We start from the raw sequence: 115343 nt of genomic DNA, 5'->3' as shown, positions 1-115343 counted from the left end.
CGCGCTATGATGGCGAAGGCCAGCGAAAAGCTTTCAAGATCGCCCTCGCCGGCAAGCTGGCTCATCAACTCCAGAACCGCGCCTGATGGTGTCGTGTATGCCTTGGACCCCTGCTCGGCGATAGCCCTGGCAATTCGTTCGGTAGTCTCGATACTCACTTTGGGCACCTCTTCGCTGAGTCCCGCTAGCGCCTCGGCCTTGGACCGGCGCTCAGCGGCGAGTTTCCGTACGTCTTCGGCATCCGCTGAAGTCGGTACCCACACGGTCACCTTTTGCCAACCTTCGGCGGAACGCAATTCGCGCTGCCGCTTTATTCGCGCAGTGACCGTTTTGTCCGCCACGCAAATCTCCGTAGTGCGTTTACGGCAGATATATGCCGTAAGCATACTACGGTCAATCTGCTTTTCTCCGGGGCGCGTTTGCAGGCGTCTGGTCGGTGTATCGCGCGCGTAGATGGACAATGCAATAACCTCGCGTGACGGAATCTTCCGCCTTCCCAAGGTTCAGGGACACAGGCGCCCCAAACCACCAGGTAGCTAGAAAAGCGTTCCAAGGACTTTCCAGGTCTGTTCGACGACCGGGATACCGGCGGTCGGCGATAGGCCTTTGACCGGAAACTGTACGAATTCCCCCTCGCCAGTCTGACCAACATTCTCAAGATAATAGACGGACTGCGAACCGGGCATCGCCTTGCCGAGTCGCTTGAGATAGGCAAAGTGCTCGTTCGAGAACTCGTCCGCTCTGGTGACGACTGCCAAGATGCGCCCTTCGAGTAGCGCCAGGTCTGGAGCGACCCCCAGCAGGACATAGCCCGAGTCCAGCGCAACGGGGAAAGCGCTGTCGCCCACAACGCCCGCGGCAGCGACTACCTGTTCGAGGATGGGCGAGCGTTCGGTTTCGATCGCCTCGTCCTGCGACTTCGCAACCGTGGTCTCATCGAACAGCACCCCGATCACCTTGCCAAGATGCGCGCCGCTGCGCTGAATGAAGTGGGTCGGCGGAGTGCGCGGGTTTGTCGATGGCATCGTCTCCAGTGCAATCCGGGCGCGATCCGATTTGTCGAGCCCGATTCTCCGCGCGTATGTCTTGCCGGCGGTGCGAACGATCGCGAGGTCACCATTCTTCACCTCGGCCGTTGCAGATACGATGAGGGTCTGACCTGGGAAGGCGATCATGCCCAGCGTCGGAGCCCTCAGGGTGAACAGCGAGACGTCACCGAGTGACGCGAGATCCAGTCGCTCCATCGCCTGGTCGATTGTCGTGAGCGGGGCCCCGGCCGCGCGGGCGGCCAACCGGCCGACAACGGAGATTGGCGTGCTGCGAAGCGCGACCAGCTTCATGTCCGTAGTGGCCTTCTGGGCTTCCGCCAGAGCCTCCTCTGGCGGTAGCCTGCCCATGAATCTTGCGTAGGCAAGCCAGCATGCGTCAATTGCCGAGAAAACGTCTTCGTAGGCCTGCCTGACGATTTCGGCCTCGACGGGCGTGATCTGATCGGCGCGACCGTGGTGAGCCTTATTGATGACCTCTTTGAAAGAGGCGCCTGGCTTTAGTGCTGGCAGCTCAAGCAGTCGTCGGAATGGTTCTTCGTTGAATGGACGTTCGCCGCGGTTGCGGGCGTTGGCGATCTTATGGAGCAGATCGCTCATTGTTGGGTCATGCAGAACCGCTGGATCCGAGGCGAGCAGATCCCACAGCTTAATCTCGATGCGCACGCGAACAAGATAGACGAATTCGCGGGCGAGGCCGGTGTCGTTTGGATCAGTTTTTTGCCAGTGCTCGCACCGAACACGGACCTCGTCGACAACCGGGGCAAGGCTCACCGTGCATTTCGAGGTTGAGATAGCCGAGAATTCCCAAGTTTCAGTTCGTTGCTGTCCCACCACGCGCTTGTCGGCGGCGACGAATGCTTCGATTGTGGGGATGAAGCCGAAATCATTGCTGACAATGATCGGATTCATTCCCTCCGCGATCAACGCTGGCACTGTGGCGGCAAGGTTGGCGACGTTCCCAGGGTCGAGCAAGTCCTGCGGATCGTCCATGAGCATGGTGGAAATGCCGCCCGATCGGGACCAGACCTGCTGCCAAAGCGCCAGGACGAAGGCGGAGAGGAAAGCCCGCAGTGCCGAGGCGTTCATCACATGATGAGCCTCGACCAAGTGCTTGCCATGGGCCGCAAGAAACGTGAAGCCATCGCTCTTGGCGGGGTCCAATCCCGCATATTCCGGCGCTTGGACGAAATGAGCCTTGTACATGCGTTGCGACCAAGACGTCGCCTTCTCCTGCAGGTCCGTGATCAGGCCGGCGACCTGATTATGAACGAGTTCCGGAAAACTCTTGAACGGCTCGACGGCTTGGGCAGCCCGCGCTAGCCTCTCGATCCGCGTTCGAGCCTTGGCCCACTTCTCGCAAGTATCCTTGATCTGCCCCAACTGGCGGCGAATACCTGCGAAGTCGGTTGCCGCATCGAGGTAAGCCTTCAGGATGGCTAGTTGCCCGTGGACGGTCCGTTCGTTGGCTGGGAGCGCAGTTTCATCGGCTTCGGTCCGCATCACTTTGAAAACAGCGCCTCGCGCGAACTCGGCACGCGCGACGCGATAGCGGGAGAGTACCATTGCCCGTCGCACGCCACGCATCGCGGCGCGTAGGTTTTCATTGTCGGGAATCTCGGACGGAAGATTGATGCCGGGCAGCGGCTCGTGCTTGGGAGCGTCTTTCCAGGCCGCGGAGCAAAGGGAGGCGACGGCTATTGCCATTGGATTCAAAGCCTGCGGAAAATCGGCAAGCTGGAAGACCTCCTTCGACAAGGCTGCGCCGTATACTGAAGCCAAATCGTCAGGGACGTTGTCGTCGACGAACCGGCGCAGCTTTTCAGGTAGCCGATCGCGGAGACCCTTTTTGGTGTCCCGCTCCCACTCCGCCGCTGTCTTCAACATCGCTGCGTCGGCCTTGCGGGCGTCCTCCAGCGCCTGCACCACCGACTTGTCTAGCAGGGCGTCGGTCGGAATTGCACCGGGCTGCAGGAGATCGCGCTCGCAAACAGGGCAGGTGACGAATGCATGACCCGGATGAGCCGCATCGTGCCACCTCGCCACCAGGCCGTAGAGACGAAGCCGATCGGCGCGCTCGGCGTGTGAAAGCTGCGCTACGATAGCCGCCCCCTCGCGCTCGATGTCCTGCAATACGGCTTCGGCGTCGTTCAGATCCTCCTCGCTCAGCTCGCCAAGACTCTGCGCGAGCTGCATTGAAGGCAGGCCCCTGAGCGCGGCGCTACTGAAGCAATTCTCCGCCGCCTTGATGGCTTCGTCGAAGCGCTTGATCTCGGTGTCATTCGTCAGCCGAGGAAGTGTTCCAAGAATCAATCGGGCACCTGCAGCAGATTGATCCTCGGCCGCCTTCAGTATTTCCTCGGCTCGCTTGAGACCGATCTTCCACTCATCCGGGGCGGCCTCTTTGGGCGCGGCTACGCAGCTCAAGTCCGGCAGTCCCTCGCCGTCTTTGAGAAGATCACTCAGCGTCGTCACCTGTTTGGCGCCGTCGCTCTCGCAGCGCTCCTTATCCTCGGTGGCTTGCTTGGAATACTTCCCGGTCAAACGCTCGTAGAGGCGACCGCTTCGGATCCCGAAATGAGTCAATGGCCGCAAGCCGGTCAGGGTTGATACCGCCTGCGACAGCGTCGTCTTGTCATCGAAACGAGTCGCTGCGGCAATCCCGGGCATCAATGTGCCGACCTGGAGCGCCAGCTCCGACAATCCAAGCTTTTCCAGTCCGATGGCGGTCGTCTTGAAGGCCTTCTTGCCGTCTCGTTCGAGGCGCCGTTCAACTTCTACTTCGCTTCCGTCGACCAAAGACCGGAACTTGAGGCGCACCCACGTATCGACCTGCGGTTGTCCATCGACAGCCAGAAGCTCCTTTTCCGTCGGAATCGGGACTATCGGCGGCAGCTCGAACGAAGCCTTGGGGCCTTCGATGTCTTCATCGGTGGCGATCTGAACCGTGATGGGTATGTGCAAGGGCGAGGGGAGGCCTTGAGAGCGATGCCCATAACCCGTCAAGCACCAGCAAACGGCGCTGATCAGCGAAGTTTTGCCCGCGCCGTTGAAACCTCGAAAGAGTGTCGCATGGCGCGAGAGATCAAGCGTGAAGGGCTTCGGGTCCGCGCCGTTGTCAACACAATGGCGGTGAAGACCGCGGAAACGATGCGCCGTAATCGCCACCAACTGCCAGCGGTGTTGTTGGCTTGCCTGGCGCGTCATCGGAGCGGTCACTTTGGAGGGTTTGTCCAATGCGTCCAGCAAGCGATCGATCTCGCCGTCTAGGATGTTGGTGTCTTTGTCGGGGTTCCAGTAGGCCTGCCGATTCTGGTTGTAAAAGGCAAGCAAGGTGCGACTGTCTTCCAGAGGAAGCGAGAAGTCGCTCCCACCCGATATATGCAGAGCAGCGCCTGTCACCAGATGCTGAACAACCTCGTCCAGAGTCAGATCCGCGATTTTTACCGCCACAGCAGAATCCCCAAATGATTTTTCAATGTTTATACACCGGGCTGAGGCTGCAATGGCCTTCTCGGTAGGTCAGTCATGAACTTCGCGCGCGTTGACACGCGATTCGATTACAACAACGGCTTTTGATCGCTATTCGATCTGAACTAAGATCTGCCTTGCCTTGGCAATTGCCTCGAGCAGTCGCGCACGAGAAACCGCAGCAAGGCGCTCTACTCCAAGAATGCGTGCCAGGTCGCGTGCTGGGTCGGGCATTTCCAGAAGTTCGGGATTTTCAATCACCACCGAAGCGAGCTCGGCCAGCGGCAGGTCGGCAATAGAGCGTCGAGCCTCCTCACTGGCCGGTTGGCGATACGGCACCGAGTCCGAGACCAGGCCTTTCTTCCAAATGAATTCGCCGCTCGATTCCTGTGTGCGGTCCAAGTCCCGCAGATGCAGATCGATCCTCTCGCGGATACGGCCACCGGTGCGGAGCCACCCATGGGCACGGGCAATGCGTTGGGCAAGAACGTCTGCTCGCACCGGGCTTTCGGTCTCCACGATGGCATCGACCATGCCCTGCAGCGTGGTCCTGTAGCTGAACTCGAAGAATTGCTCGGGGTCTGCCCGGAAGGCCGCGAGGTTGGTCACCCGGTAACGACCTTTCTCGGCACCGCCTTGGACCGGCTGGCCCGCCATCGTTGAAAATTCTGCAAACCCCGAAGATTCTGGAGCTGTTGGAATGTTCGCTGAAACAAGCTCAACATTGGATGCGTTCGGAAGGGGCGGGAGCTCCTCGATTTGTGGTGCTGTTTGGTCGGTGGTCTCACCTACCGACTCTACCTGCTGACCCATTTCCCAGCGTGTCGTCACCTCCTCCGTCTGTTCGTTTGAACGACGTGCCCGACTTTCCTCGAGCAGGGTTTCCAGGCTTGCGTGGAGGCGCTCGGCGCAGCCCTTCGGGTCGAACCACCAGTCGGTCGACCAGACGCGCAAGATCGTCCAGCCGAGCCCCCTCAAAACCTGCTCGCGAACCTTGTCGCGATCCCTTGCCGTCGCCGATCGATGATAGGTCGCCCCATCACATTCCACACCGGCCAGATAAGCTCCTGTAAGATCCGGGTGGCGGACGCCCAGATCGATCCGGAAATCTGAAATCCCGACTTGCGGGACTACGATCCATCCGCGCCGCTCCAGTTGCTCGGCAACTGCCTCCTCGAACGGCGAATCGAAACCGCCGACAGATCCAAGATCCTGAGCAGGCAAAGCGATCGGGCCGCGTTCGGCGTAGTCGAGGAATGTCTTCAGGTGTTGGATTGCGATCGCCTTGCTTCGCGACGGATCAATCTGGTCCGCGGTAAAACCGGAGAAGATGATAAGTTCCTGTCGCGCACGTGTCACCGCCACGTTGAGGCGCCGCTCGCCGCCATCTCGGTTGAGAGCCCCGAAGTCCATCGCCGGGGGCTTTCCGGAGCCATCCTTGTAGAACGTGATCGAGAACAGGATAACATCCCTCTCATCACCCTGGACGTTTTCGAGGTTCTTCACGATCGCGGGCTCGACCCGGTCTTCGGCAAAGAACCATTCGAGTTCCGGATGATCCCGGCGCGCGGCATCGAAAAGGTCCAGGATCAGCGATTGCTGCTGCGCGTTGAACGTGATTACGCCGAGCGTCGGCCGGCCATTCTCCGGCAACGCCAGCCAGCCCTTCATGCGACTGACGGCTTCGCTGACGACCGCCATGGCCTCGATCTTGTTGGTACGGCTCTTGCCGCGGTCGTAGATGCCGTCAGGCACCCGGTGCAGCCGCACCGCGCGATCATCGACCGCCGGCGAGGGGAACGTAACCAGACGATTGCGGTAGTAATGATAATTCGAGAACGCAATCAGCGACTCGCTGCGGCTGCGATAGTGCCATCTGAGATCGCGCACCGGAATTCCGGACGCCCTTGCCTCATCGAGAATGCTTTCCAAGTCCTTTTCGTGGTCGGCGATCTCCTCGTCGTCCTCGTTGCGGCCGAAGAAATTGGTCGGCGGCAGCTGCTTGGGATCGCCCACGATAATGGTCTGTCGCGCCCTGGCTATGGCTCCAACTGCATCCCAGGTGGTGATCTGCGAGGCCTCGTCGAAGATCACCACATCGAACAAGGCCTGGTTTGGAGGAAGGTACTGGGCAATCGAAAGCGGCGACATCAACATGCAGGGCGCAAGCTTGGCAAAGCTCTCAGGCATCTTGCCGATCATGTCGCGGATGGATTGGCTCGGCCGCTGAAGCTCCATCTGGTGCCGCAGCAACCCAAGTTCGGAATTGCGCGAGACGCTTTGTACCGAAGGAAGCCCATGCGCGAGCGCGCTTACCACGCGCTGGGCGGCTTGTGTGCGCACAAGGTCGTCGATCTCGCGAAATTCCGTAATCGCGTTCTCGTGCTGGAACCTGCGGAAGTTTCGTAATACCGGATCCCCGTCGAGAATCTTCGGCAGCCACCATCTTGCGTAGCCTACGCGGAAGGCCGGTCGCGCCTGGTCGGGGGGTATCGCTCCCGTCTCGATCTGCTCTACCAGAGGTGCCAGATTTTGCTGGATCGCCTGCCTCTTCACCCGGCACCATTCCGACCAATTGCGAAGCAGGTTTCGAGCATCTGCTAGCTCAATCAGCTTGGCTGTGAGCGCTTCAAGGCTAGAACCATCTGCGGGATCTGGAATCTCCCGTGCCGAAACCTCGCCGAATGCCGATCGCGCGGCTTCGAAGTGATTGGCGGCTGCTAGCAGCCGGTTGCCCGACTCCCGCAGTCGGTCGTGTTCAAGGGTGCCGCGCAGACTTGGTGCCACGGAGCGAACGACGGCCCGAAATTCGTCCTGACTGCGTCCAGGAATGCGAAGTGCCGCGCGGAGACGCCGGGCTGAATCGAGTATGCTCGCTACAGCCGCCACGTCCGTTGTCAGGCCTTCGATCGGGAGCGGCTTGCCTGCCAGCGGGCTTTGGTCGATTGCTGCCAAAAACTCTCTCATCCGGCGGAGCAGAGGAAGGTCCGTGCCGGGGTCCGGGGCACCGCGCTGTGTGCGGCTTTGAAGCAGTTTCTGAACCTTGCGCTTGCCGAGGGCTGATCTCGGCCAAAACGATTCTGTCGCCTCACGCCATTGGCGGTCCAGGACATCCAAGTCGAGGTCGCGGACGGTCGCGACGTCATAGGCGCCGGAGAGGCTGCGCTCGCTCTCGCGATAACCCCCGATCGCGCGTTCCAGCTTGGCAAGCGCTTCGCCGAAGGTCGAGAAATCCCGGTTATACGCAATCGAGATATCGCGGTTCCGCGTTTGAGCCAGAACCTGTGCCAGGCCTATGAGCGACTGGAGTTCCGTATGCGAGAACGTCTCATTAGGCGAAAGACCGAGACTGGAGTGGTAATCCCGTATCGATGCCGTCAATTGCCCGCTGGCGGAGTGCAGGGACGTTGCGGCGGCCAGCAACCTTAGTTGCCAATCGCTGCTCCACTCTCCGACATCGATCATATCCAATGCTGGCTGACGTTCGACCGACGCGAACACCAGACCGACCTGCGCGGCCAGCTCCTCCAGGTGAAGAAGAGTTTGTGCATCGTGCCCATCGGAGGACTGCCACGCGAATGTCGGCGCAGCTTGGTCGTTCGACTTCAGCGCTATGCCCAACGCCAAATAGGGCGTCCATCCGTTTGGATACCGTTTGTGAAGCGCCTCGACATAGGCATTCAATTCATCCCGACGCAGGCGAAGCCGCTCGTTGACTGCGATCCATTGAGACGCGTCGGCGTTACCTCCGTGCTCCCACGAAGCCTTCAGTTGCGTTAGAAAACGTCTCCGATCGGCCTTGTTCGAGTGCAGCTCGATGCAGTTGTTTCCAAGTCCATGCTCACGCAGCCGGCGGTAGACGACATCGAGTGCGGCAGTCTTTTCCGCCACGAACAGGACGGTCTTGCCTACGCCCAGACAGTTGGCAATCATGTTGGCGATCGTCTGGCTTTTTCCCGTCCCGGGCGGCCCGACGATCACGAAGTCGCGCCCCTCGGCTGCCGCCAGGCTGGCGGCGGTCTGCGATGAATCGAGGGGAAGGAGGCTTATGATGGCGGAGGGTTCGTAAGCGCGGTCCAGCTCGGCTTCATCACGAAAGGCTGACTGACCACCAGAGCCCTCGAACGCCTGCTCGGGCGTGTCGATGAGATGGCGAACGACCCTGTTCTGTCGCAGTGCATCGGTTCGTTCGACAAGGTCCTTCCACATCAGGAACTTTGCGAAGGAGAATGTCGACAAGGCGGTTTCGTCGATGACCTCCATTCCAGGAACATCGCGGACCGCCTGTCGCATGGAGGATAGGATGCGCGGCACATCGATTCCGCTGTCGTCGAGCGGTAGATCGCCGGCGAACTGCGGAAGGCGAAGTTCGAACTCCCGCTCGAGGAACTGGAGAAGGGTGGCGTTGAACCGCGGCTCGTCTTCGTGGAAGCGGATCGTGAAGCGCGAGCTCGCGCTCCGTCTTTCTAGCCGGACGGGCACCAGGAGAAGCGGTGCCCGATAACTACGTTCATCTTCGGGCTTTTTCTTCCAGCGAAGAAAACCCACGGCCAGGAACAGCGTGTTTGCTCCACCCTCGGCGAAGTCATTGCGCACCTGACGGTAGAGGTCGATCAATCTGGCCTCAAGCTGACGGACGCCCAGCGTTGAGGCGAGCTCATCCCTAAGCAGCGCTTCCGCTGCAAAACCGCGTTGCAGATCGCGACCATGGACATCGCGATAGAGCTCCGCGTCTCGCTCCCCCAAAGGGTTCTGCTCGGGCAAGGAAATGAGGCGCACGGCAGCACCATTTGCCAGCCTGTCCTCGAGATAGGCGACGTCGGTACACAAGAACGGGATCGTCTTTTTTGAATCGGGGAAATTGAGCAGGCGATTCCTGAGCGTCAGGTCGAGCAGCTTCTTCTGCCAGCGGTCGATGCGACCGGCGGCTGTGGTAGGCTTTATCTCAACGATCTCCACTGGCATCGCGCCAATTGCTGGAGCCGCGGGGAGCGGCAGTGCCGCGATGGCCGCAGACTGCTCCTCCTCGGCGGCATTGCGCCGGATAGGCTCATGCGAAGCCAGGGGCGTTATACCGCCGCTGCGCGATCGCCTGACGTCGATGGCCGCAACGAAGGCATGCGCCTGTTCTTCTGCGAGCCGGATACCGAGCGCGTTCTGCGCCGCCTCGAATGTGAGCGCGGGTCGGTGAGTGACGCCTGTGGTTTCAAACGCGATGAATTCGCGGGACGCAAGCGCCTTGCGGACCTCCATCTGGTCCGTTTCCACGGCGTTGGCGAAGGTTCGCTTGGCCAGCCAGACGCCGACAGCTGCATGGCCGTCAAACATCAGCACGGCCGGGTGCAGGCCGGCAGCTTCCAGAGTAGCGGCAAACAAAAGTGAAGTGTCCAAGCAGGTCGCCAGGCGTTCCTCGGCGATCGTCTTGGGACGCCTGACCTTTTGCCCTCGGCTCTCGAAGCTCGCCGGAGGTTCGGCATAGTGCAACCCCATGCCGGTGATCGCAGAATAGACGGCTGCAGCCAACATGTATGCCCGCTGCGGGTTTTGCGATTGATAGCCATCAAGGCCGCTGGGATGCCCGTGCGCGGCAAGCCGATCTGCCGCCGCCCTCAGGATCGGTGCAACGCCAGGGTCATTGGGCATGACGAAAGCCGGAAGCAATTGCGCCATGTCGGCGACGCCGCCCCACTCGTCGCGCGCAAGCAGCCGGACGGTCAGGCGCCGTTCGTCCAGGACCTGACCAGCCGCGGAAAGGCGTAAGGTGATTTCGCCACGCTCGGCCTCGTTCAGGCCAGCAAGATATGCGGAATCGAGCTCGACCTTGCGGTCGCTCAGTTGAAGCCTATCGCCAGGAACGAGACGGTCAACTGCCCAAGTCTTCGGTCTCAGAAACGACGGCGATGACGTGAGTTCCAGGCGGCAACTCTCCAGGCTGCCGGCGGTGTCGTTATCCAGTCGGATAGACCGGATTACCGGAATTGCGTTCTGATAGGATGCATAAGTGAAGCTGGATGCGACGTCGGCGATTATGCTCGGGGCCGTCGAGCGTTCGGCTACCGCATCATCATTTGTTACTAACTCTGAACTATCAACAGATTGCATTGACCCCAGTCCCCACATGCAGACTAGCAATTTTTTCAGGATATAAAAGGGTCTTGCCGGTCACGCGAATACAATCGCGTTGTTTATCCACGCGATAGTTGGGCCGACCAAGAAAAAGGGGAGGGAAGCGAATGCACCGTCAGAAAGGGGCGGTCCGACCCTAATTTCGTGACCTCACTCACCAGGACTGTTGCGAAACACTGCCGGACTTTGATACCGAGACCCAAGCTGTCTTCACCGTGCGCCATCACGGCCCGGCTAGCTAGATTGACTTTGGGCCAGCATTTTGCCTGAGCTTTTCGTTCAGGCCGGAGAGTCCTTCGAATGGCATTTCGATTTGTTCATACGGCCGACATCCATCTCGACTCGCCACTGCGCTCCCTTGCGCTGCGCAATCCGGAGCTCGCCGAGCTGGTCGGAGATGCCAGCCGTCAGGCGTTCATCGCCGTTGTGGATTTGTGCCTAGCGGAGCAGGTCGATGCGCTTGTGGTCGCCGGCGATCTTTACGACGGCGACCAGACCTCGATGAAAACAGCACGCTTTTTGGCCTCCCAACTGACGCGCCTCCATCAAGCCGGCGTCAGGGTCTACATGATCCGCGGCAATCACGACGCCATGTCGCGGATTACCAAGCAGCTCGTCTTGCCAGACACGGTGACGATCTTTGGCGGCCGCTGCCAATCTGTGGTGCAGCCTGGCTCCGGGATAGACGTTGCATTCCATGGGCTGAGCTTCGCCAGCCCCAAGGCGCCCGAAAGCCTGCTGCCCAAATATGCTCGCCCCCAGGAGGGAGCTGCCAACATCGGCATCATGCATACGAGCCTGGCTGGTTCCCCGGGCCATGACGTTTATGCACCTTGCAGCGTCGCCGATCTTCACGGCCACGGCTTTGAATATTGGGCGCTTGGCCATATCCACGTTCGCCAGGTCTATTCCGGCGCGAGCACTCTCGTGATGCCAGGAATTCCTCAAGGGAGGGACATCAATGAGGCGGGCGAGAAATCGGTCACGCTGGTCACCGTTCGCGACGATCGCTCCGTTGAGATCGAGGAGAGGCTCACCAGTGTCGCGCAATTCGAGCGTGTGGGTGTCGACCTGACGGGGACAGCCGAATGGAGCGAGGCTGTCATCCGCATCTGGGCAGGGCTGGAAGAAGCCCGAAAGCAGGCCAGATCGCGCTACCTTGTTGCCCGCCTTGGTTTGGTCGGCACGTCCGCCCTTTCATGGTCGCTGATGCGGGACCGGGACTTGGCTGTCGCGGAAGCCGAACAGGCGGCAGAACAGGTGGGCGACACCTGGGTGGAGAAGCTGGAGCTTGATCTTTCGGCTCCCTCTGCCGGAGACTCGGGAACTGTCGCCGATCCTACTTTGGAACTCGCCCAGTCTATGCGCGCCAATGCGAACTCGGAAGCATTTCGATCCGAAGCGCGGGAATTCGTCCTGAAGACGATCGCAGACCTGCCGCCCGATGCGCGCGGCTTCGCCGGCAAGGACGAAGCAGGCCTCGAACAGTTTCTCGACGATGTGCTTGCCGGAAGCGTTGACCTGGTCACGGCCCGGCTCAAAGCAGGTGCGACGCGATGAGATTGCGGCGCCTTGACCTGACCCGCTACGGCAAGTTCACCAATAAGGCGATCGATTTTGGAGAGAAGCCGGTTTCAGGCCCCGATCTGCATATCGTTTTCGGCCTGAACGAGGCCGGCAAATCGACGGCACTTTCCGCCTACCTTGATCTGCTCTTCGGCATCGAAGAGCGCAGCCGTTATAATTTCCTGCATGACTATAGCTCGATGCGCATCGGCGGCCTGCTCGAATTCGAGGGGCAGACACTTGCCGTTTCGCGCACCAAAAGCCGTAGCAACTCGCTGCATGACGCCGAAGGCCGGCCACTGAGCGAAATTGCCATTTCGGCTCACCTTGCGGGCTTGTCTCGCGATGCCTACAGCAGCATGTTCTCGCTGGATGATGAGACGTTGGAAGCAGGCGGCAAGGCGATCCTTGAATCGCGTGGCGATCTAGGAAAGCTACTTTTCACCGCCAGCGCCGGGCTCGGGCATGCCAGCGATGTCCTCGCCGCCCTTGAGATAGAGGCAGACGGGCTTCACCGGAAACAGGCCCAGACGACCGAAATCGCGCTGCTGAAAAAGCGGTTCGCGGAACTCAAGTCACGCAAGGAGGCGATCGACACGCTGGCCTCTACATTCGAGGCGCTCGAGGCGGAACGGGCGGAGGCCCAGGAGAAATATGACCGCAGCCTGGCCGAGCGCGCGGCTTTGTCGGCGCAGCTCGCCACGATCGAGCGATATGTGCGCGCCGCGCCTGTCCTGGCCGAGATAAAACGCAAGGCAAGCAGGCTGGCTGAGCTGCCGGACATGCCGTCTCCTGCCAGGACCTGGAGTGGCAGCATCGCGGAATTGATCGATCAGGATGCACGCTTGAGAACCCGTCTCCAGGCAAATGCCGATGAGGTCGACCGCGCGACGGCAAAGATCGAGGCAATTGCCGTCGACGATACCGTGCTCGCGATCTCGGAGCAGGTACGAGGACTTGCCGACCGCAAGGCGCGCTATGTGTCCGCCGGCATGGACCTGCCGACCCGCAAGATGGAAGTCCAGCTGCTCGACCAGACTGTTGCCAACTGTCTCGCCGCGCTGGGAAGATCGGCCGAACAGGATCCGTCCCGGCTTATCCTGCCGGCCGTGGTGGTCGGCACGCTTCGCACCATGGTCGAACAACGCTCCGGCATTACGACGAGCCTGCGGATGGCCCGCGATGAAGCGGCTGCCGCGCTCGACGGACTCAACGCTGCTCGAGGTCGCGTTGGCGAGGGCAGGGCGGTGCCCGAGCCCGCAAGAGCCAGGCTGATGGCGGCCGTGTCGGAAGCGAAGGCCAGTGGTCACAAACGCGAAATCGCGGAGGCGCGCGCGTTCGACGACGAGCAGCAAACAAGGCTGGCCGATGCGATGCGGCGCCTTCGGCCGTGGTCGGGAGATGCGGAGACGCTTTCGCAAATGACGGTTCCAACGCCGACGCAGATCGCTGCCTGGAAGAAACTTGCCGCCGACCTTCAAAGGGACAGGGCAGTCTTTTCCGAGCGTCTGGCTGAGCATGAACAAAGCCGGAGCTCGACGTCGGCTCGTCTGGCTGCTGTCCGCGCGTCGGCCGACATCGCCGACGATGAAACTGCAGCGGCCATTCGGCGTGAGAGGCATAAGGCCTGGCGAAATCATCGCGACGACTTGAAGGCCGAAACTGCGGACGCGTTCGCCGCGATACTCGCCAGGGACGATCAGGTCGCTGCGGCACGATTGGCTCATGCCGGCGATCTCGCGGACCTGCGCGCAATCAAGCAAAAGGCGGCCGAAACCGAAGTGGCAGTAGAGCGCGTCAGTGTCCAACTCGGCGAACTGGACGCGCGCGCCGAAATGGCGACCGCTGAAGTCAAGCGAATAGCCGGCACCTTGCTTGAGGATTGCCAGGCGCAGTCGTTCGACTTCTTGATCGGACTTCTGGAGGAGCGCCTTTCCGCGCGCGCCGACGCGCTTGGCGCCTTTGACGACATCCTGCTCGCACGCGCAAGAAGCGAACGCGCCATAGCCGAAGGAGAGCGGATCCATCTCGGATTGGCCTCGGCTCTTCGAAGCGTTGGAATTCAGCTGCAAGCCGGTGAGGCCTTGGACGCCATGGTTGTCGCCGCCGACCGCTTTCTCGACAGGCAGGCGAAGGTCGATGCGGAACGAGCGGAAGCACTGAGGAGCGTAGCCGCGAAGGAAGAGGATCTGGCCGCCAGGCTGCTCGCTGTTGAAATTGCCGAACGGCGAGATGCTGCATGGCAGGCCGACGTCAATGAAACCCTCAATGGGACTTGGCTCGAAGACGGCATCGCCGGAACCGGGCTTGGCAGCGTGCTCGATCAGCTGTCGGAACTCTCAAAGGCCCTGCAGGATCGCGAGGCCATGCGTATGCGCATAGGCAAGATGGAGGCGGACAAGACTGGATTTGCTGAAGAGGTGGCCCGGCTTGGTGCACAGGCCGGGGATCCCGCAGGTGACGAGGCGCCGGAACAGGTGAGCGCCAAGCTGGCCGAGCGCCTCGAGCAAGCCGAGCGCGCCCGTGAGGCGCGGGCGAATCTCATCCTTGATGTTCAAAAGTTGCAAGACGTTCAGGAGGCATTGAGGGCCGAGATCGCGGCACACGAGACGGCCAAGCAGCAAGTGCTCGGCGCTTTCGGGGTAAAAACTCTTGCCGAAGTCGCGGAGCGCGATGAACGGCTTCGCGAGCGAGACGGTCTGCAGAGCGCCGTGGTCGGGCTTGAAGAACGACTGACGAGCGAGCTTGCTCTCGACGACTTCGCCCAGGCGCGCTCATTGCTGGAGAGCGTAGATCTCGATGAATTGGCAATTGAAAAGGCGGAAATCGAGCGGCGCCTCACCGACCTCGATGAAGCGTTGCAACAGCAACTCGTCCGGCGTACCCGGGCGACCGACAAGCTCGATGCCGTCGGCGGCGATAGCGCAGTTGCCCGGATCGATGCCGATCGTCGCACAGTTCTTCTCGAGATCGAGGAGAAGGCTGCCCGCTACATCGAGTTGAAGCTTGGGGTGATGTCGGCGTCGAGCGCCCTGCGGGTCTACCGGGAACGTCACCGCTCCGGAATGATGAGCGAGGCCTCCGACGCCTTCGCACTGATGACGTGCGGCCAGTACACAGGCTTGACGACCCAGCCGGTGAAGGGCGGCGAGATCCTCATCGCGATGCAGCGGGATAACCAGTCCAAGGTGGCGGACGCTCTGTCGAAAGGGGCGCGTTTCCAGCTCTATCTGGCCCTACGCCTCGCCGGGTACTATGAGTTTGCCAAGCTCAGGCCATCTGTTCCCTTCATCGCCGACGATATCATGGAGACCTTCGACCATCTCCGGTCGGAGGAAGTTTTCCGATTGTTCGGCGAGATGGCCAAGGTGGGTCAGGTCATTTACCTGACGCATCATCAACACCTTTGCGAGATTGCGAAGTCGGTTGTCCCTAACGTGGCTATCCACGAGCTCGGGTAATTCAAACGGGGTCGTTGCCGGCGTGTGCTCGAAACAATTGGCATCGCCAATAACCGCTTCGCCTCCTTTGGGTCGTTCAATTGGTTTGTGACGTCTGCTGAAAGCGGACTTGTCCGATAAAGGCTGCCATTCGTGCTAGGTCCATGACGATCACCCGTGACGGCCGTTTCGACGGTCGGTCGCCGCACGCTGGTCCGCCATGGGTTGGCTCGACGCTCAGGTCAGAAGGACAGGCGTGCTATGATCTTCGCGGGCCTCACTGCTCGGACCGCCGGCGCGACGGTTTCTGGTATTTGGAAGGTCCTCAGGTTCTGAGCTTTGGATGTCGAGCCCGGTATCGCCGCCTCTGCGGAAGCAATATCTTTCGCGCTGACCTGTAGCGATTTACAGGCTCCCTTCTCGTCCCAAAGGTTCTTGGCGATTGGGCTTCCCACGGCTGCAGTGATGGCGCTGGGGGCAACATCGTTCGGCGCGACCTGGCGCGTCGCGATCAACGCCTTGATTGCCTCGCCGAGGATCGCTGCGGAGTCGTCGAAATCGACCCCACGGACTTGGTCGAACCTCTTCTCGGTGCTGCCGTCGACGATGCAGTGATGCGCGATGAAGATCCAGTCGTGGATCATGTAGGCCGGAGCGTAGCCCCATGGGGAGAGACCCTTGAAGACTTGCGCGATCTTCGGGATTGAGCCGCCGTCCGTGTACATGAGGCCCGGCTTGATCGTGCTTCCTGGTGCTGCCGGATCTGCCCGACGGAAGATCAAGGGATCATGAGGGTCGGGCACGAAAAGGAAACTCCCGTCACCGGAACTGTTACCCTCACCGACCCACATCACGAACAAGCTGCCGGATATCTCACCGGTGGCAAGCTTCTGGTAGTCTATGGAGCTGCACCCAGCTGCCGTTGCAACTGCGAGCGCGATCACGCTTGCAATGAAGCGACCTGCAAATCGCCGAGACGGGCGAATCTGATCGCTGAACGCATTGTGCCGCATCGTTCCACCTCGGTCGAATAGGGGTGCTCATGGTATGAGACACTGCCAAACGAACGGACGAAGTTAGAGAAAACCGACCCAATGGCTCTCGGCGACAATTGAGATTGGCAACCCCTCGTCGCGCCAGGCGGTCGCTTTGAAAATCTTGTCACCAAACGATGAGTGCTTCCAGGACTCCGTGGCGTAGGCGCCGATCACGAGCACATCGGTCTTTTGCGTCAGGCTGCCAGCGCGGCCGCCACGATCAGTTATGGCCTGCTCGCAGTATTTTCGCTGGCCATAATTGAATGTCCCGGTGAAACAGTACGACCGACCTTCAAAGGTCAAATGCGGAGGCGGATTGCAAAGGGGCAGGGTGGTCGGCTTCAATACTTCTCCGAGTTCGAAATCTCGGTTTGAGAAGCTGTTCAGCGTATCGAGAAGTTCGGTGTGCTCATCGGCATCGAGAACGCCGTCCGCAAGGATTTCATTGACCCGTCGGTACAAGGTCCGGACGATCGGCTGATCGCTAATCTCGACGTTCGCGGCCAGCCATTTTTGAAGGAACTCGACTTCCGCCTTGTTGATACTTCCGTCTGCAGCGAGGCCGCGCGCTAACCCAATCAACTCATCGATCTGCCGCGAAGAAATACGATCGCCGCCGACGCGGTTGTAAAACTTGTCATCCATGAACCCCTCCCTAGCAAAGCGTCTCGCACGCTACCCCGTCACCATCCCTATCCAGCTTGCGGCCCCACGCACAGTTGTGCAGGTACCATTGGGCGTCTTCGCAGGAACTGATTTGCGAGCAGTACCGCCGGGGCTCGCACGAAAGGCCGCCGCTTTGCGCGACCAGCTTGCGACTGATGATGCCGAACGGCTGGCTCGACGGCGCAGTCCCGTCGCCATGCGATGCGCGCCAGTCCCAAGGCGCGTCGAACTTGCCAACCCATAGACCAAGCCTCGCCGCCTTGGCCTTCGCCTGCTGCGGCGCGTAGGCGCCGTTGCTGTAGTGCGGCCAATCGAGCGCCTGGCCATGCTCTACCATCCACGCCGCCGCGCTCGCGCCGTCGGCGCGCCGGCAGTCGCCGACGAAGCGGTGATAGCGATCCCATTTCACGAAAGTGCACTGCACCGGCCGCGAGGCGGCCAGGAAACTATCCAGCGCTTCGGCGGATCGCCGACCGCATGGGTACTCGAAGCCCTTGGCGTCGTCGCAATATTGCTTGCTCTCTGGCGCGTCGATCCCGTTGAACCGAATACGCTGGCCGTGGATCTCGATTGTGTCACCGTCAATGACGGACGCCACGCCGATCATGGGGGCGGGCCTTGGCTCGATCCAGTTCGAAGGGGTCAGGTCGAGCAACCGGTCACTATGCACCATGCCCGTCTCAGCGGCGAAGGCGCCGACTGCAGCGGCGGTCACGAAGATCAACCGTCGGGGCACACTCGCCCACCGCAGTGCACGGGAGTGTTTTGCTCCAGTGCGCTTGCGCCAGCGATGAGAACGATTGTCGTAACGAGACCTATCCACACCCTCTCCCCCGGCGGGAGAATGCTCCTAAATGTAGCAGAGGTCTAGTGAAGTCTATTTGCCGAGGATTCCCTTAGGATCTGAGGCCTCACTTACCCTAGCGCAACAAGTGCTAGTTCCGATCCGAAGCTCGTTTCGAAGCCAATATGCTCAGCTTCGGAATTGTCGCAGCGTCGTATGGCCTCGAAGGCGATCAGCTATTGTCTTCGACCGGCGCACTGGGGCCATTTTTCTTGATCGAATCGATAGCGTTCTGGGCGTTGGATTTGCTTGAATAGCCCTCGGTCGAGAATATCACCTCGCTGTTGTACTTGAAGCGAACGCGAAATTCGCCAGCTTTGCCTTCCGTTGACAGTGAGAAGTTCGCAGGAATCGAGATGGCCTTCAAGATCGCCTTAGTCCCGCCAACAGGTGTTTTGCGTCTCGTTTGGCTACGGAAGCGGCGTGAGCATTCCTGAGGATGCGAGCGAGCTGCGATCGTGGCCGAGCCGTTTGATCAGCCATAATGTTAGTCTGGACAACCCGCCGGACGATGGGTCCGATTTCGGCGGCAGCCTCGCGCCTTCATTTCGGCCATTCGAGGTGCCATCGGAAGCCGCCAAATGCGGACGTAGGATTTGGCCTCCGCTTAGGCTGGCATGAGGGACAGTATCGACGGTACGCTTGTCTATGAGTTGCGGTGGAGGCTGCGAACTTCGCTTGACTTGCACATTGGCAGGCGGCCAGAAGCAGGCTGACTTATGTTAGGATTTGGATCAAACGAAATGACGCTCGACATCCGGGGAAGCATCAAGAACACCAAGCTCAGCTTGAACCAATACGTGGTCTTTGAAGAACTTATCGCCAATGCGATCGATGCCTATCTCATTCGGCGAGCGAGCGACCAATCCGCGCCGGACATGAATATTGCAATCGAAGTCGATTTCTTGCGTGCAGACTTGCTCGACGATCGCGAACTAATGAACGTTTCGTGCGGCGACAACGGATGCGGTCTCGGCGACGACCAACTCAAGGCCTTCCTGACAAAGGATACGTCTTACAAGGACGATCTCTCCATCTCTGGCATCGGAAAGTGCAAGGGCGCGGGACGCATCCAGTTCTTCCACCATTTCGCAGCGATGAGGATCACCAGTACTTACAGGGACGGTGACGCTCTCCTGAAGCGCGAGTTTCGGTATTCCGAACCGCAGAAGCAAATCGAGGCTGATGATTTTACCACGGCGCCGGTCGCTGAAGCCGACATCGGGACCGTCATCCGGCTTGAGCAATTCAAAGAGGCGGTTCGCCCGCGCGTATCCCGCGGTGAGGCCCTCAGCACCCTCTTCTCGGCGCCGGGGCTGAAAAAGCAGATGCTCGTCGCTTTCCTGCAGCGGCTCGTCGGACTCGGTGAACAGCTCGGCAACTTCGAGATCCGGTTCACCACACGGCACTGGAAGGACGACCAAGCGAAGATCGAAGCGCTACGGCTCGCCGACCTGCCGGCAGTCACTGCCGAGCGTGCTGTTGATGTCGAAGAGCGTGATCCTGTATCAGGGGACCGTCTCGGCACGCGGCAAACATTCAACCTCTCCCACTATCAGCTCGATGCCGAACAGTATGATCTTCCGCGCAATGCCATCGCCTTTTGTGCCAAGTCCACGCCTGTGAAAGACATCACGGGTCACTACCTCAGGACGCGTACCGAGCAAAACAACCCGGTCGGCGGTTTCCATCATATCGTGCTGATCGAGGCTGACTATCTGGACGCACGCGTCAACGAGCAGCGCGACGACTTCGACAATATTCCCGACGAGATTCCGAGCGGCGATATGTTTTCGGCGGAAAAATTGTCCTACGCTGACATTCATGAGGCGCTCGATCCGGTCATCGACGAGATGGTCACTCCTGCCGATTGGAAGAAGGAGGCGGTGCTCAAGGAGGCCACCCACCAGTTCGGTATCAGCGAAGCGATGCTACAGGATACCAAGACCAGGATCGTGTACGGCGAATCCGCTCAGTCGGTCGCTGAACGCGTGTTGAGCAAATACCAGAAGGCCATCATCGACGAGACCGCCGCGATCTTCAGCCTCAAGGAGGAGATCCTGGCAGCCGAGCCGGACTCCGACGAGTTCCGCAAGAAAATCCATGAGCTTTCCTGGAAATATACGTCATCGCTCAAGAACTTCGACATGGCAAACCTGTCGCAGCTAATCGTGCGTCGCGCCGCGATTGTCGATATCCTCGATCTCGCCTGCGGCCAGCGGCTTGCCATGCAAGCGGCCGCCGACGGCACCAGACGCAAGGATGAGCAGATCATCCACAGCATCTTTTTCCCGATGCGCAAGGACAGCACCGAAACGACTGATCACGATATCTGGTTGCTGAGCGAAGAGTACCAATATTATGACTATATAGCCTCGGATTTGCCGCTCGCGAATATCAAATGGAACGATGACACCAATGTATTTGAGAGTGATATCGACGAGGAACTTCGAAAAATTCTTGCGAAACGCACGAGCGACAACGCGGGCAAGCGTCCCGACATCGCGGTGTTCAGTAAGGAGGGCTCGGCGATCATCGTCGAATTCAAGGCGCCTGGTGTTTCCACTGACGAGCATATCGGCGATCTTTCCGAATATGCTCAGCTGCTTGCGGCGAAATCCGGCGGCAAACTCAGAAAATTCTATGGCTATCTGATCGGCGATAGCGTCAATACGCTGCGTCTGAGCGGGAACTGGACGCCGTTCCCGACCGGCAAGGGCTGGTTCCAATCAAGCGAACTGAAGGATCCCGAGACGCGGCAATCGCTGGGTGAGACCTATTTCGAGATACTGCATTTCAGTGATGTGATCGACCGCGCCAAAAAACGCATTGGCGTCTACCAGGACAAACTCAAACTGGACTTCCGTCGCGAGAACATTTGAACTGCGACCGCGCCCCTGGGTTCGCCTAGCGCGTTTGAGGGAGCGGACTGGCAGGACTCGGCCCTTCGGGGACCAGCTAAACGTCGACGATAACGGGAGGTCCTAAGTCGCCAACCCGTAGTCGTTTCAGTGATGGGCTGCTGAGATCGACTTCAATTTCTGATGTGAACGGAACTGCGTAAGTTTCGGCGTCGAATCCCCTGAAAGCGACCCCGGCAGCCTTCATCGCCTTAAATACCTTGCAAACGGCAGAAACGAAGATGGGCATCAAGTCCAAATAGATTTGATCCTTCGGGTATCGGTCACGTAAGCCGCGGTCGCGGATTGCCGGAAGTTTGAGCTGCATATCGATGCCTTCCATCCTCCGCACAGCCTTGTCGCTGCCGACGATGGTGTCGAGGTACGGTGAGGCGCATGAAGGATCAAGCCGAGCGTCCAGATCGTCCAGCCTGACGTAATGGGACATCTGGATTGGACTGCCATGAAGCGTGGGGTGGCTCGCAAGCAGGAAGGAAGCCCCGCACCAGCGATCCAGATCGGTATCGAGGTACAGACGCCGATTCAAACTGTGGAACAGGGGATGATTACGATGATGGATTGCATTGCGTACCGCTAAGAGCACGGTGGCATCGCCGTTACCGAGATATGGGAACAGGCCCTTCGAGACATCATAGAGCGTGTGAAAGGCCTCAAGCTTCATTTCGAAAGTGCGATCCAGGTTGTCAATCGCCTCCTCGGGATCAACTTTGAATAGCTCACCAAACCGCATGTGCGTCTCGACATACATTCGCATGATGTTCGCTAAGCTGCCGATCGCTCTTTCTATGATCTGATTGCTGCTCAATCGTGTCGTTCCAATATGGTGGCCATCGTGCAGTCGCAACGACCAAGCCGTCGTCCCCGACGCGTGCCGGGAAGCGCTTCTTGTAGACCGACTGTCTTGATTGACCAAGATCAATGGCAGCCTTCCGACCTTTGAAGTCCAGCAGCCGCCAGTCCGCTTCCGGCCCCGAAGCTGCCTTGGCGTGCGCCGAGGCCAGAGCCGTAAGCCCTTCGACCCGTATTGAATCACATCCCGGAATCCGGTGGCAAGCCGATCGCCGCAGTCCACAGCGGAAAGGCTATTTTCATGACGTCGATGTTGAGAGGGTGATGCCGGTGGCCTATTTGCGTAAGCACACTGAGTCTGCGGACGTTGACGCCATGGTCACGCCGAAACTATGGGGTCGCCGATGGAAGGGCAGGAACTGATTGAGATCGCGGATCGGTTGAAGGTCCTGGCAGATGGGCTTGAGGTCGACGAACTCACCCAAGGATTGCGACGCATCGGCGCGGTGTGCGAGCAGGTCGGGCAGGCCTGGAGTGGGTCCAACCTCGGCTACCATTCCGTCGTGTACTATGCGGGTTTGGCACGGCCTCCCGCCGGCGCACATTTCAGCATCGAGTCTGGGATAGCAGACGCGTGGCCGTTGGATGGCTCGGTCGGGACCTGGGAAGAGTATCGCTATGACGACGTGGTGGCAGAGATTAAACGCCGTGGTGGCAATCCCGATCTGAAAAAGATGGAGGTCGCATCTCGTGCGGTGGCGCAAGCGGTCGATGAAGCGAAGCAAACGATCGCCTCTTTGCTCTCCGAGGCGTTGCGCGACCGTCCAGACAGTTTCCTCGAGGATGTGAAATCAAAGATCGCAGACGAGCGCGTCCTTTCAGAGCAGGATGGCGCGCGGGCGATGCTGCCCCGGGGCCAAATCATCTCGCGTGACATGCGCGCGATGACGCAGGGCATGCGCTTAGCGCCACACCAAGCCATCATGCTTAACATGGCGTTACTCGGGGCACCGGGCATCGTCGCGCGTAAGATCTCCGGTCTTGCACGGCAGGCCGGTTCCCATCTTCTCCGGGTGGAAGGGCGGAAGCGAAAATCCGCGCTGGTGGGCACCAATGTGTTCATTGGCCACGGCCGCAGTCTCCTTTGGCGCGCGCTCAAAGACTTCGTCCAGGACCGGCTGCATTTGCCGGCCGACGAGTTCAATCGCGTCCCCGTGGCAGGCATTACAAATATCGCCCGGTTGTCCGAGATGCTCGATTCCGCGGCGATCGCTTTCATCATCCTCACCGCCGAGGATGAAATGAAGGATGGCAAGCTACAGGCACGCATGAATGTCATTCACGAGGTCGGCCTGTTTCAAGGTCGACTCGGTTTCACCCGGGCGCTTGTGATGCTTGAGGAAGGATGCGAAGAGTTTTCTAACATCCAGGGCCTTGGCCAGCTGCGGTTTCCCGTAGGCAATATCACAGCTTCGTTTGAGGACGTTCGACGTGTCCTTGAGCGCGAAGGTCTGATCGATACCCACTAGGCCGTCATCGACGCACGCCTGGCGCACCTGCTAAGAGCGGTCGGGCCGGCTTCCATCCCTAACGCTTTGGGCTTTGGCCGTAGACGCGCTGAAAGGGGGCCGAGAACTGACTGTCCGGTCTTGGCCGGGTTTGGCGGCAAGCTGCCATTTAGCTTCCGACCTCACCCGAGTTCCGAAGAAACTCGGCAGGGACAAGCGAAATCGATGCGGAGCGGTGGGCGCACGGGAGGCGAAGCCGTAGGGACCCTCGCTCCGGTTGCTATGATCACCGAACTGACGGAATGGGGTAGACCTCGCCCTTGCAATGTTCGCCTTTTGTGCTTCGAAAGTCGCATAAAGGGCAATCTGGTGTGATGTCCGGAATTATTTGGCATTTCACGGGGTTTACCAGTCCGGAATTATGGGTCGGCGGCGGGTGAACTATGTGATTGAAAAGAAGAGTTTTTCTGGCTGAGGGTAGGGGGGTTCCGACCTAACATCGAGTTTACCAATGGCCCCAATGACAGTTGATTCTGGATTGGCATTAAGTGATTGGATTCGCATAGAATATAACCGTCCTTATTGGTAAACCCGCTTGCGGTCGGCAACCAATTGGTCAACCCAAACCCCAGGATTGGTAAACTAAAGCAGCAGCCTTATCGGCCAAGATACAGCTCTGTACTTCCCCCACAACCCCTTGAGACAGATGACGTCAGAATCTCAGCGTAGGCACTTGCGCGCGACAGCGACGCCCTGACTAAATTCCGGACTGCGACAGATAATTCCGGACGCCACAGCGTCTCAACGGCGAGATCAAGCGGCGCACCGAGGTCGTCGGAATCTTCCCGAACGACGATGCGATCGTGCGCCTCGTCGGCACAATCCTGCTCGAGCAGAACGATGAATGGGAAGTGCAGTGGGCCAGATACATGTCCTGAGATTCGTCAATCTCCGGCCAATGAAAACTCGTTGGCGATGGTGACGTGGTGGTGAATGCGACCCTCGAAGTACCTGGACAACACTGCCTCTGTCGCTGCACGCGATTCAGCGCGTGCGGGGCTGGCCAAAGCCGCGTCGACGGCCGCCATATCTGGGTAGTTGATCGCCAGGATCATCGGAAATTCAGGCGCACCATCGTCGCGTTTTTCCGCGAAGCTGACTCGAACGTCGAGCGCGCCCGGGAAAGCCTTCCACTTCGGCAGAACCGTCTCAATCACGTCCTTGCGGAACGCTTCGATCTGACCTTCCTTCACTTTGCCTTCAAAGAACGCATAGCGCGTGATCATCTGCTCGGTTCCTCATCCTTGCGTTGGAAAAATTCCATCAGTGCCGCCTGGTCCTCGCCGCCCAGCCCTGCGGCCGTCAATAGCCGGTGCACCTCGGCGCAGACGGCCGTCAGCGGCATTGCGGTGTGCGTGCGCCGCGCCAGGTCCTGGGCGGCGTTGAGGTCCTTCACCATGTTGTCGATGCGGCCGGTTCGCCGGTAGTCGCGGGTGGCGAAGCGCGGCAGGTATTCCTGCAGGATGGCGCTGTCGGCGCGGCCGCCTTTCAGCGCCTGCGGGATCTTGAGCGCGTCGACGCCGGCGTCGAGCGCCAGCTTGGTCGCTTCGGCGACGGCCATGAAGTTCAGCGCGCACAGCACCTGATTGATCAGCTTGGTCGTCTGCCCCGCTCCGGCCGGGCCCATATGCGTGTAATTGGTGGCGACGTGGCGCAGCACCTTGTAGGCGTCGGCCACGTCCTCGGCTTCGCCGCCGGCCATCAGCGTCAATTCTCCGGTCAGCGCCCTGGGCGCGCCGCCAGACAGCGGACTGTCGACCCAGCGTAAACCCTTCTCGCTGACGTCAGCGGCGAGTTGGCGCGTCGCGTCGGGGTCGATGGACGACATGTCGATGATCAGCGTGCCGGGCTTTGCCCCAGCCGCCACGCCGGCATCGCCGAACACGGCGCGGCGCACGATCGCCGCCGAATTAAGGCTAAGGATCACGTAGTCGGACGCGCCGGCGGCCTCGGCCGCGCTCGCCATGGCGGTCGCGCCTTTGGTGAGCAGCACCTCAACCTTGGCCTTGTCGAGATCGAACACGAAAAGGCGGTTGCCGGTGGCGAGCAGGCGTTCGCCGATTGCCCCGCCCATGGCGCCGGCGCCGATCAAGGCGACTGCGTTGGTCATGATGGTCGCTCCCCGAATTTCGCTGTTATGTCCGCAACAATCTCGTCGAGCGGCGCGTCGATCGGCACGGCGATCGCATTCTCGTCCTTGCCCGGCACTTCCAGTGTCGCGAACTGGCTGTCGAGCAGGCTGGCCGGCATGAAGTGGCCGGTGCGCTCATGCATGCGCTTCGAGATCAGCTCGCGCGAGCCGTCGAGATGGATGAACAGCACCGGCGCGCCCGCCTGCTCGGCGATGAAATCGCGATAGGCGCGCTTCAGCGCCGAGCAGCCGACGATGACCGGCGAGGGCCCTAGCCGCAGCGTTTCGCCGACCTTGGACAGCCATGGCCACCGGTCGGCATCGTCCAGCGGAATGCCGGCGCTCATCTTGGCGATGTTGGCCTCAGGGTGTAGCTTGTCCCCGTCCACGAATGTCGCCGCGATTGCGCGGGCGAGCGCCTCGCCGATCGTCGTCTTGCCCGAACCGGTGACGCCCATGACCACCATGTGCGGCGGCCGGTCAGATCGAAGCTGTGATGCCGCCATCGACATAGAGAATGTGTCCGTTGACAAAGGATGATGCGTCGGAGGCCAGGAAGACGCAGGCGCCGACCAGTTCCTCGACCTTGCCCCAGCGGCCGGCTGGCGTGCGCTTTTCGAGCCAGGCGCTGAAGGCCGGGTCGGCGACGAGGGCCGCATTGAGCGGCGTGTCAAAATAGCCGGGCGCGATCGCATTGCATTGCAGGCCGTGCCTGGCCCAGTCGGTCGCCATGCCCTTGGTCAAATTGCCGACGGCGCCCTTGGTCGCCGTGTAGGGCGCGATGCCCGGCCGGGCGAGCGCGGTCTGCACGCTGGCGATGTTGATGATCTTGCCGCGGCCACGTTTGATCATGTGCCGGGCCACCGCCTGGCCGACATGGAAGACGCTGGCGACATTGGTCTGCAGCAGGCGTTCGAACGCATCGGCGGGAAAATCCTCCAGCGGCGTGCGGAACTGCATGCCGGCATTGTTGACGAGAACGTCGATCGGCTCGCTGGCTTGCTCGAAGGCGTCGATTGCGGCCCTGACGGCGTCGTGGTCGGTGGCGTCGAAGGCGAGCGTCGCAGCGCCTGGAATCTGCCCAGCCGCAACCGTGAGCTTCGCCTCGTCACGGCCGTTGAGCACCACTCTGGCGCCGGCCTCGGCCAGCCCTTTGGCCAAAGCAAATCCGATGCCCTGCGAGGAGCCGGTCACGAGCGCGGTGCGCCCGCCGAGATAGAACAGATTGGATGACATTTTTCCGATTGCCTCTCGTCGCTGAGCGTCTTATGTTATCGATAACATCATCTGTCAAGCCAAGTGGAGCAAAAACCGATGCAGCGGCCCCATATCCTTCAGGTTGGACCCTATCCCGCATGGGACGAGGAGCCGCTCAACGAAGCCTTCACGGTGCACCGCTATTTCGCGGCCGCCGACAAGCAGGCTTTCCTCGCCGGGATCGGGTCGCAAGTGCGCGGCATAGCCACACGTGGCGAGCTCGGCGCGAACCGCGCCATGATCGAGGCGTGCCCTTCGCTTGAGGTTGTTTCCGTCTACGGCGTCGGTTTCGATGCGGTCGATCTCGCGGCATGCCGGGAGCGAGGCGTGCGCGTCACCAACACGCCGGACGTGCTGACCAACGACGTCGCCGATCTCGGCATCGCCATGATGCTGTGCCTGTCGCGCGGCATGATCGGCGCCGAACGGTGGGTGCGCGACGGCAGCTGGGCGGCGAAGGGGCTCTACCCGCTCAAGCGCCGCGTCTGGGGCCGGCGGGCCGGCGTTCTCGGTCTTGGGCGCATCGGCTACGAGGTAGCCAAGCGTCTCGCCGGCTTCGACATGGACATCGCCTACAGCGACGTCGCGCAGAAGGATTTCGCCCCGGATTGGACGTTCGTCGCCGATCCGGTCGAGCTGGCGAGGCGTTCGGACTTCCTGTTCGTGACGCTTGCCGCGTCGGCCGCGACGCGCCACATCGTCAACAAGGATGTGCTTGCGGCACTCGGCGAGGACGGCATGCTGATCAACATCTCGCGTGCATCCAACATTGACGAATATGCGCTGCTCGACGCGCTCGAGGCAAAGGTGCTCGGCACCGCCGCGCTCGATGTGTTCGAGGGGGAGCCGAAGCTCAATCCGCGCTTCCTGACGCTCGACAATGTGTTGCTGCAGCCGCACCATGCGTCGGGCACCATCGAAACGCGCAAGGCCATGGGCAAACTGGTGCGCGACAATCTTGCCGCCCATTTCGCCGGCCAGCCGCTGCTCACGCCGGTGCTTTAGGCTCGTCCTGCGCGGATTCGGATGGAAAACCGCTGCACATTTTTCCTGGAATTTCCCGAGGAGTTCACTGACCATGAAGTCGATCGTCATCCACGCCGCGAAGGACCTGCGCATCGAGGACCGTCCGGTCGAGGCGCCGGGCCAAGGGCAGGTGCTGTTGCGTCTCGCCGCCGGCGGCATATGCGGCAGCGACCTGCACTACTACAATCATGGCGGCTTCGGAACCGTGCGCCTGAAAGAGCCGATGATTCTCGGCCATGAGGTCTCCGGCGTCATCGAAAAGCTCGGGCCCGGCGTCGACGGGCTGCGGCCTGGCCAGCTGGTCGCGGTCTCGCCGTCGCGGCCCTGCTACGGCTGCCGCTACTGCCGCGAAGGGATGCACAACCAGTGCCTCAACATGCGCTTCTACGGCAGCGCCATGCCATTTCCGCACATCCAGGGTGCGTTCCGCGAAATGCTTGTGGCGGACGCGCTGCAATGCGTGCCGGCCGACGGATTGAGCGCTGGCGAGGCGGCGATGGCCGAACCGCTGGCGGTTTGTCTCCACGCCACACGCCGGGCCGGCGAAATACTCGGCAAGCGCGTGCTGGTGACCGGCTGCGGACCCATCGGCCTCTTGTCGATCCTCAGCGCGCGACGCGCCGGCGCGGCCGAAATCGTTGCCGTCGACATCACCGACTTCACCCTGGCGATGGCAATGCGCGCCGGCGCCGACAAGATCATCAACACAAAGACCGATCCGGAAGGGCTGGCGCCCTATCTCGCCGATAAGGGGACGTTCGACATTCTCTATGAATGCTCGGGTGCCGCGGCGGCACTGGCGCAGGGCATCGCGGCGCTGCGCCCTCGCGGTACGATCGTCCAGCTCGGCCTCGGTGGTGCCGAGATGGCGCTGCCGATGTCGGCAGTCACCGCCAAGGAACTGAGGATCAACGGCTCGTTCCGCTTCCACCCCGAATTCGCCGTCGGGGTCGAGCTGATGCGCAAGGGACTGATCGACGTCAAGCCGCTGATCACCCACACCGTGGCCTGCGACGAGGCCTTGTCCGGCTTCGAACTTGCCAATGACCGCAGCCGGGCGATGAAGGTTCAGATCGCCTTCTCATAAGCATCGCGGCGCGTTGCATTCCGCAGTGATATCGATAACGTACGGCGATGCAGCCTCCGTCCAAACGCCCAACCATGGCCGACGTCGCGCATCGCGCCAACGTCTCTACGATGACGGTGTCGCGCGCCTTCAAGAGCGACGCGTCGGTGAGCACCGACACGCGCGACCGCATCCTGCAGGCGGCGGAAGAGCTCGGCTATGTCTTCGACAGTATCGCCGCCAACCTATCGTCGCGCCGCTCCGGTTTCGTCGCGGTGACGATCCCTTCGATCAACAACGCCAACTTCGCCGACACGGTGCGCGGCATGACCGAGGGCCTGCGTGACAGCGGGCTGGAGATCCTGCTTGGCTTCACCGACTACAATGTCGAGGAGGAGGAGCGCCTGGTCGGCCAACTGCTCAGGCGGCGGCCGGAAGCAATCATCGTCACCGGCAGCCGGCACACGCCGCGCTGCCGCAAGATGCTGGAGAATGCCGGCGTGCCGGTGGTGGAGACCTGGGACCTGCCGGATGATCCGATCGGTCACGTCGTCGGCTTCTCCAACGCCGCGGCCGGACGGCTGATGGTCGATCATTTCATTCAGCGCGGCTACTCGAGGCTCGGCTTCATTGGCGGCGACACGTCGCGCGACACGCGCGGCCTCGACCGCCGGCGCGGCTTCGTCGCGGCGCTGCAGGACCGCGGCCTCGACGCCTCGCGCGTTATCGCCTCCGGCGTGCCGCCGATCTCGATGCGCGAGGGTGCCACCGCCATGGTCGAGATGATCTCGCGCTGGCCGGACACGCAAGCCGTGATGTGCGTGTCGGATCTTTCGGCCTTCGGCGCGCTGATGGAATGCGTGAGGCGCGGCATCCGCGTTCCCGACGACGTCGCGATTGCCGGTTTCGGCGCCTACGACCTCGCCGAACAGTCGGTGCCTTCGATCACCACGATCGATGTCGAGGCGCATGAGATCGGCATCCGTGTCGCCGAACTCGTGCTCGACCTGCTCAACGGGCGCCGGGCGCCTGACGACCGGGTGGTCGTCGGCATGACGCCGAAGGTGATCGCGCGTCATACGGGCTGAGACTGGGCAAAACAGAACGGCCGGCGGGTTGCCCGCCGGCCGTTGACCGTCCTGCCCGTTGGCAGAGGTACTCGTCGGCGCCTATTTGCCCCAGATCTTCTTGTACTGGTCGCGGTAGCCGTTGCCCGGATCGAACCGGTTATCCGGCCCGCCGTCGAATTCGACATTGTCCGACGTCACAACATGCAGCGGCGAGATGTAGCCAGACCATTTCTCGCCGGCAATGGCGCGGTTGAGCTCATCAACGAGCTGCCAACCTTGCAGGTTCAGGGGTTCGGCAACCGTCACCTTCTGGAACTGGCCGGAGCGGATGCGCTGGTAAGCCGATTCGGAACCGTCGCCCGCCGCCACGTTGATCGGCGCGTCGGTGCCGGACTTTCCGGCCGCCGCCAGTGACGGTCCCATGAAGTCGAAATAGAGGTCGTTGATCGCCAATGAGTGAGTCCACTGGTCGCCGTATTTCTGCAGCAGCGAGGTGGTGAGCTGCGGCATGCGTTGCGAGGTCTCGGCGATTGGCGTGTCGACATATTCGAGCACTTTGCCGCCGAGATCCTCGATTTCCTTCTTCATGCGGTCGGCCTTGGCGATGGCGATCTGGTAGGTCGAGTCGGTGAAGATTATGACGCCGGGCTTGCCCTTGGCGTCGACAAAAGCCCAGTCGGCGGCAGCCTTCGACACTTCCATCGGATCGGTCGAGACGTTGGCGATGATGCCGAGATCGTCGATCGGACCGACCGTCGGCGCCGCATGCCATGCCGCCATCGGAATCTTGGCCGCCTTGGCCTGCTCCAGCGCCGGCTTCTGCTCGACGGCATCGAACCCGTTGATAATAATGCCGTCGGGATTGAGCGCCAGCGCTTGGCCGAAGGCCGCGGTGCGGCCGCCGATGGAGCCGGCGCCGTCAAGTGTCTTGACCGTCCAGCCGAGGGCTGCCGCTGCTTCCTCGACGCCCTTGGTGACGCCAAGGATGCCGCCGTTCTTCATGTCGGCGCCAAGCACCACGATCGTCTTGCCTGCCGCGCCCTTCGGTCCGGTCGTCGGGCCATCCCATTTGTCGACCTTGCTGGCATATTTGTCGACCACTGCCTTGGCGTCGGCCATCGGGTCAGCCAGGGCGTTCGAGGCAATGCCAAGCGCTAGGCAGGCGACGCCGAGCTGAAGGACTGTTCTGCGATGCATGTTGCTTCTCCCATTAAGCATTGTCATTTGTCTTTGTTGGTTGGCTGGTGGCTGGGTGGAGCCGGCACGACCGCGCCGCGACGGCGCTGCGCGTAGCCGGCAATGCCGATTGCGACGAGCAGGGTGACGCCGTTGAACAGCGGCTCGACCCAGAACGAGCCGCCGAACTGCTGGATGCCGGAAATGCCGGCGGCGAGGATGACGACGCCGATGATCGTGCCCCAGACATTGACGCGGCCGGGTTTGATGGTGGTCGATCCCAGGAAGGCGCCGACCAGCGCCGGCAATAGATATTCAAGGCCGACGCTGGCCTGGCCGATGCGGAGCTTGGAGGCGAGCAGCACGCCGCCAAGCGCCGTCAGCGCGCCGGAAGCGACGAAGGCGCCCATGACGAATTTCTGCACCGGTATGCCGTTGAGCGCTGCAGCCTTGGGATTGGCACCGATGGCGTAGAGGTAGCGGCCGATCGGCATGTATTCGAGCACAAGCCACATCACCAGCGCCAGGACGATCACGTAGTAGCCAGTGATCGGCAGGCCGAACAGCATCGTCCCGTTGAGGGCGAGAAAGCCTTCGGGAAGCACGCCGACGACCTGCCGGCCGCCCGTGTACCACATGGCGAGTGCATACAGCACGGTGCCGGTGCCGAGCGTGGCGATGAAGGAATCGATGCGTGCCACCTCGACCAGCAGGCCGTTAATGAAGCCGGTGACGACGCCGAGCAGCAGGACAATCAGCACCGCGATCGGCCAGGGGATGCCGAAGGCGGTCTGCAGGCTGATGGCCAGGATATGCCAGAGCACGATGCCGTAGCCGACCGTCAGGTCGATGCGGCCCGAGGCCATGGGGATCATCGCCGCCAGCGACAGCAAGGCGATGATTGCCTTGTCGGAGACGATGGAACGCAAATTCAGCAGCGTCGGGAAGGTGCGCGGCAGGAGCAGCGAGAACAGCAGGATGAGCAGCAGCGTCAGGATCGGCAGGCCGTAGACCGGCAGGTAGCGCGCCGCCTTCTGGCCAAAGCTGAGCCCGGAGAGTTCCGAGCGGGTCGGCTCCAGCGCCGTCGATTTGATCGAGTTCATGGATACTCCTCAGGCGGCTTCGGACACGGAGGCGGCATGGATGAGCGCCGCAGTCGTCAAGGCATCGCCGGCCAGTTCGCGCACGATGCGGTTGTGCGAGAAGACGAGCGCGCGATGGCAGATATGCGCTACTTCCTCGAAATCGGTGGAAACGACGACGACCGCCAGCCCGGCTTCGACAGCTGCAGCGATCAGCCGATAGATTTCGGCCTTGGCGCCGACATCGACACCCGCCGTCGGATCCTCGGCGATCAGCAGCTTGCGACCCGTCGCCAGCCAGCGGCCGACGACCACCTTCTGCTGATTGCCGCCGGAAAGCGCCTCGATCGGCAGGTGCGGGTCGTTCGGCCGCAGCCCGAGCCGAGTACCGAGCTCCTGCGTCAGTTCGCTTTCCCGCGCCGGCATCATGAAGGAGAAAAGCCCGCGGCCGACGGCGGACGGGTTGAGATACATGTTTTCGCGCACGGACAGCGACAGCGCTACCGACTCCTCGGTGCGGTCGCGCGCAATCAAGCCGACACCGGCGGCAAGGGCCGCACCGACCGAGGACAGGTCGAGGCGTTTGCCGTCGAGTAATACAGTGCCGTCGAAAGGCTCGGCGCCGAATAGCGCGCGCCCGACGATTTCCTGTCCGGCGCCGCGCAGGCCGACTAGTCCCAGAAGTTCGCCAGACCGCGCCTCGAACTGGACCGGTCCGACATTGCCGCAGCGCAAATCCTCGACCTTCAGCCGCTCGGGTCCGTCCTGCCAGCGCGACTTGGCGAACATCTGGTGCGCCGGGCGGCCAACGATGAGATCGACCAGTTCCTGCGGCGTCGTCTCGGCGACCGGCTTGACCGCCACCATGCGGCCGTCTCGCATCACGGCGACCCGATCGGCGATGCGGAACACTTCATCCAGGCGGTGCGAGACATAGATCATGCCGACGCCGCGCTTGCGTAACGGTCGCAGTGCCTGGAACAGGCGTTCGACCTCATCCGCGGGCAAGCTTGCCGTCGGCTCGTCGAGTACCAGCACGTCGGCTTCGGTAGCGAGCGCGCGGGCGATGGCAACCAGGGATTTCTCGGTGCGCGAAAGATCCTGGACGCGCGTCGCCGGATCGAAGGCGCAGCCGACCAGGGCTAGGGCGCTCTCGGCACGACGCTCGGTGTCGCGCCAGTCGATCAGACCCGAGCGGCGCGAGAAGCCCTGCGCCATGCCGACATTCTCGGCCACCGTCATCCATTCGATTAGGCCGAGATCCTGATGGATGAAGGCGACCTTCTGCGGCTGGTTTGGGCGTGGCGGGCGGTGGTGGTAGTCCTCGCCGCGAAAACGGATTGTTCCCTGGTCGCGCTTGTAGATGCCGGCCAGCGTCTTGATGAGAGTCGATTTGCCGGCGCCGTTCTCGCCGAGCAGCGCAACGATCTCACCCTCGTGGATGTCGAGCGAGACCGACTTCAACGCCAGGGTGCCCCCGAAGCGCTTGGAGATGTCGATGAATTCTATGAGCTTGGGCCGCATCCATGGCCCTCCCAAGCCAAACAAACGGATCTGAACTGCGACTGATGTTATCGCTAACATTTTTGCAGGTCAAGTCTTGAAAATGGCTCGCCGCGAAGGCTATCGATGACCACGGTTCATGGAGGATGAGGCATGTTCGGAGACATAGAGGGCACTGGCTTCGAGGTTCTCGACGAGCGGTTCGAGAGCTGCTTCGTCGGCCATGTGGCGGTCGAGCGGCTGTGGACGGGTGGACGATGGCTGGAGGGTCCGGCATGGTTCGCGGCCGGGCGGTATCTGGTTTTCTCGGACATCCCGAACGACCGCATCATGCGATACGACGATACCAACGGCGTGGTCTCAGTGTTTCGTGCGCCCTCCAGCAACGCCAACGGCAACACAGTCGACACGGAAGGGCGGCTGGTCACCTGCGAGCATCGCGCGCGACGCGTCACCCGCACCGAGCATGACGGATCGATCACGGTGATCGCCGACCGTTTCGAAGGCAAGCGGCTGAACTCGCCAAACGACGTGGTGGTGCGCTCGGACGGCACTGTGTGGTTTTCCGATCCGCCCTATGGCATCGCGACCGACTATGAGGGCGACCGCTCCGAGCAGGAGATCGAGGGCTGCCACGTCTACCGCGCCGACCCCCTAACGGGCGAGGTGGCGCGGGTCGTCTCGACGATGGCCAAGCCAAACGGTCTCGCCTTCTCGCCGGACGAGGCCATCCTCTATGTCGGCGACACCGGCATCACGCACCAGAAGGACGGGCCGCGGCACATCCGCAAGTTCGCCGTCGAAGGTGCGACGCTCGGGGAACTCGGCGTTTTCGCAACTTGCACGGCCGGCCTGTTCGACGGGTTCCGCGTGGACACAGCGGGCCGCATCTGGGCGGGCGCTGGCGACGGCATCCACTGCCTCGATCCCGACGGCACGCTGATCGGCAAGATCCGCATCCCAGAGACGGTGGCGAACCTGACCTTCGGCGGCGCCAAGCGCAACCGCCTGTTCATCACCGCGCGCCAGTCACTCTACGCAGTCTTTGTGGTCGCCAATGCGGCAGCACGAGCATGAGGACGAAGAGGATCCTGGCTCAAGGTTCAAATGCGCTTCCCTTCTGACGTTGGCCGATAGTCCCAGTCGCTCAATGGCGGAGGCTATGTTCCTCATTTGTGCTCGAGAATCGCACAAATATGTGACATGGTGTGATGTCCGGAATTATTTGGCATTTCGTGGGGTTTACCAGTCCGGAATTATGGCTTGCGTGTGTGTGGCCTATGTGATTGAAAACAAGAGCATTTTCAGGCCGAGGTAGGAGTTTCTGATCCTAAGATCAGGTTTACCAATGGCCTCAATGACATTTAATTCTGGACTGGCATCAAGGGGTTGGATTTGCATCGAACCTGGCCGCCGTTGTTGGTAAACCCGCTTACGGTTGGCAGCGGATTGGTCAACCCAAGACCCCAGGATTGGTAAACCAACGCCGCACCCCTATCGGCCAGGCCCAGCTCTCCCCACCGGTCACTCTTCCATACCCTCGCGAAACGAACTGCGGCCAATGGCTGACATACGGCCTCCTGAGGCTGCGTGGAGATCCAAGGTTTGGCTGTCACGACAGAGATAACTCCAGTTGCTACCCGGTGGTTTCCGTTCCGCCGCTAGGGACTAGCGCACGATGTCGAAGAAAGAGTTCGTCCCACTCAACCTGCTCGCCAAGTCGGCAGGAATCTCGCGGCAGGCAGTTTGGAAGGCCTGTCAGCGTGGCGACTGGCGAGGGCACGCCCTGGAGGTGCGCGTTGTTCAGGGTAAGGGTGGCAACGCGGGCAAGCATTATCTCGTCAATTTGGCTTCACTCCCACCCGAGTTGCAACTCCGGTTGAAGCCCATTGAAACGACGTTCGAAAAGGTCCGAAGCCGATTGCATGCCGAGGCCGGCACGGCCGAGCCGATAAAGGCAAGAAACGCGTAGTCATCAGTCGGCAGTGGGATGCTTTGGTACCCTTCGACCCTAGCACAAAGGCCAAAATTGCAGAGGACCTAAAACAGGAAATCCGAGGGCTTTTGGCAGCCGGCGCAGCTTGGGGACACGTCAAGCTATTAGCCCGTAACTTCCTGGTAGAGACCACCCCGGTCATGGGGGTTCCGCACCAGCGATTTTGCGAGTTTCGAGCAAGCTTGTTCGATCCCGTGGACGCTCGTTTCGCAAGAGCTGCATTACCGGAAGTCCACCAGTTCCGAACGAACCGCAAAGCCTACGAGGACAGCCGCCCGCGCGGCCGGCGCTCCATCGAAGGCATGCGCCCGATGGAATTGGTCGTCGGAGACGTGCACCCGATCGACATCCACCTGACGCGGGCTGAGGGCTCGATTTGTACAGCGAAGTTGATTGCGTTTCTCGATTGGGCGACCGGGCGCGTCTGGTGTGATCTGATCGCATTTAACAAGCGCGGCGGCGTCAACAATCGTGACGTGATCGAAGTCTTCGCGGCCATGGTGGAGCATCCTGCCTTCGGCCTGCCTGAAGCCCTCTACATCGATAACGGCAAGGAATATGGGTTCGCGACGTATACCTGGACGCCGCCGCGACACTGACGGTGCCCGGATTTCATGGGCCGGCTCGCACGGTGAGGGTTGTCAACGCCTTGCCTTACAACGCCCCGGCAAAGCCAATCGAACGCTGGTTCGGAGACTTCGAGTCTCGCTATCTAAGCTCAGTGCCGGGCTGGATTTCCGGCAACCGTATGAATAAGCGCCAGGAGGCGATCGGCCGGACGGTTGCGCCGTATGGCACCTTCGAAGATTTCGTTCCGGCGTTCTTCGGTCTCCTAAAGGCCTATCACAGCGTGCCCACGGGAAAGCAGAGCGGCCTGAAGGGGCTTTCGCCCAACGCCATTTTTCAACAGCACGTTGCTAAAGGTTGGTCAGCGATAACCATGTGCCGGGATGAGGTCCGCGCGTCTGTAGCGCGCCGTGTTGAGCGCACTGTGATTCAAGGCGCGTTTCAGATCCGTGGGCGTCGGTGGTCCTGCGAAGAGCTGTGGCAGTATACGCACGATAAGGTTCTGGTCTGCGAGCCGGTCTATCATGCGCCGGCCGAGCTGCTTGTGCTGGACATGAAGGGCAACAGGCTCGGGATCGCCACCCCCGATGTTGCACTTCATCCGCTTGATCATCGGGGCGCCCAATGCACGGCAGCACGGGCGAGGGCGCATCGCAGCGCGATCGTGGAGATGGCTCGCTCGGTCCCGAAAATCGACGTTGCAGCTCGGCTGATAGCGCTTGGTCAGGATCAACCTGAAGTAACCCCCAACGAGCCGGCGGGCAAATTATCATTCGACCCGTCTCGGCGGCTGGCGCGGATCGTGATGCCGAAGAAGCCCTTGCTCTCCGAAGAGCGCCGACGCGAACAGGACGAGCGCATAGCCGCTCAGATGGATTTGGTGAAGAGGATCGTCGGATGACGATATTCGTTGAAACCCGGGCTGTGCTCACCGTGCGGGCCGCATTCGATACGGCAGTCAAGATGCGATATCCGGTGCTTGCGGTCGGCAAAGCGGGACTCGGAAAGACTGTAGCGCTCAACTCGATGGCCGCCGAAAGCGGAGCTGCCTATTGTGAGGTTGCGCAGCATACCAAGGCTATCAGGCCGATGTTCCTGATGCTGCACGACGCCTACGGCGTCCAAAAGGACAGCAAGCACACATACGATCTTGCGAAGGATTGCATGAACTTTTTGGGCTCCCGATACGGCCCGACGCGTCCGTTGCTCGTGGACGAATATCAGAACTTCACACCCACTGTTTTGCGGGAGCTGCTGCATCTTCAGGAGCGCTGCGGCTTCCCTTTACTGCTCGCCGGCAACACTCATCGATTAGCGGGCACGAGGCGCGATATCCACGCAATGGATCAGATAGAAAGCCGTATCGGCATGCGTTTCGAGATCGGGCAGCCGACGCGGGAGGACTGCATAAGGATCGGCGTCGAATACAACGTTGAGGGGGCCGACGGCTACGAGGCAATCGCCACCTACGGTGAAAACACCTCCCTTCGCGCGCTTTGCCACCTACTCCAGAACTGCGCTGCCGTTACCAACGGCGTTGGCAGCATTCGTCTTTCCCGGATCGAGACCACGCTCCGTGTCACTTCGTGCGGCAGCGACGCGCTCAAGCTTCTACACGAGCGCCGAAAAGACTTCGCACACGACGTCAGCGGCCCCACTTAATTCCGGACGACGACAGATAATTCCGGACATCACACTGGAATTGAGACTGCCGTGCCCTCAACCAGCTCGCTGAATTGCACTGCTCGCCTCTTTTTTCAAATTTTCAAGTCGGGATCGGCATATAGATTCAATCCGATCGATAAGATCCGAGACGCGCTCTGCGAGCCATTGGAGTGCCTCATTCGTGATCTCGAAATGTCGCGAGTACCGCGCTTTCACATAAGCCTCATTCAGAACGTTGAACCACGCGACGAAGCGCTGTTGGTCACGAGGCCATGCTTCGGCAAGTTCCTGGACCTGATCCTCGGCGAGGCTCCGAAGAAATTTCAAGTTGTGAGAGGCAGGGCTGTAGTTCGTCAGCACTAGCAACAATGCCGCGTACGCTTGCTCGATCGATTGATGAAGGAGAAACGCGCTCTCCTTAAGCCTTCCTCTGGCGGCGAAGAATTCCGCCCCCTCGGCGAACGTCCTAGCTTGCGGGAGTCGTTCCGTGTAGTAGTCCTCTGCCAGTCGGAAGGCCTCCGCGGGTCCCGAAGCGACGGGGTTCGTGAGGGGCTCTTCGTCGAGCTCATACAGGACGATCCCGTCACGACGAATATCTACGAAAAAATATCGCCCCTCTCTTAGTGCCGTGTTCACCTCCCGGCGCGAGTGGACGATGAAGCTGACGGGCGTATTGATCTCACGCATCAAACGGTCGGCTGCAGGCTGCCAATAGGTGGCGAAGTCCGTCAGCTTTCGATTGTTGACCACCACCAGCAGATCGAAATCGGAACGGTAGCCCTTCTTGGTATGCGGCTCGTCGACCCAACCGCCGCGGGCATAGGATCCAAAGAGTATGATCTTCAAAATGCGCCCGCGCTTCTTGAAATCGGCGGTTCCTCCTCTCACAGCGTCATCGAACTCCCCAAGCAGTAGCTCGACTGCCTTTTTGAGCTCACGCTGCTTCGGGGGAGGAAGGTGGTCGATGCTGGATTTCATGAACAATGATCTACCACCCATATGGCATGAATAGTCAAGGCCAAGCCTTCGTTGTCTAAATAGCCTCTTGCGGCCGCGTCAAGCAACGTAAAAGTTGTTACAAAAATATAAACATACTATTCTAGAGGAAACGCGACATCACGAGAGAGTACAGGTCTGCAAGTTCCTGATTCGGGCAACAGCCGGCTCGGTGAGTTGCGGGACCGCTAAGAAATCCTGGTTGAGAGAGCGTCGTACCGTTTGCTGATTACCTTTGTTAATCTCCCTTGCGCCGGATAGATCGGTATCAGGCAAGCCTGCAGTGCGTGGTACAAGTCGGTCTCGCGGACAAACAGCGGATGCGCCGGCTGCAATCCCTCATCCAGCTCCTCGAACCATCCGCCATTTTCGCGGTCTATACAGGCCTCGGCGATGGTGTTCCAGATGCGCCGGTATCATTCTTCATGGAAGGCGCTCGGGCGGTGCTCGACCAGGAAGGAGGCCGCGCCCGCGGCCTCGGCGATCGGCCACCAGTGCTTGAAACGGAATGCCGGCTTGTCGGCCCAGTCTAGCGTGGAGAAGAAGCCGCCCCTGGCTTTATCCCATCGCAATTCCACTGAGCGCCGGAACAGCGTCTCCGCAGCCTCCGACATCCAGTCCTGTTCTTGCCGGCCAGCACCCCCACTGCAGCAGCACCAACAGGCGAACGTTGACGTTATAGGTGGCGATCTTCAGGGCTTCATAGATCCGGCAGGAACTGATCGGCTCGGCCCCATCCCGCGAGGGCCTTCGATGCGGCGCGCTTCTTCAACTCGGGTACATCGCCGACATGGAAACGGGAGGGCGCATCGATTGTCTTCATCTCCGCCCAGGTGACTGGTGCCGCGACCGGGGCGCCTGGCCGCGACCGGGCGCTATAAGGCATGATCGCCGTTGCGCCGCGCTGGTTGCGCAGATAGTCGACGAAGATCCGTCCCTTCCGTTTGGCCTTCGACAACACGGCCGTGAAGTGGGCAGGGTCGCTCTGCGCGACCGCCTGTGCAAGCACTAAGGCGAAGGCTTTCACCTCAGGCCATTCAGCTCGCGGCGTGAGCGGCGCGATTACATGCACGCCCTTGCCGCCCGTCAGCATCGGGAAGGTGGTCAACCCAAGAGATTTCAGTATATCCCGGAACTGGAATGCGGCAGCGCGAACCGCCTCGAAATCCAATCCCTCGTCAGGGTCCAGGTCAAAGACAAGGCGGTCGGCCTTCTCGACGTCTTCGATGCGCGCTCCCCATCCATGGAACTCTATCGTTCCCATCTGGACACAGGTCACAAGCCCCTCGGCGTCGTCGACATAAAGATAGGGCTCCTCGTGACCATCCTTTCCGGTGATCCCGACGTGATGGACCTTGTCGCCGAAGCTCCCCGCGTCGTGCTTTTGAAAAAAACATTTCTTTGCACGGCCCTGCGGGCAGCGGACAAGGCTAATCGGCCTGCTGCCGGCCCAGGGAAGCATGATCGCGGCGACGTCGCGGTAATGATCGGCAAGCTGACCCTTGGTGATGTTGGATTCAGGGTAGATCACGCGGTCGCGATTGCTAATCGCGATTGCCGGCGGCGGCAGTGTCGCTGTGCGGTGTTCCGTCTCGAGCACGACCGCTTCCGGTTTCTTGTCCTCGCGCAGGCCGAGATAGCTTGGATGACGCAGTGTTCCTTCGTTGGTCATCTCGGTGAAGGCGATCTCGGCGACAAGCATGGGACGCAGCCAGTGCGCGCCGCGAACCTCCGCGCGCGGCGCTTCGACCGTGGCGGCCTTCTGCTCGAGTGGCGCCATGGTCTTCATCAGCCGGACCATCTCGGAAGTATCGAAACCGGTCCCGACCTTGCCGGCATAGCGCAGCTTTCCGCCATCATGGACCCCAAGGATCAGCGATCGAAACGCGCGATCCTTGTCTGACGGGGTCCAGCCGACGAGCACGAATTCCTGACGTTTGATGCACTTGATCTTCAGCCAGCTTCCATCGCGGGCGCCAACATAGTCCGAATCCGCCAGCTTCGAGATAACCCCCTCGAGGCCGGCGCCGCAGAAGCGGTTCAGCAATTCTTCCCCCCGGCCCTGGATATGATCGGAGTAGCGAAGGATGGGGCTCTTCGGGAGGATTGTCTCCAGTTTCTCCTTACGCTCCAGCAGCGGCAGCCTCGTCAGGTCTTCCCCGTCGAGTTGGAGCAGGTCGAAGGCATAAAAATCGATGCTCGCGGGAGCAGCCTTCAACGCGTTCTGCAGCGCCTGAAAACTGGATCGTCCCTCGGTGTCGATGACGACGGCCTCTCCGTCGATGAGGGCGGAGCGAACGTTAAGTGTGCGTGCCTCGGAGAGGATCGAGGGAAAGCGGTCCGACCAGTCCAGACCGGAGCGCGTATAGGCGCGCGCCTCGCCGCCGCCCACAGCGACAAGAATACGGTAGCCATCATATTTCATTTCGTGGATCCAGCGGTCGCCGGGAGGAACCGTGTCCACCAGTTTTGCGAGCTGGACCGGCCGGAATGCGGGCGGCGCGAGTTTGGCTGCGCCGTCGGACGCCGGCTCCGCAAGGGGAGATGAAGATCCTTTGACTGAGGGCCGACGCAAAGCTGACTTGCTCACTTGAGTTGACCCTGTTCAGACCGAACTGTGCAATGCATCATTTCCAACACCCAGCTATATCTTCGTTTCTCCGCGCCGTCGTTGAGCATGTCGCGATAGTTGCCGACCGCGTAATCAGGTCTTCGGCCTGCTCTCCTGATACTTGCGCGCGAAATAATCGCCCTCGCAGCCTTCACCGCCGGAGACCTGCCGACGGTCTGCGGCGCCGCGCTTCGAATTTGTTGTCTGCTATTATCGTCTCCCCTGTTCCACAGGCGCGCCGTCACGACGTTCCACTTGTAACGCTCTGGGATGGCTTGCGATCCTGAGCCGGGCAAGAATTCGGCGTTTCACCTTCTCGCGTCGTGACGTTGATGTTGTTGATGTGAAGGTCTGGGATATAGGTGTCGGGGCTACGCAGCCTCGTGGGCGGCAACTCGGTGAATCCCTGATTATTTGAAGTGTCCGGAACTGCGCAGCTTCGCCAGCAGGATCATTGCGGTTCCGCGGTACTCAGCGCGCACATGCTCGCTCAACGGATACGATTCCCAAGCAGCCAGTTCGGCGACGAAATGAGAAGCGTCACCATTTACTGACGCGCATCTGAGGCGGCCACCCTTCTCGAGCACGACTATCGCCGCATCCGCTTCACCGTACCCTATTGCGGCCATCCGCTGAATGTTGGCGTCCCCATCGATGCGGACGTCGAACAAGACAGATCCCGCCGTTTTATCCGCAGCATCGGCCACCCTGTCGGAAAACGGTCGCTGTAAGCCATCGCTATCGGCGATCGATTGCTCAAACAGGACCATTTCAACGTGTCCAGCCACCATGCTGGCGACTAGTGCGCGGTCCGCTAAAATTGGCAATGGCCACGGCTGAACATCCGCATACCGCAGTCATCTTAGAATCACAGTATGGCCACGAGACGCGCGACAGCGTGCATCCTCCCCTATCGAATAGACGACGTGAACCTGGGATCAGGCTGAGGGGGATGCGTCCGGTCTGAGATCGTGGCGAGCACGAACAACGCGACAGCGAAAGCGAGAGGCGTCAGCAGAAGAGCGGCGCAAATCGGGTTGATCTTCCACATGCGATGACAATCTGCGCTGCGATTTAAACAAACCCGAACAAACATCGTTAACGCGGCCGAATCGAGCCGCGCAAGGATCAACTATGATTTCATGCTGTTACGGCGACCCCCGGCGCGGCGCTAGCGCGCCGCAGTGATTCGCAGCTCATCGATCCAGCCATTCAACAGGGCTGTGGTGTTGCGAACCGCTGCCTATCCCAGACGCTAGGTTTTTTTGCCCTCCTTCGTCATCGCCTTGCTCGTCACCATCCGGCGGCCTTCGCCTCGGCCTCGGTACAGAACCAGCGCTATTGCCTAGCCAGAGCGCCAGCCCGTGACAGGTGCGCGCAGCCGTACCCAGCGGCCAGCGCTGCTCATACTTCTGCATTGCTTCATTAGGCCAAGCCTTCCAGCCCGTGTAGGCAGGACGCCACTCGACTGCCGCGGTAGGATCGATTTCAATCCAGTCCAGTCTCATCGCGACATTGACGCGCTTACGTATCGCGACCAGCAGGAGCTTGGCCTTGCGTGGTGTCGCGATGAAGTGCCCTAGAAGCTCTTCACGTGGCCGCGCCGCAAGTTCTTAACGGGCACGTCGCGCCATGTCAGCGGATGGTCCGGGACCACCCGCAACGCCAGAAATTCCTCGATCAGGCGGCTGTTCTTGAATCTCGTGCTGTCATCATGAGCGAGCCACTTCACCGATGCCTTCAATCTCCTTTCGGCTGCTCCGAACGTCCCTGGCAAGGCAAGCACCCGGCGTTGTGACAACCGGCGCTTTTCGTATCTTGCGACCCTCGACAGCAGCCCGATAGGCTTCCTTGAAACCTCTCTCGTTCGGGGCAGGCAGCGGCACCAGGCGCCCATTGGCGCGGTAGCGCCAGCGCGTCTTCCCATGACGATCCTTATAGGAGGACACACCTGGGTATTCGTCTTTAAGACGCTGTTCCATGGCAGAACCAGGCTATTACCCTCGATGATTCCCTTTCAAGAGAAAGTCGACGATATTGTCGTCATCGTCGCCGGGCAGATCCGCGAACGCAGCCTCCAGTTTAAGGCGATCCCAGATCACACGAGTGTCGATTTTCTTTGGCTTTGGCATCCGCCCGTCCAAGACCATCTGGTCGAACTTTGTTACGCCTACGCCGACGTAGCGGGCAGCTTCATCCCGCGACAGGCCACGTGGGGGGTAGGAGAGGGTGTCGCTCTTCATCACCTTGATCCGCTAATCAGCTGTCCGAACGCGTGGCACTTTCTGTGAACGCGTTCGAAATAGCAGGCGCCCCACCAAGGGGAAAGCCCGATGTCCAGCTTTTGATTGCAGAAGGGCTACCCTGGCGTGCAAATAGGACGCTCCAGCCGCCTTTGAGCGATAATCGCAGCCCCTGGTCCATCGAGAACAATGTCTTGCCCGTAACGTAAATTGAAAGCAGGCCGGTGGCATATGGCCCTGCGTCAGTTTAATATATTAGTCCTGTCTAAGATTAGCCGGAGACCCTGAAAATGCAGCAGGCGAAACAAATCCTGGTGACAGGCGGCGCAGGTTTCCTGGGCTCATTTTTGTGCGAGCGGCTCCTTGCTGAGGGCCATCAGGTAGTTTGCGCAGATAACTTCTTCACAGGAAGCCGCAGAAACGTCTCTCATCTCCTCGATGACCGATCGTTCGAGATTATTCGTCATGACGTGACGTTTCCACTCTACGTAGAAGTTGACGAAATATACAATCTCGCCTGTCCGGCGAGCCCCGTCCACTATCAGTCCGACCCCGTCCAGACGACGAAGACCAGCGTTCATGGCGCGATCAATATGCTCGGACTGGCCAAGCGGGTTCGCGCACAGATTCTGCAGGCGTCCACCTCCGAAGTCTACGGCGACCCTGAAGTTCATCCGCAATTGGAAGACTATTGGGGCAGAGTGAACCCGATTGGCCCTCGTTCCTGCTATGACGAAGGCAAGCGATGTGCCGAGACTCTGTTTTTCGACTATTGGCGACAGCACAAGCTGAAGATCAAGGTAGCCCGTATGTTCAATACCTACGGTCCAAGGATGCGTCCCGACGACGGCCGGGTCGTTTCCAATTTCATCGTGCAGGCGCTGCAAAACAAGCCGATAACGGTCTATGGCACTGGCCAGCAGACGCGTTCATTCTGCTACGTCGAGGACCTCATCGACGGTCTGGTACGTCTTATGCAGACTGCCGACGACATCACCGGTCCTGTCAATCTCGGCAACCCGGCGGAATTCACGATGCTCGAGCTCGCAAATCTGGTGATCGAACTTACCGGAAGCCGATCGAAGATCAGATTTTCGCCGCTACCCGTCGACGATCCAAAGCAGCGGCAGCCCGATATCCGATATGCTTCCCGCGAACTCAAATGGAAGCCAAGAACTGCATTGCGTGCTGGCCTTGCCAAGACCATTGCGTATTTCGAGGACGTGGTTTCATCTGGGCACATTCGGCCCGCCGCAGCCGAATGAAGACGGTCCTGGTCACTGGCGGGGCCGGCTATATCGGGTCGCACTGCTGCAAGGCATTCGCCGAATCCGGATGGTCGGTTGTTGCCTTTGACAACCTTTCGCGCGGCTGGCGCGACGCGGTGAAATGGGGACCGTTGATCGAAGGCGATATTTCCGACGCGGCGGCTGTGGGGGCCGCCCTGGACCAGTATCGGCCGGACGCCGTGGCGCATTTCGCTGCCTACGCTTACGTTGGCGAGTCAGTCGAGCGGCCGGAGCTTTACTACCGAAACAACAGTTTCGGCACGTTGGTCCTGCTCGAGGAAATGCTGAAGGCCGGCCTGGACAAGCTGATCTTTTCGAGCACCTGCGCGACTTACGGGATTCCGACGCGGTCTCCGATAGACGAAACGCATCGGCAGTCGCCCATCAATCCCTACGGCTGGTCCAAATTCATCATAGAGAGAATGGTCGAGGATATCTCGCTTGCTCGTGGCCTCAATGCGGTCGTGCTTCGGTATTTCAATGCGGCCGGATGCGACCCCGACGGCGAAATCGGCGAAAAGCATGAACCGGAAACACATGTCATCCCGCTGGCCATAGAGGCGGCAGTGAGGCCAGGCCGCACCTTCGTCATCAACGGAGCCGATTTCGATACCCGCGACGGAACCGCCGTGCGGGACTACGTCCACGTCGTCGATCTCGCGCGCGCCCACGTCCTGGCAGGGGAGAAGCTTCTCCGGGACAAGGGCGTCCACGTCTACAACCTCGGAACCGGAGCCGGTACAACGGTGGCCGAACTGGTCGACGCCGTCAGACGGACTTCGGGGATACCGCTTCCGGTGGCTTACGGGCCGCGCAGGCCAGGCGACCCGCCAGCGCTTGTTGCCGCGGCGGGCAAGGCCGAGCGGGAACTCGGTTGGGTGCCCGAACAATCGGGCATCGACAGGATCGTCGAGACAGCACTGGCTTGGTATCGCAGCCGATTGGAAAAAATATAGCGCATGTGGGCTACCGCGCGGTCAGCAAGCGATCAAGTGCGCCAGCAACCGCGCCGAGCGAAAAATTTCCCTCTATCCGCTTTCGCGCCGCCTGTCCGAGGCGCTCTCGCATAATCGGATCGTCGTAAAGTTTCTTCAGCGCCTGTGCAATGGCCGCCGGCTCGTCCCTTGGAACAATGAGGCCGCCGGATGCCTCGCCGTTTGCCAAGATGTCGGGTAGCCCCTGTGCGTCGGTGGCAACGATCGGAAGGCCGCAGGCCATCGCCTCCAACGGCGCAACGGGCATACCTTCGGTGCGGGACGCTGTGACATAGGCATCCGCCGCCGAAAGCCAACGCCGTATTAAAGCCCGGTCCGTGGTGTAGTCGCAAAGCCATCTCGCATTGGGTAGAGCGGCCTCGCTCAACAGCCTGGCAAAAACGTCTCGGTCCTGCCCCGAGCCGATGATAACCAGTTCTGACGAAGCATCGCCCGAAAAGAGGGACCATGCGTTCAGGAGCACATCGAGCCCCTTCCGGCGAACGTCGATGCGTCCGTGGTTGACAACGATGAAATTCCCGCTCGCCAAACCGAGATCTTGCCGCGCCTGCCGACGCTCGATTGCTATCCACTCTCCGCAATCGATGGGGTTGGGGATATTTGCGATGTTGAGCGCCATGTGCGGGTAAGCTTTGGCGAGGCGTTCACGCTCCGCTGCCGATGCGACGATCAGGCCGCTGCAGGCACGGAGAGAAGCCTGCCTGGCGATCGCCTCTATCCAGGAGAGCGTCCGGTCGCCGCCCTGGAACGTTGCATAGAGCGGAATCCGCATACGGACTGCCAGCCAGGCAAGCGCATCGAACCGCGTATATTCATATTCCTGAACGAGAATTGCATCACATTGCGATCGGGCGAGCACCTTCCGGAATGCCGGGAGCGGCGTCGCGGACCAGCGCCGCAGACTGTGAGCCGCTGCGGAGTGACCTTGACGCGCACGCGCGCCGGGAACGATCCAGATCGGCGCGCCCGTGCCGGCATGGTAGTGGCATTCTATCTGCGAAGCATGCTCGGAAGCGCACACGATGACCGGCCTATGCCCGGCCAATTGCAGAGCGGAGGCGTAACCGAAAAGCCAGCCGCCAGTCATCTGTTCGACGAAATCCTTAAGCCGCAATCCTATCGGATCGAGGAATTCCTCCACGACGTCGCCCCATGGGAAGAGGGCGATGACGAGGGAAGAGCGGCGGCCCATCAAATGCCCCAAAAATTCATTTGCGCCAGGAAAAAGCCGTCTCCGTGCCGCGTGTCGAGCGTTGGTGCAGCACGTATCCGACAGCCGTTATCGGCGCCGCTAGAGCGTAAAGTATCTTGCGGCGACGGCGTCCGAAACGAGAAAATGCGATGTCGTGAAAGAGTGCCGTCACCGGGTTGATAAATGTGGCGCGGCGTTCCGGCGCACTGTCGAAGAGCGCTGCGAGTTCGGGATCCCGGTAGCCGCGCCGAACGTGACCCCATTCCTGCATCAGTTCGCTTTCATGCGGGCAATAGGGCTTCATGAAGCGGAAATAAGGGTAATGCCACTCCGCATGTGGCGTCGAGACAAGAACATACCCGCCTGGGCGCACGACCCTCAAGGCCTCTTGTGCGGCACTACGGTCATCCTCGATGTGTTCAAGCACGTCGAAGAGCGTCGCCACGTCGAAACTGTCATTCGCGAAGGGGAGGTCACAGGCATCGCCGCAGACGAAGGTCGACCTCGCCCAATCTGGCTGGTAGTTGCCCAACTCGGGATCGAGATCGAGGTTAACGACTTCAGCGTTCGGATAGAGGATACTTGCCATCCCGCTGCGCCCGCCTCCAATTTCCAGTATCCGGCCGGGCCCGTCGATTGCCGCGGGCGCGACGCGGTGAATTGCGCGCATCTTCTCACGGTAGAAAAGCCCGTCCGTCAGAGCGTTTGGAAACGGGTTCCGGGACAGAAATTGTCCGAGCGGGGCCTTGCTGATCATCGGTTTTGTTCCTCAGCCAGTTTGATGTTCGCCGTTTTCGCCAGCCGAAACGGACGAGGAATTGAAGACCAGCCAGCCAGCCTTCGACTTCTGCCGCGAGGATACTGGTCCTGCCGGGGGGGCCTTCGAAAAGCGCCTTGACGAATGTTCTCAAGAAATATGCGGGCAGCTGCTTCCAGATGCGATCGATGTTTCCGCGATCGCCAAAATTGTCATATTGCGTGACAAGAGCTGCGACGTGGCCCTTCATGTAGGCTCTTATTTGCCGCCTGAAGCCCGGCCAGTCGCGGCGATGATGATGGAAGACGACGGCGCGAGGTTCATACAGGCAAGTCCCTCCTGCGGCCAGCAGCCGGTACCATAGCTCCGAATCTTCGGAACATCCGGCAGCACCGGCGCCGAGGCGCTCGTCGAACGAGCCTACCCGATCGAAGGCCGATCGCCGGAAGGCCATGTTGGCTCCAGCGCCGATTTTCCAGACATGCGCTCCGCTTGGCCGGGTCTCTTCGAAAAAGCGGTGGTCGAAGAGAAGCGGCACGAAGGTGGACCCAAAACCGCCCATGTCGAACTGGAAACGGCGTTGGGCGATCGTATCGAGCCGGGCTGGCAGCACCAAGCCGGTCAGTGCCTCGATGTCCCGTTCTTCGAAGGCACGGGCGATTTCGGCAGTCCAGCCGGGATGGACCTCGACATCGTCGTCCGTGAACGCGATGATGTCTTGATGGCTTTCCCGGATGCCGGCGGTTCGGGCCACACTCAGTCCGGGGCGCGGCTCATGAACGTAACGGACGTCAGGGAATTGGACACATACCGGACGAGCGTTGGCGTCGCCGGAGTTATCGACGACGATGACCTCGCCAGGGGCGCTGCGTTGCCTTGCAATGCTTTGAAGGCACTCCGCCAGGGCGGGGCCGCGATCGCGCGTGCAAATTACGACTGAGATGTGCTGGGCCGACGCGGAAGACGCAGCCGCAAGGTCATCGAGGCGGTCGACAAGGTCCTCCGCACCGATCGCCGCGGTCAAAGACAGCGCGGATTTTGGCGATCCTTCATAGGTCGCCCGCAAGGGGGCTCCCAGTGGGATGCTGCGGGCAGCCAATTGTGCTGCCGAAAATTCCGCCGCGAACTGCCGCAGACTTGCCTCGCTGTAGGGCAATTCGTCAGGCACGGACGCTCGCATTCCCAGCGGCAAGTCCTTCCACCAGAAGATCGATAGCGAAGGGGTATCTCCCGCATCGGCGTCCGCATAGGGAGAGCCGAGATCGATTTGCCTGACACGGAAGGCGTCGCCATTCACTGGTACTGCTCCCGGATCCTCTGCACGCGGACACGTGAGCGATCATATTCGCCTGCCAGGCCGTAGATTCCGCCCCACAGCTCTGCAATGCCGAAACGAAAATCACGACCTTGAAGCTTGCGCGCGGCCCGTGCCAGCGCTTTCAGCCGATCGAAAAACCACCAGCAAACCATGGCACGGTGCCTTGCCTTGAGGTCTTCGTCGGTCCGATGGCTTTTGACCAGAAAGGCCATCATACCAAGTCCCCATGTCCAATATTGCCGTCTCAATTGGTCGATAGTCTCGCGATGCTCGTGGTAAACGGCATACTCGGGTTCATAAATCATGGGCCGGCCTGAACGCAGCACGCGATAGAAAATGTCGAGATCGCCACCGCCCGGCAGCGGTGCTCCGGTATCGAGCGCTTCGTCGAAACCGCCCAGCGATACGAGCAGCGTGCGGTCGAAAGCCATGTTGCAGCCGGCGCCGAGAATACCAGACCCTACCGGGTGCAGCGCATTGTCGAATCGGGTGTTGTGGAATTCGTTGCGCCTGAAGCCGCGGCCAAATCCGCCCCTTCGTTCGAAAAAGATCTGCGCCTCGGTGTCCAGGCGAAGCGGCAGCACCAAACCCGTAAAGCCACCGGCACCGGGATTGTCCCGGCAGGCTTTGGCAAGCCCGTCAAGCCAGTTGCGGTCGACGACCACGTCATCGTCAAGATAGGCAATCAGGCCACCGGTGGCCGAGTGAAGAGCGGCATTTCGTGCAAAATCAAGCCCGGGCCTCGGTTCCAATACATAGAGAACGTCCTTGAAGCCCCCGACTGCTTCGCGCGTGGACGAATCCACCGACGCATTGTCCACCACGACGACTTCGACGCTCGGAAAAGCGGTTCTGTGTCGGATGCTTTCGAGCGAAGCCAGCAACCTCGAAAGACGTTCGGCGCGGTCTTTCGTACATATCGCGATGGAGAGGCTCGGCAGGGGCAATTGCCCAACCGGTCTTCGGCGCAGCAATTCCTGATCCATCTTCTCAACCAGGATGCGATCGGCGAAACGTTCATCGGCAATGGATTTCAGTCGCTCCGCCGACAGCATCGCGGCGGAGGCGAGCGCGATCATCTCAAAGCCGACAAGCCGGCCCTGCCAGCGGGCAATGAGACCAACGCCGTCGTGCTCTGGCGCAAGCTCAATCGGGGCCAGCGGACTTGACAGTTCGATGTCGACAATCTTGTAGCCCATCGCCTTAGTTCGCACCCATGGCAACACGACCGTTTTGAAACTCGTGAAGTTTTGAAAAATGGCCCGCTCGCTTCAGAAGTTGATCCGGCGAACCAATCTCGACCACCCGTCCCTTGGACATCACGATGATCTGGTCAGCGGCCTGGACGGTGGACAGGCGATGCGCAATGACAACCACGGTGCGATCGTGCGAGTATTGCTCGAGGGCGATCTGGAACGCCTGTTCCGTCTCGCCGTCGAGCGCATTGGTGGCTTCGTCCAAAAGGAGAATGTCGGGCTTGCGAAGTATGGTCCGGGCCAGCGCGATCCGCTGCCTCTGGCCCCCCGACACGCGCATTCCCTGGTCGCCGATCTGCGTCTCGTAGCCCTCCGGAAGCGAGCGGATGAAATCGTCAGCCTTCGCAATGCGGGACGCTTGGCGCAGTTCGTGCTCACCGGCGTCGAAATCGCCGTAAGCGATGTTGGCCGCGATGGTGTCGTTGAACAGGTACACCTCCTGGGACATCAGCGACAGCCGCTTGCGCCAACTGCGCAACTCGAAACCTAAGAGCGGGATACCGTCGGCAAGGACTTCCCCCGACGTCGGGTCCATGAAGCGAAAGAGCAGGGCCATGACGGTCGACTTGCCGGCACCCGACTCGCCAACGATTGCCGTGGTCTTGCCGGCGGGGATACTGAAAGACACATCCTGCAGCGCCATAGGCTGATCGGGCGCATACCGAAAGCAGACATCGCGAAATTCGACGGCCGTCTTGAGTGCAGGCGCCGGCAGATAGCCTTGGCTGAGAAACGGCGTTTGCGTTGTGCGCAGGAACTCGTCCACATCGTCAATCGCGCCCGCAAGCCCGTCCAGCGCAATCTTCGACTGCAGCAATTCCCGTGTGGGCCCCTGGAGACGATAAAGCAGCGACAGGAAAGCGGCGAGAGCCGCGATTCCTATGCTTGCGGATTCGGCAATGAGAACCAGTGCACCGATCAGGATCGTGATCGAGATCTCCGAGACAGGCCCGGGGGTCGCCCAAAGCATGTCGAGCCTCAACAGACGACGCCTTACCCTGTCCGATGTATGAACGAACCGGTCATGCTCGTAGGATTCCTGTGCGAAGGCACGGATCAATTGCAATGAATTGATGCTTTCCCACATCCTGAGGCCGAACTGCTTGTTTTCCTCGACGACGGCCTTGCCGGTCTCGTCAGCGCGCCGGGTGGCCAGACGAATGGCCATTGCTCCGAAAAGCAGGAAAATCATCGAAAAAAAGGTCAATCGGATCGAGATCAATAGCATCAAGAAAACGAAGACGACGAATGTACAAAGGCAGATCATCAACCGGTAGGCCAGGCTCAGCCCTTGGCTGACCTTCCAGGTATTGTTGGCAATTGTCGTGATGATGTCCGTTCGTCTGTTCTCGACACGGTAGTCGATGCACGAACTTATCGTCTGATCGAAAACCCTGGATCGCAATCGGTGCGCGACGAGGCCGTCGACGTATCTGGTTACCCAGGTGTTGGCGAGATGGACCGCATTTTTGAGGACGATGCTGACGCAAAGCGCTCCGACCAGGAAGGCGGTTAGGTAATGATGCGGGATGGGCGACAGGATCCTGTCAAAGACGGGCTGCCATCTGCCGGGCTGAGGCGGCGAGGCTCCCAGGCTCTGCAGCAGGGGAATGAACAGAACGAGACCCGTACCTTCCAGAACCGCTGCGACCAGTCCAAGCCCCACCACGGTCGGCCCAGCCCAGGCTGGCGCCGCCGCCAGGCGAAAGAGCCGCCGCAAGCGCACCACCATTCTCACCAGATGCTCTCTGCGTAGTGGGGTTGGAACTCGGCGTTCTTGTTTCGCATCCCTTTCACTCGGATTTTGACCCACCGAGGGACCAGTCTGGCACGGCAATAAATGTCCATCATTCTTGGCAGGCGAGAAATCGCCGTCCCTGGCTCCATAAGGAAGAGTTTCTTCATCAGGCCATACGCTGCCGAAAGCCGCCCGGAGATCAAGGCTCGTACGGCGAGCCAATGCAGCATGTCGATCAGATGATCGTCGAGATCGTCCCCGAACTGCGGGTACTTCTGGCGAAACTCGGCAAGGACAATTTCACAAGAACGAAGCATCTGCATGACATCGCTCGACATGTTGGCGTTCGTCATCCGGTAACCCACGAGGTACTGAGGGACGACGCGAAACTCGTACCTTTCGGCTATTCTGAGGCACATCAGCAGGTCCTCGCAGCCTTGTGCGTTCCTGGCCCTCAAGGAAGGGTCGAAGCCTCCCGCTCGCTCGAACGCGGCGCGTCGGACCAGCATTGAACTTCCGTTGCCAACAAAATTCGTCCTGCACATGCGTTGGAGCACGCGACCCTCGGCATCGGGCCGGTTATGCAATGAGAATACCCGGCCGTCGCCGTCTATATCGGCGAACCAGCAATATGCCAGGCCTGCCGAAGAGCCGCCTTGCTGTAAGGTGCACATCTGAAGCGCGATTTTGGATGGGGCCCAAAGATCGTCGGCGTCCACAAACGCCAGGAACTCCGCATCGGTGGAAGCAACTCCACGATTGCGCGCATTCGCAACGCCGCCGTTCGACTGCGTTATCAGGCGGATACGGCTATCCTGTTCAGCATAGGAGGCCACAATCGAGGCAGAAAGGTCCGTCGACCCGTCGTCGACGACGACAATGTCCAGCGCCTGGTATTGTTGCCCGCAGATGCTGTTCAGGGTCGCGCGAATCGTTCGTTCCGCATTGAACATCGGCACCACGACGCCCACCGTGGCATTGTCTTTGATCATGGGCCTCTGTTGTCTCCGCAAACAGTTGGCTAGACAGGCATTGTAACCGGGCGCCCGGCGAGCCTCTCCGCGACACGCACCCCCTGGCCTCGATGGCTCTGCCGACTACGCCGTCGTGCGGGAACCTGGAAGTGTGAGTCACGGCGGCATGCTGCACTGCAACACAAATTACACCGCAATGCGCAATATTGCTAATTTAATCATCTCTAAAGTCCGGTTTGCAGGATCAGTTTTTCTTACGGCCCGAAACAGCGCTTGAACCAGCGCGCGCCGTTACCGCGAACGCCGCCGTCCGGCGCGGCGTCCCGCCCACCGCTAAGCTGAGATTGGCTGTTCAAGAGGCGGGCGTCTTACTACGCAGCCTTAAACCTGACCGGGATCCTGATGAGGTACTGGCGCGTCTTCACGAGCCAACCTCAGCGACCGACATAAAGCTCCGACCTGGCTTGCAACGCCAATGCGCGACGGGGAAGAGATCGGCAGGGCTGCAATAAGAGACAGGACTCACCCGCAGCCGCACTCAAGCCGCGACGATTAGCCGAGAGAGGAGGAGAAGGCGCTACTGGTTATCTGCCTATCCTGCGGCCGAAGGCGATCCCTATGTGGCTGTGTGGACTGGCGTCATTCGAATAGACGAGTAGGGTTCGCCACGGAACCGCATCAAGCAAACCCGCCGCGTGGCCACCGTTTCTGCGCGAGAAACGCGTGCTCCAGGGGGCAGCGAGGTGCGGGGCCTGCACCTAGGAGAGAAGGCTCGATCCGGCCAAGCTGTCCGCGTGGCTAGAAGCGCGGAAACATCTGAGAGCGCTGCGTTCGCCCGAACGAGCCGAACCATCGGATGGCCATCCACCCCCGGATGACGGTGATCCTGGCGTCGCCCTGCGTGACCCTATGAAGGATCGGCGTTGGTTCACATCGAGTTCCTGAGATCGTTCCGCGGACCTATGTCACGCAATGTCATTCACGATTCCTATCCGGCGATAGATGAAAGCTTCGTCCCCTGCGGCATTGGCGACGTTGCGCCGGGTTTCATCGACCAGCGCAGCCATGCGCGCGTGTGCCTCCGACTTGATGCAGACCGGATCTGTCGCAGCGGCATCGCCGACAATCGCCAACGCCTGACATCTGCAGCCCCCCCAATCGATCTCACGCCGCTCGCAGCTTCGGCATGGCTCCTGCATCCATTCGGTGCCGCGAAAGGCATTGAATGCGGGTGAAGCGGCCCAGATGTCGGCCAGCGGTTTCGCTCCAAAACGTTCGAAGCGAAGCGAAGGAATCGTCTGCGCGGCGTGGCACGGCAATACAGTACCGTCCGGGGTAACCACTAACGCGTCGCGCGCCCAACCGCCCATGCATGGCTTGGGATATGTGGCGAAATAATCCGGCGTGACAAAATCGATGTTCATAATGCCGGCGAGCCTTTCGCGCGCGGCTGCGACGATGTCCGCCTGCCGGTCTATCGCGCCACATTCGGGCATCAGCATATCGCGATTGGCCAGCGCCCAGCCGGCATACTGCACGTTGGCGATCTCGAGCCGATCGGCGCCCAAGGAAAGAGCCAGATCGATGAATTCGGGTACCTCCTCGATGTTGTGACGATGGATCGGTGCGTTGATGGTGAGTGGCAGCCCGGCCGCGCGGGCGCGGTGTGCCGTCTTCAGCTTCTTTTCGTGGCTGCCGCTGTGGTTGGCGACACGGTCGGTGGTCGGCTGACGGGCACCCTGAAAGCTCAGTTGCAGGTGGTCGAGACCGGCATCGGCAAAGGCTTCAATACGGCCTTCGGCAATGCCAACACCAGCGGTGATGAGGTTGGTGTAGATACCGCGCGACGAAAGCGCGGCGATCAGTTGCTCAAGGTCGCGGCGAAGCGTCGGCTCGCCGCCGGACAGGTGCACCTGGAGAACGCCCAGATCGGCGGCCTGCGAGAACAGATCGAGCCAGGTCCGCGTGTCGAGCTCCCGATTGGCCTTCAGCAATTCGAGCGGATTGGAGCAGTAAGGGCATTGCAGCGGACAGCGATGCGTCAGTTCCGCCAACATGCCGATCGGAGGCAGGAGAGGCTCGCTCATAGTTTCACCAGAAGGTTGTCCGACCATTCCTGCAGGAAGGCGACGACGTCGGCCGCTACCGCATCCTGACCGGCGTCATAGTCGGCCGCAAGGTCGGCGATGATGTGGCCGACCGTGGATCTCCCGTCGCAGCGGCGCAAGATGTCGAGGCTGACCTCGTCCGGCCAGAAGACTTTCTCCGGCGAAAGCACGGCGAAGGCCCGCCGCACAGGGTCGTACTGGATGCGAACATGCTTCGGCAGTGACGGCGCCGATCGCAACGACACGATGGCTCTTTCGCGCAGTCCCGTCATGAGGCCGCCTCCGGGCGGAAGGCGCCGGGCGGTATGTTTCCAGGCGCGCCATAGGCATGCTGAAGTGCGTCGAGCATCGCCCACAATATGTGGCATTTGAACACCAGCGCATCGATCGCCTGCTGCTGACGTTCGGCCGTGTCGGCATGTTCTAGCACGTAGGCGAGCGCGAAGTCCGCGTCGCGTGATGCCTGTTCGGGCCGCCAGCTGAAATAGGCCAGCGTGTCTTGCGTAATGTAGTCGTATCTGGCCAGCATCGCCGGCACTCGTTCGCCGATGATGCGGGGCGAGAACATCTCCGTGAGCGACGATGCGACCGCCTCGAGCAGCGTACGGTTGGTGCAGAAGGAAAGGTAGGCGCCCACCGCGAAACGGGTCGCCGGCAGCGCCAGACGCTCGCTCCTGACCGCTTCGGCGTCGAGCCCCAGTGCGGTGGCCAGATGCAGCCAGCGCGCGATGCCGCCGCTCCAGCCGTCGTCGCCGTCATGATCCTCGATGCGTTTGCGCCACGCGGCGCGAAACGCCGGATCTTCGGCACGCGCCAGGATCATGGCGTCCTTGCGCGGAATGACGGCCTGGTAGCAATAACGGTTGAGCGCCCAGGCCTGCATTTCGGCTTTCGACAGAGCGCCACTGGTCATACTGTGATGGAAAGGATGTCGGTTGTGATAACGTTCTTCACCGACCTGCCGCAGCACGGCTTCGAACTCGCTCCTGGACAGGCCATCTTTCGCAGCCTCGTGGAAATCGCTCAAAATTCCATCTCCATCCCATCGCTGGCGACTTCCCAACCAGCCACTCTGACCGCCGCGTGTTCGGCGGAATTCTCGTCGAGAACAGGATTGGTGTTGTTGATATGGATGAAGATACGACGGCCGATTTTCACATCGGCTAAGCCGGCAATCGAGCCCTCCTCTCCAGACATTGCGATGTGCCCCATGCGCGCGCCGGTTTTCTGGCCGACGCGGGCAATAATCATCTCGTCGTCCGTGTAGACGGTGCCGTCGAACAGAAGGCAGGCGGCATCAGCAACACGAGTGCGCAGGGCGGCATCGATGCGCGCGCAGCCCGGAATGTAGAAGATGGCGCCGCACCTGCCGGTCGCAGTGATGCGGACTCCGATTGTGTCACCCGGGTCGGAACTGAAATCGGCGCTGGGACCGGCCTTTTGCTCGAGGTAGAGCGCGATCTTCCCAGGTACGGGAAAGCTGTCGACCACAACGCCAGTTTCGCGGCCATACGCGTCGCGTATCGCCAGTTCGCCCGTTGGCCCCAGCAGGCGCCGAGATACGATCGACGGATCGAGAACGTTGAAAATCGAATTCGCCTCCAGCGTCTCCAGCACCTGTGCTGTTCCATAGATTGCGAAAGGCTGTCGTTCACGCAGGCTGAGCAGGCCGGCGACATGGTCCACGTCGGCGTTGGTCAGCACCACGGCGCGGATAGGCGTCGAGCGCGGCGGCGCATCGGCTGGCGGCTGCAGTTCAGGCGTTTGCGCAATCTGTTGGCGAATGTCGGGCGACGCATTGAAGAGAACCCAGCCTGCCCCGTCACCCGACACGGCAATGGATGATTGGGTTCGTGGACGAACGCCGGGCATCCCGCTGCGAGCCGCGCGGCTCAAACGATAATTGCAATTCCACTGCGGAAAGCCGCCTCCCGCCGCCGATCCGATGATCTTCACGAGCATACCATCGCTCCGAAGCCCTATGGAACTAGCAGGACGTTCTCAAAAGCACCCGCGTCCAATTTTCCTACGGACAAGGCATTGCATGCCGCCGTTGAAGGGCACATGCAATTTGCAGCCTACTTCTTGGGCGGATTTTCTGCGGGCAGGTATCGCGAAATCTCTAAACCGGCGGAGACCTGACACATGGTCGGTTTCTTCCAGATCTTCTTCATCGCGTTCTCCTCTTGCGCCAGCCGAACGGGCCGGTCACGCTATCGATGCCATTACCTGACAATGGGCACTCTTGGAGGCTACAACGTGTTGCAGCTTCAGTTGTTCCTTCATCACCAGCCCGGTTTTCGAATGAACCAGCCTTAACTTTCCTCGAACAGGCGTGAAATGTCGAGCCGCAACCGGTAATCCGATTGTCAATATGAATGCGGTCACGCCTCGTGCGTTTCATAGTGATGCATGCCAAGGGCCCGAGCTAGTCGGGCGGCTGGCATCGGTCCCTGCCAAAGAATCGCGCAATGCGCGTGTCAAAGCTTCAGGCCGGGTGGCCAGATTTCAAGCGCGCCGTAATCGCGCGTTGCCACCGTGTCGTAGTGACCGGTCAAAGCACCGTCGACCGACCGGTGCCGAGAAGGAGCATCCCCACGCTTCATGATCGTTCCTGATAGAGTTGAAACGCTTGCAATGCTAGACCAGCTGGGCGCAGGCCCGCCGGTAGCCGCAAGCGAGAAGCGGTGAGAGCAGGCGTGCCGCTCAGGGGACCGGCTGCGACTTGGGAAAGAGCGCGGCCAAGGAACAATCGGAATTTCCAGCAGTTGGGGTCGGGTCGGTCCTCCCTCTACCGGTCCAAGGCATGGAGCCCGCCCCAAATGCGGAAATGGGGCGGGCTCACTTTGTTGGAATCCAGGAACATTCCTTTGTCCAAAATATTAGGGTCGCTTCCATCCTGGAGCGCACATGCCGATTATTGACGTCCCACTTGGCTTGCCCGCCTTGGGCCGAATGAGGCTGGCGCTGACATTTCTCGTGCTGCTCGCTTTGGTCGCGCCCGGGCTTGGCGAGCCCCAGACGATGGTGATCGGCTATCTCGGCGAACAGCGCAAACCGCCTCTGCCGCTCGGGCCACTGGACGAGGTCGTCACCGACGACGGCCTGCAAGGTGCCCGGCTCGGCATCGCCGACAATGCCAGCACCGGCCGCTTTCTCGGTCAGCAATTCCGGTTGCAGGAAATCACCCTCAAGCCCGGCGAGATGCCAGCCGAAGCGGTCAAGGAATTCGCGGCCGCCGGCATCAGCTTCCTCATCGCCGATCTCGATGCCGCCCGTTTGCTGCAGGCGAGCGACGCTCCAGGCGCCGAGAGGATGACGCTGTTCAACAGTCGCGCTCCTGACGAGCGGCTACGCCAGGAGGATTGCCGCAAGAACGTGCTGCACACCGTTCCGAGCCGCGCGATGCTCGCTGACGGGCTGGCGCAATATCTCGTCTGGAAGCGCTGGCAGCACTGGTTCCTGCTGGTCGGGGCGCATCCCGAGGACCAGGCGATGGCGGTTGCCTTTCGACGCGCGGCGACGCGTTTCGGAGCAGAGATCACCATCGACCAGCCCTGGACGTTCAGGCCCGCCAACGGGCGCGCCGATACCGGACATGTCACGCTGCAGACCGAGATTCCCGCTGCCACGCAGGTCAGCGACTATGATGTGCTCGTCGTTGCCGACGAGGCGGACGAGTTTGGCGCCTATCTCGAAGGCCGAACCGCATTTCCGCGGCCGGTCGCCGGGACGCAGGGTCTGGTCGCGACCGGCTGGAGCGCGGTCAACGAAGAGTGGGGTGCCACGCAACTCCAGGATCGCTTCCACAAGCAGGCCGGGCGCTGGATGCTGCCCAGCGACTACGCCGCCTGGCTCGCCGTGCGAAGCATCGGCGAGGCGGCAACGCGCCTGCACAGCCTCGATCCGATTGCGATCGGAAAGTATCTCCGCAGCAACGATTTCCTGCTCGCCGGATTCAAAGGACAGGGTCTGAGCTTCCGGCCATGGGACGGCCAGATGCGGCAACCCGTCCTCATAGCCGGACCGCGACTGCTCGTCTCCAGTTCGCCGCAGCCGGGTTTCCTGCACCAGCGCACGCCGCTCGACACGCTGGGCATCGACCTGGAGGAAAGCGCATGCAGGTTCTGATCGCGATCCTGCTTTCGATGTCCATCGTGGCCGGACCTGCCGCCGCCGAGACGATCTACGTATCGAACGAGCAGGACAACACGGTGGCGGTGGTGGATGGCGCCAGTATGAACCTGTCCACGACCATCAATGTCGGAAGGCGCCCGCGCGGAATGGCGCTTTCGGCAGACAAGAAAGTGCTCTTCGTTGCTGTTGGCGACGACAACCGGATCGACGTTCTCGATCTCGCCAAACGGCAGGTGACCGGCCAACTCCCCTCGGGAGCCGATCCGGAGTTTTTTGTCGTGCATCCCGACGGCAAACGGCTGTTCGTCGCCAATGAGAACGACAATCTGGTCTCGGTGGTCGATGTCGCGTCCGCCAAGGTTATTGGTACGGTCGACGTCGGCGTCGAACCCGAGGGCATGGCGGTCAGTGCCGACGGCCGCTACGTTGCCTGCACCTCGGAGACCACCAGCATGGTGCATCTCATAGATGCCGGCACGCTCGACCTCGTCGACAATCTCTTGGTCGACACCCGCCCGCGCGCTGCGGCGTTCTCGCCGGATGGAAAGCAGCTTTGGGTGTCTTCCGAAATACGCGGAACGGTAACCGTCTTCGACACCACGTCTCGTGCTGAGACCGGCAAAGTCGAGTTCGAGGTCCCCGGCATCCGCCGCGAGGGCGTCCAGGCGGTCGGCATCGAAATGGCACACGACGGCGCCACTGCCTATGTCGCGCTCGGTCCGGCCAACCGGGTTGCAGAGGTCGACACCAAGACGCTGGCGGTGCGCCGCCTCTATCTCGTCGGCCAGCGGCCGTGGCACTTGGCGCTGTCCGATGACCAGAAGCGCCTGGTCAGCGCTAATGGCAATTCCGGCGACATCTCGTTCATCGATCTGGAGAATGAGGAGGTGGTGAAGTCGGTGCCGGTGGGACGCGGCCCCTGGGGAGTGGTGATCGGTCCATGAAGGCGCTGTCGCTCGAGGGCCTCGGACACAGCTTCGGAGAGCGGCGGGTCCTCGATGCCGTGTCGTTCTCGGTCGCTGAAGGCGGAATGTGCGTACTGCTTGGACGCAACGGAGCCGGCAAGACGACGTTGTTCTCGCTGGTCACCGGCCTCTATCATGCCCGATCCGGCCAGATCGATGTGTTCGGCCACTCCATGCGGACCGATCCGGCCGCCGCACTTGCCCAGATGGGCGTGGTCTTCCAGCAGCAGACGCTCGACCTCGACCTCACCGCTGCCGAAAATCTGCGCTATCACGCCTCACTGCATGGGCTGGAGACCGGCATCAGCGAAACGAGATTGCGCGAGGAACTCGACCGGCTGGAGGTCCTCGACAGGTGCGACGAGCCGGTCCGTTCGCTATCGGGCGGTCAGCGGCGGCGCGTCGAAATCGCTCGTGCGCTGATGCACCGGCCGCGTATCCTGCTGCTCGATGAACCGACGACCGGGCTCGACGTGCCTGGGCGCCGGGCGATCGAGCAGCACGTACGCGCGCTATGCCGCGAACGAGGTATTGCTGTTCTCTGGGCGACGCATTTCCTGGAAGAGGTGTCGGCCGGCGACGACCTGGTGGTGCTGCACAAGGGCAGGCTGCGCTGGGCCGGCGGCGCCGGCCGCGTCGCCGCGGATCTTGCGGTCGGCAGCCTGGCCGATGCATTCGATCTGCTGACGGAGACGGCATGAAGACACGTCACGCGCTGCGGGCGCTGTTGGGAATCCTGCGCAGGGAGATGTTGCGAACGCTTCGGCAGCGCGGCCGGCTGCTCTCGGCGATCATACGGCCTTTGGTCTGGCTCGCCATCTTCGCCGCCGGCTTCCGCTCGGTGCTTGGCCTGTCAATCACGCCGCCCTATCAGACCTACGTGCTCTACGAGGTCTATGTCGTCCCCGGGCTGGCCGCCATGATGCTGCTCTTCCATGCCATGGCAAGCTCGCTGGCGATGGTCTATGACCGTGAGACGGGCAGCATGCGCCTGTTGCTGACCGCGCCGCTTCCACGCTGGTATCTGCTTGCCGCGCGGCTGCTGGCGAGCGTCATCGTCGGTCTGCCGCTGGTCTATCTGTTCTTGCTGATCGCGCGTTATTGGGACGTGCGCCCGCCGGTTCTAGGCTACCTCGCCGTGTTTCCGGCGCTGGTCCTGTCAGGCCTGATGCTGGGCGCGTTCGGGTTGCTGGTATCGTCAGTTTCGACGCAGATGGAGAACTTCGCCGGCGTGATGAACTTCGTCATCTTCCCGACGTTCTTCGCCTCGACGGCGCTTTATCCGATATGGCGGCTCGCCGAAGCAGGGCCGGTGCTGGCTACGATCGCCGCATGGAACCCGTTCAGTTCGGCGGTCGAACTGATACGCTTCACTCTCTATCTGCGCTTCGATCTCGTTTCCGCCCTTGTCGTTCTCGCCTGCCTCGTCGTGTTTTTCCTGGCGGCGGTGGTCGGCTACGACCCCGGCCGCGGCCTGTGGTCCCGGCGCGGCGGCGAGGGCTGATCATTACAGGGCGTAGAGGTAGGCAGCGATATCACGCGCCTGCTGCTCTGTGATCCCCGTCGATGGCATGGCCGTGTGCGGATTGATCTCCCTGGCCGCTCGTATCCAGCGGATCAGGTTCTCCGGATTGTTCGCCAGCACGCCGGCGATAAAGACCCGGTCGGCAAGGCTGGAATCGAGGCGCGGACCAACCTGGCCTTGTGCCCCCGGCACGCCGGGGATCGTATGGCATCCAGAGCAGCCGTTCGCGATCATGATCGGAATGGCGCGCGCTTCCAAGCCGCCGGTCGCCATGTCCGATTCGTGGCGAACACGATCGCGCCGGTCGGACCACAAGGTCGCTGCGGCGACTACCGCGGTCAGCAGCAGGATCGCGGCGAGCGCGCCGCCCACCATCCTAGCCGGGCCGGAGCGCATGGCTTGCCTCCCTGATTCCGCTCTTACTTATCCAAAGGCCGGCAAGCAGCAAGGCGGCTCCGCCATAGATCAGGCCAGCCGGAACCCACATCACCAGTCCGGCGAGCTGCTGGTCCTCGATCGGGGTTAGACCCCAGAGCGCCGCGCCGGCGGCATTCTGCGGGTACCAGAGTCTGGGCGACAACAGCAGCAGCACGCCGAGCAGACCGGTGTGCAGTGACGTGAAGAAGAGATGCATGACCGCGCTGCCATAGGCCTGCTGGTGGCCGGAACGCGGCAGAATCCCCCACCAGAACAGCAGGGCTGTGCCGAGGAAGCTCGCATGCTGGGCGTAGTGCAGCACGCCCTGCTGAAGCGCTGTCTCGAACAGGACGGGAACGTGCCAGATCCAGATCGCGATGCCGTGGATGGCGGTTGCGTTGAGGGGGCGGCTGGCAACGGTCCAGATCGCATGAAGAGCCTGCCGTGCGTGAGCCTTCCCGTCCCTCGGCGAAGTCCGGTCGGCAATGCCCATATCAGGGCTGCGCCGGGGCAGGCGGCGACAAGGAGTGGCGCCGCTACCGCCATCAGCAGTTCATGCTCGATCATGTGGGCGGCAAACACCCGTTCGCCAAGCGCATGGATCGGGCTGACCAGCGCTCCGGTCAGCACGCCCCAGCCGGCGGTGAAGAAAAGCGCCACCACCGGCATCACGGCCAGGAAGCATTCTACGACAACGGCCATCGCTCGTGGCGGCACCGTCACCACCGACGGACACCGTCGTCGTCACCAGTTCGATGCACCGTCACCACCACAATCGGCCTGTCGTCATCCAGCAGGACGACTGATCGCTCTGCGATCCGGCTCCATGCGTCAAGGCGAGGAGCCGGATCAACCGTGTCGAAGAGGAAACACTCCGGCGGCCGGTTCACATCAAACCCCGACCCGCAAGAACACAAGGGCTCCGCCTTAGCAGGCTCTCAAGCAGGCGGATGCCAATCTGGTCGACACGCAGGGCGCTACCAGCGGGCTGAGGATCTCTTCAGGTCAGGATTCGGCACGAACCAAGCCTCCGACGGAGCCACCAACCTCGCAGCCGGGCGGGAGCGGCTATGTGATGGCGGAAACTCAACTCAATCAAGCGAAGGCGAACCTCGCCACTGCCCAGGCACGTCTGGGCTACGCCACGACAAAGTCGCCGCACGACGATATCCTGATCACACGCAACGTCGAGCCTGGAGCGGCGCTGCTCGTTCTCGCGCCGGCCGGAGACATGCAACCGGTGCTGCAGATGGATGAGAAAAATCTGGGGCCTCCTGAACTGGGACAGGGCGCGCGCGGGTTTTTTGTGTTTGAGCGTGGTGGCCGGTGTTTCTCCCTCTGACGTCCCTCCTCACTCCTGACCGTCACGACCCTTGGGGCGTTTTTTTGGCGGTTGATGGAACAAGGATCGTGAGCATCCGTTCGGGTCGGCTCGTAGCTCTCCGAAAGGCTCTCTGTCATGACCACACATCGCATCTTCGCTGCCGTAGCATTCGCAGCCGGCATCATTGCCAGCAGCCAGGCACTCGCCAAAAGCGATTCAGATTTTCTGACCGACACCATCAAAGGCGACAATTCCGAAGTCGCTCTTGGTACCCTTGCCAGGCAAAAGGGCGACAGCAAAGGCGTCAAGGCATTCGGCCAAACGCTCGTAAAAGACCATGGCAAGGCCAAGAAGCAGGCACTGGCGGTCGGCAAGAAACTGGGTGTTGCTGAAACCGACGATCTCACCGACGAAGCGACGGCCGAGATGACGAAGCTGAACGGACTTTCGGGGGCGGCTTTCGATCAGGAGTTTACAACCTACATGGTGTCAGACCACCAGAAGGATATCGCCGAGTTCCAGGATGAGGTGAAGACCGGCAGCAGCAAGGTCGCTAAGCTCGCCAAGAAGACCTTGCCGACACTTGAGAAGCACTTGAAAATGGCGCAGTCGCTGGCCAAACGGTGATGAGCGAAGTCCGGCGTCGAAAGTCGGACGATCGAGCTGGAATACTACGACCGGCCGACACTCTGGTTTCATTGGCTGACGGTGGTTTTCGTCGTCCTGTTGTTCGGTACTTCGCTGGTATGGAACTACCTCACGCCGCGTGACCGAACTTGGCGCCCCTGTTGGAGGGCACTCATGTCTCACTCGGGATCCTGTTCGCCGTCCTAATTCTAGTCCGGATCGTCTGGCGGCTGACAGGAGGCCGGCAATTGACGCCAGAGGTGGACTTTCGGGAACGCTCTCCCAGCTGATGTACATCGTCCTATATGTTTTCCTTGCCGCAGAGAGCATGCTGGGCTTCGTATTGCCCGCTCAGTCGACACTGGGGCGACACCAGCGTGCGCGGGCATGCCATCCGGGAACCGGCGTCATCAACAACGAGCTCTATACCGGTGTGCTGATTTGGAACCGCCTGCACTTCGTTAAGGATCCCGCCACCGGTAAGCGCGTCTCACGGGCCAATCCGCCAGCCAAATGGATCCGCACCGAGGTGCCGCATCTCAGGATGGTGGGGGACGAACTGTGGCAGGCCGGGAAGGAGAGACAGAAATCCGTCGCCAGCCAGTTCGAGGCGGTGGCGATCGGCACGCGCAAGGCCCGGGCGAGGAAACAGCACACCATGAGGCGTCCGGTCTCTCTGCTTTCCGGCTTGCTCACCTGCGGCCGCTGCGGCGGGCGCTATGTCCTGTTCACACGCGACCGCTATGCGTGTCTCAACCATCAGCGCCGGGGTATCTGCGACAACGGCCGCACAATCGCCCGCAAGAAGATTGAGCAACGGGTCCTCGCGGGCCTGAAGGAAAGGCTCGTCTCGGCCGAGGCCGTGGCCGAGGCGATCAGAGCCTATGCGCAGGAGACCAACCGCCTCAACCAAGAGCGTCGCGCGCAAGGCGAACAAGACCGTAAGGCGCTCGACAGATCGAGCGCGCCATCGCGGGCATCATGGCCGCGATCGAGGATGGCCTTTGCCAACCTGCGATGAAGGCGAGAATGGAAGACCTGGAGAGGCAGAAGGCGGAGATCACCGCGCGTCTGGCGTCGGCGCCCACTGACGTGCCCGACCTGCATCCCAATATCGCCACTCTCTACCGCAAGCGGGTCGAGCAACTCACGCAAGCACTCGCCGATCACGAGGACGGACGTCCAGCCGCCGAGGCGGTGCGCTCGCTGATCGGAGAGATCGTGCTCACGCCAGGCGACAAGCGAGGCGAGGTTCATGCTGAGCTACGTGGCGAGCTGTTCGGCATTCTCGAACTCGCGAAATCTGACCCAAATGACCAGGCCGACGATGTTATGACAAAAGGGGTTGCGGGTTCCCGCAACCATAATCATTAACCGTCTCGATCTGATGGAGGCGGCTTTTTTGTTTGACGGGCACCAATCCGCGCGGCGCGGCAGAGGGTGGATGCAGCACACTCGATGGGAGTGCTGGAGCAAATCCTCCTTAATCCTGATCATATCCTGCTGCCTTGAAGTAGTTTTGGCACTCGGGCTGCTGACGTCGAAACGTATAGGCGCAAGTCTTTTGCTTTTTGTACTCTGAAGGTGCATAGATGGCAGTCTGGAATTGATACTAGCATGCCCTCAACAGGCTCGCAGAACTGCGGTGCTTGCTTCGTTTTTCAACTTTTCAAGTCGGGATCGGCATATTGATTCAATCCGATCGATAAGATCCGAGACGCGCTCTGCGAGCCATTGAAGTGCTTCATTCGTGATCTCGAAATGTCGCGAGTAGCGCGCTTTGACATAAGCCTCATTGAGAACGTTGAACCAGGCGACGAAGCGCTGTTGGTCACGAGGCCATGCTTCGGCAAGTTCCTGGACCTGATCCTCGGCAAGGCTCCGAAGAAATTTCAAGTTGTGAGAGGCAGGGCTGTAGTTCGTCAGGACTAGCAACAATGCCGCGTACGCTTGCTCGATGGATTGATGAAGGAGAAACGCCGCTTCCTTGTAGTCCTTTTCATTCCGGTAGAATGTTGCACCCTTCGCGAACTTCCTTGCATGAGGGATACGGTCCTCCAAATGTTCAGTCGCCACTCGAAAGGCCTCGACGGGTTGTACCGGTGTCGGGTCTGCCAGCGGCTCGTCGTCAAGCTCGTAGAGCACGATTCCTTCGCGGCGAATGTCGACGAAGAAGTACTGGCCTTCCTTAAGCGCCGAGTTCACTTCCCGGCGCGAGTGCACGATGAAACTAACGGGCGTATTGATCTCACGCATCAAACGGTCGGCTGCAGGCTGCCAATAGCTGGCGAAGTCGGTCAGCTTTCGATTGTTGACCACCACCAGCAGATCGAAATCGGAACGGTAGCCCTTCTTGGTATGCGGCTCGTCGACCCAGCCGCCGCGGGCATAGGATCCAAAGAGTATGATCTTCAGAATGCGCCCGCGCTTCTTGAAATCGGCGGTTCCTCCTCTCACAGCGTCGTCGAACTCCCCAAGCAGTAGCTCGACTGCCTTTTTGAGCTCACGCTGCTTCGGGTGAGGAAGGTGGTCGATGCTGGATTTCATGAACAATGATCTACCGCCCATATGGCATTGATAGGCAAGGCCAAGCTTTCGTTCTGTAAATAGCCCCTTCCGGCCGCGCCAAGCAACGTAAAAGATGTTGCAAAAATATAAACATGTTCTTCCAGAGGAGTTGTGATGTCGGGAGAGAGTAAAGGCGACGTGGTCCTGATTCGAGTCACAGCCGCCTCGGTGAGTTGCGGTTCCGGTACGGGCTAAGAAATCTTTGTTGGGGGATCGTCATGTCGTTTGCTGATCACGTTCGTTAGGCTCCCTTGCGCCGGATAGAGTGGTATCACGCACGCCTGCAGTCCCGTGGTACAAGCCGGCCTTGCCGACAAACAGCGAATGCGCCGGCGCAATCCCTCATCCAGCTCCTCGAACCATCCGCCATGCTCGCGGTCTATATAGGCCACGGCGATGGTGTTCGAGATGCGCCGGCACCATTGTTCATGGAAGGCGCTCGGGCGGTGCTCGACCAGGAAGGAGGCCGCGCCCGCAGCCTCGGCGATCGGCCACCAGGGCTTGAACCGGAATGCCGGCTTGTCGGCCCAGTCCAGCGTGTAGAAGAAGCCGCCCTTCGCAACGGCCTTCGAAAGCCGCATGTCTCAAAGTCGCCGCTCGGAGAGTGGACAGTTTCGAAGCAGCAAGAATTTCTGCGACCGGCCATAGGACAATGATCTGCCTAAGAGATTCCAAGGCTCGCTGGATGCGCTGCGCCGATCGTGCACCTTCTGCTGGGTTTGAAGACGGGACGGGCGATTTATGGGCCATCGCGTGCTGACGCAGGCGCAAACGCGGCAGTGACGAGCCCCGCCGAACGACGGAGATTTGCCTCGAAGGCATCGAGGTCGGTGAGGGAGCGGGGGTGTCGAACTCCTGGATCGACGCCCCGGGGCAGGGCAGGCGGGCATTGCAGCAGAAGCATCGTTCCGATCACATCGGCTTTTTGGACGGAGTCCGTAACCGGCCTCGTTGACTCGCTAGAGGGCCGCGACGAGCTCGGCAGTGTGCTTTCCTATGGCAGGCAGGATTGTCACGTTCGCCGAGATCTGCTCGCCTTGAGTGAAGACGACGCAGGTGAACCGCTTGCCGTCCGCCAGCTCGACATGAATGGCGTCGTGGCGGCGGTAGCTCGCGCGGGGATCGCCTGTCCAGCCCGTCCAGCCTGCTTTCGACCACAGTTTGGCCCCCTCCGGCAGGTCCGCGCCCATATAGTTGAGCACCTGCGACAACGGGCGTTTGACGAAGCCGGGGTCGCGCGGCCGATACAAGAATTCGGCCATAATGCGCGAGCGTTCCGGCGAAATCATCGCGCCATCCATGATGCGAGAAAAGACGGACGCGGAGGCGTCGGCCGTGAGGCGGTTGTGGTTGTTGCCACCAACCTCGACGAATATCTTTTCGCGGCCATAGCGGTCATCGTCCATCAGTTTCTGACAGACATTGATGCCGTCGAATTCCGGCAAGGCGAGCTGCTTGAAATAGGCGTTGATGCCGTTTCGGGCCGCCATCCAGCGCCGCATCTCCTCTTCGCCCAGCTCGGTGTCGCCGGTCGTCCCGGTCAAAGTATCGATGACGTAGTTGGTGGCGTTGTTGCTCGACCACTTGATCATATCGTGCATGGCCCGCTCCAGCTCAGGCGTCGCCTGGACTTTTCCTGCGTCAAGGGCAGCCTGCGTGGCGACAAGATAGAAGACCTTGATTACGCTGCAGGGATAGAAGGGGGCATCGCCGTTGTAGGAGTAACCTGTCGGCAGCGTCCCACCCTCGCCATAGGCTTTCTCTTCCCCCCAGGGATGGACCAACAGCGTGAAAGCGAATTTGTCTTCCGCCAGCCCGCGGGAGGCGAAGCCGTCCAACGCTGTGCGCACGATTTCCTCGCCAACCGCTCCAATCTGCTTTGAACGCATCGACTTCTGGCAAGTGCGCCATGGCGCGTCAGCACGACTCCAAGTGTGCTACGTTTTGAACGGAAGCTTTGCGCCTCACATATTCGTTCAGGGCAGCAAAGCACTGATCCCAAAACCGGTCATCGATGAGCGAGCGCGAACTGCAACGCATTGAGTGTTGTCGAGGGTTATAGAGCTACGGATGACCGCGTCACAACCGTTTCGTGCGACCCGATTCTTCTCTGTAACCATCATGCAGCAGCGCGGCTGAAGCGGTTGATCATGAAATCGTCGAGCGGCGTTTCGCAACGGTCGGTCGCGATGAGCTCGGCCATGGCGTCGCCCACGCCCGGACCAAGCTGGAAGCCATGTCCGCTGAAGCCGAAGGCGTGGAACAGGCCTGGCGTCGTGGCCGAGCGGCCCATGACCGGCAGCATGTCCCTGATATAGCCCTCGCAGCCGGACCATGTACGGATGACCGCGACCCGCGCGATTGCCGGCAACAACCGCGCGACGGCGCGCAATTGCAAGGGAAGGCGCATGGGATCGGCGGCCGCATGGCCGGGATCGAGGTTCACCGACACCCTTTCGGCGGCGCCGCCGAAAACGATGTTGCCCCGCTCGACCTGACGCAAATAGGCGCCATGGTCCTTGTCGCGCGTCCAGATGCCGACCACCGGCAGAATCCGATGCGGCAGCGGCTCGGTCACACCCATCTGCGGACCGCGGGCGTCGAGCGGGACCTCTTCGCCAAACTGTGCGGCAATGCGCGCGCCCCAGGCTCCGGCGGTGTTGAGCAGGCACTCGGCGGCGAATGCACCCTTCGAACTGGTGACAAGGAAACCAGAACCCGTGTGGGTGATCTTCTCGACCTCAGCTCCCTCGATGATTTGCGCCCCCAGTTTGCGGGCCGCCTCGGCAAAGGCGGGTGCGATCAGCCGTGGATTGCCGCTGCCATCTTGCGGAGAGAACGACGCTCCGATCGAGTCAGGGCCGAGGCCGGGAAACCGGGAACGGATCTCACGCGGGCCGAGTTCTTCCAGCTCGAGCCCCCACGGCCGCGCGGCTTGGGCATAGGCCCGCATATCGGCAAGGCTTCCTTCATCGAAGATCAGCCGGATATGGCCGGTGGCGCGGAACTCGACGTTGCGGCCAAGCATCTCTTCAGCCTCGCCCCACAGCCTGAGCGAGCGGTGGGCCAGCGGAAGCTGGGACAGATGGCGCCCCGTGCGCCGGATGTTGCCAAAGGAGGCGACGGTCGCCCCGGTGCCGATCCGCTTGCGCTCGACCAGCGTCACGCGCGCGCCGCGCCTCGCGAGGAAAAAGGCTGAAGCCGTCCCCATCAGTCCACCGCCCAGCACGATCACGTCCATGGTTATTCCTTGTGCGGAGCGGATACTCCCTGAAGACGCCGATCTTGTCGGCACCGCTTCATTGCGTCAAAGATGAGTTTGGACAACAGCCATAAGCCGAACCTATGGAGTGGCAATGCGGGCCCGTCAGCTCGAAGTGTTCATCGCCGTCATGCGCGCGGGCACGGTGACCGCCGCGGCGCGGATGCTGAACATTTCCCAACCCGCTTTGAGCCAGATCGTGATCCACACCGAGGACGAACTCGGCTTCACGCTGTTCGAGCGCGTCAAGGGCCGGCTGCGGCCGACCCCGGAGGCGCTCGAGATCTTCGCCGATGCCGAGCGGCTGTCGGCGGGGCTGGAGGGCTTGCGCCGCAAGACCACCGACCTTCGGCTGGGCCGGACGGGGCTGGTGCGGGTCGCGGCCTCGCCGCCGCCGTCCATGGCGATCTTGCCGCGCGCCTTCACCAGCTTCCGGGCGCAGCATCCCGACATTTTGCTACGGTCCCACATGGCGCCGATCGCCGCGATCATCGACATGCTGCGCGCCGGCGATGCCAGCCTCGGCGTCGCCATGGACGACCGCCTGCCTCCCGATATCGACGCGGAAGTGATCGGCAGCGTCGGCTTCTCATGCCTGCTGCCCACGGGGCATGCGTTGGCCGGGAAGACCGAGCTGACGCTCGCCGATCTCGCCGGCGAAGAGTTGATATCCTATCGCGCAAACACCCGTCCCGCCGACGAACTGGCCCACGCTGCCCGCGCGCAGGGTGTGGTGCTTTCGCCGTCGCTCGAGATCGACGTCTCCATCTCGGCCGTCGGCTTCGTCCAGGCCGGCCTGGGTGTCGCGCTCGTCGACGCGCTGCTGCCATGGCACCAGTTTGCCGGCCTTGCCGTCAGGCCGCTCGCGGCGGGGCCGGAATTTCCGATCGCGCTGCTGACCTCGCGCACGCGGGCGCTTTCGCGGGCCGATGAGATGATGCGCGAGCAAGTCCGCGCGGCCTGTTCCGCCGTGCTGGGCGGTGACAGAGCAAGGGCATAAGCAAGACTTATAGTCCCGCTCGTCATACGTCTTGGACCCTGGCCATCCTGTCGTGTCAGCTTTGGTTGGCAGACAGGAAGGGACGCATCATGGATGGTGCCATCGTGGCGGACGAGGCGAGCAACGAAGCCGACTGGAAGGTCGGCGTTGATATCGGTGGCACATTCATCGATTTCTGCGCGCTCGAAGCAAATTCGGGGCGCGTCGCCTCGCTGAAAGTGCTGACGACGCCGGAAGATCCGGGTGCCGAACTGATAACGGGCCTCACGCTTATGGCCGAGCGTGAAGGCTTTGATCCTGCCCGCATGACGCGCTTCGTGCACGGTACGACCGTTGGCATCAACACCATCATCCAGCGCAAGGGCGCACCGCTGGCGCTGTTCACCAATGCCGGCTTCGAGGACGTCATCGAACTGGCGCGGCTGCGCATGCCGGACATGTATTCGCTGTTCTGCTCGCGGCCGGACCCGCTGATATCGCGCGACATGGTTTTCGGCATTCCGGCCCGCATGCGTGCCGATGGCAGCGAGTCCCGGGCGCCGGACATGGCGGCGGTGGAAAAGGCGGTGGCGGTGGCGAAAGCGAACGGAGCGCAAGGCATCATCGTGTCCTTCCTCCATTCCTGGCGCAATGCCGCTCAGGAAGCTTCGGTGAAGGCGAGGATCACGCGTCTTGCGCCCGACCTGTTCGTCTTCTCCTCGGCCGAGGTCTGGCCGGTCATCCGTGAATATGAGCGCAGCTCGACCGCCATCCTCAACGGCTATGTCCATCCGCGCGTCTCCGGCTATCTGACGGCGTTGGAAGAGCGGCTGAAGGACCACAGTGTACCCGCCCGCCCCATGCTGACCAAATCGAATGGCGGGCTGATGAACGCTGCCGAAGGCAAGCGCGCCTGCGTGAACATGCTTTTGTCGGGGACAGCCTCTGGTGTCATGGGCGCCTCGTGGCTGGCGCGCCAGGCCGGAGAGGACAGGATCCTGACCCTCGACATTGGCGGGACCTCGGCCGATTTCGCGCTCATTATCGATGGCGAGCCGCAATTCGGCACCGGCGAACTGATCGGCGAATTTCCGCTCCACATCCCTTCCGTGTCGGTAAGCTCGATCGGTGTCGGCGGCGGCTCGATCGCCAGTGTCGATGCACAAGGGGTGCTGCGGGTCGGACCGGAATCGGCCGGTTCGACGCCAGGACCGGCGTGCTATGGTCGTGGCGGCGAGAGGCCGACGGTGACGGACGCCATGGTGGTGTGCGGATGGCTCGGTCACAGCGAGATGGCCTATGGCCAGTTGCGGATCGACACCGGCCTGGCGCATCGCGCGGTCGGCGAGCTTGCCGCCCGGCTCGACCGCCCCATCGAGCAGACCGCGCAGGCGATCCTCGACATCGCGGTGTCGGAGATGTTCGTCGAGGTCGAGAAGCTTGTCTCGCGCGCCGGCGTGGACTTGCGCGATTTCACGCTGATGCCCTTCGGCGGCGGCGGGCCGATGCTGGGCGCATTCCTTGCCCGCGAACTCGGCATGAAGCGCGTCATGGCGCCCCGCCGGCCCGGTGTGGTGTCGGCGCTGGGCGGACTGGTGGCGGATTTGCGCGGGGACTTCATTCGCACCATCTTCAGCCCGCTGTCTGGCGTGGCGCTTGCCGGAATTCGCGAAGCCTTCGAGGCGTTGACGCGCGAGGGCCGCGACTGGCTCGCGGCGCAGGGGCACGATGCGGCGGCGGAGCTCAGTCTCACCTGCGACATGCGCTATGTCGGGCAGAGTTATGAGATCGAGGTCGTCCTTCAGCCGGAATGGCTGGCGGAGGGCAATGTGGCCGCCATCGCGCAGGCCTTCCACCTCACCCATGAGCGGCTCTACGATTTCCACGACCCGGAGGGCGGGATCGAACTTGTGAATGTCCGGCTATCGGCCATAGGCGCAGGGCCGAAACTCTCCTTCCCGGAAATCGACGAGGTCGATGCTCCGGCCATTCCGGCGCGCCGGCTCTCCGTCTACACGGGCGCGAGCGTCGAGACTGTCGACCTCCACGACCGGCAAGCCCTCGTGCCGGGCAGCATGTTTCACGGGCCTGCCGTGGTCGTTCAGGAAGACACCACCTTTGCCATTCCCGCGGGAGCGCAGGCAAGGGTCGACCGCCATCTCAACCTTTTGCTGACCTTCCCGGAGTGATGCCTTGTTTGACCGGACAAACCTTCAGGTTCTGGCGAACCATGCCCGCGCGGCCGCAGAGAACATGGCGCACACGCTGCACCGCACCGCGCACTCCGCCTTCGTCAAGGAGACGCAGGACTTTACCGTGATGCTGATGGACCGTTCAGGCGCGACCTTCGCCGTGCCGATGGAGCTCGGCGCCACCTGGTATCCGGGGCTTTCGTATCACCGCGCGATCGCCATGGTCGATGACTACCGGCCGGGAGATATTGCCTTCACCAACGATCCCTATTCCGGACACGTCGCCACGCACGCGCCCGACACGCATCTTTGGAAGCCGGTCTTCGTCGATGGCGAGATCGTCGCCTGGACCGGCGGGCATATCCACAACACCGATATGGGTGGCGCCGTGCCGGCTTCGCTCAGCCGGGCGCTGACCGAAATCCATCAGGAAGGCATCCGCTTTCCCCCGATGAAGCTGGTGAGAGAGGGCGTCTTCGACGAGACTATCCTGCGGATCATGAGCACCAATGTGCGCAAGCCCGACCTCAACATCGGCGACATCAAGGCGCTGGTCGGCGCGCTCAACACCGGCGAGCGCAAGATCCAGGCAATGGTGAGGAAGTTCGGCAAGGCAGGCTTCATCGAAGGCGTTTCCGCTCTTCTCGACCAGGCGGAAGCGCAGGCGCGCGACGTGCTGCGCTCCATGCCCGACGGCACATGGGATTTCTGCGACTATGCCGATGAGGATTCCGTCGAGGCCAATCCGTGCCGGCTGAAGCTGACGCTGACGATCAAGGGCGACGAGGCGGTGCTCGACTTCACCGGCTCCGATCCGCAGCTCGGCTCCTCGCTCAACGTGCCTTCGGGCGGTGACCCGCGACACACCATGCTGCTGGTTGGCGTCTACTACGTGCTCTACACGCTCAACCCGAAGATCCTGCTCAACACCGGCCTTACCCGGCCGTTTACCTGCATCACGCCCCGGGGCTCCGTGCTGAACCCGGTACACCCCGCCGCCGTGGGCATGCGCTCGCTCACCTGCGCCCGGCTGCGGTCGGTCATCTTCGGCGCCTTCTCGCAAACGGTGCCGGAGCGCCTGCCAGCAGCTCCGGCCGGCAACAACTGCATCGTCAATGTCATGACCACGGACGAGCGCACTTACCGGACCGTCATCACGGCGGTGAATCCCGTGGTCGGCGGCGGCGGGGCGATGCCGCATCGCGACGGAACCAATGGATCGGGCGCGGATGCCGCCTATCTCAAGAACACGCCGATCGAGATCACCGAGACCGAGACCCCGGTCGAATTCGTGAAATACGGGCTCGCCAGGGATAGCGGCGGGGCGGGGCGTTGGCGCGGCGGGTTGGCGACCGAAATGGCCTTCCGTGTCTTTGCCCCCGATTCCAGGATCACGGCGCGCAACCGCGACCGCAGCTTCTTTCGTCCCTGGGGCGTGCTGGGCGGCAAGGCGGCCGGCCTGTCGGACATGATCGTCAATCCAGGGACCGAGCATGAGCGGCGGCTGGGCAACATCGACACCACTGTGCTGCAGCCCGGCGACGTGCTTGAGATACGCTCCGCCGGAGGCGGCGGGCGCGGCGATCCGCATCAACGCGAACCCTGGCGGGTCGCGCAGGATGTGCGGCGAGGCTATGTCTCGCCGGCTGCGGCCGAGCACGGCTATGGCGTCGTCATCCGCGGCGGCGAGAGCGACGAGCAGGCAACGGGGCAATTGCGCGCGCGGCAGGCGCCTGCCGCCGGCCATTTCCATTTCGGTCCGGAGCGCGACGGCTACGAAGCGCAGTGGACGCCGGCCGCCTATGACCGGCTCACGGCCATACTGGGAGATTTGCCGATCCACTGGCGGTTCTTCACCAAGACGGAGATCTTCCGCCGCATGAAGGGCCGTTCGGGGCCGGAAGGCGTCCAGCAGGCGTTCGACGCTGTTTGCGAACGGTTCCCGGAACTGCCTCGTCCTGGCCCGGTGCGAGAGACGGCGGAATGATCACCGCCGGCCGCATCGTCCGGCTGGCCGAATTCGGGCGGGCGCACCTGCATTTCTTTCTCGACGGACAGATGTGTAGCGCATTGGCGGGCGACACCGTGCTGACCGCCATGCTGGCATCAGGACACGCGCTGCGAAAATCCGAGTTCGGACCCGAGTGGCGCGCCGGGTTCTGCCTGATGGGAGCCTGCCAGGATTGCTGGATATGGCAGGACGAGGGACCGCGCATCCGCGCGTGCTCGGCCCCGATCACCGAAGGCATGCGGTTGCGCACAACGGAGCCGGAGAGCTGGCCGTGAGCGAGACCTCGCCGCGGATCGTGATCGTCGGCGCCGGTCCCGCCGGCATAAGGGCCGCGGCCATGCTGGTCGAGGCCGGGCTCCACCCGGTGGTGATCGATGAAGGGCAGCGCGCCGGCGGGCAGATCTACCGCCGCCCACCTGCCGGGTTCGTCCGCACGCCGGAGCAGCTCTACGGGTCGGAGGCGGCGAAAGCGGTCGCATTGCATGCCCTCTTCGACCGGCTGGCCGAAGAGGGGCGCCTCACCCATTGCGCGGCAAGCTCGGTCATCGCCTTGCAGGAGGGGCGGCTGCACGTGTTGGGGGAGGGCGGCGTACAGCTGGTCAGCTATGACCGCCTGATCCTTGCGACGGGCGCATCCGACCGTGTCGCTCCGGTCCCGGGCTGGCAGAGTGCCGGCGTCTACAGCCTTGGCGCGGCGCAGATCGCGCTCAAGGCGCAGGGCGTGGCGCTGGGGCAGCGCATCGTCCTGATCGGATCGGGGCCTTTGCTGACGCTGGTTGGCGCCCAACTCGTCAAGGCTGGAGCGGATGTGGTGGCGGTGCTCGACACCTCTTCCCGGCGCCAGCAGATGCGGGGACTCTGGGACCTTGCCGCCCGGCCGCTGGTCGCGCTGCGCGGTCTCGCCCCGCGGGCGAGGCTCGGCGGCCGCTATCATGCCGGCGTGACGCTCGAACGGATCGAGGCCGACGGCAAAGGTGTCACCGCGATCCGCTGGCACGACGCCGGCGGCAGGGAACATCTCACGCTATGCGACACGATAGGCATGGGCTGGCACTTGCGGGCCGAAACGCATCTCGCCGACCTGGCGGGATGTGCCTTCATTTATGACGAGCAGTGGCGGCAATGGCTGCCAAAGACCGATGAGATGGGCCGCGCCGGCAACGGAGTCTATCTTGCGGGCGATGGAGTTCGTCTTCTGGGAGCAGACGGCGCGGAGATCGCGGGGCGTCTTGCCGCGGTGGCGTGCCTTGTCGATCTCGGATTTCCAGCGCCCTCCACCGCGTCCGATTTGCGCAAACTCGCACGGCTCGAACGCTTTGCCCGCGGCCTGGCTCGCGCCTTTCCCTGGCCGACGGCGATGGCGCGGGCACTCCCCGACGCGGTCGTCTGCCGCTGCGAGAACGTGACCGCCGCGGCCCTACGCCAGAGCACTGATTTCGGCGGTAGCGAAGCCAACAGGGTGAAATCGCTGTCGCGCGTCGGCATGGGGCGATGCCAGGGGCGCTATTGTCAGCTGGCCGCCGTCGAACTCATCGCGGCGCAGACCGGCTGCACGCCTGGCGCTGTCGGTCGGTTCCGCGGGCAAGCGCCTGTCCGCCCGGCGCCTATCGGCGCCTTTCTGCGGGACGGCTGATGCGATTCTGGGCCGACCTGGTATGTCTGCCTGTATCACGTCTAGAAGTCGGCGACCTTCCCCCAAGACGAAGCGTCGAAGCGCCTGGGATCATAGGATTGCGGATCGACAATCGGTTTGGAGCCGGTCATCAGATCGGCGACGAGATGCCCGGCGCCGGGTCCGATGCCGAAGCCATGCCCCGAGAACCCGGCAGCCAAAAAGAAACCCGGAACGATATGGATCTCCCCAATGGCAGGCACACCGTCGGGCGTGCTGTCGATGTAGCCGGCCCAGGTCGCGCTGATCCTGGTCTGGCGCAGTGCCGGCAGCAGCTCGAGCGCCCGGGCGTGGGCCAGGCGGATGGTCGCCTGGTCCGGAACCGGGTCGAGGATGCGCATCCGCTCCATCGGTGTCGGCTGGTCGAGCCGCCAGTGTCGGAGCGTTTCGTGACCCGAGCGCATGCCCTGCAGGCCGCCAGGCGCGAGGCTGCGCCACCGTTTCAGGAACATCGGCAGGAACTGCGAGGAGAAGCGCAACTGCTGCGGCGTAACGTCCACGCGCCCGCGTCCGCTTATGGCGAGCGTGTAGCCGCCGTCGCCCCGACGCGTGACCGAGATCCCTTTCGTGTGCAGCGCATCCGGCAGACCTTCCGCGCCTGGCGAGACGGACAGAATGGACGAGCGGATCGACGCCTGCGGAAAACGGAAACCGAACTGCCGGCAAAAGGAGGAGGCCCAGGCACCGCCGGCCAGCACAGCCATCTTGGTCCGGATCGTTCCGCTTTCGGTGACCACGCCGCTCAGGCGGCCGCCTTCGGTCTCGATACCGCGCGCGGCGCAATTCTGGTGCACTGAGCCGCCAAGCTTGAGGATGGCGCGGGCGACCGCGGGTGCTGCCCGCGACGGATCGGCGGTGCCGTCGGTGGGCGAGAAGACGCCGCCCTTCCATGTCCGGCCAGTGGCGCGGCCCCGCTCGCAGGCCTCGGCGCCGTCGAGCATATGCGTCGTGACGCCAGCCGTTTTGGCGAAGTCACGCCAGCGCACCCAGCCGGCCAGTTCCGCATCGTCGTTGCTGAGATAGAGCAGGCCGCAGCGGCGAAAGCCGGTTTCTTCGCCGGTTTCCGCCGCAAAGCTGCCCCACAGGTCGATGCTTCTTGTCGCCATCGGCAACTCGCGCGCGTCGCGGTTCTGCTGGCGGCACCATCCCCAGTTCCTGGAAGACTGCTCGGCGCCGATGCGTCCCTTTTCGACGAGCGCCACCTTCATGCCGCGCCGTGCCAGGTAGTAGGCCGCGAAGATACCGACGATGCCGCCGCCGATCACCACCGCGTCCGCGATCCGTGGCAGGTCTCCGGATGTCTCGATTTTCTGTAGGGGTGCGCGCATGGTCTCTCTGCCTTGACGCGCCAATTTAACGCGTTGCGCAGGCAGCCGCTGCCGCAGTTGCGGCCGAAGCAGAATTTTATTCCGGCAACGCAGTCAAAATCGGGAGCCGCTGCGTTTCAAAGCGCTCTCCGCTTGGATGGACAGACCCACGGGCTGTGGTAGTGTCAATGTCTATGAGCAAGGCAGCATTTTGTGCTGCGGCATGTTCTGCGGAGACGACAGTGAAACTGGATCGGATCGATATCAAGATTCTGTACGAGTTGCAGAAGAATGGCCGCATCACCAACGTGGAACTGGCTGATCTGGTGCACCTGTCGCCAAGCCCGTGCCTGATGCGGGTCAAGAGATTGCAATCGGAGGGTTACATCGAGGGCTATTCCGCGCAGATCAATATCGGCAAGCTCGGCCAAACGCTGACCGTGTTTACCGAAATCACCTTGAAGAACCATCGCCAGGTGGATTTCGCCCGCTTTCTCGCCGTGGTTGAGAAGATCGACCAGGTCATCGAATGCCACCTCGTGTCGGGTGGCTACGACTATTTGATGAAGTTCGTGACCGCCGGCATCGCCGAGTACCAGACCATCATGGAGCGGCTGACCGACATGGATATCGGCATCGACAAGTATTTCAGCTTCGTGGTGCTGAAGTCGCCGATCGTCAAGGCGCACATGCCGCTGCCCAGCCTGTTTCCGAGGTAGTCCGCGGCGACCGCGCCGCGCTTGTCGCCTGCGGCCCGCTACAAGGCGTCCGGCCGCAATATCCGGTGCAGTGCCTTCAATTCGGCTTGCATCTCGGCGATCATCCAGGCAGACGACAGGCCGTACCGGCCTTGAGCGCGGCGCTATCAGCTGATGGATCCGACCCGTCTTGATCTGCCTGTCCGAGGCCGGGACAAGGGTTCCCTGAAGCAATGCCCTTGAAACGTTGCTGAGCCAGCCGAGCGCCACGCCTTCCCCGTTCATCGCGGCTTGAAGCACGACCGCGTAGTCCGAGAATTCGAGCCACTTTGCCCTGCTGGTCTTGCGGTCCGCCACACTGCCCCAGGCGTCCAGCCACTGCTCCTTGGCGTCGGTCAGGTGAAGCAAGGCATGACCTTCCCCGGTTCCGGCATGGATCAGCCGGCCGTGGGCCGACAAATAGGATGGGCTGCACACCGGAACGATGATCTCCGGCGAGAATGCCCAATGGTGATAGTGGGTGTCGTCATCAGCCAGGATTCTCGTGGCAAGGTCGACAGTCTCGGCGGGTCCTCGCAGAACGCCCGCGATCAGTTCGAACCACAGGTCGACGTCAGGAAACCTGGTGTTGAATGCCCCTAACCTCGGAACGAACCAATAGGTTGCCAGAGAACTCGAAAGGGAAAGAGTCACCACCGGCTTTGCAGCGCTGTTCTGCCTGATCCTGCGGATCGCCTCCGCAATGCCGTCAAATCCCTCCCGCACCGCCGAATAGAGGGCACGTCCCTCCGGGGTCGGGGTCAACCCCGCAGGACCCCGCGTGAAAAGAGCAACACCAAAATCGGCCTCGAGCTGGGCAATGCTGCGGCTGATCGATGGTTGCGTGACGTTGAACTCGCGCGCCGCCGCCGTGAAGCTACCCGACCGGACAGCAGCTTCGAAGACAAGCAGTCCGCGCGCGGAAGGAACGAGTTTTGCGAAACCAGCCATACGCCCAGCGTATAGCGACCCCATCAATTTACAAGCTTTCTACGATCTCGGAAATGGCGAAGTATAACCCTGATGAATGGGGGAGCAGGACGTGAAGGCAGCGGCATCTCAAGCGGGCAGCACATCCAGCGATCCTCTGCTTCAGCCGTTTCGGCTCAAGGGTCTGACGCTGCGCAACCGCGTCGTCAGCACCAGCCATGCCTCGATGCTGGACGATGGCGGCCTGCCGCTCGAGCGCTACCAACGCTACCACGAGGAGAAAGCGCGCGGCGGCCTGGCGATGACCATGGTGGGCAGCTCGGCCATGACGTCGCCCGACTCGAGCTGGGGCGGCGGTCAGTTGGACCTCTCGACCGACCGCATCGTGCCTCATCTCCAGTCGCTGTCGCAGCGGGTGCATCGCCATGGCGCTGCCATCATGTGCCAGGTCTCACACCTTGGCCGGCGCGCTACCGCCTATGCCGGAACTGGCTGCCGCCGGTGGCGCCGTCACGCGTTCGCGAGACGCGGAACCGGAATTTTCCAAAGGAGATGGACGCCGCCGACATCGACAGGATCATCAAGGATTACGCCAGTGCCGCTAGGCGCTGCGTGGACGGCGGTCTGGACGGCGTCGAAACCGTCACCGGCGGCCATCTGATCGGGCAATTCCTCTCGCTCAGAACCAACAGGCGCACGGATGGCTTCGGCGGCTCGCTGGAAAACCGCGCACGCTTCGGCCTGATGGTTCACGAGGCGATCCGCCGCGCGGTGGGCGACGACTTCGCTGTCGGCATCCGGTTCGTGATCGACGAGGCGGTCGAGGATGGCTCGGATTTCGAGGAATGCCTTGCCTTCGCCAGGCTGTTCGAGCGGGAAGGCCATATCGACTTCTTCAACTGCATCTTTGGCCGCATGGACACCGATCTGTCGCAGGCTGAGCAGAACATGCCCGGCATGTTCAGCCAGAGCGCGCCGTTCTTGCCGCTGGTCGGACAGTTCAAACGGGAAACCAGGCTGCCCGTGATCCACGCCGCAGGCATTCGGGACATAGCGACGGCCCGCCATGCCATCCGCGAGAACCTTGTCGACCTGGTCGGCATGACCCGAGCGCATATTGCCGACCCCCATATCGTCAACAACGTGATGCGCGGCGAAGAAGAACGCATTCGCCCGTGTGTCGGCGCGTCCTACTGCCTCTACAAGAAGGTGCAGTGCATTCACAACCCGGCGAGCGGCCATGAAACGATCATCAGCCATACCATCATGCGGGCTGAAACGCCGAAACGGGTGGTAGTGATCGGCGGTGGCCCGAGCGGGATGGAAGCGGCAAGGGTCGCCGCCGAGCGCGGCCACAGAGTGAGCCTGCTCGAAGCTGGGGCGCGGCTTGGTGGGCAAGTGCTCATCGCGGCCTCGGCGTCCGATCGCAAGGATCTCATCGGCATAGTCGACTGGCGCGTAGACGAACTCGCGCGGCTTGCAGTGGAAGTCCGTCTCAACACCTATGCGGAGGCAGAAATCGTCATTGCTGCGGAACCGGGCGCGGTCATCGTCGCCACCGGCGGCGTTCGCTGAACATTGCGACAGCGTATGGGACGTCCTGACCGGGGTCGTGCCGGCGAAGCACGATGTGCTGATCTACGACGAGACCGGACGCCAGGCCGCAATTTCCTGCGCCCTGCATCTCGCCCAACACGGGCGCGTGGTCAGCCTGGCCATAGCGGACGACACGCTGGCGATCGAGACGCCCTATCCGGACCGGGTGAGTTTCCGCAAACGCGCCTCGGAACGCGGCATCCGCGTCGTCAGCGATATGCGTCTGGTCAAGGCAGCGCGCCAGGGCAACGGCATCGCCGCCACGTTCCGGCATGAACTCACTGGTGCGGAAACAGAAATGACCGCGGCCCAACTCATTGTCGAGCGCGGCACCGTGCCCATGGAGGATACCTACCAGGAACTGCGTGCGCGCTCCGCCAACAACGGCGTCACCGACATAGCGCTGATGACGGGAACGGCAACGAAGCGGGACAATGATCCGCAAGCTGCCGGATCGTTCGTCTTGCACCGCATTGGAGACGCAGTGGCCAGCCGGGACATCTACTCGTCGATCTACGAGGCCTACCGGCTCTGCTTGCAATTGTAGATGGGCCCATGAAACTCGATCGGATCGACATCAAGATTCTGTACGAGCTGCAGAAGAACGGCCGCATCACAAATGTGGAGTTGGCCGAACGGGTCAATCTCTCTCCCAGCCCCTGCCTGATGCGGGTAAAGAAGCTGCATGCCGAAGGCTATATCGTGCGCTATTCGGCGCAGATCGACATCGCAAAGCTGGGGCGGACGCTCACCGTCTTCACGGAAATCACGCTCAAGAACCATCGACAGATCGACTTCGCGCGTTTCCTTGCCGCCGTCGACAAGGTTGATGCGGCCGTCGAATGCCACCGCGTTTCCGCCCGCTACGACTATTTGATGAAATTCGTGGCCGCCGGCATCGGCGAGTATCAGGAGATCATGGAGCGGCTGAGCGACATGGATGTCGGCATCGACAAGTGTTTCAGCTTCGTGGTGCTGAAATCTCCCATCGTCAAGGCGCACATGCCGTTGCCCAGCCTGTTCCCGATGTAGTCAGAGCGGCTCACCGTTTCCGTAAAATGCTGAGCGGCTCTAGCGATGGCCGTATTGGCTGACGAGCTCGGGATCGCGGACGAGGCCATCGAGCCACGTCGGATCGAGCTTCGGCACGGAGGAGAACAGAAGCTTGGAATAGGGGTGGGTGGGCGCCTGCAACTTGTCGGGCGTGATCTGCTCCACCCGCTGCCCATTATACATGACCATGATTTCGTCGCAGATCGCTTCGACGACGGAGAGGTCGTGGCTGATGAAAATATAGGAAAGGCCCAACTCGCGCTGCAACTCCTTGAGCAGTTGGATCACCGCGGCCGCGACCACCGTGTCGAGCGCCGAGGTGATTTCGTCGCAGATGATGAGCTTGGGGTCGGCCGCCAGAGCGCGCGCGAAGTTCACGCGTTGCTTCTGGCCACCCGAGAGCTCCGACGGACGGCGATAGCGCAGGCCCCTCGGCAGGCGAACCATGTCGAGCAGTTCGTCGACGCGCTTCGAGCGCGCCTGTCTGTCGAGCCCGTGATAGAAGGCCAGCGGGCGGGAGATGATGTCCTCCACCGGCTTGGCTGGATTGAGCGCGGTGTCGGCATACTGGAACACGATCTGCATCTCGCGCAGCTGGTCCTGGCTGCGTTTCCCCGCAGTGCGCTCCAATTCCTTGCCGTCGAAGACGATGTCGCCGGCCGCCGCCGGATGGATGCCGGCGATGACGCGCGCCAGCGTCGATTTTCCGCAGCCGGATTCGCCGATGACGCCGAGATTGCGTCCCTTCTCGACGACTAGGGTGACGGAATCAACCGCGCGGATAATCGGCAGTCCGTCACCCCGCACCGCGCCGTAGCCGGCGGTCACATTGTCGATACGCAGCAGCTCTTTCGTCCCGGCATCCGCGTCCGCATGCGCTTGCCGCGGTTTCGGCTCGAAGGCAGCCAGCAGTTCGCGCGTATAGGGGTGCTGGGCAGCCGAAAGTATCTGAGCCGTGGTGCCTGTCTCCTGCACTTCGCCGCCCTTCAGCACGACGATGTGGTCGGCGATCTGGGCGACGACGGCGAGGTCGTGGGAAACGTAGACCCCCGCTATTCCGCCCGCCCGCATGACCGACTTGAATGCCTTCAGCACGTCGATCTGCGTCGTCACGTCGAGTGCCGTCGTCGGCTCGTCGAAGATCATCAGCTTGGGATCGCCGATGAGCGCCATGGCCGCCGACAGCCGCTGCAATTGCCCGCCCGAAACCTGGTGCGGGTAGCGCGCGCCGATCCCTTCCGGATCCGGCAACGACAAGGCCCGGAACAGCTCGACCGCGCGCTTGCGCGCCTGCTCGGGCGACATCAGCCCGTGGATGCGCGTAACCTCGATCACCTGCTCCATGATGGTGGACGAGGGGTTGAAGGAGGCGGCGGCACTTTGCGGAACATAGGCAATGTCGGTGCCGCGCAACCTGGCGCGCTGCTTTTCGGAAAATGCCGCCATGTTCTTGCCGTTGACATTGATTTCGCCGCCGGTAATCCGGCAGCCAGGCCGCGCATAGCCCATCAGCGAGAGCGCGATCGTCGTCTTGCCGGAACCGCTCTCACCGATTAGGGCGACGATCTCGCCATCGGCGATGTCGAGGCTGACGCCCTTGATGATTTCGACGACACGACCGGCGTCGGTCGTCGCCTCGATCCTTAGGTTCCTGACCTCGACGAGATTGGTCATGCGTCCCTGTCCCTGATCTTCTGCGGCAGGTTGTCGATCAGCAGGTTGACGCTGATGGTGAGGCTGGCGATCGCCAGCGACGGAATGATGACCGCGGGCGCCGCGAAGGGCAGGCCGCCGATGTTCTCGCGCACCAGCGCGCCCCAGTCGGCGAGCGGCGGCTGCAGGCCGAGCCCGAGGAAGGACAGGCCTGAGAGCAAGAGCACGATGAAGACGAAGCGCAGGCCGAAGTCGGCCAGAACCGGGCGCATGATATTGGGTAGGATCTCGGACCCGATGAGATAGGCGGTGCTTTCGCCGCGGACGCGAGCGACGGTCATGAAGTCCATGCTGTTGATGTTGACCGCGAGCGCCCGCGCGAAACGGTAGGCGCCGGGAATATAGATGACGGCGAGCGTCAGGATCAGCGCCGGGATCGACGAGCCGACAGCGGCGACGACCACAAGGCCGAACAGCTTGCTGGGGATGGAGTTCATGGCATCGAGGAAGCGGCTAAGGCAGCTGTCGAGCCAGCCGCCGGTGACGGCAGCGATCATCCCCAGCACGACGCCCGAGAAGCAGGCGATGGCGACGGCTGCGAGCGATATGCCGACGGTGTAGCGCGCGCCCATCAGCACCCGCGAGAGCATGTCGCGGCCCAGATAGTCCGAGCCGAGCCATAGGCCCTGACGCATCGGGCCGAAATAATCGTCGTCGACGATATCGCCGATCGAATGGGGAATGATGCAAGGCGCGAAGATGGCGATCAGCGTCCACGCCAGGATGACCAGCGCGGCCACGACGCCCACGAGATTGTAGCTGTGGCCAAGGAATGACCGTCGGGAAGCTGCCACGCGCGCCATCGTCACCTGAGCCTCGGGTTGGACATGATGGCGATGATGTCGGCGACGGTGATGAGCAAGAGATAGCCAAGGCAGAAGATCATCGCGCAGCTCTGGATCAGCGGCAGATCGCGGGTCGCGACGGCATCGACCATCAGCTTGGCGATGCCGGGATAGTTGAAGATCGTCTCCACGATGATGACGCCGCCGACCAGATAGGACAGCGACAGCGCAACCGCGTTGACGATTGGCCCGAGCGCATTGGGGAGTGCGTGCTTGAGCACCATGCGGCCGCGTGAGGCGCCTTTGAGAAGCGCCATCTCGACATAAGGCGTGGAGAGCGTTTCGATCACCGCGGCGCGGGTCATGCGGATCATCTGGGCGGAGATGACGAAGGTGAGCGTGATCACCGGCATTGCATAGATGCGCACGAGGTCGGTCAGCGTATGCGCCTCATTGACCGAGGAAAGCGCTGGCAGCCATTTGAGATAAACGGCGAAAAGCAGGACCGCCAGCGTGGCGACCATGAATTCCGGCACCGAGATGACGCCGATCGAAAGAATGGTGACGGTGCGGTCGTAGAGCGAGCCGCGCAGCATGGCGGCGGTGATGCCCAGCGTCAGCGCCAGGGGGACCGAGAGCAGCGTGGTGATGCCGGCGAGCTCCATGGTGTTGATGAAGCGCCCGCCGATCAGTGCCGCGACCGGCATCTCATTGGCATAGGAGGTGCCGAGATCGCCGTGGAGCAGGCCGAGAAGCCAGCGCAGGAAGCGCAGGATTGCCGGATCGTTGAGATGCATGGCCTCGCGCAGGCCGGCGACGGCTTCGGGTGTCGCCGCCTGGCCGAGCAGGATCGACGCGGTGTCGCCGGGCAGCATGCTGGTGGCGAAAAAAACGGCGAACAGGACGATCAGAAGCGTGATGACCGCGATTGCCAGCCGCTTCAACACGAGGTTTAGAACCCCAGACGTCATGGAAGCGCTCCTGCGGTTGCGTTCGGCCAAGCCATGTTGCGCAATAAGTGCCAGGGACCGGCTGTCCGGTCCCTGGCAGGCGCCTCTCAGGCTTCGAGCCAGAGATATTCCGCCATTGCGTAGCCCATCATGCCACCGAGCGGGTTCGCCTCCAAACCCTTCACCTTGCTGGAGAGGGCATCGACGTTGGAAATGTAGGCTGGGATGATGGTGCCGGCCTCTTCGGAGACCATGGTCTGCATCTGGCCGTAGATTTCCTTGCGCTTGGCCTGGTCGAGCGAGCCGCGCGCCTCGATCATCAGCTTGTCAAACTTCTCCGACTTGTACTGGCTTTCGTTCCAGGGCGCGTTGGAGGCGTAGAGCAGCGAGAACAGGATGTCCGGCGTCGGGCGTGGATTGATGTTGCCGAAATGGACCGGCGCCTTGAGCCAGTAATTGTCCCAGTAGCCGTCGGACGGGACGCGCTGGACATCGAGCTTCATGCCGATATCGGCACCGGCGGCTTGGATGATCACCGCCATGTCGATCGACGAGGTCGCGGCATCGGAGGCGACCACGGGGATGGACTGACCGAGCAGGCCCGACTTCTGGAAGTGGAATTTGGCCTTGTCCGGGTCGAAGGCCTTCGGCTTGAGGTCGGCATTGTGGAAGATGTTCGCCGGTGAGACGGGCTGGTCGTTGCCGGCTTCGCCAAGGCCGCGCAATGCCGATTTGACGATCTGCTCGCGGTTGACGAGGTATTTCATGCCGGTCACGAAGTCGGCCTTGTTGCCGGGATCCATGTCGAGCCGAATGTTGAGGTCGGTGTAGTTGCCCGAGGTCGTCTTCGACAATTCGAAGCCCTGCTGGCCGCCGATGAGCTTCATCGCGCGCGGATTGATCGAGGCGGCGAAGTTGATGTCACCGGAAAGCAGGGCGTTCACGCGGGCGCTGTCATCGCTGATGGCGATGAATTCGAACGAGTCGAGGTAGGGCTTGCCGGATTTCCAGTAGTTCTTGTTCTTGGTGACGACCGACCGCACGCCTGGTTCGAACGTTTGCAGCACAAAGGCGCCGGTGCCGTTGCCTTTGGAGAAGTCGGTGGTGCCATCGGCGATGATCATGAAGTGATGCAGCGCCAGGATGGTCGGAAGGTCGGCATTCGGATCGGCGAGCGTGATTTCGACCGTGGACTTGTCGACGGCCTTGAAACCGGTCATCTGCGCGGCGATCTTGGCGACCTTGGAACCGATCGCCGGATCGAGATGGCGCTTCATCGAGAAGACGACGTCGTCGGCGGTGAGGGCCTTGCCGTCGTGGAAGGTGACGCCCTTACGCAGCTTCACCGTCCAGGTCTTGGCGTCCTTGCTGTCGAAGCTTTCGGCCAACTCCATCTGCGTGACGCCATCCTTGTCGAGGAAAGTCAGGCGGTTGTAGAGCGAGCAGCAGCGGACATAGTCGGTCGACAGCGACGCCTTTGCCGGATCGAGCGTGTCGGCGGTCGAGGACGACCAGCCGGCGGCCTTGAAGCTGCCGCCGGAAACCGGCGTGGCGGCGACGGCATTGGTGGCGCGGCCAAGCACCATGCTGCCCGCGGCAACCGCGGCGCCGCCGGCCAACAGCATCTTGAGGAGTTCGCGGCGGCTCGCGCCCCGCCGAATGGCATTTTCGACCATGGCATCGTCTGCGCTGGTCCAGTTCGTGATCTTGTCGGTCATATCATTCCCCTTTCTGTTTGTTTTCCGGCTTGCTCGTCTTGACGCGGCTTTCCGGGCTTGGGCTCAGGTTCGTTGCTTCAGGCTTTCCCGTACGGCCGACGCCGACGCGGCCATTGAGGTGAAGTGGTAGTCCGGCACGGTGAAGCGCTCGGGCTCGATCGTGCCGCCATAGCCCTTCTGGGCATGCCGGCGCTCGATCCAGCAGTTGGTCAAGCCAAGCGCCCGGGATATGCCGATATCGTGATACTGGCTTTGCGCGACGTGCAGGATGTCATCCTTGCTGTCGCCCCTTGAGGCGACGAAATCGAAGACCTTCTGGAAAAAGGCCGGGTCCGGTTTTTCCGTGCCGGTATCGTCGGCCGTGAAGGTGGCGAAGAAGGGCGATCCGAGTTGCTTCTCGAAATGATCGAGCGCCCAGCGCCGGGCATTGGTCATGGCGATCAGCCTGTGCGATTTCGCAAGCTCGGCCAATGCCGCCGCGCTGTCAGGAAAGCCTTGCCAGACGCTGGCGGAGTCCCGCAGGCGGATGCCGTATTTCTCCTCGGCCGGCAGGCCGAGCCGTGGCGCGATGACCATGTAGACACGTAGGAGATCGTCGGGAAACAGGCTCGCATCGGGCATGTAGCGGGCCTGCCGGTAAAGGCTCAGCGCTTCCTCACCATCGAGCGAAACGCCGGCCTCGGCGGCGATTCCGGCCAGGCAGGTCGTTATCCCGCCTTCGAAGTCGATCAGCGTGCCGACGACATCGAAGGTCATGTATTTGAATTCGCTAAAGCCCCTGGCCAAGACTGGGTCTCCTCTGCGTACGGCCGAATTGCATGTGTTGAACAGAACAAAATTCCGTGCTGTCAGGGGCGTCGGCCTTTTTCAAAGGCCCGGAAATCCAAGCTTTCTGGCCTTGTCTTATAAGCAGTCTGGCACTTCCCCCGCGCTGGATTCGCCGAAAAGGCGCGAGGGGGCGGCACAAAATTGCGAAATCGTCTGCCCCGGCGCTATTTCGAAACACGGGGCATTGGTCTGCCGTCATGCCAGGGCCTGGCGGATGTCGGGATCTTCCAGTGTCTGGTCGAGCGTCCGGCGCGTGCGCTCGATGATCGCATCGATGTCGCCGTCGGTGCAGCAGAGCGGCGGTGCATAGCCGATAACCCCATGCGCAAAGGCACGGATGATCAGGCCATTGTCCCATGCCCTGTCGAAGACGCGCCGCGCCGGCATGGCCGACGCCGGAAGCGGTGTCTTCTTCCGCTTGTCGACCACCAGTTCGATCGCGGCAAGCATGCCGCGGCCGCGCACATCGCCGACGAGCGGGTGGTCCCTCAGGCCCGCCAAGCCCCCCATCAGGCGAGCGCCGGCCTTGATGCCATTCTCCAGAAGGCCGGCTTCATAGAGCTTCAACACTTCGAGCGCGACGGCGGCGCTGACGGGATGAGCGGAATAGGTGTAGCCGTGACCGACCGCCGAGGAGCCCGCGCCATCGGCGATGACGTCGTAGACATGATCGGCCATGAACACGGCGCCCATGGGAACATAGCCCGAGGTCAGCCCCTTCGCGGTCGTCATGAAATCGGGAACGATGTCCTCATCGGTACAGGCGAACAAGGGTCCCGTGCGGCCGAAGCCGGTGATCACCTCGTCGGCGATGAACAGGATGCCGTATTCCCGGCAGAGCTCGCGCATCGCCTTGATCCAGCTTTTCGGTGGAACAATGACGCCGCCTGAGCCCTGGATCGGCTCGGCATAGAAGGCAGCGACCCGCTCCGGCCCGATCTCCTCGATCTTGGCCTTCAGCGCGGCGAGTGATGCGGCGATGATCGCGTTCCCTTCCTCGCCCACCGGGTTGCGATAGGGATAGGGGGAGGGGATCTTGTGCTGCCATTCGAAGGGAATGCCGAAACCGGCGTGAAAGGCGGGCAGGGCGGTCAGGCCCGCGCCGACCACCGACGAGCCGTGATAGCCCTGCTCGATGGAAATGAACTGGTCGCGCTTTGGCTCGCCCCTGGCATTCCAGTAGTAGCGGACGAAACGGATCGTGCTATCGACCGCGTCCGACCCGCCAAGTGTGAAGAAGACGTGATTGAGATCTCCGGGCGCGCGCTCGGCCAGTTCCGATGCGAGCCGGATGGCCGGCTCAGAGCCGAGGTCGAAATAGGCGGTGGCGTAGGGAAGCTCGCGCATCTGCCGGGCAGCCGCCTCGACGATGCTGTCGTGGCCGTAGCCGGCATTGACGCACCACAGTCCCGCGAAACCGTCGAGAAGTTGCCGGCCGGACGCATCGGTCACGGTCGCCCCCTTCGCCGATTTCAAGACGCGCACGCCTTGCGCCTCATGACCACGGTATGAAGAGACCGGGTGGACGAGATGGGCGCGGTCGAGTTCGATCAGGGAATTGGCGAGCATTCTATCCTCCGGACTAGCCCAGCGCCTGGTTGGCGAGGGCGTAAACTCTTGGCCATGCCTGTTCCATGTTCGTCTTGGGTGGACGGTCCATGGCCACGCCACCGCCGACATGGGCGAGGCCGATGTCCTCCAGCCAGCCGGCGATGCCGGTCCCGCTGCCGGTATCGACGCGCAGGAAGGCGCCGGGACGTGGCGCGGCAAAGAAGCCGATCAGGGCCTTAGCCTCGTCGGTACTTCCCGCGATGACCGGACCGATCACCTCGCCGCGTCCGAACGGGCGGATTGCGGCATAGGCCTCGATGGCGCCGTTGCGGCGGATGACGGCGAATTGGCCGCGCTCCGCCAGCGCATCGATGAGAGCTTCACGGTCGGCGCCGTAGGCGTCGCGGTCCAGCGCCTTGATGTCCGGGAGATCGGCGGTGTCCGCAGCTTCCACGCCGTCGGGCGCACCAAGCTTGGAAACGCTGCCCTGATGTTGCCGGATCGTACCGGACGGCACGAAGCCGAGCTTTTCATAGAGAGGAATGCCGTCCGCTGTCGCGACGAGCCGCAACGGACGGTCGCCGGCAAGGGCGAAGGCCTGATCCATCAGCCGGCGACCAAGCCCCTTGCCCCGCACAGTCCTGTCGACGATCACCATGTTGATCATGGCGCAATCCATGCCATAGGGCGTTACCAGGATGGTTCCGGTGACGCGGCCCTGGTCGTTTAGCGCGACCGCACCGTTCGAGAGCTGCAGCGCCATCTGCCAGTCCTGCGGGCGATGCGGCCAATTCTCCTGGCGAGAAAGCGCTACGGCGCCCTCGATATGGTCCGGCCCGAAGGTCTGGAGTTCGATCTCGCCCTGCTGCATGAGGCATCCTTCCGTTTAGTGCCCAAGTCTCGGCCATCGGCGCGCCGCAGATCATCTGAAGGCATCGGCTTCGGCGGTATCTTTCGCCGTAGCGCAAGCGGTGCACCGCATCTTGTGCTGGCACTGGCCGCGGCGGATGCGTTTCACGCCGATCGCGGCGCCGCGATCGGCACGCCAGATGCTACAGCGTGCCAAACCAGCGGGTGGATACGGAACTTTCTGCTTTCGGGAGGGCGATTTCGGTCAGGTGGGTCGCCACCGGCGGCCCTATGATGAAATACATCCCAGCGCGGATGTGCTTCCACCGGAGATCGACGGACATGGCTTCCTTCAGGCCCAAATACATCACCTTCGACTGCTACGGCACGTTGACCTTTTTCCAGATGGCGGAAGCGGCGCGCGATCTCTATGGCAGCCGGCTCGATGAGCCGCGCATGCAGGAGTTCATCAAGAATTTCGCGGCGTATCGGCTCGACGAGATCATGGGCGACTGGAAGCCCTATGCCGATGTCGTCCACAATGCGCTCGAGCGCGCCTGCAAGCGCAACGGCGTTGCCTTCAGCGCCGACGATGCCAGAGTGATCTATGAGCGCGTCCCGACCTGGGGGCCGCACGCCGACGTTCCGGCCGGCCTGGCGAAGGTCGCCAAGGAAATTCCGTTGGTCATCCTGTCCAACGCCATGAACGCGCAGATCATGTCCAATGTCGAAAAGCTTGGTGCGCCGTTCCATGCCGTCTACACGGCTGAGGAGGCGCAGGCCTACAAGCCTCGTTTTCAAGCCTTCGAGTATATGTTCGACAGGCTGGGCTGCGGCCCCGAGGACGTTCTTCACTGTTCGTCCTCTTTCCGCTACGACCTGATGTCGGCACACGACCTCGGCATCAAGAACAAGGTCTGGGTCAATCGCGGCCACGAACCAGCCAACCCGTATTACGGCTATGTCGAAATATCGGACATTTCGGGTCTTGCAGGCGTGGTCGGTCTCTGAAACAGGCGGATTCCCGATGAAGTTCGTCTCCTACTGGCACGACACCGCCCCTGCCTTTTCCGGCGGGGCGCAAGGCCCGGTCGAGGGGCACTACGATGCCGCCGTCATCGGCGGTGGCTTCACCGGTCTCGCCGCCGCGCGCCAATTGGCGAAGGCCGGCGCCAAGGTGGTCGTGCTGGAGGCGGAGTGGGTGGGCTGGGGCGCATCCGGCCGCAATGGCGGGCACCTCAACAACGGCCTTGCCCACGGCTATCTCTCCGCCAAGGCGGAGCTCGGCAAGGACCGCGCAATCGCGCTCTACCGGGCGCTGGACGACTCCGTCGACACCATAGAGGCGCTGGTCGCGGAGGAAGGCATCGACTGCAATTTCCGCCGCGCCGGCAAGCTGAAGCTCGCCTCCAAGCCGCAGCATTTTGCATCAATCGCCCGCAATTTCGAAGCCCTTTACGCCGAGGTGGATCCGGACACGGCGCTGCTGTCGGCGGCGGATCTCAAGTCCGAGATCGGTTCACCCTTCCACGGCGCGATGCTGTCGAAGAAGAGCGCCATGATGCATATGGGCCGCTATGTCGCGGGTCTCGCCACTTCAGCCGCCCGCCACGGCGCCGTGATCCACGAGAACGCGGCGGTGACGGGCCGCAAGCAGGCCGGCGGCAGGCATGAGCTGACCACCTCGCGTGGCCGGATCAGCGCCAATAATGTGCTGGTGGCGACCGGCGCCTATACGACGCCTGATTTCGGCTATTTCCGCCGCCGGATCATCTCCGTCGGCAGCTTCATCATCGCCACGCGGCCGTTGAGCGACGCCGAGATCGCCGCCACCATGCCCGGCAACCGGACATGCGTGACCTCGATGAACATCGGCAACTACTTCCGGCTTTCGCCCGACAGGCGCCTGATCTTCGGCGGCCGCGCGCGCTTTTCGGCGACATCGGACCAGCGCTCCGACGCCAGGAGCGGAGAGATCTTGCGGGCAGGCCTCGCGGCGATCTTTCCGCAGCTGGCCAAGGTCGAGATCGATTATTGCTGGGGCGGGCTGGTCGACATGACCAAGGACCGCTTCCCGCGCGCCGGCTACCATGACGGTGTCTGGTTCGCGATGGGCTATTCCGGCCACGGTGCGCAGCTTTCCACCCATCTCGGCATGATCCTGGCCGATGCCATGCTCGGCCGCGAGGACCGCAATCCGATGAAGGGGCTCGAATGGCCGTCCATTCCCGGTTACTCCGGCAAGCCCTGGTTCCTGCCGATGGTCGGCCTCTACTACAAGGCGCTCGACCGGATTCAGTGATCGCCGGTCTGGCCCGGCTTGGGCAAAAAATTGCCTCAGCTGAGCCCGCCGATGTGAAAGCTCTTCATCTCGAGATACTCCTCGATGCCGGCCTGCGCGCCCTCTCGCCCGAGGCCGGACAGCTTGACGCCGCCGAAAGGGGCGACCTCGATCGAAACCGAGCCGGTGTTCAACCCCACCATGCCGAACTCCAACGCCTCGCCGACGCGCCAGGCGCGTTTCAGGTTTTCGGTGTAGAAGTAGGAAGCAAGCCCGTAGGGCGTGCCGTTGGCCAGCGCGATCGCCTCCTCTTCCGTCTCGAACCGGAAAAGCGGCGCGACCGGGCCGAACGTTTCCTCACCGGCAAGCTGCATCTCTTTCGTGGCGCCGGTCAGCACCAGCGGCGCGACATATTGAGGACCGTCGGGCAATGCCGGCTTCTCGGTGATGATCGCAGCACCCTTGGCGAGCGCGTCCTCGACGTGGCGGTTTATCTTCTCGACCGCTGCCATGTTGATCATCGGCCCGATGGCGACGCCGGGCTGCGTGCCCGGTCCGACCGTCATGGCGTTGACGCGGGCGCATAGCTTGGCGGCGAAGGCTTCATAGACGCCGGACTGGACGAGGATGCGGTTGGCGCAGACGCAGGTTTGGCCGCCGTTTCTGAACTTCGAGACGAGTGCACCCTCGATCGCGAGATCGAGATCGGCGTCGTCGAAGACGATGAAGGGCGCGTTGCCGCCGAGTTCGAGGCTGAGCCGCTTCACGCTGTCGGCGGCCCCGCGCATCAGCAGCGAGCCGACCCGCGTCGAGCCGGTGAAGGAGATCTTGCGGACGGCCTCGTTCGCCATGATTTCGTTGCCGATCTCCGTGGGCATGCCGGTGACGATGTTGATGACGCCGGCGGGGATGCCGGCGCGTTCGGCAAGCACGCCGAGCGCCAGCGCCGAATAGGGCGTGAACTCGGATGGCTTGATCACCACCGTGCAGCCGGCGGCCAGTGCCGGCGCGACCTTGCGGGTGATCATCGCATTGGGGAAGTTCCACGGCGTAATGATGCCGCAAACGCCAACCGGTTCTTTCAGCACGATGATGCGGCGGTCGGAGGTGGGTGAGGGGATGGTGTGGCCATTGATGCGGCGCGCTTCCTCCGCGAACCATTTGACGAAGGACGCACCGTAACGGATCTCGCCTTTGGCTTCGTCCAGCGATTTGCCCTGTTCCGTCGTCAGGATCAGCGCGAGATCGTCCAGATGCGCAAGCATCAGGCCATGCCATGCCTCCAGCAGCGTAGCACGCTCGGCGTTGGTTTTCTTCTTCCAGTCCCCATAGGCGGCAGCCGCGCCCTCTATGGCCGCATGCGTTTCCGGACCGGCCATGTCGGGCACCGTGCCGATCGCCACCTGGGTTGCCGGATCGATGACGTCGACCGTCCTGCCGGAGCCGGCAGCAACCCATTCGCCGCCGATCAGGCCGGCTTCGCGGAAGAGGCCTTTGTCTCTGAGGTTTTTCATCGGATACGACCTTGCAATCACGTGAGCGCTGCGACGACGGCGGCCGTGATGGCCTCGGTCCGGTCCTTGCCGGGAATGGTGCCTATGCCTCTGGCGGTTGCAGCCTCGACCCCCTTGATGACGCGGTCGGCCGCTGCCTTTTCACCGAGATGATCGAGCATCATGGCGCCGGACCAGATGGCGGCGACCGGATTGGCGATGCCGAGATGGGCAATGTCGGGCGCCGAGCCGTGCACCGGCTCGAACATGGATGGTGCCGAGCGGCCGGGATTGATGTTGGCGGAGGCGGCATAGCCGAGCCCGCCCTGGATTGCCGCGCCGATGTCGGTGAGGATATCGCCGAACAGGTTGGAGGCAACGACCACGTCGAGACTCTCCGGCGCCATGATCATGCGCGCGGCAAGCGCGTCGACATGATAGCTGGTGACTTCGATATTAGGATAGTCCGCGGCCAGCTTTCGCGTGATCTCGTCCCAGAACACCATCGAGTATTTCTGCGCGTTGGACTTGGTGACGGAGGCAAGTTTGCCTCGCCTTGCCCGCGCCTGCTCGAAGCCGAAGCGCAGGATGCGCTCGACGCCGGCGCGGGTGAAGATCGAGGTCTCCACGGCGACCTCGTCCAGCGTGCCTTGATGCACGCGCCCGCCGGCACCAGAATATTCACCTTCGGTATTCTCGCGGATGCACAATATGTCGAAGTTCTCCGCCCGCAGCGGTCCCGTGACGCCCGGCAGCAGGCGATGCGGCCGGATGTTGGCGTACTGCACGAACGCCTTGCGGATCGGCAGCAGCAGACCGTGTAGCGAGACGGAATCCGGCACTTCCGCCGGCCAGCCGACCGCGCCGAGCAGGATGGCGTCGAAGCCGCGCAAGGTCTCGATGCCGTCCTGCGGCATCATGCGGCCGGTATCCTTGAAGAATTTGCAGGACCAGGGGAACTCGGTTCCGGTCAGCGCAAAGCCGAAGTTTCCGGCCACCGTTTCCAGCACCGTCCAGGCGGCGGCGGTCACATCGCTGCCGATGCCGTCACCGGGAATCAGGGCAATCGAATAGGACTTCATCGGCATCTCTCTAGAGGCTGATCAGGACGCTCTTGGTCCTGCGGTTGGCGAGATAGGCCTCGCGGCCGAGATCCTTGCCGATGCCGGAGCGCTTGTAGCCTCCGGTCGGCAGGATATGGTCGCGCGAGCGGCTGTAGCGATTGACCCAGACGGTGCCCGCCTCAAGCTTGCGCGCGAAGCGGATCGTGCGGGACAGGTCGGAAGTGAACAGGCCGGAAGCCAGCCCGTAGGTTGGATGGCTGGACAGCGCCAGCGCCTCTTCCTCCGTCTCGAAGGTCTGAATGGTCAGGACCGGGCCGAAGATTTCCTCGACAATCGCCGGATTGGCCTGGTCGACATCGGCGATCAGCGTCGGCTGGTAGAAATAGCCGGGGCTGTCCATGACGCCGCCACCGGTCAGGCATTCGCCGCCGGCGTCGATCGCGGCCCGCACGATGCAGTCGACACGCGCCCGCTGCCGCTCCGAGATAACAGGCGAATATTGCGTTGCCTCGTCCCAGGTCGGGCCGGGGCGCACAGCCTTCATCCTCTCCAGGATCGCGGCCGCCAGCCTGTCGGCCACGCTCCTCTCGACGATCAGGCGTGTGCCGGCGACGCAGGCCTGGCCGGCATTGAAAGTGACGCCGCCGGCGACGGCCGTTGCCGCCTTGTCCAGATCGGCATCGGCAAAGACGATCTGCGGGCTCTTGCCGCCGAGTTCCAGCGTCATCGGCTTGACGCCGGTGCGGGCCACGTTCTCCATGATTGCCGATCCGGCGCGGGTCGAGCCGGTGAAGCTGATCTTGGCGATATCGAGATGGCCGGTCAGCGCCGTGCCGGTCGTCGGACCGTCTCCCAGCACCACGTTTATGAGCCCTGCCGGCAGGCCCGCTTTGACGGCGAGTTGCGCCATGTAGACTGCCGAAAAGGGCGTCATCTCCGATGGCTTCAGCACGACCGCATTGCCCGCGGCCAATGCCGGACCGAGCTTCCATCCGGCCATCGAGATGGGAAAATTCCAGGGCGTGATCGCGCCGACCACGCCATAGGGCTCGCTCATGATCATGCCGAGAGTGGCGTCGTCGGTCGGCACGAGCTCGCTGCCTTCCTTGTCGGCAAATTCGGCAAAGAAACGGATCTGCTCGGCGGTTATCGCGATGTCGCCGGCGACGAGCTGGCCGACAGGCCGGGTGGAGCACAGCGCCTCGATCCTGGCCAGCGTTTCGGCTTCCGCTTCGATCAGGTCGGCCCAGGCCTGGAGTGCCTTCGTCCGTTCGCGCGGCCGAACGCCGCCCCAGTTGCTGGACTTCAGCGCCGCGTTGGCGCTTTCAACGGCACGGTCGACCATGTCGACGCCGGCCACCGGGCAAGCGGCATATGCCTTGCCGTCCGACGGTCGGTGCATCTCGATCGCACCCTCGGCCGCGATCAACTCGCCGCCAATGAAATGGCCGACGGGAAGGGAGACGGTATCCGGGTCGAAGCTCAGGCCCATGGCACCCACTCTGGAATATTCTGCAGGAGCCTAGCGCGGGCTCTGGCGCAGCATGCACCGTTCGACGATCGGTCGCGGATGATTGTTGTGTGCCGGCGATGACAGACGGCAAAATCTGTTGCGGAGGCCGGCGCCCTCGCGCTCCCGCTACCCCACGGTTACGTAGATCTTGCGGACCGTTTCGATGGTCTTCCAAATCCCGGTGAAGCCAGGTTTCATCACGAAGCTGTCGCCGGCGCGGTAGGTCACCGTTTTGCCGCCGTCGGGCGTGATTTCGATCACGCCGGAGAGGATGTGGCAGAACTCGAAAGTCTCGCCCTTGATCGAGCGCGTTTGGCCAGGCGTCGCCTCCCAGACGCCGGTATGGACGAGGTCGCCCTTGGCGACATCCTGAGCCCAGGTCTTGAAGGCGGGGTTGCCGGACATCAGCCGTTCGGGCAGCGCCCCGGATTCGCGCGGCTGGAAGGCAGGGCTGGTATCGACGGTCTTGAGCAGGGACAAGGGATAGCCTTTCATGTTGAAATTCAATAGCCGCGCGACCGGTCGACGAGCCCGATGGGGTCAAGACCGGCGCGGTAACGCTTGATGTTTTCGACAACGGCCTGTGCGGCGCTGGCGGGCTGGGTGACGCTGGCGACATGCGGGGTCAGAATGATCTTCGGATGCGACCAGAACGGATGGCCCGCCGGCAGCGGTTCGGGATCGGTGACGTCGATCATCGCCGCCGAAATGTGGCCGCTGTCGAGTGCGGCGACAAGGGCTTCCTGGTCGAGCTGCGGCCCCCGGCCGGTGTGGACGAGCGCCGCGCCCTCGGGCAGTTTCGCAAACAGGCCGGCATCGAGGAAACCCCGCGTCTCCTCGGTCAGCGGCAGCAGGCAGATCAAAATGTCGCTGGCCGCAAGCATCTCGTTCAATCCGGGCTCGCCATGATGACAGGTCACGCCCTCGATCCGCCGCGGCGAGCGGCTCCATCCTGCAAGCGGGAAGCCGAAGGGCTTCAGGCGATCGAGGACGGCTTGGCCAAGCTGCCCGAGGCCGAGCACGCCAACCCGACGCGACCCGGCCTGCGGCTGCGCGATATCGGCCCATTCGCGGGCGCGCTGCTGCGCCAGATATCCAGGCAGGTTGCGGTGGAGCCCGAGCACGGCAAGCGTCACATATTCCTGCATCATGCGTACGATGCCTTGCTCGATCATGCGCACGATCTTCACCTTCGCAGGCACCGCATCGAGGCGAAACTGGTCGACGCCGGCGCCGATGGAGAACAGGATTTCCAGGTTCCTGTAGCGGGCGAGATTATCCGGCACGGTCCAACTGATAAGGTAACGCACGGTGTCGGGATTGACCGTTGCGGCATTCATCGTCAAGGGGACGTCCGGCAGGTCTCTCGCGAAGGCATCGGCGAAGACCGCCCCGCGGCGCGCATCGGAATTGAACAGGAATGTCATTCCAGTTCCCTTTCAAGCCGCGCAGCGGGCGCCCAGCGCTTCGATCAATCGCTGGCAGGCGGCAAGTTCGCTGGCAAGGATGTATTCGTCCGGCTTGTGGGCGCGGTCGATGTCGCCGGGGCCGCAGATGATCGCATCGAGCCCGGCGGCCTGGTAAAGTCCGGCCTCCGTACCGTAGCTGACGGCGGCAAGCGGCACCTCGCCGGTCAAGGCGTGCAGCAGTCCAGCGAGTGGCGCGTCCGGCGGCAGCGACATCGCCGGATAGGCGCTCATCGGACTCCACTCGGTGCGAAAGCCATCCGCCGCGAGAGCCTCTGCGCGTGCCCTCACAGGCGCCAGCAGGCTCGCCGGGTCGACGCCAGGTATGGCGCGTGCCTCCAGGTCCAGCGTGCAGGTGTCGGGGATGATGTTGACCTGATGTCCGCCCGCGACGACGCCAGCTTGCAGCGAGGAATAGGATGGCTCGAAGGCAGGGTCGAATGGACCGTGCGTCAGCCGTTCAGCCTCGTTCACGGCCGCGCCCAGCACAGCGGCCATGGCATGGATGGCGTTGAGGCCGAGATCGGGTCTTGAGGAATGCCCCGCACGTCCCTTGATGGATACGCGGGCGGCTGCCTTGCCCTTGTGGCCGCGCACGGCGCGCATGCCGCTCGGCTCGCCGACGATGACACCGAGCGGCTTGGCGCAAAGTTCGGGAAGGCGGGCGATCAAATGCGGCACGCCGCGACATCCCACTTCCTCGTCATAGGAGAAGGCGAGGTGGATGGGCCTGGCAAGGCGCAGTCCCGCAAGCCTGGGAGCGGCCGCGAGTGCTGCGGCAAGAAACCCCTTCATGTCCGTGGTGCCTCGTCCGTAGAGCCGTTCGCCCTCCTTGCGCAGCGCGAAAGGGCTCGAGCTCCATTGCGGGTCGCTGGCGGGAACAACGTCCATGTGGCCGGACAGTATGTAGCCCGGGCCATCGGCAGGGCCGATCGTCGCGAAAAGATTGGAACGATCGCCTTCCGGCCCTGGAAGCACGGTGACCTGGATTCCCTGTTCCGCGAGATAGGCCTCGATCCAGCCGGCGACGTCGCCGTTCGGCCTGCCGGCGACCGATGGAAAGGCGACGAGACGATCGAGGATGTCGAAGACGTCCATTCCAGCCCTCAAAGCGTTTCGGATTGGCCGGGATCGGTGCCGTCGACCATATGCTGCCAGATTTCCAAAGAGGATGCCTGCGTTCTTTCGCGATTGCGTGCCGAAAGCTGAAATGTTTCAGTTGAATCTTGCGTTGCTGCGCGGCTTTCGAGCAAATCGTATCGGTCTGCTCGTTTAGCGTTGGCGGCAGAGGGTGGCCATCGGTGCGTGGCGCTCTGGTTGCGGAAATCTTGCAGGGGCATGGAATTGAAGCCGTCCGGAAGCTTGAAAATCGATACCTTCTCGATGCGGATTGGCGACATCGAAGACGTCGAACTGGACCGTTTGCACGCGCTCTCGCTCTCCGTGGGGTGGCCGCATCGCGCCGAGGATTGGCAATTCGTGCGTGAGTCGGGGCAGGGGTTGGTGGCGCTCGATGAGATCGGCCGGGTTCTCGGCTCGGCCATGTGGTTCGCCCATGGTACCGATTTCGCCACCGTGGGCATGGTCATCACCTCACCGCGACTCCAGACGCTGGGGGCGGGGCAATGGTTGATGAAGCGGGTCTTCGACAAGGTCGTCGGCCGCGACTTGCGCCTCAACGCAACGCGCGCGGCAAGGCGGCTGTATCTCTCGCTCGACTTCCAGCCGGAGAAGACCGTTTATCAATGCCAGGGCATCGTCCGTGCGCAGACGACAGTTGGGCAGGAAAATACCCGCGGCGAAGTCCGGAGTTTAGTCGAAAATGATATTCCCGCCGTGATCGCGCTCGACGCGGCAGGGTTTGGCGTGAGGCGGGCGGCGCTCATCGAGAAGCTTTTCGCACACTCGGCCGGCTATGGTCTTTTCAAGGGCGATAAGCTGAACGCATTCGCGCTCTGCCGGCCGTTCGGACGGGGCCATGTCGTGGGGCCGGTCGTGGCGGAAAGCGACGCCGACGCCGTGGCGATCGTCCGGCCGCACGTGGCCGACCATGCGGGGTCTTTCCTGCGTATCGACACCCACATGGACAATGGCGAGTTCGCTGCCTTTCTGTCGCACAGCGGAATGCCAGTTTTCGACACGGTGCTCACCATGTCTCTGGGCAAACACCTCTCCGATTTTGGCATCGACGGCGCAGTTGCACCGGTGACCTATGCCCTCGCCAGTCAAACTCTTGGGTAATTCAGTCTCCCCCGAACCGTGCACTTAGGGACTCGTGTCCAGCGAACGGCGAGCGCTACAGGGAGCCGCTCATCGCATAAACCGAGCCAAAGGCGAGCGATCACTGACGAGTTTGGAAAGTGCGGGCAGGAGCTAACGCACGAAGCCGGTTGATACCGCCGGATCAGGAAAACCGACTGGGGCCGTGCACCTCAAGTGCGAGCTTACGATTGGGCCTGAGCCGCGCGATGGCATTGTGGCAGCGACACATGAATGGCCGCACCTACAGGTCGGATATATGCCCGCACGAATCAGGAACTGCAAAAGCCGAACGAACCCCTAGCCAACGGAGAGCCGTACGACAGACGGTTCTACAATTGGCCATCGACTAGGGTTTTTGGAAGCTTTTCGAACTTTTTTGGGTCACGTCTCAGCCCGAGTTGCGCGCGCTTATGGACAAAGCGGGACACGAGATTCGGCATTTGGACAGTTTGGGAGGCATCACTTCCGGGACATATGCCTTCCTGATAGCGCGTCAGCACGAACCCTGATACGCGCCCCAAACGGGACATCCCCCGAGGGTGATGCCAACCCCTCGTTTCCTTTGCTGCACATTTGAGCAGCTGATGTGTTTTTACGAAAAGTGCTCTTCCAGATAGACGCGGAACTCCCGCTCCAACTGATCTTGGAGGAGGGACGGCATATGCGTGCGGCTGCGGGTTAAGTAGACATGGCAGGCCACGTAGGGAAGGAACGGCTTGATGGCGAGCGTTCCGCTGACCTTGTCGAGGATGGAGACGCCAAGCCGCTCAGCCACGAGAGCACAAGCGGCGTCGCTATAATGAGCCTCGAAGCGCACCTCGACGCGAACTCCCGCGTTCTCGAGGCTGCGGTCGATGGCTTGGCGCGAGCCGTCCTCGCGTCCAAGTGCGATGAAGCTTCGATCGCGGATATCGGCAGCTTCGATCGCATCCTTCTCGCTCAAGGGATGTCCCGTCGGCAGTACGCAGACCGAAGCCGTCTCAAAGATGGGAGCAGGTGGTCGCCGGGTCGACCACCGGCATTGTCATCAAGCCAATGTCGAGTTGCTTGCTGGCAGCGAGCTCAGCGATCCGTACGGAAGCTTCCGGCTCCAGCGACAGCCGCAGCTTGGGGTGGCATCGGGCGAACGTCCCGACAAAGCGGGGTAGCACATAACTGGCTAGCGCCGGGTAAGCGCCAACGATTAGCCGACCCGCCTCCAACTGCTGGATGTCCGCCGCCATCCGCCGCAAGTGCAGCACCGCGATGGCAGCTTGGCCGACTGACTCGCACCCATCATGGATTTCCGTCCTCGCTGGATTTCCGTTTAGGAAATTCGATCACCTTCGCCTCAGGCTCCAGCGGTTCATGACCAGGCCGCTCATGCCAGAAGACTTGCCGCAGATCGCGTTGATCGACCCGCTGACCGCAATGCGGGCAGTTCTAGAAGTGAAGATGCTCATCGAGGTGCTGCTCTCCGTGCAGTTTGCCGGGAATCGGAGGGCCAAGGTCGGCTAGCTTTGTCATGCGGCCCGCAACATCCGCCATGCTAAATGTTCCGGAACTATTTTAGCTAAAGCTTATTGAGTTGACGGTTGCCGGAGTGAGTTGATGCGCCTGAAGTTCATTATGCAAGGTGATGGAACCTATAGTGGCTCCCAAAACGTTTGCTCGGGCGCAGCGGGAGCTTCGTTCGCAACGGATCTATCCCTTGCAGGAAGCGGACATGCTGAAGAAGCTGAAGCGGCTCTTCCGATCTAAAAAGAAGCTCTCACAAGATACTATCAACGAGTGCCGCTACACACCATCCTCGCATGCTATTCCGCGCACTTCGGCAGCCTCCTGACCGCCTACAGGGCCGTTGGTTTTGAGTGCCCGCCAACTGGCCTACGGGGCAAATACTACTCAGATGATGAACTTCTAGACGGCGTCCGCCGACTGCATGCCGAATTTGGATTCGTCACGATGGCTTTGATCAACGCTGCCAGCGGCCTGCCGAAATGCAAGGTTTTCACGAAGCGCTTCGGCTCGATTGTGAATGCGTACGGCCTTGCTGGGTTCCCTACGACGAAGAGCGAGATGATCGCAGCGGCGCGGCAGCGAGCAAGCGCTAGACGTGAGAATAAGAAGGTTGCCGCAGTATCGGCAGCAAAAGCGCGGCACCCCTAGGAGACTATATTGTCACGTGCACAAAGCAATTGAAACGGCTCCTTTGAGCGCACGCCTAAGGCCAGGACTCGAAGCGACCCGACAGATTTCGCGCAGTCGTCGAGCGTGCATCCGCGCAGAGGGCGCCACAAACGCCGAAGACAACGAACCCCCCCTGGGGAAAGGCGGCGGGCTCTTTCAAGGGCTGCGGAACATCTGGCTGCGACCATGGTTCGGGAGCTGGCCGCACCACTCCCGCGGCCTTCCCAAGTGGCTTGCCCGCTGGCTCCCGCCGGCGGGCTTTTTGCGTTCAAGCCAGCAGAGGCGATTCTTGTCGGCGATACAGGCCGGCACCTCTGAGGGCGATTAAGTGGCGCTACCCCAGCCGCAGGCAAAACGGAGAGGCACTGATATGGTGCAGGTCATGAATCAGAAGATCATAGGCTATGGACGCGGCGGGGCGGTTGGCGTCTTCCTCGGCCATATCTTGTACATGATTTTCAACGGTGACCTGCGCAGCATCGTAGCACGCGCCGGGATGTATATCGCGATCGGGATATGCATCGTTCTGCTTATTGAACGCGGTTTTAGGCGGTGGGACACCAAGCAGCTAGCCTCCACCATGGACGCTACCCAGCCGTGGGGGCATGGCTAGTCCCTGTTGTTCTAGTATGAGTCCAGAATGGAGATTAAAGAGCATCCGTCGCCTTGTCCATCCAAGATCAGATATTGAAGCGGGAGGGGGAGTGGGCGGCCGACAGAGCAGGACGAGCTGCTGCTTGAAAGCTTACTCGAAAACCTGAAATCCGCGCAGGCCGCTCTTCGGCGACTGGAAGGATAAGCGGAACCTAATGTGTCCGGGCGGCTTATGCCCCGATGAGCACTCGCGGTGCCAATTTCCTCGACCGGTGGATGGCAGAGCATCTGCCAAACGGACGATCCGATCGCGGCGAGCGACCTCGCCAGCGAGGCGATGCGAGCGGCCGAGCGCGACGGCATCGACCCGGTGGAGATCACCGACGAGGTCGGCAGCGTCTTCGAAGTCATTCTGCAGGCGATGCAGCACCGTGATGGCAGCTTGGCCATCCAGTGGAATGCCACCGGGCCTGTGCGGCCTGCGCCTTCCTCAAGCGATTGATGTGGACGGCCCAGTTGCCGGGTTGACCTGTTTCCACCGCGCCCGCGGCTCCGAAGCACTCCCGGATCGAGGCACACGGACCGGGACTGATGGCAAGCTAATTTAGCCGTGGAACATATATCAGACCGCGGGTTCGGGCGCGGGCCGCCTACTTCAGCCTTCCCAAGTGACTGCCCGCTGGCTCTGGCTGGCGGGCTTTTTCAGCCGGCCTCGCCTGTACAATCATAACTGGCTGGCATGCTATTTTTTGCCCAGAAGGAGTTTCGCTTCGCGAACTAGGCCGTAGACTCATAAGCACGCAGCCACAGGCGCATTGAGGCGAGCTGGACCATAGCGAGGAAGTTGGCGGCGAGCTTATCGTAGCGGGTGGCGATGCGGCGGAAGTGTTTCAGCTTGGAGAAGAAGCGCTCGATCAGATTACGCTCGCGGTAGAGCCGTTTGCTGAAGCACGGCTTCCAGCGCCGATTGTTTTTAGGTGGGATGTTGGGCGTTGCACCCTGCTCCTCGATCAAGGAGCGGATGCGATCCGCATCGTAGGCCTTGTCGCCCAGCACGATGGTGCGGGGGCTGAGGTGGTTGAGCAGTTGATCTGCGATCTGACTGTCATGCGCCTGTCCGGCGGTCAGGCCGAGCCGGATGGGAAGTCCTTGCGCATCGACAACGACGTGGATTTTCGTCGTGAGCCCGCCGCGCGATCGACCGAGACAGTGATCTGGCCCCCCTTTTTTGCCGTCGCGGCCTGCTGGTGGGCGCGAACGGAGGTGCTGTCGATCATCTGGATGTCACCGTCGTGCGCGGAGGTGATGGCATCCATCAGCCGGTCCCACACGCCCGCCTTCCGCCATCGCACGAAGCGGTTGCAACAGGTGGTTCGTGGGCCGTAGCGCTCGGGCATATCGCGCCACGGCGCACCGGAGCGCAGAACCCAGAAGATGCCATTCATTACACGTCGGTCGTCTACACGCGGAGAAGCGGCTTGATCACGCGCCATTCGAAGTCGCTAAGGTCATATCGGCTCATAATGATTCTGAATCAGAACCTGGCGTGATATGAAAGCGTCAATTGAAAGAATGATCCATTGCCGAGGAAGGCATAGCTATAAGGCCGGTAGATGAATTCCATTAGAGCCGACGAGTGGGACGCCGTTCACACTGTTCATGACTTCTATGATCGACCCTTGAAGGGGATCGCCGACTATTAAAGGTTCCCGCATACCTATATCGCGAATGGGATATAGATCAGGATGACTGGGCGGATACGCTCCTATTGAGCCCGATCAGTGACGAACAACTGTCTGCCGTCAAAGAGCAATGGCATCTCTGGTTGCGGTGGCGATCGGCGCACGATGATGGCACTCTGAAGCCAGAAGACCATCACCCGACTCTCGCAAAGGATAGGAAGCGCTACGAAGAGCTAGCCACAGTCGTCGAGGCCGCCCTGAAAGTTGACGACGCGAAATCGATCAGGGTGAAGGCGGACTTCCGTGGCGACATCCTGTCTATGGGGAAAACGGCCGTTCGATGGACTGAGCCCGACGATGGCGGCACTCCACCCATCTCGGCCATTCCGCATTTATGAGTTCACGACCTAGCGAACTCCACTCTCTTCCCAGCAAAAGGACAAGCTCTATGGCTTGCGCCTCGCTAATCCCGGTCTCTCGGATAAGCCTTTCGATAAGGCTGGCCTGCGGCGGCTTCTCACTGTCCCCTGCATCGTCGCCTCCCCGTTTCGGCGCGGTCAACGATTAACATTTGATGATGGTTCCCAGTAAGGATTGAAATTTATCGCGAGACGTCGCTCAACAGTCAGCGAGAGTGCGTTGGAATCTATCAGCTCGTTCCCGTATCCGCCCGAGCAAGGTGTGAGCTGCGCGATGAAGAAAACATACGCGAAGCCCGTTCTGACCAAGCGTGAACGTTTGTCCGCTACGGCCCGAACTTATTCATCGACGGTCACACCGGACCGACCGGCTAACGGAAAAGGTCTAGCGTTACCACCCGCCCGCTGCCTGTCTGGTGGCGAGCTTTCTTATTGATACTTGTCCCCACAACTCGAACTGCTAAGTAGGGCAAGTCGGCGTACTGATATGTGGATACTCGCCCGCTCCGCTCGTCTGTCACTTCAAGGAAATACTCACCCCATCTGTGAAGCGTCAGCGGGCGCCCTGTAGCCTGCTCGGCGGCTCTGAAAGAGGTGCTGGCCTCGACGTGATACTCGGCAAGCATTCGCCCCGACAAGATTTCTCGCACCTGATAGGCCACGGTCGCCCAACATTCGAATCATCCATTAGGGCAGTCTAACATTTGCTTTCGGTCGCCCGGCTTGGTACGGGTGGCTTTTTGCCGCGACACTTCTAACCTGACCGCGGGCTCCCAACGGCGGCCTTTTTTGCTTTGCGGGAACAGCTTGGTTCAATGCAAGTTTGGGCCAACGCAGCGCACTCCGACGTCCCTCCGCGCTGCTGGCCAAGGGCAAACTTGGTCGGCCCGCGCTTTTCTGCCGAGGGGCGCGGGCTTGCCTCGCAGGCTGGACGCGCTGTGCGCTTGTTGCTCAAACCGAGCGCGGCAACTGGCAATCTTGGTCGCAGATCGAGCTTGCCAGCGTCGAGGCGCTTGAGGGCCTCACTCGGCTGATCAGAAACAACAACCATGTCCTGATCTCTTGCGGCTTTGACAAAGGCTGCGAACGCGACGGATTGCCGGCAGGTTTCTGCCTGGGCCTCCTCAAGCAAGCGCAGTGCCTGTCGATAAGGCTGGACCGGAGCGCATATTGTGATCGGGGCTGAATTTCGGACTGACCACTACCCGATCACCAGCTCGGCGGCCGCCACAAAGAAAGAACCACGACCGCAACCTTGATAATCAGCATGCGACTGTCTCGTGTCATTGCGGATCGAGATACCACGACGAAGGACCGGGCAAAATTGCCAGCCGCGCAACTAGAGTAATGGCGGCGAGGGGGGTCCTTGGGCCAATGAAGCCGGGGTGTCTATTGAGCAGCGACTGGAATGGGTTAGCATTAGCTCAGGAATAAAATGGGGACGCACGTGCTACCTTCACCTGGCCTGGAAAGGCTGAACGCATTTTCCGATGGCGTGTTCGCCGTACTGATCACAGTTCTAGTTTTGGACCTTCGCCCGCCGGAAGTGCCGGCTCTCAAAGCCCTTCTGGCATATGGGAAACCTGGCTTAGCTACGGTGTAAGCTATCTCTTCATTGCGATTGTCTGGGCGAACCACCATCATCTCTTGCGCTACGCGAAAGAGAGCACGGCATCCTTAATGTGGTACAATTTCGCGCACCTGTTCTCAGTCTCGCTGCTCCCCCTGGCCACGGCATGGATGGCCGTAAGCGAGTTGGCACCGCAGCCGGTCGCCTTCTATGCGACCGTATTCTTCCTGGTTAACCTGACATATCTATTGTTGATCCGCGAACTCATTGATCCGTTGCCAGAGGAGGAGGTGTCACCACAAGTGCGACGGCTCATGCGCCTACGTGCCATGATTACGCTCAGCCTTTTTGGGCTCGCCGCTATCTTGGCATTGAGCTACCCGATCGTCGGACTGGGGATCTGTAGTTGTTGCCTGGCAGTCTATCTGAAGCCCCAGGCGCGCGGGTCATAGGAACGGACTGAATGCGGCGCGGCCACGCGACGACCTTTTGTACGGCGTGGGGCGGTGCCGATCAAGTCCAACTCGAAAAGCCCGCCACCTTGCGGCATGGAGAGGTTCTGGAGGGTGCTGGATCAAGAGTAAAGGCTCAACTTGCCGGCGCCTGTTTCGACGCGATCACGCTGGTGGCGTCCGCGACTGGGGCAGGCGATAGCTCTCGGGCGCTGCATCGGCCTCCATCACTCCTCTGCAATCTTTGCCGGAACCCGCCAGCAACTTTGCAGCGGCCAAAAGAATGCTATCCGGTACCGGATCGGGAGGATCGGCCTTTTCATGGCCTGCGGCTAATTGCCGAAAGACGGAAAGACCTAAATCTCTTTCATCACCCTCGCTGCTCGCACGAGCGATGACCAGTCAGCGCCCATGGCTGCGACAAGGTCACGAGCATCTTCATCGGATATTCCAGTGTGGTCTACTAGCTTCCGTGCCAGCAATTCGAATGCTAATTCTATAATTGTCACAGGTCGGACCCTTCCGAAAACAGCCTCGACGGTAGCATGCGAGAAGGGCTTCCGCATTTGCACATGTTAGATGGCCATCATGGATGTCTCATGTGCCGCAGAATGTCTGTAGGACGCGTTCATCCGGGCGTGGCGGGTCAGCATAGCCTTTCATTTCCGGCTGCTCATCGAAGGGATGGCTCACGACCCTCAGAATCTCATCGAAGGGTGTGAAGTCGCCGCCCAGCGCCGCCTGTATCATCGCCTCAATGCGATGGTTGCGAGGGATGAATTTGGGATTGACGGCATGCATGGTCGCCCGGCGCGTGGCTGTATCGGCTGTTTCACTGGCGATCCGCTCGCGCCACCGCACCGACCAGGCGTCGAATGCGGCTGGATCCCTAAACAGCTGCCGCGCCGTGCCCTGACCTTCCGAGGCGTCGAGATCGTCGCCTAGGCGTCGAAAGCCGATGGTAAAGTCGGCTTCGCCGCGAGCCAGCACATCGAGGAAATCTGCCGCGAGCTGCAGGTCCGCCTCCGCCTCGGTCAGCAATCCGAGTTTTCTGCGGAACCCGCGCCGCAACACGGCCTCATAGGAGGGCTGGAACGACCTCAGCACCTCTTCGGCTTCTGCGACGGCTTCATTCTCATCCGTGCTCATGAGCGGCAGCAGCGTCTCGGCAAGGCGCGCAAGGTTCCATTTGGCGATGCGAGGCTGGTTGGCATAGGCATAGCGGCCGACGCGGTCGATCGAGCTGAACACCGAGCCGGGGTCATAGGCGTCCATGAAGGCGCATGGGCCATAGTCGATGGTCTCGCCCGAGATCGCCATGTTGTCGGTGTTCATGACGCCGTGGATGAAGCCGACCAGCATCCAGCGCGCCACCAGATCCGCTTGTGCTGTGACCACGGCGTCCAGCAAAGCGCGGTACCGCCGTGCTTGCCCTGACAATTGCGGGAAATGACGCTCAATGGCATAGTCAGCGAGGATCTTGAGCCCCTCGGTGTCGTGGCGCGCGGCGAAATATTGGAAGGTGCCGATCCGGATATGGCTTGCCGCCACTCGTGTCAGCACGGCGCCGGGCAGCCGGACCTCGCGATGCACGGGGTCGCCGGTGAGTACCGCCGCCAAGGTTCGCGTCGTCGGGATGCCCAGCGCCGCCATCGCTTCGCTGACCACATACTCACGTAGGACAGGACCCAGTGCGGCGCGGCCGTCACCGTTGCGCGAGAACCGCGTCGGCCCCGAACCCTTCAGCTGTATGTCGCGGCGGATGCCGTTGACGTCCACCACTTCGCCAAGCAGGAGGGCGCGACCGTCGCCGAGCTGAGGCACGAAATTACCGAACTGGTGGCCCGCATAGGCCAAGGCGACTGGCTGCAGGCCTTCCGGAAATCTGCTGCCGGCAAGCATCTCCACTCCGTCCGGGCTGGTGAACTGGTCGGCGTCGAGCCCTAGTTCCTCGGCGAGGGGTCGGTTGAAGCGGATCAGCCGAGGTTCGGACACCGGCTGCGGACCTGTTTGCGCGAAGAAGCGCTCGGGCAATTGTGCATAGCTGTTGCGCAGGGCGGGAAGCTGCATCTGGGTGCCTCGGGATTGTTCAGCAGTGGCAGGCAAGGTCACGGCGAGCTGGCTCTCAAGTGAAGGGGCCGGTCGGCCCCGTTCGGGGGGCATTCGTTGATATAGGGACGCAACGTCGCTGGTGCCATCGGATCCTCGGCTCGGCACCGGATAAGAGTTGGAATCAAACCGGCCCTTAACAACCCGAGGCGAGGCCTGGGACCAGCATGCTGCCCCAACACGGTCGCAGCAACCCGAACATCCCGCCGAGCAGCTGAGAGCCAATGTTTCAAAGTCCAGGCCACCGTCCAATGATCGCATTCTCAACGCATTGTCGTACCGCGCCTCGAGCGGTCCCAGTCGGCGCGATCGGTTGCCGAAGGCACGTGAGATGGTGGTGGTAAGCGAACTCGGGCGCATCGGTTTGAGGTACCGGTCTGCGAGATCACGGTTTGAGTTCCAACCTCTTCGAAATGCTCAAAGCACAGGCGCCCGACGATCACGAGATCGCCGAGACGCTGAGGGATCGCGATGTCCAGCCTGCAAAGCCGACGGACCGCAAAGCGCAACGAAAAGGTGCTTCGCCCCGTCCGAGCCAACGCCGGGATTGAATCCGCCTACAGGGGCAAGGTGACCGCGCTGATCTAGGCCATGAAGCCAGAGCGTGATCTACTGGCTGAAAGCCTCCTACCGGGCCAATACGCGCCCCGTATGGCGCAGGATGAGACGCCGGCGGAAGCGCTGCGGCGATCCGATCGCTTTTCCACCGAGAGCGCGAAATAGTCGCCCAGCTGCAACGGAAGCCACGTCGAAGCGCTTGGTCCACTGCACAGCGAGTTTGCGGATCGAGCCAGGCGCTCCGCAAGATCCTTCGCGATGGCGGCATCTCGGTCGAGTTCAAGATGACGGCGGCGATGCGCGACGTTGTCGACGCGACGGTCAACGCCAACGTGTCGCTGATCAAGTCGATCCCGTCGCAGTATTTCGACCAGGTGGAAGGCGCGGTCATGCGGTCGGTGCAGACCGGCCGCGATCTTGCCGGCCTGGTGGTTGAGCTGGAGCGCTACTCGGGCATCACGAAGCGGCGCGCGGCCTTCATCGCGCTCGACCAGAACAACAAGGCGACGGCGGCCTTCAATACCGCACGCCAGTTGGAACTCGGCATCGACGAAGCCGAATGGCACCACAGCGGCGGCGGGAAAGAACCTCGCCCGACGCATGTCCAGGCTGGCCGCGAAAAGATCCGCTACAAGATTTCGACTGGTTGGTATGACCCGGCGGTGAAGCGCTTCATCCGGCCTGGCGAGGAGCCCGGTTGCCGTTGCGTCCGCAAACCGGTCATCAAGGGGTTTTCGTGACCTACAAAAAGGTCTGCCCAAGTTCCGCAAGGTCGTCAGCGAACATTTTAAGGTGTGCGCGAATGTCTTCCATCACCGTGACGACGGCAGAGCGCCGGTCAAGCATCAGCTCGACATCTTCGAAAGCGCCCACAGCATCAAGCGCGTCCAGCGGATGTTCGATCTCGTCCGATAACTGTTCGAGGGTGTCGTAGTGCACCGCTGTCATCGGGTCGAAGAGCGGCCTGGCCTCGGTGATGAGGACAGAGTTCAACTTGCCTCGGATGTCTACTTTCCAATCTCGAGCCCGCTGAACGAGTCTCGCATTGGACGCCATCACCGTTTCCGGTCCAGCGTCAGCGAGAAGCTAATCAACTTCGGCCAAGTACGTCATGTCGAAGAAGTCGCCGGCCAGATAAGCTGCACGGGCGGCACTCGCTCGGTCTGCCCGCAGCGTTAACCGTTGAGTGTCGTAGTGGCGGCGTCCCTGCTCACGGTCCAGCTTCATAGCCGCACGCACAGACTACGCCGCAGCAGCAATGGCCAGATTGCCGGTCGCGAGTGTTTCCCATTGAATTCGCTGGTTCACCATCGCCGGCGCCAGCAACGCACCGAGACAGAACGCCTGTCCCTGCCGCTAGAAAAATTGCCAGACGGTCCAACCGATCGGTTGCCATGCGCCTCACGCCGCGGTCAGCGTCGGGATCGCCTCGATCTCGGCGCTGAGCGCCCTCTCGGCCTGTTCCAGATCATAGTTGCGCTGGAGGTTGAGCCAGAGCACCGGACCGTTGCCAACCAGCTTGCCGAGGCGCAACGCCATGGGGACCGTGACGGGCTGCTTTTCGTCCAGGATGTCGTAGAGCGTGCGCCGGGAAATGCCGAGCAGCTTGGCGATCTCGGTCTTCGACTTGTCGAGCGCCGGGATGACGTCCTCGCGCAGAAGCTCTCCGGGATGCATCGCGGGCAGGCCGCGCTTGATGGGTGCCATGTTCATCAGTGGTAATCCTCTAGTTCGACCTCGATAACGTCTTCGCCGTCAAAACCGAAGGTGATGCGCCAATTTCCGTTCACTCGAACAGAATAGCGCCCCTTCTGATCGCCCGAAAGGCCGTGGAAGCGATAGCCGGGAAGGTCCATGTCTTCCGGCTTTGAGGCTGCTTCCAAGGCCCGAAGGATGCGGGCGACACGCTTGTCGTCTTGCACGCTGAGACCGCGCGGACTGCCGGTCTCGAAGAAGCGTTGCAGGGCTTTGTTTCGGAAAGACTTGAGCATGTTTGTAAGGTAACGCCTTACACATTCCAAGTCAACAATTTTGTGAGGCGCGGCCTTACATTACAGGAAATTGATCTGATGTCCACGCTCGGCATTCCGAAGCCTATCGGCGATGAGTTCGTCGGCAAGGACAGTGCCGGCCAACCCGCCTCGCTGATGTTGGTCGCGCCCGATGGCGATGTCCTGGTGCTGCGCCGCTCATCGACCGACACCAACTGGCCCGGCCATTGGTGCTGGCCCGGCGGCAAGTCTGAGGAAGGCGAAACGCCGCTCCAGACGGCCACGCGCGAGACGGGAGAGGAAGCGACAGGGCCTGAGATGTTCCTGGAGGCCGGCCCCGCGAAACTGCTGGACGTGCGCCCTACGCCACAAGGCTGGCTGCACTACACGTATGCGCAGCCGGTGGTCGAGAAGTTCCAGCCCAGGCTGTCAGCGGAGCACTCCGGATATGCCTGGGCCCCTCTGGGCTCGCTGCCTGAGCCGGTGCATCCGGGGCTGCGCGACATGCTGGGCGAGCGTCTTGGCATCGCCGCAGACATGGCTCCCGAGGCGTGGGATCAGCTGCGCTCCAACTTCGTGAAATGGACGAAGGACGAGGGCATCGCAGCCGCCGATTGCCCGCTTTGCGGTGGCACCGGTGAACTCGCCGGTCCTGGGATCGTCTGCGACGAATGCGAGGGTACCGGCGTTGCGCGGCCGAAGCAGGCCAACGACGCACTGGCGATGGATCGCAACAGCGTGCGCGTGTTCGACCAGGACGGTCATCTGCGCGTCGAGATGACGCCGATCTCCAAGGCCAACGTTTGCCCCTATTACGGCCGCGAGATCCCGGCTTTCGAAGCGCTGGGGCTGGATCCCGAGCGGGTCTACCGCCTCTATCGCAATGCGGAGGAGCTGGCCAAGGCCGCCCCGTCCTTCGTCGGCAAGCCGCTCTTGCTCAAGCACATTCCAGTCAGCGCCAAGGAACACCCGCGCGAAGCCGTTGTCGGGGCTCTGGGCGATGCCGTCGAGTTCCATGCGCCGTACCTCATGGCGCCGCTCAGCATCTGGGATGGCGCTGCAATCGCGCTGATCGAATCGGATCGGCAGAAAGAACTATCGAGCAGCTATCGCTACCGGGCCGACATGACGCCCGGCACGCTGGCTGGAGAATCCTACGACGGCGTGATGCGGGACATTTCCGCCAATCACGTCGCCTTGGTTGAGGAAGGCCGCGCCGGGCCTGATGTTGTGGTCGGCGACAGCAAACAGGAGATCAACACGATGAAGAAAACAGCTCTGCTTCGCGCATGGCGTCCGTCGCCCACGGCGCGATCCTAGCCCACGTCATGCCCAAGCTGGCCGCCGATCAGAAGATCGATCTGCGCCCGGTTCTGGCCGACATCACCGCCAAGAATTTCAAGGCCAAGCGGCCCGCCATCATCGAGGCGGTCGGCAAGGCGACCAAGGGCAAGCTGGGCGCTGACGCCAAGCTCGACGATCTCGAGGCGCTCCTGGTCGCGCTCGACGGGGTCGAGGTGAAGGAAGCCAACGACGAAGAGGACTAGGACGACGAAGAGGCCAAGAAGAAACAGGCCGAAGACGACGCCGTCGAGGAAGAGGACAAAAAGAAGAAAGCCGCCGAAGACGCGGAGAAGGACGATGACGACGATGACAAGGTCGACAAGAAGGCCATGGACACGGCGATCGCCGCTGCGGTTTCGGCTGCTGTCGATCGCGCCAAGCGCGAGGCCCGCGAAGAGTCCGCCCAGGTTCGCGCTGCGGAAGAGGCCGTGCGCCCCTACATCGGTAAGCTCGCCATGGCTCACGACAGCGCCGATGCCGTCTATCGCACCGCGCTCACGTCGCTAGGCGTCAATATCGACGGAGTTCATCCCTCGGCACTGCCGGCCATCCTTAAGGCCCAGCCTCTGCCTGGCGCCGGCCAGGCGCAGCAGCCCGCCCGTGTCGCCATGGACGCTGCAGGCGTCAGCTTGTTCCACGGGATGTTCCCGGCAGCCAAGTCCCACATTGTCAAGTCGCTCTAAGCGAGCGGCCTAAATTGCTAGAAACCCCTTCGAGCCGGCCAACATGCCGGCTGCTTTATGAGGAGAACCGCCCATGTCTGGCTTTCAGACGCAGGTCGCCTACAATCCCGCCCCCGCCGTTGAGGGCGACTTCGCTTCCAGCAACCCCCGCAGCACGATCCTGGCCGCCGCTGGCGCGCTGGTATGCGGTGCGCTGGGCGCGATCGTCGGCCGCTTTGCCTGGCTGAACTATGCCCAGCTCGACAGCGACAATGCGCCGGCCGTGGTCAACCCTTTGGTACCGGGCCCGTCGCCGGCGTCGTGCACCGCGAGCAGCAGGGCCTGATCGAGGTCTACCTGCAGGAATCGACCATGCTGGTTCCGGCCGGCTTCCCCATCACCGTCTTCAACAAAGGCGACTTCTGGGTGAAGAACTCCGGCGCCACCCCGGCACTGTACGGCCAGAAGGTCTATGCCAACTATGCCGATGGCAGGTCTACGGCCGCTCCGACCGTCACGCCGAATGGC

General features: G+C 61.8%; 101 protein-coding genes and 8 pseudogenes (2 of these 109 cut by a window edge). 48 read left to right on the top strand and 61 right to left on the bottom strand.

Annotated elements, in window-relative coordinates; all coding sequences use genetic code 11:
• From FJW04_RS23775 to FJW04_RS23765, 3 genes are all read right to left on the bottom strand, one after another.
• Positions 1–341, bottom strand: partial view of a hypothetical protein gene (locus tag FJW04_RS23775; protein WP_140717077.1) — the 5' portion only. 226 nt of this gene lie to the left of the window's left edge; 341 of the gene's 567 nt are visible here — the first part of the coding sequence; its start codon is at positions 339–341; its stop codon lies off the left edge, out of view.
• A 195-nt stretch (positions 342–536) separates the two neighbouring features.
• Positions 537–4499, bottom strand: a complete 3963-nt coding sequence (locus tag FJW04_RS23770; protein ID WP_140717076.1) for an AAA family ATPase — start codon at positions 4497–4499, stop codon at positions 537–539.
• A 129-nt stretch (positions 4500–4628) separates the two neighbouring features.
• Positions 4629–10619: a DUF3320 domain-containing protein gene (locus FJW04_RS23765; protein WP_140717074.1), complete on the bottom strand. Its 5991-nt coding sequence runs from the start codon at positions 10617–10619 to the stop codon at positions 4629–4631.
• A gap of 324 nt (positions 10620–10943) precedes the next feature.
• Here FJW04_RS23765 and FJW04_RS23760 point away from each other — a divergent pair, with 324 nt between their 5' ends.
• Positions 10944–12203, top strand: coding sequence for a DNA repair exonuclease (locus FJW04_RS23760; RefSeq protein WP_140717072.1), 1260 nt, complete (start codon positions 10944–10946; stop codon positions 12201–12203).
• The gene (locus FJW04_RS23755) at positions 12200–15670 is read left to right on the top strand and encodes an AAA family ATPase (protein ID WP_140717070.1); all 3471 of its coding nucleotides are present in this window, start codon (positions 12200–12202) and stop codon (positions 15668–15670) included. Before FJW04_RS23760 ends, FJW04_RS23755 begins: the two co-directional genes overlap by 4 nt.
• A gap of 221 nt (positions 15671–15891) precedes the next feature.
• On the opposite strand, the gene FJW04_RS23750 is transcribed toward FJW04_RS23755, so the two are convergent.
• The 4 genes from FJW04_RS23750 to FJW04_RS23735 form a co-directional block, all read right to left on the bottom strand.
• Complete coding sequence (locus tag FJW04_RS23750; RefSeq protein WP_140717068.1) at positions 15892–16662, bottom strand: hypothetical protein; 771 nt, start codon at positions 16660–16662, stop codon at positions 15892–15894.
• 63 nt (positions 16663–16725) lie between these two features.
• On the bottom strand, positions 16726–17331 hold the full coding sequence (locus FJW04_RS23745) for a BRCT domain-containing protein (protein WP_140717066.1): 606 nt from the start codon (positions 17329–17331) through the stop codon (positions 16726–16728).
• Positions 17332–17341: 10 nt separating this feature from the next.
• Positions 17342–18067, bottom strand: coding sequence for a thermonuclease family protein (locus FJW04_RS23740; RefSeq protein WP_246674001.1), 726 nt, complete (start codon positions 18065–18067; stop codon positions 17342–17344).
• Positions 18068–18368: 301 nt separating this feature from the next.
• Positions 18369–18548, bottom strand: a complete 180-nt coding sequence (locus FJW04_RS23735; RefSeq protein WP_140717158.1) for a DUF1508 domain-containing protein — start codon at positions 18546–18548, stop codon at positions 18369–18371.
• Between the two features lie 391 nt (positions 18549–18939).
• Between FJW04_RS23735 and FJW04_RS23730 the strand changes: the two genes are divergently transcribed.
• The gene (locus FJW04_RS23730; protein ID WP_140717064.1) at positions 18940–21078 is read left to right on the top strand and encodes a type I restriction enzyme HsdR N-terminal domain-containing protein; all 2139 of its coding nucleotides are present in this window, start codon (positions 18940–18942) and stop codon (positions 21076–21078) included.
• Positions 21079–21154: 76 nt separating this feature from the next.
• Here FJW04_RS23730 and FJW04_RS23725 read toward each other — a convergent pair whose 3' ends face one another.
• Entirely contained in the window at positions 21155–21922 is a 768-nt protein-coding gene (locus tag FJW04_RS23725; RefSeq protein WP_246673984.1) for a hypothetical protein, read from the bottom strand.
• Between the two features lie 388 nt (positions 21923–22310).
• Here FJW04_RS23725 and FJW04_RS23720 point away from each other — a divergent pair, with 388 nt between their 5' ends.
• Positions 22311–23435, top strand: a complete 1125-nt coding sequence (locus FJW04_RS23720; RefSeq protein WP_140717062.1) for a TIR domain-containing protein — start codon at positions 22311–22313, stop codon at positions 23433–23435.
• Positions 23436–24208: 773 nt separating this feature from the next.
• A pseudogene (locus FJW04_RS23715) lies at positions 24209–24352 on the top strand (transposase); the annotation flags it as partial.
• A gap of 6 nt (positions 24353–24358) precedes the next feature.
• On the opposite strand, the gene FJW04_RS23710 reads toward FJW04_RS23715, so the two are convergent.
• The 4 genes from FJW04_RS23710 to FJW04_RS23695 are packed head-to-tail and all read right to left on the bottom strand — an operon-like array spanning position 24359 to position 26841.
• Positions 24359–24700: a hypothetical protein gene (locus tag FJW04_RS23710; protein WP_140663793.1), complete on the bottom strand. Its 342-nt coding sequence runs from the start codon at positions 24698–24700 to the stop codon at positions 24359–24361.
• Positions 24697–25584, bottom strand: coding sequence for an NAD(P)-dependent oxidoreductase (locus FJW04_RS23705; RefSeq protein ID WP_140717060.1), 888 nt, complete (start codon positions 25582–25584; stop codon positions 24697–24699). The genes FJW04_RS23710 and FJW04_RS23705 overlap by 4 nt, the downstream gene beginning before the upstream one ends.
• Positions 25581–26072, bottom strand: coding sequence for a gluconokinase (locus FJW04_RS23700; RefSeq protein ID WP_246673983.1), 492 nt, complete (start codon positions 26070–26072; stop codon positions 25581–25583). The genes FJW04_RS23705 and FJW04_RS23700 overlap by 4 nt, the downstream gene beginning before the upstream one ends.
• Before the next feature lie 13 nt (positions 26073–26085).
• On the bottom strand, positions 26086–26841 hold the full coding sequence (locus tag FJW04_RS23695) for an SDR family oxidoreductase (RefSeq protein WP_140717056.1): 756 nt from the start codon (positions 26839–26841) through the stop codon (positions 26086–26088).
• Positions 26842–26919: 78 nt separating this feature from the next.
• Here FJW04_RS23695 and FJW04_RS23690 point away from each other — a divergent pair, with 78 nt between their 5' ends.
• The 3 genes from FJW04_RS23690 to FJW04_RS23680 all read left to right on the top strand — a co-directional run bounded on the left by FJW04_RS23690 (position 26920) and on the right by FJW04_RS23680 (position 30042).
• Complete coding sequence (locus FJW04_RS23690) at positions 26920–27867, top strand: 2-hydroxyacid dehydrogenase (RefSeq protein WP_140717054.1); 948 nt, start codon at positions 26920–26922, stop codon at positions 27865–27867.
• Between the two features lie 73 nt (positions 27868–27940).
• Complete coding sequence (locus tag FJW04_RS23685; protein ID WP_140717052.1) at positions 27941–28975, top strand: L-idonate 5-dehydrogenase; 1035 nt, start codon at positions 27941–27943, stop codon at positions 28973–28975.
• A 74-nt stretch (positions 28976–29049) separates the two neighbouring features.
• On the top strand, positions 29050–30042 hold the full coding sequence (locus FJW04_RS23680; RefSeq protein ID WP_140717050.1) for a LacI family DNA-binding transcriptional regulator: 993 nt from the start codon (positions 29050–29052) through the stop codon (positions 30040–30042).
• A gap of 81 nt (positions 30043–30123) precedes the next feature.
• Here FJW04_RS23680 and FJW04_RS23675 read toward each other — a convergent pair whose 3' ends face one another.
• Genes FJW04_RS23675 through FJW04_RS23665 form a run of 3 tightly spaced genes read right to left on the bottom strand, consistent with a single transcriptional unit; the run spans position 30124 to position 33806 of the window.
• On the bottom strand, positions 30124–31221 hold the full coding sequence (locus tag FJW04_RS23675; protein ID WP_140717048.1) for a substrate-binding domain-containing protein: 1098 nt from the start codon (positions 31219–31221) through the stop codon (positions 30124–30126).
• Positions 31222–31244: 23 nt separating this feature from the next.
• Positions 31245–32303: an ABC transporter permease gene (locus tag FJW04_RS23670; RefSeq protein WP_140717046.1), complete on the bottom strand. Its 1059-nt coding sequence runs from the start codon at positions 32301–32303 to the stop codon at positions 31245–31247.
• A gap of 9 nt (positions 32304–32312) precedes the next feature.
• Positions 32313–33806: a sugar ABC transporter ATP-binding protein gene (locus FJW04_RS23665; protein ID WP_140717044.1), complete on the bottom strand. Its 1494-nt coding sequence runs from the start codon at positions 33804–33806 to the stop codon at positions 32313–32315.
• Between the two features lie 132 nt (positions 33807–33938).
• Here FJW04_RS23665 and FJW04_RS23660 point away from each other — a divergent pair, with 132 nt between their 5' ends.
• From FJW04_RS23660 to FJW04_RS23640, 5 genes are all read left to right on the top strand, one after another.
• Positions 33939–34862 carry an SMP-30/gluconolactonase/LRE family protein gene (locus FJW04_RS23660; protein ID WP_140717042.1) on the top strand — a complete coding sequence of 308 codons (924 nt, stop codon included), beginning with the start codon at positions 33939–33941 and terminating at the stop codon, positions 34860–34862.
• A gap of 601 nt (positions 34863–35463) precedes the next feature.
• Positions 35464–35757 carry a hypothetical protein gene (locus FJW04_RS23655; protein ID WP_140717040.1) on the top strand — a complete coding sequence of 98 codons (294 nt, stop codon included), beginning with the start codon at positions 35464–35466 and terminating at the stop codon, positions 35755–35757.
• Between the two features lie 206 nt (positions 35758–35963).
• Positions 35964–36380: a hypothetical protein gene (locus tag FJW04_RS23650; RefSeq protein ID WP_140717038.1), complete on the top strand. Its 417-nt coding sequence runs from the start codon at positions 35964–35966 to the stop codon at positions 36378–36380.
• A gap of 32 nt (positions 36381–36412) precedes the next feature.
• Positions 36413–37249, top strand: a complete 837-nt coding sequence (locus FJW04_RS23645) for a Mu transposase C-terminal domain-containing protein (RefSeq protein ID WP_140717036.1) — start codon at positions 36413–36415, stop codon at positions 37247–37249.
• Positions 37246–38010, top strand: a complete 765-nt coding sequence (locus tag FJW04_RS23640; RefSeq protein WP_140663769.1) for an AAA family ATPase — start codon at positions 37246–37248, stop codon at positions 38008–38010. Before FJW04_RS23645 ends, FJW04_RS23640 begins: the two co-directional genes overlap by 4 nt.
• 57 nt (positions 38011–38067) lie before the next feature.
• Here the strand turns inward: FJW04_RS23640 and FJW04_RS23635 are convergent, their stop codons facing one another.
• The 6 genes and pseudogenes from FJW04_RS23635 to FJW04_RS23605 form a co-directional block, all read right to left on the bottom strand.
• The gene (locus FJW04_RS23635) at positions 38068–38991 is read right to left on the bottom strand and encodes a nucleotidyltransferase and HEPN domain-containing protein (protein ID WP_140663767.1); all 924 of its coding nucleotides are present in this window, start codon (positions 38989–38991) and stop codon (positions 38068–38070) included.
• A gap of 206 nt (positions 38992–39197) precedes the next feature.
• A pseudogene (locus FJW04_RS23630) lies at positions 39198–39644 on the bottom strand (AGE family epimerase/isomerase); the annotation flags it as partial.
• A gap of 65 nt (positions 39645–39709) precedes the next feature.
• Positions 39710–41599 (bottom strand): DNA ligase D, encoded by a 1890-nt coding sequence (gene ligD / locus FJW04_RS23625; protein WP_281405553.1) that lies wholly within the window; start codon positions 41597–41599, stop codon positions 39710–39712.
• Positions 41600–42030: 431 nt separating this feature from the next.
• Positions 42031–42390: a hypothetical protein gene (locus FJW04_RS23615; protein WP_246673979.1), complete on the bottom strand. Its 360-nt coding sequence runs from the start codon at positions 42388–42390 to the stop codon at positions 42031–42033.
• A gap of 809 nt (positions 42391–43199) precedes the next feature.
• Positions 43200–43364 carry a hypothetical protein gene (locus FJW04_RS30475; protein ID WP_224720459.1) on the bottom strand — a complete coding sequence of 55 codons (165 nt, stop codon included), beginning with the start codon at positions 43362–43364 and terminating at the stop codon, positions 43200–43202.
• A 253-nt stretch (positions 43365–43617) separates the two neighbouring features.
• Positions 43618–43863 (bottom strand): hypothetical protein, encoded by a 246-nt coding sequence (locus FJW04_RS23605; RefSeq protein ID WP_140663761.1) that lies wholly within the window; start codon positions 43861–43863, stop codon positions 43618–43620.
• A gap of 290 nt (positions 43864–44153) precedes the next feature.
• Here FJW04_RS23605 and FJW04_RS23600 point away from each other — a divergent pair, with 290 nt between their 5' ends.
• On the top strand, positions 44154–45128 hold the full coding sequence (locus tag FJW04_RS23600; protein ID WP_140717032.1) for a UDP-glucuronic acid decarboxylase family protein: 975 nt from the start codon (positions 44154–44156) through the stop codon (positions 45126–45128).
• On the top strand, positions 45125–46108 hold the full coding sequence (gene galE / locus FJW04_RS23595; protein ID WP_140717030.1) for a UDP-glucose 4-epimerase GalE: 984 nt from the start codon (positions 45125–45127) through the stop codon (positions 46106–46108). The genes FJW04_RS23600 and galE overlap by 4 nt, the downstream gene beginning before the upstream one ends.
• A 10-nt stretch (positions 46109–46118) precedes the next feature.
• Here the strand turns inward: galE and FJW04_RS23590 are convergent, their stop codons facing one another.
• The 11 genes from FJW04_RS23590 to FJW04_RS23540 form a co-directional block, all read right to left on the bottom strand.
• Complete coding sequence (locus tag FJW04_RS23590) at positions 46119–47339, bottom strand: glycosyltransferase family 4 protein (protein ID WP_140717028.1); 1221 nt, start codon at positions 47337–47339, stop codon at positions 46119–46121.
• Positions 47340–47355: 16 nt separating this feature from the next.
• Positions 47356–48096, bottom strand: coding sequence for a class I SAM-dependent methyltransferase (locus FJW04_RS23585; RefSeq protein ID WP_140717026.1), 741 nt, complete (start codon positions 48094–48096; stop codon positions 47356–47358).
• Complete coding sequence (locus FJW04_RS23580; protein WP_140717024.1) at positions 48014–49393, bottom strand: glycosyltransferase; 1380 nt, start codon at positions 49391–49393, stop codon at positions 48014–48016. Before FJW04_RS23580 ends, FJW04_RS23585 begins: the two co-directional genes overlap by 83 nt.
• On the bottom strand, positions 49390–50613 hold the full coding sequence (locus FJW04_RS23575) for a glycosyltransferase (RefSeq protein ID WP_140717022.1): 1224 nt from the start codon (positions 50611–50613) through the stop codon (positions 49390–49392). The genes FJW04_RS23580 and FJW04_RS23575 overlap by 4 nt, the downstream gene beginning before the upstream one ends.
• A 4-nt stretch (positions 50614–50617) precedes the next feature.
• Positions 50618–52483: an ABC transporter ATP-binding protein gene (locus FJW04_RS23570; protein ID WP_246673977.1), complete on the bottom strand. Its 1866-nt coding sequence runs from the start codon at positions 52481–52483 to the stop codon at positions 50618–50620.
• Entirely contained in the window at positions 52405–53400 is a 996-nt protein-coding gene (locus tag FJW04_RS23565) for a glycosyltransferase family A protein (RefSeq protein WP_140620300.1), read from the bottom strand. Before FJW04_RS23565 ends, FJW04_RS23570 begins: the two co-directional genes overlap by 79 nt.
• Before the next feature lie 947 nt (positions 53401–54347).
• A complete protein-coding gene (gene pqqE / locus FJW04_RS23560) occupies positions 54348–55469 on the bottom strand; it encodes a pyrroloquinoline quinone biosynthesis protein PqqE (protein ID WP_140717020.1) in 1122 nt (373 codons plus the stop codon).
• Complete coding sequence (gene pqqD, locus FJW04_RS23555) at positions 55466–55762, bottom strand: pyrroloquinoline quinone biosynthesis peptide chaperone PqqD (protein ID WP_140717018.1); 297 nt, start codon at positions 55760–55762, stop codon at positions 55466–55468. The genes pqqE and pqqD overlap by 4 nt, the downstream gene beginning before the upstream one ends.
• Positions 55759–56517 carry a pyrroloquinoline-quinone synthase PqqC gene (gene pqqC, locus FJW04_RS23550; RefSeq protein ID WP_140717016.1) on the bottom strand — a complete coding sequence of 253 codons (759 nt, stop codon included), beginning with the start codon at positions 56515–56517 and terminating at the stop codon, positions 55759–55761. Before pqqC ends, pqqD begins: the two co-directional genes overlap by 4 nt.
• Positions 56514–57452, bottom strand: a complete 939-nt coding sequence (gene pqqB / locus FJW04_RS23545; protein WP_140717014.1) for a pyrroloquinoline quinone biosynthesis protein PqqB — start codon at positions 57450–57452, stop codon at positions 56514–56516. Before pqqB ends, pqqC begins: the two co-directional genes overlap by 4 nt.
• A 116-nt stretch (positions 57453–57568) precedes the next feature.
• On the bottom strand, positions 57569–57664 hold the full coding sequence (locus FJW04_RS23540) for a pyrroloquinoline quinone precursor peptide PqqA (protein ID WP_140717012.1): 96 nt from the start codon (positions 57662–57664) through the stop codon (positions 57569–57571).
• 736 nt (positions 57665–58400) lie between these two features.
• On the opposite strand from FJW04_RS23540, the gene FJW04_RS23535 reads away from it, so the two are divergent.
• Genes FJW04_RS23535 through FJW04_RS23520 form a run of 4 tightly spaced genes read left to right on the top strand, consistent with a single transcriptional unit; the run spans position 58401 to position 62096 of the window.
• Complete coding sequence (locus FJW04_RS23535; protein WP_140717010.1) at positions 58401–59621, top strand: ABC transporter substrate-binding protein; 1221 nt, start codon at positions 58401–58403, stop codon at positions 59619–59621.
• Complete coding sequence (locus tag FJW04_RS23530; protein WP_140663736.1) at positions 59609–60571, top strand: PQQ-dependent catabolism-associated beta-propeller protein; 963 nt, start codon at positions 59609–59611, stop codon at positions 60569–60571. Before FJW04_RS23535 ends, FJW04_RS23530 begins: the two co-directional genes overlap by 13 nt.
• Complete coding sequence (locus tag FJW04_RS23525) at positions 60568–61293, top strand: ABC transporter ATP-binding protein (RefSeq protein ID WP_140663735.1); 726 nt, start codon at positions 60568–60570, stop codon at positions 61291–61293. The genes FJW04_RS23530 and FJW04_RS23525 overlap by 4 nt, the downstream gene beginning before the upstream one ends.
• Positions 61290–62096: an ABC transporter permease gene (locus tag FJW04_RS23520; RefSeq protein WP_140663733.1), complete on the top strand. Its 807-nt coding sequence runs from the start codon at positions 61290–61292 to the stop codon at positions 62094–62096. The genes FJW04_RS23525 and FJW04_RS23520 overlap by 4 nt, the downstream gene beginning before the upstream one ends.
• A 3-nt stretch (positions 62097–62099) precedes the next feature.
• Here the strand turns inward: FJW04_RS23520 and FJW04_RS23515 are convergent, their stop codons facing one another.
• The 3 genes and pseudogenes from FJW04_RS23515 to FJW04_RS30615 all read right to left on the bottom strand — a co-directional run.
• Entirely contained in the window at positions 62100–62513 is a 414-nt protein-coding gene (locus FJW04_RS23515; RefSeq protein ID WP_140717008.1) for a c-type cytochrome, read from the bottom strand.
• Complete coding sequence (locus FJW04_RS23510; RefSeq protein ID WP_281405552.1) at positions 62494–63027, bottom strand: cytochrome c oxidase assembly protein; 534 nt, start codon at positions 63025–63027, stop codon at positions 62494–62496. Before FJW04_RS23510 ends, FJW04_RS23515 begins: the two co-directional genes overlap by 20 nt.
• Positions 63028–63092: 65 nt before the next feature.
• Positions 63093–63203 (bottom strand): annotated as a pseudogene (locus FJW04_RS30615) (hypothetical protein); the annotation flags it as partial.
• 376 nt (positions 63204–63579) lie between these two features.
• On the opposite strand from FJW04_RS30615, the pseudogene FJW04_RS23505 reads away from it, so the two are divergent.
• The 4 genes and pseudogenes from FJW04_RS23505 to FJW04_RS30170 form a co-directional block, all read left to right on the top strand.
• Positions 63580–63828: pseudogene (locus tag FJW04_RS23505) on the top strand (efflux RND transporter periplasmic adaptor subunit); the annotation flags it as partial.
• A 165-nt stretch (positions 63829–63993) separates the two neighbouring features.
• On the top strand, positions 63994–64485 hold the full coding sequence (locus tag FJW04_RS23500) for a DUF4142 domain-containing protein (protein WP_140717006.1): 492 nt from the start codon (positions 63994–63996) through the stop codon (positions 64483–64485).
• A 328-nt stretch (positions 64486–64813) separates the two neighbouring features.
• Positions 64814–65506 carry a recombinase zinc beta ribbon domain-containing protein gene (locus FJW04_RS30175; protein WP_210241321.1) on the top strand — a complete coding sequence of 231 codons (693 nt, stop codon included), beginning with the start codon at positions 64814–64816 and terminating at the stop codon, positions 65504–65506.
• Positions 65467–65859, top strand: coding sequence for a DNA resolvase (locus FJW04_RS30170; protein ID WP_210241320.1), 393 nt, complete (start codon positions 65467–65469; stop codon positions 65857–65859). The genes FJW04_RS30175 and FJW04_RS30170 overlap by 40 nt, the downstream gene beginning before the upstream one ends.
• Positions 65860–66108: 249 nt before the next feature.
• On the opposite strand, the gene FJW04_RS23490 is transcribed toward FJW04_RS30170, so the two are convergent.
• From FJW04_RS23490 to FJW04_RS23475, 4 genes and pseudogenes are all read right to left on the bottom strand, one after another.
• Positions 66109–67032 carry a nucleotidyltransferase and HEPN domain-containing protein gene (locus tag FJW04_RS23490; protein ID WP_140717004.1) on the bottom strand — a complete coding sequence of 308 codons (924 nt, stop codon included), beginning with the start codon at positions 67030–67032 and terminating at the stop codon, positions 66109–66111.
• A gap of 212 nt (positions 67033–67244) precedes the next feature.
• Positions 67245–67610: pseudogene (locus FJW04_RS23485) on the bottom strand (AGE family epimerase/isomerase); the annotation flags it as partial.
• Positions 67611–68012: 402 nt separating this feature from the next.
• A complete protein-coding gene (locus FJW04_RS23480; protein WP_181173037.1) occupies positions 68013–68891 on the bottom strand; it encodes a serine hydrolase in 879 nt (292 codons plus the stop codon).
• Positions 68892–69172: 281 nt separating this feature from the next.
• Complete coding sequence (locus FJW04_RS23475) at positions 69173–70294, bottom strand: FAD-binding oxidoreductase (RefSeq protein WP_140717000.1); 1122 nt, start codon at positions 70292–70294, stop codon at positions 69173–69175.
• A 115-nt stretch (positions 70295–70409) separates the two neighbouring features.
• Between FJW04_RS23475 and FJW04_RS23470 the strand changes: the two genes are divergently transcribed.
• From FJW04_RS23470 to FJW04_RS23450, 5 genes are all read left to right on the top strand, one after another.
• The gene (locus FJW04_RS23470; protein ID WP_140663722.1) at positions 70410–71315 is read left to right on the top strand and encodes a LysR family transcriptional regulator; all 906 of its coding nucleotides are present in this window, start codon (positions 70410–70412) and stop codon (positions 71313–71315) included.
• An 89-nt stretch (positions 71316–71404) separates the two neighbouring features.
• A complete protein-coding gene (locus FJW04_RS23465; RefSeq protein WP_140716998.1) occupies positions 71405–73483 on the top strand; it encodes a hydantoinase/oxoprolinase family protein in 2079 nt (692 codons plus the stop codon).
• Positions 73484–73487: 4 nt separating this feature from the next.
• Positions 73488–75473 (top strand): hydantoinase B/oxoprolinase family protein, encoded by a 1986-nt coding sequence (locus tag FJW04_RS23460; RefSeq protein ID WP_140716996.1) that lies wholly within the window; start codon positions 73488–73490, stop codon positions 75471–75473.
• The gene (locus FJW04_RS23455; protein WP_140663718.1) at positions 75470–75772 is read left to right on the top strand and encodes a (2Fe-2S)-binding protein; all 303 of its coding nucleotides are present in this window, start codon (positions 75470–75472) and stop codon (positions 75770–75772) included. Before FJW04_RS23460 ends, FJW04_RS23455 begins: the two co-directional genes overlap by 4 nt.
• The gene (locus tag FJW04_RS23450) at positions 75769–77130 is read left to right on the top strand and encodes an FAD/NAD(P)-binding oxidoreductase (protein ID WP_140716994.1); all 1362 of its coding nucleotides are present in this window, start codon (positions 75769–75771) and stop codon (positions 77128–77130) included. The genes FJW04_RS23455 and FJW04_RS23450 overlap by 4 nt, the downstream gene beginning before the upstream one ends.
• Positions 77131–77171: 41 nt before the next feature.
• Here FJW04_RS23450 and FJW04_RS23445 read toward each other — a convergent pair whose 3' ends face one another.
• Positions 77172–78497 (bottom strand): FAD-binding oxidoreductase, encoded by a 1326-nt coding sequence (locus FJW04_RS23445; RefSeq protein ID WP_140663714.1) that lies wholly within the window; start codon positions 78495–78497, stop codon positions 77172–77174.
• 221 nt (positions 78498–78718) lie between these two features.
• Here FJW04_RS23445 and FJW04_RS23440 point away from each other — a divergent pair, with 221 nt between their 5' ends.
• Positions 78719–79195, top strand: coding sequence for an Lrp/AsnC family transcriptional regulator (locus FJW04_RS23440; protein WP_127327820.1), 477 nt, complete (start codon positions 78719–78721; stop codon positions 79193–79195).
• Positions 79196–79369: 174 nt separating this feature from the next.
• On the opposite strand, the pseudogene FJW04_RS23435 reads toward FJW04_RS23440, so the two are convergent.
• Positions 79370–80164, bottom strand: a pseudogene (locus FJW04_RS23435) (LysR family transcriptional regulator); the annotation flags it as partial.
• Between the two features lie 91 nt (positions 80165–80255).
• On the opposite strand from FJW04_RS23435, the gene FJW04_RS30680 reads away from it, so the two are divergent.
• Genes FJW04_RS30680 through FJW04_RS23425 form a run of 4 tightly spaced genes read left to right on the top strand, consistent with a single transcriptional unit; the run spans position 80256 to position 82771 of the window.
• Positions 80256–80804 carry a hypothetical protein gene (locus FJW04_RS30680; protein ID WP_348641997.1) on the top strand — a complete coding sequence of 183 codons (549 nt, stop codon included), beginning with the start codon at positions 80256–80258 and terminating at the stop codon, positions 80802–80804.
• Positions 80696–81718 (top strand): FAD-dependent oxidoreductase, encoded by a 1023-nt coding sequence (locus tag FJW04_RS30675; protein ID WP_348641996.1) that lies wholly within the window; start codon positions 80696–80698, stop codon positions 81716–81718. Before FJW04_RS30680 ends, FJW04_RS30675 begins: the two co-directional genes overlap by 109 nt.
• 37 nt (positions 81719–81755) lie before the next feature.
• Positions 81756–82286, top strand: a complete 531-nt coding sequence (locus FJW04_RS30670; RefSeq protein WP_348641995.1) for a hypothetical protein — start codon at positions 81756–81758, stop codon at positions 82284–82286.
• An 8-nt stretch (positions 82287–82294) separates the two neighbouring features.
• A complete protein-coding gene (locus tag FJW04_RS23425) occupies positions 82295–82771 on the top strand; it encodes an Lrp/AsnC family transcriptional regulator (RefSeq protein ID WP_140716992.1) in 477 nt (158 codons plus the stop codon).
• A 39-nt stretch (positions 82772–82810) separates the two neighbouring features.
• Here FJW04_RS23425 and FJW04_RS23420 read toward each other — a convergent pair whose 3' ends face one another.
• The 8 genes from FJW04_RS23420 to FJW04_RS30055 form a co-directional block, all read right to left on the bottom strand.
• Positions 82811–84466: an ABC transporter ATP-binding protein gene (locus FJW04_RS23420; protein WP_140663710.1), complete on the bottom strand. Its 1656-nt coding sequence runs from the start codon at positions 84464–84466 to the stop codon at positions 82811–82813.
• Complete coding sequence (locus FJW04_RS23415; RefSeq protein WP_140664008.1) at positions 84463–85308, bottom strand: ABC transporter permease; 846 nt, start codon at positions 85306–85308, stop codon at positions 84463–84465. Before FJW04_RS23415 ends, FJW04_RS23420 begins: the two co-directional genes overlap by 4 nt.
• Positions 85309–85310: 2 nt before the next feature.
• The gene (locus FJW04_RS23410; protein WP_140663708.1) at positions 85311–86261 is read right to left on the bottom strand and encodes an ABC transporter permease; all 951 of its coding nucleotides are present in this window, start codon (positions 86259–86261) and stop codon (positions 85311–85313) included.
• An 86-nt stretch (positions 86262–86347) separates the two neighbouring features.
• Positions 86348–87958 carry an ABC transporter substrate-binding protein gene (locus tag FJW04_RS23405; protein WP_140716990.1) on the bottom strand — a complete coding sequence of 537 codons (1611 nt, stop codon included), beginning with the start codon at positions 87956–87958 and terminating at the stop codon, positions 86348–86350.
• Between the two features lie 63 nt (positions 87959–88021).
• Positions 88022–88744, bottom strand: coding sequence for an HAD-IA family hydrolase (locus FJW04_RS23400; protein WP_140663704.1), 723 nt, complete (start codon positions 88742–88744; stop codon positions 88022–88024).
• Between the two features lie 237 nt (positions 88745–88981).
• Positions 88982–90355 carry an aspartate aminotransferase family protein gene (locus tag FJW04_RS23395; RefSeq protein ID WP_140716988.1) on the bottom strand — a complete coding sequence of 458 codons (1374 nt, stop codon included), beginning with the start codon at positions 90353–90355 and terminating at the stop codon, positions 88982–88984.
• A gap of 13 nt (positions 90356–90368) precedes the next feature.
• Positions 90369–91208 (bottom strand): GNAT family N-acetyltransferase, encoded by an 840-nt coding sequence (locus tag FJW04_RS23390; RefSeq protein WP_140716987.1) that lies wholly within the window; start codon positions 91206–91208, stop codon positions 90369–90371.
• Positions 91209–91389: 181 nt separating this feature from the next.
• Entirely contained in the window at positions 91390–91530 is a 141-nt protein-coding gene (locus tag FJW04_RS30055; RefSeq protein ID WP_181173042.1) for a hypothetical protein, read from the bottom strand.
• On the opposite strand from FJW04_RS30055, the gene FJW04_RS23385 reads away from it, so the two are divergent.
• Both FJW04_RS23385 and FJW04_RS23380 read left to right on the top strand, forming a co-directional pair.
• Positions 91529–92197: a haloacid dehalogenase type II gene (locus FJW04_RS23385; RefSeq protein ID WP_140663699.1), complete on the top strand. Its 669-nt coding sequence runs from the start codon at positions 91529–91531 to the stop codon at positions 92195–92197. The two genes, FJW04_RS30055 and FJW04_RS23385, sit on opposite strands and share 2 nt — an antisense overlap.
• Positions 92198–92213: 16 nt before the next feature.
• Entirely contained in the window at positions 92214–93488 is a 1275-nt protein-coding gene (locus FJW04_RS23380; RefSeq protein WP_140716985.1) for an FAD-binding oxidoreductase, read from the top strand.
• 35 nt (positions 93489–93523) lie between these two features.
• Here the strand turns inward: FJW04_RS23380 and FJW04_RS23375 are convergent, their stop codons facing one another.
• The 6 genes from FJW04_RS23375 to argE form a co-directional block, all read right to left on the bottom strand.
• The gene (locus tag FJW04_RS23375) at positions 93524–94981 is read right to left on the bottom strand and encodes an NAD-dependent succinate-semialdehyde dehydrogenase (RefSeq protein WP_140716983.1); all 1458 of its coding nucleotides are present in this window, start codon (positions 94979–94981) and stop codon (positions 93524–93526) included.
• A 17-nt stretch (positions 94982–94998) separates the two neighbouring features.
• Positions 94999–96042, bottom strand: coding sequence for a tartrate dehydrogenase (locus FJW04_RS23370; protein WP_140716981.1), 1044 nt, complete (start codon positions 96040–96042; stop codon positions 94999–95001).
• A gap of 10 nt (positions 96043–96052) precedes the next feature.
• A complete protein-coding gene (locus tag FJW04_RS23365) occupies positions 96053–97516 on the bottom strand; it encodes an aldehyde dehydrogenase family protein (RefSeq protein ID WP_140716979.1) in 1464 nt (487 codons plus the stop codon).
• A 147-nt stretch (positions 97517–97663) separates the two neighbouring features.
• Positions 97664–98017, bottom strand: a complete 354-nt coding sequence (locus FJW04_RS23360) for a cupin domain-containing protein (protein ID WP_140717150.1) — start codon at positions 98015–98017, stop codon at positions 97664–97666.
• 23 nt (positions 98018–98040) lie between these two features.
• Positions 98041–98964: a glyoxylate/hydroxypyruvate reductase A gene (locus tag FJW04_RS23355; RefSeq protein ID WP_140716977.1), complete on the bottom strand. Its 924-nt coding sequence runs from the start codon at positions 98962–98964 to the stop codon at positions 98041–98043.
• A 12-nt stretch (positions 98965–98976) separates the two neighbouring features.
• Positions 98977–100101, bottom strand: coding sequence for an acetylornithine deacetylase (argE, locus tag FJW04_RS23350; protein ID WP_140716975.1), 1125 nt, complete (start codon positions 100099–100101; stop codon positions 98977–98979).
• Positions 100102–100341: 240 nt separating this feature from the next.
• On the opposite strand from argE, the gene FJW04_RS23345 reads away from it, so the two are divergent.
• Positions 100342–101244: a GNAT family N-acetyltransferase gene (locus FJW04_RS23345; protein ID WP_140716973.1), complete on the top strand. Its 903-nt coding sequence runs from the start codon at positions 100342–100344 to the stop codon at positions 101242–101244.
• Between the two features lie 613 nt (positions 101245–101857).
• Here the strand turns inward: FJW04_RS23345 and FJW04_RS30470 are convergent.
• Positions 101858–102488, bottom strand: a pseudogene (locus FJW04_RS30470) (LysR substrate-binding domain-containing protein).
• A 124-nt stretch (positions 102489–102612) separates the two neighbouring features.
• On the opposite strand from FJW04_RS30470, the gene FJW04_RS30050 reads away from it, so the two are divergent.
• The 4 genes from FJW04_RS30050 (at position 102613) to FJW04_RS23310 (ending at position 104530) form a co-directional block, all read left to right on the top strand.
• Positions 102613–102762 (top strand): hypothetical protein, encoded by a 150-nt coding sequence (locus FJW04_RS30050; RefSeq protein ID WP_181173036.1) that lies wholly within the window; start codon positions 102613–102615, stop codon positions 102760–102762.
• Between the two features lie 447 nt (positions 102763–103209).
• On the top strand, positions 103210–103413 hold the full coding sequence (locus FJW04_RS23325; RefSeq protein ID WP_140716971.1) for a hypothetical protein: 204 nt from the start codon (positions 103210–103212) through the stop codon (positions 103411–103413).
• A 403-nt stretch (positions 103414–103816) separates the two neighbouring features.
• The gene (locus FJW04_RS23320; protein ID WP_140716969.1) at positions 103817–104047 is read left to right on the top strand and encodes a hypothetical protein; all 231 of its coding nucleotides are present in this window, start codon (positions 103817–103819) and stop codon (positions 104045–104047) included.
• A 234-nt stretch (positions 104048–104281) separates the two neighbouring features.
• The gene (locus FJW04_RS23310; protein ID WP_181173035.1) at positions 104282–104530 is read left to right on the top strand and encodes a DUF768 domain-containing protein; all 249 of its coding nucleotides are present in this window, start codon (positions 104282–104284) and stop codon (positions 104528–104530) included.
• Between the two features lie 275 nt (positions 104531–104805).
• On the opposite strand, the pseudogene FJW04_RS23305 reads toward FJW04_RS23310, so the two are convergent.
• Positions 104806–105473: pseudogene (locus tag FJW04_RS23305) on the bottom strand (IS5 family transposase).
• Positions 105474–105796: 323 nt separating this feature from the next.
• On the opposite strand from FJW04_RS23305, the gene FJW04_RS30045 reads away from it, so the two are divergent.
• Positions 105797–106108, top strand: coding sequence for a hypothetical protein (locus FJW04_RS30045; protein WP_181173034.1), 312 nt, complete (start codon positions 105797–105799; stop codon positions 106106–106108).
• A 1701-nt stretch (positions 106109–107809) separates the two neighbouring features.
• A complete protein-coding gene (locus FJW04_RS30460; protein WP_246674005.1) occupies positions 107810–108151 on the top strand; it encodes a hypothetical protein in 342 nt (113 codons plus the stop codon).
• A 597-nt stretch (positions 108152–108748) separates the two neighbouring features.
• Here the strand turns inward: FJW04_RS30460 and FJW04_RS23285 are convergent.
• Positions 108749–110221 carry a protein adenylyltransferase SelO gene (locus FJW04_RS23285; RefSeq protein ID WP_140717148.1) on the bottom strand — a complete coding sequence of 491 codons (1473 nt, stop codon included), beginning with the start codon at positions 110219–110221 and terminating at the stop codon, positions 108749–108751.
• Between the two features lie 881 nt (positions 110222–111102).
• Here FJW04_RS23285 and FJW04_RS23280 point away from each other — a divergent pair.
• Entirely contained in the window at positions 111103–111558 is a 456-nt protein-coding gene (locus FJW04_RS23280) for a phage minor head protein (RefSeq protein ID WP_140716961.1), read from the top strand.
• A gap of 1 nt (position 111559) precedes the next feature.
• Here the strand turns inward: FJW04_RS23280 and FJW04_RS23275 are convergent, their stop codons facing one another.
• The 3 genes from FJW04_RS23275 to FJW04_RS23265 form a co-directional block, all read right to left on the bottom strand.
• Positions 111560–111874 carry a hypothetical protein gene (locus tag FJW04_RS23275; RefSeq protein WP_140716959.1) on the bottom strand — a complete coding sequence of 105 codons (315 nt, stop codon included), beginning with the start codon at positions 111872–111874 and terminating at the stop codon, positions 111560–111562.
• A gap of 345 nt (positions 111875–112219) precedes the next feature.
• A complete protein-coding gene (locus FJW04_RS23270) occupies positions 112220–112531 on the bottom strand; it encodes a HigA family addiction module antitoxin (RefSeq protein ID WP_210241319.1) in 312 nt (103 codons plus the stop codon).
• Complete coding sequence (locus FJW04_RS23265; protein ID WP_140663671.1) at positions 112531–112809, bottom strand: type II toxin-antitoxin system RelE/ParE family toxin; 279 nt, start codon at positions 112807–112809, stop codon at positions 112531–112533. The genes FJW04_RS23270 and FJW04_RS23265 overlap by 1 nt, the downstream gene beginning before the upstream one ends.
• On the opposite strand from FJW04_RS23265, the gene FJW04_RS23260 reads away from it, so the two are divergent.
• The 5 genes from FJW04_RS23260 to FJW04_RS23240 all read left to right on the top strand — a co-directional run.
• A complete protein-coding gene (locus FJW04_RS23260; protein ID WP_140716957.1) occupies positions 112777–114129 on the top strand; it encodes a DUF2213 domain-containing protein in 1353 nt (450 codons plus the stop codon). The genes FJW04_RS23265 and FJW04_RS23260 overlap by 33 nt on opposite strands.
• On the top strand, positions 114099–114356 hold the full coding sequence (locus FJW04_RS23255; RefSeq protein WP_140716955.1) for a hypothetical protein: 258 nt from the start codon (positions 114099–114101) through the stop codon (positions 114354–114356). The genes FJW04_RS23260 and FJW04_RS23255 overlap by 31 nt, the downstream gene beginning before the upstream one ends.
• Before the next feature lie 126 nt (positions 114357–114482).
• Positions 114483–114836 (top strand): hypothetical protein, encoded by a 354-nt coding sequence (locus FJW04_RS23250; RefSeq protein WP_140716953.1) that lies wholly within the window; start codon positions 114483–114485, stop codon positions 114834–114836.
• A gap of 73 nt (positions 114837–114909) precedes the next feature.
• On the top strand, positions 114910–115161 hold the full coding sequence (locus FJW04_RS23245; RefSeq protein WP_140663663.1) for a hypothetical protein: 252 nt from the start codon (positions 114910–114912) through the stop codon (positions 115159–115161).
• Positions 115137–115343 carry the beginning of a hypothetical protein gene (locus tag FJW04_RS23240; protein WP_181173033.1) on the top strand. It continues 606 nt past the right edge of the window, so 207 of the gene's 813 nt are visible here — the first part of the coding sequence; its start codon is at positions 115137–115139; its stop codon lies beyond the right edge, outside the window. Before FJW04_RS23245 ends, FJW04_RS23240 begins: the two co-directional genes overlap by 25 nt.

It is taken from the genome of Mesorhizobium sp. B2-7-3 (genome assembly GCF_006440715.1).
In the GTDB taxonomy this organism is placed as follows: domain Bacteria; phylum Pseudomonadota; class Alphaproteobacteria; order Rhizobiales; family Rhizobiaceae; genus Mesorhizobium; species Mesorhizobium australicum.
This window is presented reverse-complemented; position numbering and strand designations above follow the sequence as displayed.

Excerpts from the sequence above, each read along its gene's own strand:
- FJW04_RS23765 (WP_140717074.1), bottom strand. The coding sequence starts at position 10,619 with ATGCAATCTGTTGATAGTTCAGAGTTAGTAACAAATGATGATGCGGTA.
- FJW04_RS23760 (WP_140717072.1), top strand. The coding sequence starts at position 10,944 with ATGGCATTTCGATTTGTTCATACGGCCGACATCCATCTCGACTCGCCA.
- FJW04_RS23755 (WP_140717070.1), top strand. The coding sequence starts at position 12,200 with ATGAGATTGCGGCGCCTTGACCTGACCCGCTACGGCAAGTTCACCAAT.
- FJW04_RS23750 (WP_140717068.1), bottom strand. The coding sequence starts at position 16,662 with ATGCGGCACAATGCGTTCAGCGATCAGATTCGCCCGTCTCGGCGATTT.
- FJW04_RS23745 (WP_140717066.1), bottom strand. The coding sequence starts at position 17,331 with ATGGATGACAAGTTTTACAACCGCGTCGGCGGCGATCGTATTTCTTCG.
- FJW04_RS23730 (WP_140717064.1), top strand. The coding sequence starts at position 18,940 with ATGACGCTCGACATCCGGGGAAGCATCAAGAACACCAAGCTCAGCTTG.
- FJW04_RS23720 (WP_140717062.1), top strand. The coding sequence starts at position 22,311 with ATGGAAGGGCAGGAACTGATTGAGATCGCGGATCGGTTGAAGGTCCTG.
- FJW04_RS23710 (WP_140663793.1), bottom strand. The coding sequence starts at position 24,700 with ATGATCACGCGCTATGCGTTCTTTGAAGGCAAAGTGAAGGAAGGTCAG.
- FJW04_RS23705 (WP_140717060.1), bottom strand. The coding sequence starts at position 25,584 with ATGACCAACGCAGTCGCCTTGATCGGCGCCGGCGCCATGGGCGGGGCA.
- FJW04_RS23700 (WP_246673983.1), bottom strand. The coding sequence starts at position 26,072 with ATGGTGGTCATGGGCGTCACCGGTTCGGGCAAGACGACGATCGGCGAG.
- FJW04_RS23695 (WP_140717056.1), bottom strand. The coding sequence starts at position 26,841 with ATGTCATCCAATCTGTTCTATCTCGGCGGGCGCACCGCGCTCGTGACC.
- FJW04_RS23690 (WP_140717054.1), top strand. The coding sequence starts at position 26,920 with ATGCAGCGGCCCCATATCCTTCAGGTTGGACCCTATCCCGCATGGGAC.
- FJW04_RS23685 (WP_140717052.1), top strand. The coding sequence starts at position 27,941 with ATGAAGTCGATCGTCATCCACGCCGCGAAGGACCTGCGCATCGAGGAC.
- FJW04_RS23680 (WP_140717050.1), top strand. The coding sequence starts at position 29,050 with ATGGCCGACGTCGCGCATCGCGCCAACGTCTCTACGATGACGGTGTCG.
- FJW04_RS23675 (WP_140717048.1), bottom strand. The coding sequence starts at position 31,221 with ATGCATCGCAGAACAGTCCTTCAGCTCGGCGTCGCCTGCCTAGCGCTT.
- FJW04_RS23670 (WP_140717046.1), bottom strand. The coding sequence starts at position 32,303 with ATGAACTCGATCAAATCGACGGCGCTGGAGCCGACCCGCTCGGAACTC.
- FJW04_RS23665 (WP_140717044.1), bottom strand. The coding sequence starts at position 33,806 with ATGCGGCCCAAGCTCATAGAATTCATCGACATCTCCAAGCGCTTCGGG.
- FJW04_RS23660 (WP_140717042.1), top strand. The coding sequence starts at position 33,939 with ATGTTCGGAGACATAGAGGGCACTGGCTTCGAGGTTCTCGACGAGCGG.
- FJW04_RS23655 (WP_140717040.1), top strand. The coding sequence starts at position 35,464 with ATGTCGAAGAAAGAGTTCGTCCCACTCAACCTGCTCGCCAAGTCGGCA.
- FJW04_RS23640 (WP_140663769.1), top strand. The coding sequence starts at position 37,246 with ATGACGATATTCGTTGAAACCCGGGCTGTGCTCACCGTGCGGGCCGCA.
- FJW04_RS23635 (WP_140663767.1), bottom strand. The coding sequence starts at position 38,991 with ATGAAATCCAGCATCGACCACCTTCCTCCCCCGAAGCAGCGTGAGCTC.
- FJW04_RS23615 (WP_246673979.1), bottom strand. The coding sequence starts at position 42,390 with ATGGTCCTGTTTGAGCAATCGATCGCCGATAGCGATGGCTTACAGCGA.
- FJW04_RS23605 (WP_140663761.1), bottom strand. The coding sequence starts at position 43,863 with ATGAAGAGCGACACCCTCTCCTACCCCCCACGTGGCCTGTCGCGGGAT.
- FJW04_RS23600 (WP_140717032.1), top strand. The coding sequence starts at position 44,154 with ATGCAGCAGGCGAAACAAATCCTGGTGACAGGCGGCGCAGGTTTCCTG.
- galE (WP_140717030.1), top strand. The coding sequence starts at position 45,125 with ATGAAGACGGTCCTGGTCACTGGCGGGGCCGGCTATATCGGGTCGCAC.
- FJW04_RS23590 (WP_140717028.1), bottom strand. The coding sequence starts at position 47,339 with ATGGGCCGCCGCTCTTCCCTCGTCATCGCCCTCTTCCCATGGGGCGAC.
- FJW04_RS23585 (WP_140717026.1), bottom strand. The coding sequence starts at position 48,096 with ATGATCAGCAAGGCCCCGCTCGGACAATTTCTGTCCCGGAACCCGTTT.
- FJW04_RS23575 (WP_140717022.1), bottom strand. The coding sequence starts at position 50,613 with ATGGGCTACAAGATTGTCGACATCGAACTGTCAAGTCCGCTGGCCCCG.
- FJW04_RS23565 (WP_140620300.1), bottom strand. The coding sequence starts at position 53,400 with ATGATCAAAGACAATGCCACGGTGGGCGTCGTGGTGCCGATGTTCAAT.
- pqqE (WP_140717020.1), bottom strand. The coding sequence starts at position 55,469 with ATGAGCGAGCCTCTCCTGCCTCCGATCGGCATGTTGGCGGAACTGACG.
- pqqD (WP_140717018.1), bottom strand. The coding sequence starts at position 55,762 with ATGACGGGACTGCGCGAAAGAGCCATCGTGTCGTTGCGATCGGCGCCG.
- pqqB (WP_140717014.1), bottom strand. The coding sequence starts at position 57,452 with ATGCTCGTGAAGATCATCGGATCGGCGGCGGGAGGCGGCTTTCCGCAG.
- FJW04_RS23540 (WP_140717012.1), bottom strand. The coding sequence starts at position 57,664 with ATGAAGAAGATCTGGAAGAAACCGACCATGTGTCAGGTCTCCGCCGGT.
- FJW04_RS23535 (WP_140717010.1), top strand. The coding sequence starts at position 58,401 with ATGCCGATTATTGACGTCCCACTTGGCTTGCCCGCCTTGGGCCGAATG.
- FJW04_RS23530 (WP_140663736.1), top strand. The coding sequence starts at position 59,609 with ATGCAGGTTCTGATCGCGATCCTGCTTTCGATGTCCATCGTGGCCGGA.
- FJW04_RS23525 (WP_140663735.1), top strand. The coding sequence starts at position 60,568 with ATGAAGGCGCTGTCGCTCGAGGGCCTCGGACACAGCTTCGGAGAGCGG.
- FJW04_RS23520 (WP_140663733.1), top strand. The coding sequence starts at position 61,290 with ATGAAGACACGTCACGCGCTGCGGGCGCTGTTGGGAATCCTGCGCAGG.
- FJW04_RS23515 (WP_140717008.1), bottom strand. The coding sequence starts at position 62,513 with ATGCGCTCCGGCCCGGCTAGGATGGTGGGCGGCGCGCTCGCCGCGATC.
- FJW04_RS23510 (WP_281405552.1), bottom strand. The coding sequence starts at position 63,027 with ATGGGCATTGCCGACCGGACTTCGCCGAGGGACGGGAAGGCTCACGCA.
- FJW04_RS23500 (WP_140717006.1), top strand. The coding sequence starts at position 63,994 with ATGACCACACATCGCATCTTCGCTGCCGTAGCATTCGCAGCCGGCATC.
- FJW04_RS30175 (WP_210241321.1), top strand. The coding sequence starts at position 64,814 with ATGCTGGGCTTCGTATTGCCCGCTCAGTCGACACTGGGGCGACACCAG.
- FJW04_RS30170 (WP_210241320.1), top strand. The coding sequence starts at position 65,467 with ATGGCCGCGATCGAGGATGGCCTTTGCCAACCTGCGATGAAGGCGAGA.
- FJW04_RS23490 (WP_140717004.1), bottom strand. The coding sequence starts at position 67,032 with ATGAAATCCAGCATCGACCACCTTCCTCACCCGAAGCAGCGTGAGCTC.
- FJW04_RS23475 (WP_140717000.1), bottom strand. The coding sequence starts at position 70,294 with ATGGACGTGATCGTGCTGGGCGGTGGACTGATGGGGACGGCTTCAGCC.
- FJW04_RS23470 (WP_140663722.1), top strand. The coding sequence starts at position 70,410 with ATGCGGGCCCGTCAGCTCGAAGTGTTCATCGCCGTCATGCGCGCGGGC.
- FJW04_RS23465 (WP_140716998.1), top strand. The coding sequence starts at position 71,405 with ATGGATGGTGCCATCGTGGCGGACGAGGCGAGCAACGAAGCCGACTGG.
- FJW04_RS23455 (WP_140663718.1), top strand. The coding sequence starts at position 75,470 with ATGATCACCGCCGGCCGCATCGTCCGGCTGGCCGAATTCGGGCGGGCG.
- FJW04_RS23445 (WP_140663714.1), bottom strand. The coding sequence starts at position 78,497 with ATGCGCGCACCCCTACAGAAAATCGAGACATCCGGAGACCTGCCACGG.
- FJW04_RS30675 (WP_348641996.1), top strand. The coding sequence starts at position 80,696 with ATGGACGCCGCCGACATCGACAGGATCATCAAGGATTACGCCAGTGCC.
- FJW04_RS23425 (WP_140716992.1), top strand. The coding sequence starts at position 82,295 with ATGAAACTCGATCGGATCGACATCAAGATTCTGTACGAGCTGCAGAAG.
- FJW04_RS23420 (WP_140663710.1), bottom strand. The coding sequence starts at position 84,466 with ATGACCAATCTCGTCGAGGTCAGGAACCTAAGGATCGAGGCGACGACC.
- FJW04_RS23415 (WP_140664008.1), bottom strand. The coding sequence starts at position 85,308 with ATGGCGCGCGTGGCAGCTTCCCGACGGTCATTCCTTGGCCACAGCTAC.
- FJW04_RS23410 (WP_140663708.1), bottom strand. The coding sequence starts at position 86,261 with ATGACGTCTGGGGTTCTAAACCTCGTGTTGAAGCGGCTGGCAATCGCG.
- FJW04_RS23405 (WP_140716990.1), bottom strand. The coding sequence starts at position 87,958 with ATGACCGACAAGATCACGAACTGGACCAGCGCAGACGATGCCATGGTC.
- FJW04_RS23395 (WP_140716988.1), bottom strand. The coding sequence starts at position 90,355 with ATGCTCGCCAATTCCCTGATCGAACTCGACCGCGCCCATCTCGTCCAC.
- FJW04_RS23390 (WP_140716987.1), bottom strand. The coding sequence starts at position 91,208 with ATGCAGCAGGGCGAGATCGAACTCCAGACCTTCGGGCCGGACCATATC.
- FJW04_RS23385 (WP_140663699.1), top strand. The coding sequence starts at position 91,529 with ATGGCTTCCTTCAGGCCCAAATACATCACCTTCGACTGCTACGGCACG.
- FJW04_RS30055 (WP_181173042.1), bottom strand. The coding sequence starts at position 91,530 with ATGTCCGTCGATCTCCGGTGGAAGCACATCCGCGCTGGGATGTATTTC.
- FJW04_RS23380 (WP_140716985.1), top strand. The coding sequence starts at position 92,214 with ATGAAGTTCGTCTCCTACTGGCACGACACCGCCCCTGCCTTTTCCGGC.
- FJW04_RS23375 (WP_140716983.1), bottom strand. The coding sequence starts at position 94,981 with ATGAAAAACCTCAGAGACAAAGGCCTCTTCCGCGAAGCCGGCCTGATC.
- FJW04_RS23370 (WP_140716981.1), bottom strand. The coding sequence starts at position 96,042 with ATGAAGTCCTATTCGATTGCCCTGATTCCCGGTGACGGCATCGGCAGC.
- FJW04_RS23365 (WP_140716979.1), bottom strand. The coding sequence starts at position 97,516 with ATGGGCCTGAGCTTCGACCCGGATACCGTCTCCCTTCCCGTCGGCCAT.
- FJW04_RS23355 (WP_140716977.1), bottom strand. The coding sequence starts at position 98,964 with ATGACATTCCTGTTCAATTCCGATGCGCGCCGCGGGGCGGTCTTCGCC.
- argE (WP_140716975.1), bottom strand. The coding sequence starts at position 100,101 with ATGGACGTCTTCGACATCCTCGATCGTCTCGTCGCCTTTCCATCGGTC.
- FJW04_RS23345 (WP_140716973.1), top strand. The coding sequence starts at position 100,342 with ATGGAATTGAAGCCGTCCGGAAGCTTGAAAATCGATACCTTCTCGATG.
- FJW04_RS30050 (WP_181173036.1), top strand. The coding sequence starts at position 102,613 with ATGACCAGGCCGCTCATGCCAGAAGACTTGCCGCAGATCGCGTTGATC.
- FJW04_RS23325 (WP_140716971.1), top strand. The coding sequence starts at position 103,210 with ATGGCTTTGATCAACGCTGCCAGCGGCCTGCCGAAATGCAAGGTTTTC.
- FJW04_RS23320 (WP_140716969.1), top strand. The coding sequence starts at position 103,817 with ATGAATCAGAAGATCATAGGCTATGGACGCGGCGGGGCGGTTGGCGTC.
- FJW04_RS30460 (WP_246674005.1), top strand. The coding sequence starts at position 107,810 with ATGTGGTACAATTTCGCGCACCTGTTCTCAGTCTCGCTGCTCCCCCTG.
- FJW04_RS23285 (WP_140717148.1), bottom strand. The coding sequence starts at position 110,221 with ATGCAGCTTCCCGCCCTGCGCAACAGCTATGCACAATTGCCCGAGCGC.
- FJW04_RS23280 (WP_140716961.1), top strand. The coding sequence starts at position 111,103 with ATGACGGCGGCGATGCGCGACGTTGTCGACGCGACGGTCAACGCCAAC.
- FJW04_RS23275 (WP_140716959.1), bottom strand. The coding sequence starts at position 111,874 with ATGGCGTCCAATGCGAGACTCGTTCAGCGGGCTCGAGATTGGAAAGTA.
- FJW04_RS23270 (WP_210241319.1), bottom strand. The coding sequence starts at position 112,531 with ATGAACATGGCACCCATCAAGCGCGGCCTGCCCGCGATGCATCCCGGA.
- FJW04_RS23265 (WP_140663671.1), bottom strand. The coding sequence starts at position 112,809 with ATGCTCAAGTCTTTCCGAAACAAAGCCCTGCAACGCTTCTTCGAGACC.
- FJW04_RS23255 (WP_140716955.1), top strand. The coding sequence starts at position 114,099 with ATGGCGTCCGTCGCCCACGGCGCGATCCTAGCCCACGTCATGCCCAAG.
- FJW04_RS23250 (WP_140716953.1), top strand. The coding sequence starts at position 114,483 with ATGGACACGGCGATCGCCGCTGCGGTTTCGGCTGCTGTCGATCGCGCC.
- FJW04_RS23245 (WP_140663663.1), top strand. The coding sequence starts at position 114,910 with ATGTCTGGCTTTCAGACGCAGGTCGCCTACAATCCCGCCCCCGCCGTT.